We start from the raw sequence: 115,343 nt of genomic DNA on the forward strand, positions 1-115,343 counted from the left end.
GATCTCTTTTACAAGAATAGGGTGGTCACTTTAAACCGGAATCAACTGATCTCTTTTACCGGAATGGCATGCTCACTTTTGCCAGAATTTGCAATCATTTACAAAAATCAAATAAAGCTGAATGATAAATCTATAAATGATAAAGTTAATTCTGTAAATAAAAGATAATCAGTTATTTGAAATTTGCTTAGATCAGTCATTAGCATTAGATACATGGTGTGCTGTTCGAATTCTGATTTTATTTTTTGGATTGCCAGATTGCAGTTACAATTAAAATCAAAGTTTAATTAAAATTTTAAAAATAGAATTATGGGAAATTTATCAAATTACTTTGGACAAAATATTGACCGGAAGCGTATTGTAATAACAGGTGGCACAACAGGAATAGGAAAAGCTACTGCAGCACTTTTAGCATCACTCGGCGGTCATGTATTTATCTTTGGAAGGAACGAATTAGATTTTCAAAAAGCAATTGAAGATATTAAAGCGCAGGCTGAAGGAAAAGTTTTTGGTATTGCAGCAGATATTGCGAAGAAAGAAGATTTACAGCTCATTTGTGATGAAATAGACAATACGCTTGGCGGAATAGATATTCTGATAAATAATGCAGCGATATCCGGTGACGGAATTATGGATGAAGGTTATGATAGCATAAAATATATTCTGGAAACTAATATTTTAGGATACATGGCTTTTACAAGAGAAGCTGTTTTTAGAATGAAAGGTCAAAAAAGTGGTCACATTATTAATATTGGATCAATGAGTGCCGAAACACGCGAGAAAACGTCAACTGTTTATGTAGCGACAAAATCTGCCATAAGAGGATTCAGCGCATCATTGCGAAAAGAAGTTAATGAACTCGGAATTAAAGTTTCGCTTATTGAACCCGGCTCTGTAACAAGCAACATGCAGACATCATCTCAAGATGAGCAAAAAGAAAAAATCAAAAAACTGGAAATGCTCGAAGCGGAAGATATTGCTATGAGCGTTTTATTTTGTTTATCACAGCCAAAGCGATGCGATATCGTAAGCTTGCAGATAAGACCGCACTTAGAACCTATTTAAGCAAATAATAAGTACTAAATATTTACTACTTACTGTCAATTAAGCCAAATACAAAATATGGCAAAGCATACTGCTGGCCAAAATCAAAAAACAGTTCTACTGCAACTGATAAAAAGCAGCAACTACAGTTAAAAAATAACCTTAAAATTAATATTATGAATTTAGACCAAAAAGAAAATTACCGTCAGGACGACCAAAATTTTCAAAATGATGAAACAAGATACGAAAGCGAAAAAATTGAAACTGCTTCGGTAGATCATTCTATATCAAACAACGCAGAACCAGATTTTGGAAATGATTTAAGTAACGATGAATTGTCTAACAACGAATTTGATAAGGAGAATCTTGGAAACAACGAATTTGATAAAGACGAATTCAATAGTAATGAATTAGACAACGAGTTTGAAACCCAGGAGGATAACGAAGAACTTGGCGACGACGAGTTTGATAATGAAGACCTTGGTAATAATGAACAAGGTTCTTGATTGTGATTCTGTCAAATCAAAAAAAAAGGGGAAGATATTTAAATATCTTCCCCTTTTTTTTTCTTTATTTATAACCTCTCAATAACTAATTTATTTGAAACTCAATTCTTATTTTTTCGATGATAACAGTAACTCACATTGGAAATAATTAATAATAGTATAAATTTGTTTCCTTATTAATCAGATCTAACTTAAACAAAACAATTGATTACTATTAAAAAATGCGAGGAGAATCAACTAGATTCATTACATAAAATTGCAATACAAACTTACAATGATACCTATCAATACCTTTGGTCAGATAATGGAACATGGTATCTTAACGAATTTTATCAAAAAGAAAGTTTTAAAAAGGAACTTTCACAGCCAGATATTTTCTATTTTTTAGTTTATGATGAAGACAAAATAATTGGCTACTTTAAAATAATGAACATTGCCTTAGATCCTTATCCTGAAGAACAATGCACAGAAATAGACAAACTGTATCTTCTAAAAGATTATGGCGGAAAAGGAATTGGAAAAACTATAATGGAATTTATATTTGACTTTTCTAAAAAACAAAAACGTTCGGTATTATGGCTAAAAGCTATGGAAAGTAGTCCTGCGAAAAGTTTTTATGAGAAATCAGGATTCATAGAAACAGATAAAGCTAATTTGAATTTTCCGACAATAAGAGAAGAACACCGCTTGATCTTGACTATGGTGAAAGAGATTTAAGAAGATAGTTGATATTCCAAATGTTGTTCCTGGATTTTAGAAATTAAAATATATTTTTTTATTTCACTATTTAAATAAAATTGTATAAAAGTCTCCCGACTTTTATACAATTTTATAGTTTCTTAAAACACACAAAAAAATGCGAAAAGTCAAAAGACCTTGCGCATTTTAAAAATAATTTAACTCCTTCACAGATCAATTAATATATTATTCAGGAAATAATCGGTATCTATTAATTTGACTAAAATCTAATATTTATTTTACAATTTTTATCGTTTTAGCAACTTTTCCGTTGCCATTTATTTTTAGAAAATAAATTCCTTTTGATAAGTTTTTATTGGACAAATCTAATTGTTCAGTGTTAGATCCTTCGCTATAATTTTTATTTTTAACCAAATTAGAAACTAAAATTCCTTTAACATCATATAAATCGATACTTAAATCAGTTGATTCTTTTAATTCTAAACTTAAAGTTGGATAATCATTTACAGGATTTGGACTAATATTAATTTCATTTGCTGTCTTAGCAAAATCAATTGTTGATAATACTTTTGTGTTATTTATTCTTGTTAGAACAAAACTGCCTTTATTTCCAGCCATCACAATTTTATTATCTGGTTGAACAAGCATCGTTTCAAAGTAATCATGTCCTGATCCAAAATTAGTTGTAAAATAACCATTTTTACCAAATGAAGTGTTTAAAATCCCACTAAGACTATAAGATTCTATACCAAAATTATAATCACTTGTTAATCCTACGCCATATCCTACAAGTAAATTATTACTATGATCGATTGTAATATCTGTTGCAAAACTTGCTATATTATTACCAAAATCTCTTAAAATTTTACCTTTTACTCCAAATGAATTATCGGCAATACCACCTGCATTATATTTTGATATAAAAGCAGAATATTTTACCCCGTCAAAAGATGCGCCGGCAATATAAATATCATTGTTTTTTGAAATTACACATTTGTATAATAACGCAATCTTTCCAAAATCTTCTTCAATACGTCCAGTTCCATTTGGTCCAAAACTTTTCACAATTTCACCATTAGCATTATATTTTGCTACCACACAATCAAGTCCGTAATTATTTCTTCCTACGGCTATAATATTTTCATTGTCTGTAAATTTCATATCTAGTATTTCTCCGCCCGAAAGATTAGGAGTAAATACAAATCCATTAAGGCCGTATGTTTGGTCTAAACTTCCGTTTGTATTAAATCTGGATAATCCAAATGTAGAATATCCAGGATCATCTGCTGATTCAAAAGCACCACCAACAACTATTTTACCATCTGCTTGAATTAATAATGAATTTACAAATTGTGAATAATCTACAGTTTCAACTTTAATACCATCAGTATCAAAAGTTGTATCTAAACTTCCGTTTTCATTATATCTAACAATCATGATATCTGATCGAACCGCACCTTGTGATAAAACATAAGTACTTCCACCAACAACAATTTTACCATTAGTTTGCAAAGTCACACTTTGTCCTGTACAGTGATTTCCAAATAAAGTTGTTACATATCCGCCAGTACCAAATGTGGTATCTAAAGCCCCGCTTGGTAAATATCTGGCTAGTAAAAAAGCAGAGCCGTCAGCATAAGAATTGCTGTTACCTACTAGTATGATTTTTCCATCAGATTGTAAAACTGAATCATTTACCAGATTGTTTCCAGGAGCTCCGGGAATTCCGGTAAATGTAGTGACTTTACCTCCGTTTCCGAATGTTGTATCAAGTGTTCCTGCTTGAGAAAATGCTGTATTTGAAAATAATAACGTAAGCACTAACGTGCCAAAAATAGGTAAAGTTCTTTTCATTCAATAGTTTTTTTTTAATTTAATTCTATGTAAAATTTGAGATATTGACTTTTTTCGATGGCTAATTTAGTCCTAATATACTTATTATCCTAATTGATTATGAAACGATAAATGTCATGATTTAACACTCAATTTAACCTTTTTTGCATAAAAAGCGCATAGATCAAAAGACCAAATACGCATTTCAAAAATAATTACTCTTGCACAGCCGATAATATATTACTTCAAAAAATAATCAGCATCGATTAATCTATTCCCAGTTTCATCATAAACAGCATAATTAAAACCGCCCTGAACACAGTAAGAACCGTATTCTCCTTCTTTATTTAAGGCAATAAACCCAACCTGAATATCTTTCAAATCTTTATTTCTATTCTTGGTTAATTTTACAATTCTTGCAACAGCTTCTTCACAGGCTTTTTGAGGCGATTTCCCCTGACGCATTAATTCAACAACCAAATGACAGCCCGCAATTCTGATTACTTCTTCACCATGACCTGTTGCAGTTGCAGCACCAATTTCGTTATCAACATATAATCCTGCTCCAATGATAGGCGAATCACCAACGCGGCCGTGCATTTTAAACGCCATTCCGCTTGTGGTACACGCTCCCGAAAGATTTCCGTTGGCATCTAAAGCAATCATCCCAATTGTATCGTGATTTTCGATATTGGCAATTGGTTTATACTGGCTTGTTTTCAGCCATTCCTTCCATTCTTTCTCGGATTCTTCAAGCAGTAAATTTTCTTTTTTAAATCCTTGTTCCACAGCAAATTGCAAAGCGCCATCGCCAACCAGCATTACGTGAGGTGTTTTTTCCATCACGGCTCTGGCTACAGAAATAGGATGTTTAATAAATTCTAAACAAGCTACAGAACCAATATTAGCATTTTCATCCATAATACAGGCATCTAACGTTACGCGGCCATCCCTGTCCGGGCGTCCGCCGTAACCAACGCTTCTTTCTTTTGGATCTGCTTCCGGAATTTTAACTCCTGCTTCTACTGCATCCAAAGCGCGTCCGTTCTTTTTCAAAACTTCCCAAGCGGCTTCATTAGCTCCAATTCCAAATCTCCAGGTGGAAAGTACAATTGGTTTTTTAACCTTTTTTGAAACTACTACTTTTTCTTCTTCCGAATTTGAACGAAAAGATTGTAACGCCACAGCGACTGAAGCTATTGCGGTTGTTTTTAAAAAATTTCTACGATTTGAGTTTGCCATATTAAATAAAATTAAACCATATAAGTAATGTAAGAACATTAAAGCTCGCGTGTTATAATTCGTTGTAAACAAAAAAACCATATAAGTAATTATGAAGACATTTTATATTGGCTAAAATTACTTCATTAAACTAAAAAATAAGCTATGAAAGCTTTTATAACATGAACTTATATCACTTATATGGTTAAAATAATCTTAGTAAATTTAGAAAAAATTACGAATTATAAAGCAAACTTGCAGCGCCTAATAATGCTGCAACTTCATTATCTGTAGAAACTGAAACCTCAACTTCAATTCCTTGTTCTTTAATTTTTCTATTGAAAGCTGCCAGGAAAAACTCACTGGCATTTGCAATTTTCCCTCCAATAATAAAACTATTGGCACCAAATTTTTCTAACCACGGACTTACAATTTCGGCTAAATTCTCTCCCAATTCTTCGAATACTTTTATAGCAATTTCATCTTCGGCTACAGCCAGATTATAAAGTTCTAATCCGTTAGAAAGATTTATTTCTGTTAAAGTTTTATAGCGGCTTAAAAGTCCGCGAACCGAAACAGCATCTTCGGCAATTCCGTTTTTATAAGGAAGGTTCCAAATTTCTCCGTCTTGCGGAACTAATTCTCCTGAACAAATAGAAACTCCTTTATCGATAAAACAAGCGCCAAGTCCGGTTCCTAAAGTAACTGCCATAACCTTTTTAGAAAGATTATCAGCGTTTTTGAATACTTCTCCTTTTCCAAAACAAACGGCATCATTTTCAAAAAGAATCGGAAAATCGCTTGAAAGATCAAGTGTTCCCTGAAATAAATACCGAACATTAAGACTATAAAAATGTTCGTATTTTGATTGGTCTTTGATCCAGCAGACTCCGTTTTCATAATCAAACGGACCGGGCATGCAAATTGCCAATCCTTTTATCTTCTCTACTTTTGAATTTTCGATCGAAATCCGAATCGCTTTTTCCCAAATAGACATAACGCTTTCAACCGGCAAATTAGAGTCGAAAGATTCTTTATGCAATGAAAGATCGATTACTTTCATATCCGTTACATCTATAATCGCTGCAGTAATATGTGTTCCTCCAATGTCTATTCCTACGGCATATTCTTTATTCATTCTTTATTTTTTTATTGAACCATTAAATCTATTAAGTCTAACTTCTTAATCTCTTAATGGTAAATATTTTATCTAAATGTTTTTATCTTTTAATATTTGAGGATAATGAATGCTTGTATGAACTATCATTTCTCCAAAAAGGGTATTCGCCCAGGCAAACCATTTTCTGGTAAACTTAGCTACATCATCTTTATGAAATGATTCGTGCATAAAACCGGTATCGGCATTTGTTTTAATCAAATTGCTAATACACCGTTTTATTTCTTTTTCATCTACACTCGTAATGGCTCTTAAAACAATACTCATTGGCCAAATGGTATCGACTCCGGTGTGCGGGCCGCCAATTCCTTCTCCTGCTTTTCCTTTATAGAAAAATGGATTGTTTTCTGAAAGCACAACTTTTCTTGTATTCAGATAAAGTTGGTTATCCGGTTCTATTGCGCCCAAATAAGGCAATGATAGTAATGAAGGTACATTGGCATCATCCATCATATGAAAACTTCCAAATCCGTTTACTTCAAAAGCAATAATTTTTCCGAATTTTGGATGGTCGATGATTCCGTTTTCTTGTAAACCTTTTTCAACTTGTTCTTTTAGTTCTTTGGCTTTAGCTACTAAATTTTTGTCTAAAAGTGCCGGCAATGAAAAGATTTCGATTAAATAACCCAAAACTTCAATTGCAAACATATTACTCGGAATTAAATAGCCAAATAAAGTACTGTCGTCGCTTGGTCTAAAAGTCGAAACAATTAATCCGCAAGGTTTTACAGGATATCCGTAACCGCCTAAGGGGACTCCATCTGTCGCCCACGCAGTTTGTCTTTGAAAACTGTACGGGCCTTTATCTGTCCAGCGTTGTTGTTCTTTAAATGTTTGTAGAACTAAAAGCATGGCTTCCTTCCATTTTTTGTCGAACAAACTAATATCTCCCGTTTCCTTCCAATATCCGTGTGCTAATCTAACGGGATAACACAAACTGTCGATTTCCCATTTGCGTTCGTGAATACCGGGCTGCATTTTGGTTAAATCATTTTTCCATTCGCTTTCTTTTGTAAAATCTTTATAAAAAGCATTAGCGTAAGGATCTAATAAAATACATTTTGCCTGACGGTTGATAACGCCTTTTACCAATTCTGCCAGTTTTTTATCTTCTTTTACAAATGGAATATAAGGCCAAATTTGAGCTGTACTGTCACGAAGCCACATTGCATCAATATCGCCTGTAATTACATATGTATCGGGTTTTCCGTCAATGATTTCAAAATCGACTGTAGTGTCTAATGTATTTGGAAAACAATTTTCGAATAACCATGCCAGTTCCGGATTAGCAATTTGTTTTTTGATTCTGACAATTGCTGCTTCAATGGCAGGGCTTGTAAATTTTCTTTCGGCTAACGGAGGTCTTTTGCTGATAAAATCTTTTAATGCAAAATTGAATGTATCAGATTGCATTGCAAAAACATCAGTTTGAAGTGCCAATAATCCTGCTGAAAAAATGCCTGTGTTTTTTATAAATTTTCTACGTGAATGCATACTATTATTTTGAAGTTGAGTAAGAATATGGATAGTTACTTTTTGAAGTTCCTCTTTGTAAATTAGGCGAGCTCGTCATGTCGAAATTTAATTCACCGCCTTTTAAAACATCAAAATGATTGATATAATTATTGGAATAATTGGAGTTATCCCATTTTAATTCTTTAACATATTTATTTACTTCTGAATTATCAGGAGCGTTGATAATAAACTGCTTTCCGTTTTCTAATTCTAAAGTGACTTTTTTAAATAACGGCGCACCCAAAACATATTCGTCTGTTGCCGGGCAAACCGGATAAAATCCCATTGATGAGAAAATATACCAGGCCGAAGTTTGTCCGTTATCTTCATCTCCACAATAACCATCCGGGGTTGGTTTGTACAAGCGGTTCATAACTTCTCTCGACCAATATTGTGTTTTCCAGGGTTCGCCTGCGTAATTATACAAATAAATCATATGCTGAATAGGCTGGTTTCCGTGTGCATACTGACCCATATTCATAATTTGCATTTCGCGGATTTCATGAATAACTGATCCGTAATAACTGTCGTCAAAAACAGGAGGCGTTGTAAAAACAGCATCTAATTTCGCTGTAAAATTTTTGGCTCCGCCCATTAAATCAATCAAACCTTGTATGTCGTGGAAAACGCTCCAGCTGTAATGCCACGCATTTCCTTCTGTAAAAGCATCTCCCCATTTTAACGGATTAAAATTCGGAGGAAAACTTCCGTCTTTGTTTCTTCCGCTCATTAACCCGATTGATGGATTATAAAGTTTTTTATAATTCATCATTCTTTTTTCGAATACATTAATTTCCTTTTTCGGGCGGTCTAAAGCTTTCGCTAATTTCCAAATGGCAAAATCATCGTAAGCATATTCAAGTGTTCTTGCCGCATTTTCATTGATATTTACATCATACGGAACATAACCTAAAGTATTGTAGTAGGAAACTCCTTTTCTTCCAACAGCTTCTAAAGGCCCTTCATTATTGGCTCCGTGAAGTAAAGCTTCGTATAAAGTATTGATATCGTAGCCGCGTAATCCTTTTGCATAAGCATCAGAAACTACAGATGCCGAATTATTCCCCACCATTACATTTCTGAAACCAGGGCTTGACCATTCAGGCAGAAATCCGCCTTCTTTATAATCGTTGATTAAACCTTCCTGCATTTCTTTATTGATGGAAGGATAAACCAAATTAAGCAGTGGATATAAAGCACGGAAAGTATCCCAAAAACCTGTTCCTGCGTACATATAACCCGGCAATGTTTTTCCGTTGTATGAACTATAATGCACAATGTCGCCGGTAGCATTTATTTCATATTGCTTTTGAGGAAAACAAGTGGCACGATATAAGCAAGAATAGAATGTTTTTAGTTGTTCTTCGGTTCCGCCTTCAGCAGTTAGTTTTCCTAAAACTTTATTCCATTCTTTTTTAGAAGCTTCTACAGTTTCCTGAAAAGAGGCTGTTCCTAATTCGTTTTTCAAATTCAGTTCAGCCTGTTCTGCACTAATAAAGGATGATGCTACTTTTACATTTATTATTTCTCCTTTTGTAGTTTTAAAACCAACTACTGCGCCAACGTGAATGTTTGTCTTTTCTAATTTATCTTTTTCTAAGATTTTATCGTGCCAGGTATGTGTTGATGAAAATGGTTTATCGAATACTAAAACAAAATAGTTTTTGAAGTTGCTCGGAACTCCGCCACTATTACGGGTTGTATAACCGATAATTTTATTTTCTGCGGGAATAATTTTAATATAAGATCCTTTATCAAAAGCATCAACTACTATTGAAGATTTTTCGTTTTCAGGAAATGTAATTTGAAAATGTGCTGCTCTTTCTGTTGCCGTGATTTCTGTCGTAACATCGTAATCTGCCAAATAAACACTGTAATAGTATGGTTTTGAAACCTCAGCTTTATGACTGAACCAGCTTGCTCTTTCTGCTTCGTCAAAAACCAGTTTTCCTGTTACGGGCATAATCGAAAACTGTCCGTAATCGTTCATCCACGGCGAAGGCTGATGGGTTTGTTTAAATCCTCTAATTTTTTCGGCTGTGTAAATATAGGCCCATCCGTCTCCCATTTTACCGGTTTGCGGTGTCCAGAAATTCATTCCCCAAGGCCTGCAAATTGCCGGATAAGTATTTCCGTTAGAAAGACTGTGCAGCGATTGTGTTCCCATTAATGGATTTACAAAATCGGCAAGATCTATAGTTTTAACTTGTGCATTTACAAAAATGCAAAATTGTAATACTGCTAAAAAAATTAAACTTTTTATTTTCATATTCTGTTTTTATTATCCTAACAGGTTTTAAAAACCTGTTAGGTATTTGTTGTAAAATGTGAATTGTCGACTTGAAAAGCTTTGTCAAAGTTTAAAACTTTGACAAAGCTTACGTAAACCTAAAAACTTAATTATTCCTAACAGGTTTTTAAAACCTGTTAGGAAAACTGCTGGTTAAAAATTAACAGCTTGTAATTTCTTAAATCTAAAATCTACATTCTTAAATCTAAAATCTAAAATTATTGAGGTCTATCCGATTTGTTCACTCCAAAAGTTGCCGATGGCTTGCTTCCCATAAATAATTTTAACTCTCCGCCTTTTACAATCATATCTTGTGTGATGTATGATTTTGTGTACGGTTTTCCGTTGTATTCTGCTTTTTGAATATAAATATTTGTTGCGCTGTTGTCTATTGCATTTATTGTAAATGAAATGCCTTTTTTATGATGAATTGTTGCTGAGTTCACTAACGGACTTCCTAAAACATAAACACCATTAGCCGGATTAACAGAATAAAATCCCATTGAAGAAAGCACATACCAAGCTGACATTTGACCTAAATCTTCATTTCCGCATAATCCGTCTGGTTTTGTGGAGTAAAATTTATCATCAATTTCGCGGATTAATTTTGCCGTTTTCCACGGCTGTCCCGCAAACGCATATAAATAGGGAATATGATGATTTGGCTCATTTCCTTGGGCATATTGTCCGATTAAACCGCTAATGTCCGGTGAAATTTCTTCGCCTTCTACTTTGTCCGTTAGTAGAAAAAGTGAATCTAATTTATCTGTAAATTTCTTTTCGCTTCCAAATAAATCAATTAAACCGTTTGGATCTTGTGGAACTAACCATGTGTATTGCCAGGCATTTCCTTCTACATAATCGTCTTTACGATGCGCTGATGAAAGCGGGTTAAATGGTGTTCTCCAATTCCCATCGGTTAATTTGCCTCGCATGAAAGTAGTTTCTTTATCAAAATAAAGTTTGTACAAATTCGCTCTTTTCGTGAAATAGGTATAATCTTCGGTCTTGTTTAATGCTTTTGCCATTTGGGCTACGCAATAATCATCAATGGCATATTCTAAAGCGTTACCCACTGTTTCCAGCATTTTATCAGCAGGAATATATTCTAATTTTTGAACATAATCCATTCCGTCTCGCGTTTGCATGGCTGTTTTTTTGATGGCTTCGTAGGCTAATGCTGTATCGTAATCACGATATCCTTTCAAGTACGCATCAACAATTACGGCGATCGAGTGATTTCCGTTCATGGTATTGGTTTCATTTCCCATTAAATGCCAAACCGGTAATCTGCCTTGTTGTTCGTAAATCGCCAAAAATGATTTTACAATATCATTAATTTTATCTGGCTGTGTTATCGTGTACAAAGGATGTAAACCGCGGTACGTATCCCAAAGCGAAAAAGTGGTGTAGTTCGTAAAGTTTGCTTTTTCGTAGACTTTTTTATCTGTTCCTCTGTAATCTCCGTTTGCATCATTAAAAATTGATGGCGCAAACATGGTGTGATACAATGAAGTGTAAAAAACTTTCATTGTTTTATCGTTGGCTTTAATCTGAATTTTATTTAATTCCTTGTTCCATTTTGAAGTGGCGGTTTTTACCGTTTGATCAAAATCCCACTTCGGAATCTCAGCTTTTATGTTTGCCGCAGCGTTCTCGTAACTTACCGGAGAAATTCCGACTTTTACTAAAACTTGCTTGTTTTTTAAAGCTGCAAAATCAAGAACTGCTTTCATTTTTAATCCTTCTCCTTCATTTCCTGTAACAGCCGTTTTATCATCATACAATGCCAATTTTGAAATTGGCTCAGAAAATTCGATAGCAAAATAAACGCGCTGATCAGCCGCCCAGCCTGCAGAAAAACGATATCCGACAAGTGTTGTTTCGTTCAATTTTTTGATGAATGTTTTTACTGGTTTATCCCAACCCACACCATCGGCAAGATCTAATAAAACGTAATTGTCTGTAGTTGAATTGAAAGTATATTTATGAAAACCAACTCTTTCGCTGGCTGTTAATTCGGCTTTAATTTTATATTTATCCAGTAAAACGCTGTAATATCCTGGTTTGCTTACTTCATTTTCATGTGAAAAATAAGAGCCGTAACCATTTACCATATCTTCTTTAGTTCCTTTAAAAAGAGGCACTTTTCCTGAAACGGGAAGCAAAAGAATATCATTTAAATCTCCAATTCCGGTTCCGCTTAAATGGGTGTGTGTAAATCCTAAAATTGTATTACTGGCATAATTGTATCCGCTACACCAATCCCAACCTTCAAAAATATTTATTGGTCCTAACTGAACGGCTCCAAAAGGAACATTTGCTCCCACAAATACGTGACCATGACCTGCTGACCCAATAAACGGATTTACATATTTTGTATAATCTGTAGAAGTTTGTTTTGCCTTTTTTCCCTGTGAAATTGCAGGTAAATTAATTAGCATAATTATTGAAAAAACAATGTGCTTGTATTTTGTAATCATTTTATTTGTTTTTTATATGTGATAGAACACGGATATTTTAATTTCTAATGTTAGACGCACTGCTGTGCGTCTCTACGGAAAATCTTTGAACACAAAAAAAATTAACCGCAAAGTTCGCAAAAGGTTTATGCAAGGTTCGCAAAACAAGTCCGCAAGGTTAGACTCACTGCTGTGCGCCTCTACAGAAAACCTTTGAACCTTTGCCACTTATAACCTTAGTACCTATTTAAAACCTCATAAAGCGAGAAAACCTTCAAAACTGGCTTTTCAATTTTTCCTTCAAACGAAATTATTTTTTCTTCTCCTGCTTTTAAATCGATGTAATTATCGCTCCATTTTCCGGTATACCCTTTTATGGAAACGTAAACGTATTTTGCGTTTTTTGACGCTTTTAAAATTACTTTATTTCCTTTTATTTCCCATGTTATTTTTGGGTCTTCTAATTTTAAATCTATTGGGCGTGTAAGATCTATTTCAGGTGTTTTATCATCTCTGTACGCTTCTTTCATGGCGTACCATGCTGCTTTGGGCTGTCGATCATAATAATCGGTTACGCTCCAGCTTGCTACCGGCCAGCAATCGTTGAGCTGCCAAACCAGAGTTCCCATATTATACGGCGCTTTTGAACGGTGAATTCCTATAATATTTTTTAAAGAGTAATATTGTAAACATTGTGTGAGGTAGGTATAATCCTCAACACTCATCTTTTTTATTTTTTCTGATTTGATGAAATAACGGTTTAAATAAGAATCCAATTTCATGAAACCTTTTCCTGCTTTTTGATGTGCTTCTAAAATATCTGAATACAAATATCGGTCTTCGGGCAAGGTAAAAGTTTCGATTGAAGAATAATTGGGCATTGCCTGCATTCCGTACTCGCTTACAAAACGGCCTGTTTTTTTCTGTACTGCTTCAACATCTTCTAATCCCCACCAGGTTCCCCAATAATGACTGTCGCCTTCGGTAATACTTTTTGCTTTTGACCAATGAAATAATGGTGATGAACTTATGTAAGGTCGTTTGTCATCAACTTCTTTTACCCATTTCGGAATACTGTCCTGAAACAAGCGAACGTAATCTTTCCATAAACGAATAGAATCTTGTTTTGGCATTTTCATGCTTTTTTGCCATCCCCAATCTTTAAAGGCTTCGTCGATTTCATTATTTCCACACCATAAAACAATACTTTTATGATGACGTAATCTTTTTACCTGATATTGCACTTCTTTTTTTACATTATCAAAAAAAGCATCGTCTCCGGGCACCATTGTTCCGGCAAACATAAAATCCTGCCAAACGTAAATTCCGTTTTTATCGCATAAATCATAAAAATAATCGTCTTCGTAGATTCCGCCGCCCCAAACGCGAAGCATATTCATGTTAGCATCTTTGGCAAGAGCAATTACTTTTTCGTATTCTTTTTTGGTAACTTTTGAAAGAAAAGCATCTGACGGAATATAATTGGCGCCTTTCATATAAACGGGCTTTCCATCAATTTTAAAATAAAATGATTTTCCAAGACTGTCCGGTTGTTGTACTAATTCTATTTTTCGATCTAGTACATACGATTTCTCAGGAGTTTTTTTGTCGTAAGCTTCTAATCTTGGTGTTTTCCAGATTCCGCAAGTGGTGAATTTTGGTCCCCAATCCCAACCGAAATGATATTGTGCTTTACGTACATACGCACGCGGATTATCGGGAATTACGAATGGTAAATCTTTTTTAGCTAATGAATCAACTACATTTTGTGCCGATTTAAAAACGATTACCAAATCATTATTTCCTGATTTAATACTTTTTTTTACATCAACTCGCCATTGACGGAACATGTTATCGGCTTTTAAAACCAATTGATTGTTAAGATAAACGGTTGCGTAAGTATCTAAACCATCGAAAACCAGTTCTGTATTTTTCTTTTTTAATGTGGCTGCAGTTACCTGAAAAGTGGTTTTATACTCCCAGTCTTTTTTTTCGATCCATTGTAGCTTTTTTTCGTTGTCACGATAAAATGGGTCTGGAATTGTTTTGTTGTTTAATAAATCTGTATGTATTTCTCCGGGAATTGTGGCAGCAAACCATTTGTCTGTTTTTACTTCACGGAATTGCCAGCCTTCTTTTAAATCTATATTCTGGGCATTGGCTACAAACGAAAGATTTGCGAGACAAAAACATACTAACCAATAAAAGCTTTTTTTGAGTTTCATTTTTATTGTTACTGCAAGTGCAGATTTTATTATTGTAGATGAATTTTCTATTTTTTTATGTTATTAAATTCTAAGGGAAAAGTGCTCATCGCATTTTGAATTCTTTCGAAATAATTCCATCTTTTTCAGCAAAATCAACTTTGTATCTTGCGAAAAAAAAGGTGCTAAATCTATTGAATTAAGCGCTGAAGCAATTCATTAAATTTTAATAAAAGCAAAATAGAAATTAAAAATAAGCCGGGCGGCCGACGTACTAGCTGCCCGACTTACTTAAACTAACTAATCAAAATTTTTAAAAACTATTGTTTATCCCACCAGATTCTGGTTGTCATTCTGTCTAATCCCTGACGACTTATTGCTTGCTGATAATTATCGGCATTTGTCAAAAGTTCTGATTGATCGTAGATTAATCTTCTTGGAATTGTTCCGTTAGTTTCTCCTGTTGGATCGTTAACCGGAACTAAAACCGGATATCCTGTTCTTCTGTATTCTGATAATGCTTCAAATCCGTTGAACAACAATAAAATCCATTTTTGAGTTATAATTTGTTCAATTTTTTGCGCTTCTGTTCCTGCAGTTTTAAAAGGGTAAGTTGTGATATAAGTGGTATATTCTGCACCTGTAACTGCCGGTACTGCATTTCCAAAAATAGTCAAGACTTCCATTGCTGCTTTTACTCCGCCTTCATAATATTGTTGTGCTGATCCGCCAACATTCCATCCTCTAACTGCTGCTTCTGCCAATATAAATTGAACTTCAGCGTAAGACATGATTAATGTAGGTGCATCTAAACGCAATACTGTAGAAGTATTAGGATCTGAGAAAACTTTTTTATCTCCACCCGGAAAGTCTTTAGCATCATTTGCAAGACCTTGTTGGTTTGCAGGATTGTTGTCTCCTGTTGCTTCTAATTTAGCGTAGATTCTTAAACGAGGGTCGTTAGTATTTTTCAATAAATCGATAAAAGTTTTACTGAATTTTATATTTGATTCTCCTCCGTTCAAATCATTTCTAACCCAAGATGAAGTTATTGGGTTTGTTCTAACTCCTGCAGGACCTGCATCATGTTGTAAAACTAAACTATCATCGTTAGATGTAAAAACACCTTTAGCAACTGCTTTTTCTACATATTCTTTAGCTTTTGCAGGATTTACTTTAGACAAACGCATTGCTACTCTTAGCATTACTGAGTTGGCTAATTTTTTCCATCTTGCAACATCGCTTTGGTAATATAAATCTGCTGCACCAACAAAAGGTTTGTTAGCATCTAATGTGGTTCCAGCTTCGTCTAATTCTTTTAAAAGGTCATTGTAGATCGCTTCCTGAGTGTCATATTTTGGGGCAAAAATATTTCCGTTGTATCCTTTTCCGGCTTCGAAATAAGGAACTTCTCCGTAAGTATCTGTCAATTTTTGAAACATGAGAACTTTCATGATTCTTAAAGCCTGAATTGCATTTGAATTTTCATCTGTATTTGGTAAAACAGACATCAATTGAAAAATCTGATTTAAACCTTTACCATACGTTTCTCCGAAAAGCGCACCTGAGTACTCAGAAGAATACGTGTATTTTGAACCCGCTCCTCCTATTGAAGAAAATTGCTGTACAATTTGTGCGGCATAAATATTATTTCCTCTTGTATTCGAAAAATCCTGACCGTCAACATAAATCTCAGCAAGTGTAAACATCGATTTTACTGCCGGATCTGTTAATGCATTTGGATTCGTATTCATTTCTTCGAATCCTTTATCGCATGATGCTAATGTCATTGCACTAACAATTGCGATACAAAATATTTTAATATATCTATTTTTCATCTTTTTTATTATTAGAATTTGACATTAAGTGTTAAACCATAATTTCTTGTCAAAGGCATAGAAGCTCTTTCCATTCCCTGAGCATTACTATTAGAATAGTTTGACTCCGGATCGATATTAGGCACTTTGTCATAAATTGTCCATAAATTATGAGCAGAGAAAGCTAAACTGATAGATTGGAAAGGTGTTTTTTCGATGTACGATTTAGGGAAATTGTAGCTAAAAGAAACTGCTCTTAGTTTTACAAAATCAGCATCGTAAACAAAATTTGATGTTACATCACTATAACTTCTCCAGTAATCGTATGCAGAAACTGTTGAGTTTACAGCATTTCCGTTAGTATCAGTTCCTGAAACAGCAACTCCGCCTTCACGGCCAGCAAGTGAAGCCTCAGATAATCCGTAACGCATTCCTAATTGGTTTGTAGCAGAATAAATTTCTCCTCCAAATTTAGCATCTACAAAAATAGAAAGTGTGAAATTTTTATAAGAGAAATCATTTGAAAGTCCCATTGAAGTTGGTGCAACACCTTGTCCTGCAATGATCAGGTTTCCTCTTAGGAATTTCCCACTTGGGTCAAGTACAATATTTCCGTTTGCATCTCTTAAATAATCATACGCTTTGATTACTCCAAAAGGCTGCCCTTTTTCTAATACTACAGAAGCTCTTGCATCTCTGTTTCCTTCTAATGATTTCGTATTAATTTTATCAGAAAGACTAACCACTTCACTATTATTATAAGCAAAATTATAACCAACACTCCATGCAAAATTTGGTGTTTTTATTGCTTTTAAATTTACGGCAAACTCCACCCCTTTGTTCAGGATTTCTCCCACATTAATTTTTGTAGTTCTGTAACCAGAAGCCTGAGAAATATCAGCATCAGCAATATCGTTTGTTGTTCTTTTTTGATAAAAAGTCAAATCTGTACTCAATCTGTTGTTGAAAAATGTATTTTCAAAACCAAACTCAATTGTACTTACATTGTAAGGTTTTAAATATTTGTTCGGAACTGTGTCTCCATTAACCCCTAAAATTGGTTGTCCTTGAGAGTTTGTTTGTCCGTCTGGTGTATTGTAAGTTAATGATAATGCATAAGCATCTGGCAAAGCCCCTCCAACGTTACCCCAACCTGCTCTAATTTTACCATAAGACATCCATTCCGGTAATTTGATTACTTCAGAATAAATAAAACTGGTACTTACAGATGGATAAAAAGTACTGTTATTTGCCGGATCTAAAGTTGAAAACCAATCTTCACGACCTGTTAAATTCACATATAAGAAATCTTTGTAACCTAAATCTGCTGAGTAAAACAAAGAGTTTACTTCGCTTTCAGAAAATAATTTTTCTGTTTTTTCCGGTTGCGTATTGGCATAAAAATATTTGAATGGAACAATAAAGTTAGTTCCTCTCATTTTAATACCACTGGTTCTGTTATCCTGACGGTTTGCTCCAACAAAAGCATCTAGTGAAAGATTTTTAACGATATCACCTTTATATCCTAAATAACCTGAAGCATTAAACTCTGAACGGTTTTGAACTGTATTTTCATAAGCTCCACCTGGAGAATAGTTAATTCCGGTTGGTTCAATCTCTGTAAATTCGTAATTAATATCATCGATACCAACTACCGCTTTTGCATAAATTTTATCGGTAATATTATAATTTACTTTTGCAGAACCAATGAAACGTTTTCTAAGATCGTTGTTCAGGTTTTCCTGCGTTGCAAAATATGGATTTGTCTGATATACATTTGATGCAAAATAATCTGCTTCTCCTCCATTTTCATCGTATGCATTGTTGATCCATCTAATATCTGTTCCCGGAGTCATGAAAGTAACAGGGAAAGATGGGTTTCTTGGAGAGTCATTCAAATAAGGTCTGTTATTACTTTTTTCAGCAATATACTGTGCATTTGTTTCTATGCTTACCTTTTTATTTGGAGCTGAATTTAAACTCAAAGTCACGTTATTTCTTTTAAAGCTTGTTCCCGGAAGGATTGCTTCATCTTTAGTATTTCCGAAAGATAATCTGAAATTTGTCGTTTCGTTTCCACCAGAAATTGCTAAAGTATTACTGAAAGAATATCCTGTTCTGTAGAAATTTTTAACGTTATCTTTTCCGTAAGCCTGATATGGTCTTGTAATACCATCGATACCAATAGAAGGCGTTCCGTCGTATTTATCTCCCCATGCAAAATAATATGAATCTCCAAGTTCCTGCGCGCTTGCAAATCTTGTTGCAACACCATTAACAGGTGCTCCGGCTCCGTATTGATCTTGCCAGTGCAAAAGACTTACCGGTGTATTAAACGTAGAGTTTGTACTGAAATCTACTCCAATTCCTGTTCCACTTTTTCCTTTTTTGGTTGTAATCAAAATAACACCGTTTGATCCTCTGTACCCGTAAAGAGCAGAAGCCGCACTACCTTTTAATACTGACATAGATGCGATATCATCAGGATTGAAAGATGACATACCATCTCCTTTATCAGCTCCTCCGTACATTCCTGCATTTCCTTGTTGGCTGTTATCAATCGGAATTCCATCGACAACATACAAAGGCTGGTTAAGTCCTGAAGCTGAAGTTGCTCCACGAATTACAACACGGCTGGATCCAGACGGTCCTGTAACTGGTGCAGAAACGTTAACTCCGGCAATTTTACCCTGAAGTGCATTTCCTAAGTTAATTTCTTTGTTTTTCGTCAGGTCTTCTCCTTTCAGTTCTCCAACTGCATAACCTAAACTTTTTCGTTGTTTTTTAACTCCAAATGAAGTTACTACAACATCTTTTAATTCTTGTGCATTTTCTACTAATACAACCGAAACTCTTGTTTCAGTTCCCTGAAGCGCTACTGATTTTGATACAAAACCTATAGAAGATACAATTAATGTAACTTTACCTTCAGGAACATTCATTTTAAATCGACCTTCGGCGTCTGTAACGGCGCTAAATGGTTTTCCTTGAACCTCTACTGATGCAGCAACAATTCCCTTGTTCTCTGCATCTGCCACTATGCCTGTTATTAATCGGTTTTGTGCCACAGCTCCTAAGCTGCTAAACAATACCATTCCTAACACTGCTAATAATCGTTTCATAAGCATTTTTTTTGGTTTATTTGTTTTGATTTTGTTTTGTTTTAACCTACTTGTTTTTAATTAATTAATAAAAATTTGAACTCAATTTAATATGGTATTCAAAGGTCTCCACCTGTTGAATACTATGGGATTACGGACAATTTAAATAGTCTTATTTTCAAGAAATCGATTTAGTGAAAAGATCAAAAAAATAATGTGTATTTCAATTTTGATCAACTATTGCCTACTAAAACGATTTAGTAAAATGTGTAAAAAAAAACAAATTACTTTGCTCTTTTTTTAATGCTTTATATTTCAGAATCAAACGGATTCTCTGATAATTAATTTTCCTTTTTTAAGGCTTTTTTCGACTTCAAATGCTTCCATATCAGTCATCTGACTCATCAATAATTGAATTGATTTAATGGCAATATCTTCTATTGGCTGTGCAACAACACTAATCGTTGGTGTATGCAATTTAAAACTGTCATGATCATCAAAACTAATAACCGAAATATTTCCGGGAATTTCAATTCCCATATCCTTAAACGCCTGTAGACCTGTAAGTCCCATATAGTTGGTAAGAAATAAAACGGCATCTATTTCAGCATTTTTCTTAAAGAATTTTATTATTGATGCAATTCTGGCTTCTTCATTAGAATGATATTCCATATGAAGCACAAGGTTTTCATTATAAAGGCCTTCTTCTTTTAAAGCATCTCTGTAACCTTCTTCGCGTAATTTCATCTGAACCATTTCAGATGTATTATTAACAACAGCAATATTTTTACAGCCTTTATTAATCAGGAACTTAGTTGCTGAATGTGAACCTTCGTAGTTATCCATTACAACATGACTTACTTTTTGTCCCGGAAAATACCTGTCAATTAATACGACTGGTTTTTTCAATTTTAAAAGTAAATCAATACTCGATTCCAAATTTTGTGTCGGCGTTATAATAAAACCGTCTACGTTTGCTTGTAAAAGACTGTGTATTAATTCTTCAGAACGTTCATCATCATCACCTGTACTGCAATAAAAAACTCTGTAGTCGATATTTTTAGCCTCATCTTCAATAACTCTCGCAAGATCAGAAAAGAACTGGTTTGAAATATCTTCAACAATAAGCCCAATTGATCTTGTTTTTCCGGTTCTTAAACTGGTCGCAATCATGCTTGGTCTGTAGTTGAGTTTCTCGGCTACATCTTGTACTTTTTTGATTACATTAGTACTGATTCCCATTTTTTGGCCCTTACCGTTTATGACAAAAGATACAGTAGATATCGATACTTGCGCCTGTGTAGCAATATCCTTAATAGTAATCTTTTTCATTTAGTTAAGAAATTATTAGTAATCATGTTAATGATATCACAAATATATGGAAAAACATTTACTAAAACGATTTTGTAACTTTTTTTTTGAACGAATCATTTATTTAAACTCAAATAAAAGCATTATCTTTAGTAATTACAAGTATTTAGCGAAGAATTAATTTTTTTATTACTAAAATTTTTAGTAATAAATATGTAAGATTATTTTTGATTTAGAACTATCAATTATCTTTTCTAACTTCTTAAAAAAGGCATCATTTACCATTGGGCAACCATGACTGTTTGAAATATAATGATCTTGTTCTTCTTCGGGAACGGCAGAATAAGGGTGTAAAACTATGGCTCTTTTTAAGGCATTACTATTCGTTTCATCCAAGCCGGATAACGTGTATGATTTTCCGAACATTCCGTTATACGATTTTCCAATTGCATATCGACCAAGTGAAATACTGTTAGAATTAGGTTCGTTGCTAAATTTCAATTCTCCTCTAACATTTGTTTCAGAACCGGAACCGTTTGCTACAAGTCCCTGATCTAAGATTTTATCATTTACTAAATCATAAACAAAGAATCTGTTTTTACCTGATTTAATTCTCATATCAATAAAAAAAGCAATTTTAGTATTGTATCCAGTGTTGCTATTTATGAAGGCTTTAACTTCTGCTACCTGACCGTTAAATCTTTCGAGTTCAACATCGGTCAATTCGTTATTTTTATTTGGATGACCAAAAAAACTACAAGCAAAAAATAATAGTAGATTGAAAATTTTCATAAGTGGTATTTTTAAATTTTTACTATGAAGGTTGAATTATTAGTTTTGAAGTTTTAATAATTTCAAACCCTTAATTTATGAGTACAAATCTACTTCGGTCTTCGAACCTAAACAGCTCATAAAAGACTGAAAAACAAAACAATAAGACTTAATTTATTTCAACTTTTTTCTTTAAAAATCCTACTTAAATTAAATAGAAAAAGCCCTGTAAAACATTTATTTTACAGGGCTTCTTTATTGAGAATTATTTGAATTTATTCCAGAATAACCGGTACTTCTATCTTTTTATCTTTTGCTTTCGCTAATTTATTTACTCTCCACATTAATAAAATTGTAGAGAATGTCACGGCAGCAATTACATATCCTAAGATGTCGTAATTCTCCAATGGAGAAGTTTTCGTCTTCTGATGCACGATAAATCCGGCGCAAACAGCTGCAATTCCTCCCGCAATTTGCTGTAATGATGAGGTTATCGACATATAGGCGCCACGGTCTTTCATTTCAGGAATTGCGGTATTTAATGTTGTTGCTGGAATCATTCGGCTCATGATTCCCATAAATAAAATCATGTTGATTACGACAATTTCCCATAGTGGAATAGGATTAAGATTGGTGTAAATTAAAATCATAACGATCGAAATTACTGAACCTGCAGTAAACAATTTAAACTTGCTGATTTTATCACTTAATTTCCCCACCAAAGGCATTATAAAAAGTACCGAAAGTCCGGTGAAGAAAAACACCATTGGCAATTCTAACTGACTAATGTGAATATTATTGATCAAAAAGGCACTCCCGAAAGGCTGTAACATAAAACCTCCAACTGAAAGAAATGCAATAGCGGTAAAACCTACCTGATAATGTTTATTTGAAAGTGTATGCCAAAGATGAAGAAACGGACTTTTATCTGACTGTAATTCTAAATGTTTGGTTATAGGCTTCATTTGAGTTATAATGGCAATAAGAATTAATGCTCCTAAAACGGCAATCATAATAAAAGCCGAATGCCATCCCCAATGGTTAGCGAAATATAATCCTACCGGAATTCCTAAAATCTGGCTTGTTGCAAATGCCATTTGTATGAAACCCATAACGCGCCCTCTTTGCTGAATCACAAATAAATCGGTTACAATGGCTAAAGAAACAGAACCAATAACGCCGCCAAAAAGTCCAGTAACGATTCTAGCCATAAGCAACATGTGATAACTTGAAGAAATAGCGCAAAAAAGTGTGCCGATTATGAAACCGGTATAAAAGAAAATCAACAGTTTTTTTCTGTCGAATTTATCAGCAAAACCTGCTGCTAACAGTCCCGAAATTCCTGCGCTAAAAGCATAGGCAGAAACGGCAAAACCAAAGTTTGATGTGGTCATATCCAACGTTTTCATTAAGATATCTCCCAACGGAGAAATAACCATGAAATCTAATATAACCGTGAATTGTAAAAGCGCCAGAATGGCAATGATAATTTTTTGATTTAGGGTAAAAGGAGTACTTTCTATTTTAGTTTTTTCATTTTATTGTTTGTACTATTTGGTTAGGGCAATTCCTGGCATTGGTAGCCAAAATCAGTAACTAAACTGATAATTGCATTTGGATTAAGTTTTTCTGAAACGACACGCAGTACGCGGTCAACGTCTTCGCAATCGACACTCCATTGCAGTATGTCCGAATGCTTATTCAGCGTTTCCTGCATCGGACAATTGGAATCTATTTTCGTAATGTCTGTCTTAAAAATATGTATTTTTTGTAAATCTGTTTCCATAATTTTCATGGTTTTAAAGCCTTAATGGTAGCCCGAAAGGCTTCTCTCATCAGTTCTTTGTCAAGTGCAAAAGGTTTTCCTCCCATACTTTTCCCGTCTCTGTGAAAGTTTAATAATGTATATAATGGTCCGTAGGCAATAGACCAAAAAACTTCAAATGTCATCGGAATTAGCTCTTTATTACGTAGTCCGTTGTCTATAAACTGTTTCATAATAGCCCTGAAATCTGAAAATTCTTTGATTGAATCAAAGATTGTTTCTCCGTGTGGCGAATGCTTGATAATTTCGAAAAAAGCAACTCTTTTTGGATACTTCATGGTAAAGTCAGCCCGGTTTTCCCATTGTCTCCATAATCCTTCTTCGAATGACATTTCTGTCGAGAAATCTTTGATTGTACTGCTAAAAAATTCTAATGCAGTAGCGGTTCCGATTTTCTTAATTAAATCGTCTTTGTCCTTGTAATAAATGTATAAGGTCCCGACGGAAATAGAACAGGCTTTCGCCAGCTTGTTCATACTGAAACCCTGAAAACCATCTGTTACAATTTGATCGATTGCATTCTCGATTACCAAATTCTCTTTATCAATATCCCGTATTCTCATGCCTAATTTTTAACAAAGATAAAATAATAAATGAATGAACATTCTTTTATTATTGTTTTTTTTCAGGCTGGAATAAATTTTTTGTTTTAACTATCCAAAACCGCATATATTTTTATTTCAACAAAAAGAAGTAAAATTCTTTCAATCTGATTATCAATAATATCCGTCATATAAATTCAAAGCTGTTTCAAAGAAAATATTATCTTTGCCCACGAAATTTTTTAATTTCAATAGCCAAATACCACTATTTATACTTATCACATCTTTTGAATTTTTCTTTAAAAAATATCTATTCCGGCCGCAAATTCTTTATTTTAGGAATTGTATTTATTGGCCTTACTTTACTTTCTCTTTATATACTAAGTAATTTGATTACTCAAATTACAGAAAAATCAAATATTGAACGTACGGAGCGAAATTTTATTAAAAGACAGGAAATTGTACAACAGGAGTTTTCAAGCTTTTTACAAATTCAAAATGAAATAGATCGTGTTATTCAGATAAGTAATACTCAAAATTTATCAGATCATTTAAAAGTTTTAAGTACGATTCATGCGAATGATAGTCTGATTAAAAATAATTGGTATCAGATTAACAACAACAAAATAGAATTTACGACTTCTAAAAGCTCTACCAATTTAGAATCGACCATAAAAGATTTTATTCTTAAAAATGATTCTAAAAGTCAATCTGGCAGGATAGTTCAGGATCATGAAAACTTTTTCTGGCGTCTTTATTTCAAATCAGCTGCTGCAAATGGCACTATTGTTCGCTATGGTTTTGATGTTGATCTTAAATCGTTGCAATCTTATTTTTCGACTGTTGGTCGCGATATTCCTAATTATGCTTTTGTTTTTGATGAAAAAGGAACAATCCTGTACCATCCGGAAGTAAAGCTTTTAAAAAAGAATATTTTTAAACTCACAAACTTAACTTCGGCGGATACTACATTTATCAATGACGAATTTTTTGGTCGAAAAATTGCTTTTTCAGAATATCTGAAATTAGATATTATCAGATATACGAAACGACTGAATGTGAAAAACACGAATTGGTATGTTTCTGCCAACTCTCCAAAAGAAATTGGAAGCGAAAATGTAAACTCCGTAAAAAAGTATGCTTCGCTAATTTACCTCATCACGACTTCGATTTTAATTGTCTTCTTTTATTTATTTACGCTGTTTAATAAGAAAGCTTTTAGAGAAAAGGCAATACTATCTAAGGAAAAAAATAAATTGCTTTTAGAAAATGAAAAAATAAATAAAGAGAAAGCTTTAATTCAGTTACAACAACTGAAAGAGCAAATAAATCCGCACTTTTTATTTAATTCGCTAAACTCACTTTACATGCTTATTGACGGTGATACGGCCGTAGCACGAAAGTTTACTTTGAATCTTTCTAAGATTTACAGATATCTTATAAATCCACCTGTTCAAAACATTGTTACACTTCAGGAAGAACTGCTTTTTATAGAGAAATACATTTTCCTGCAGCAGACGAGATTTAAAGAAGAATTCGTTTTCACGATCAATAATACAGATGATGAAAATGTTCTGGCAAAAAAAGTTCCTTATTTAGCCTTTCAGATTGCGATAGAAAACGCAATAAAACACAATATTGCTTCTGATGAAAATCCTTTAGTAATAACGATTGACATTCACGAGGATGAGGTCATCATTATCAATAACTTAAACGAAAAGCAAAACTTTGGCGGAGAATCTAAGTTTGGTCACAAATATTTAGAAAGTATCTACAAATATTATGGTAAAAACGATTTTCAGGTCTTCAAAAAAGACGGGAAATTTACTTGCATTTTACCTCTAATAAGCTAAAAAGAAAACATTCACTCCCAAAAAATAGCCACTCACTCCTTTTTGTTTTTTTTAACATAATTTATCGAATATTTTCGGCAAAAAATTAACTTAAACTTAACTTCAATATGAGGGAAAAGGCATTATTGATAAACCTAAAAAATATTGTTTTAGTGGCAGTACTATTAAGTACCAGTACTATGGTTTCTCAAAAAAAGAATAAAAAAGATAAAAAAGATTCTACTGAACAAATTACTGATACTGTTAAAATTTATAAAGGAAAAAAATACGCTGACCTTTTAAAACAAGGAACTTTCAAAAAAGGATTATTCAATACAATTCAGGTTAAAACAGATTTATATTTAGAAATAAACGATTCATTATTTCAAAGAGAATTTTTAATCGTTAATAAAATTTCAAATGTTCCAATGCCGGTTAATGATGCCGGATTAAATAGAGGGATGAATTATGAAAACAAGATCATCACGTTCCACAAAGATCTTGTTGCTAAAAAAGTTTGGGTTAAATCATCTGTCCCAAAAGTTTCATCCCCAATTGGAGACGCTATAACGGCTTCGGTAAATGCTAATTTTTCGGAATCTATTATAGAAGTTTTTGATATTGAAACAAAAAACAACGATTCTACTTCAATTGTTATCAAAGCAAATAAGGTTTTTGACGGAAAACAAAAAAGTTTTAATGATGTTTTAAGTAATGTTGGTTTAGGTGGATCTGTAAAATCAGAACTGTCATATATCGAAAGTGTGAAAACGTTTCCTAAAAATATCGTTGTAAAATCACAGCTTACAACTTCTGTAAGCGAAGGCGGTTCTGCATTATCAGTTACAATTGGTGTTACAAGTAATATTATTTTGCTGGATAAAGTACCAATGCAAGCTCGTTTTGCAGACAAACGTGTTGGTTATTTCTCAGAAAAACACTGGTATTTTAGTGATGATCAGCAAGCAATGCGTGAGAGAGAATTAATTACACGCTGGAGATTAGAACCTAAAAAAGAAGACCTTGAAAAATATAAAAATGGCGAATTAGTAGAGCCTAAGAAACCCATTGTTTACTACATCGATCCTTCGACACCTAAACAATGGCGCTCGTATATAATAGAAGGGGTTCGCGATTGGCAAATTGCGTTTGAAAAAGCGGGATTTAAAAATGCTGTTATCGCAAAAGAACCTACGGATGAAGATATTGATTTTGATATCGATGACGTTCGTTATTCTGTTATTACTTATGTTGCGTCGCAAAAAGCAAATGCGATGGGACCAGCGGTTGTTGATCCAAGAAGTGGCGAAATTATCGAATCAGATATTATCTGGTGGCATAATGTAATGACGTCACTTCAAACCTGGATGCGCATACAAACGGGTGCAATTGACCCAAAAGCCAGAGGAAATAAATTTAGTGATGAACATATGGGAGAAGCAATTCGTTTTGTTTCGTCTCATGAAGTGGGTCACACTTTTGGTTTGAGACACAATATGGGCGCTTCATTTGCTTATGATGTTGAATCGCTGCGATCTAAAGAATTTACGGCAAAAATGGGCGGCACTGCTCCTTCTATTATGGATTATGCACGATACAATTATATTGCGCAGCCAGAAGATCATGTAGAAGCAATTACGCCAAAAATTGGTGAATATGACAAATATGCAATTGAATGGGGTTACAGATGGTATGCTAATGAAAATGAAGAACATACTGCTTTAAATGCTTTGATTACCAAACACCAGGATGATCCTATTTATTTTTATGGAGAACAACAAGACGGAGAAGCTCCAATTGATCCGCGTTCACAATCTGAAGATTTAGGAAATGATGCTATGAAAGCCGGAGAATACGGACTTAAAAACCTGAAAAGAGTGGTAAGCAACATTCTGGAATGGACGTATGATAAAGATGAATCTTACTACGGAACGGGTAAACTTTATATTGGCGCAATTGGTCAATGGAGTTTGTATAACTACCACGTATTAAGCAATATTGGAGGTGTTTATTTAAACACAACTGTTCACGGTGATAACAAATCGAGTTATGTTGCGGTTCCGGCTGCGATACAAAAAAGAGCGGTTGCTTATTTATTAAAAAACTGTATTGCGCTTCCTGAATGGTTGTTTTTCAATCCGATTTTAGATAAAACAAATCCTTTAAAAGATTCTCCGCTTGGGCCTTATGAATATACGCCTTATACTTTGGCAAGAGAACATCAATACGCAACCTTGTACAATATATTGAATGATGACCGTTTGTTGCGCATTACTGAAAACGAATTGTTTCAGCGTAATGAAACGAAAGAAAACGTGTTTACAGTAACGCAATTATTTAAAACGTTACGTCAAAGTATTTTTGCTTCGACCATCCAAAATAAATCATTGACGATTTTAGAACGTCTGACTCAGAAAAATTATGTTGATGTTTTAATTGTATCGACAAACAAACTTTTTGAAAAAACAGAACCTAAAAAAAGTATCGAAATTCATGAAAACCTAAACATGCCGCAATTGTGTGATTATTTAGATAATTCGAAAATGGCACGCAATATTAATCAGTCTTTTTTAAAGAGAGTTTCGGAAGTAACATCTGATAAAAAAGGAGAATTAAATCAGGTTTTACAATTATTAAAATCGAAAAGAAATATTGGAAATCAGGAAACGAAAAATCATTATTTCGACTTGATTCAACGAATTGAAAGAGCATTAAACAACACATTATAATAAATTTTAACCAAATCCAAAACTCCCTAATGAAGAATCTATTTTACATCCTGAGTTTTATGCTTACCCTTTCCGGGTTTGCACAAGAAACCAGAACAATTAAAGGAAAAGTAAGCGATGCCAAAGACGGAATGCCCTTATACGGTGTATCGGTTTTTGTAGAAAACGCTTCCATTTCAAACAGCACACAACAAAAAGGTGTTATTCAAAGTTCAAGCCTTGGTACCGTTACCGATTTTGATGGTACATTCGAATTAAAAATAAACAATAACGTAAAGTTTTTAAGGGTAACTTACATTGGATATGAGTCTACTTCTCTTGAAGTTACCAACCAAAAAACGTACAACATCAATTTAAAATCTGAAACTGCAGAGTTGAAAGAGGTTGTTGTTACGGGTTACCAAAAAATCGAAACAAGAAAACTTACTTCTGCTGTTGGTAAAGCAAACATGATCGACATTCAGCAAGCGGGTGTTGCGAGTATTGATCAGTTATTAATTGGTCAGGTTACGGGTGTTGCCGTGACTCAGGCTACAGGTGCTCCTGGTACTATCGCGAAAGTGAGAATTCGTGGTACAGCTTCGCTTTCAGGTCCACAAGATCCATTATGGGTTTTAGATGGTTTGCCTTTAGAAGGAAATGATGTTCCACAAAACTATGATAAAGACAATATCGATCAGTTGACTAACTTTTCTATCGCTGGTTTAAACCCGGAAGATATTAAAGATATCACGATCTTAAAAGATGCTTCTGCAACTGCTATTTACGGAGCAAGAGCTGCAAACGGAGTTATCGTTGTGACTACGAAAAAAGGAAAAAAAGGAAATATGAGAGTAAATTTTACTACGAATACTTTCCTTACACAAAGACCTGACTTTTCTAAATTAAACTTGATGAATTCATCTCAAAAAGTTGATTTTGAATTGGCAATGGCTTCTGATGAAAACTTAACTTACAGAGCTACCGGCGGACAAGTTTCCCGCATTCTAAACGGTTCTAACGAATTAGCAGCTTACAGAGCCGGAGGTTTTTCTTCTCTTAATCCACAAACTCAAAATTCAATTAATGCATTAAAAAACAACAATACAAACTGGGGTAATTTATTGTACCAGGATGCAGTTAATAAGCAATATGGTGTGAGTGTATCAGGTGGTGGAGAAAAATCTGATTACTATTTCTCTCTTGGAGCTTATAATGAAGAAGGAACTACAATTGGAACCGGATTCGACAGATACAACCTTACCTTAAAAAACAATTTTGAAGTAAGCGATAAATTACGTGTTGGTGTTAGTATTTTTGGTTCTCAAAGTACCACAAAATCGTATTTAACAGATACAGATGGTTTTACAAATCCTGCAAATTATTCAAGAACGGTAAACCCTTATTTAACGCCTAGAAATGCTGATGGAAGTTATAACTACGATAAGGATATTGCAGGATATGGAAATAATTCTGTATATGTTCCTTTTAACTTCATTGAAGAGAGAGAAAATACATCTTACGAATTAAAAAACAGAGCTATAAAAGCGATACTAGATATTGATTATAACATTACTAAAAACTTCAAAGCAACTACTCAGGTAGGTCTTCAATTTGACAATAATGCTTCTGAGAAATTTGCAGATAAAGAAACGTATTACACTAGAAAAGAAAGAGAAAAAACAAGAAGATTTAGTGGCGGAGTGGCTACTTATTTCCTTCCTGATGGTGGAATTATTCAAAATTCGAACACTGACTTTTTCCAGTACAACTGGAAAACGATGTTAAACTACAGTGCTGTTTTCAACAAAAAGCATGAGGTTGAGGTAATGGCTGGTAGCGAATTAAGAAGAAATTACAATACTTCTATTGCAACTAAAGGTTTTGGATTTAATCCAACAAACTTAACGACTAAGCAAATCGTTTTCCCTAACGAAAGTCTTGCAAACCAGGCTGACTACAGAACATATCAAAAAACAGAGAACGAAAATGCATTTGCTTCATTCTTTGCTACAGCATCTTATACTTACAACAGAAAATATACTGCTTTTGGTAGTGTGCGTTACGACGGATCTGATTTATTTGGTGTAGATCCTAAATACAAATACTTACCATTATGGGCGCTTTCTGGTTCTTGGTTAGTATCTGAAGAAGATTTCTTAAAAGAAAGTACATTTTTATCTACTTTAAGATTACGTGCTTCTTATGGTTTACAAGGAAATATCGACAAAAATACGTCTCCTTATGTTGTTGGAGAGTACAAAAACGTAGTATTATTGCCAGGACAAAATGAGCCAACTATTTTTATCTCATCTCCGCCAAACGATAAATTAAGATGGGAAAAAACAACCAATACCAACTTTGGTTTTGATCTTGGATTGTTTAACAACCGTGTAAGTGTTGTAACTGATATTTACGGAAGAAAAAGTAGCGATTTGATTGGTTTACAATCTCTTCCTATCGAAAATGGTTTTGAATTTTCTACTTTAAACTGGGCACAAGTGTCTAATAAAGGTTATGAAATTGCATTAACAACAAAAAATATCGAACGTCCTAATTTCTCATGGACTACTAATATTAATTTCTCTCACAACAAGAGTAATGTAGACCGTATTCAAATTAGAGAGAATACTTATACTCCTTCAAGACAAGGATATCCGGTTAATGCTGTATTCGCCCTAAAAACAGCAGGAATCGACGAAAATGGATACCCATTATTTATTAATAAAAATGGAGAAACAGTTAATACAAACACCTTTTTTGCCCTTTATGACCCTTATGCAGATCTTTTTCCTGGAGAAATATCGCAATCACGCTTAACAGCAACAGAAACACGTGACCTATTTACCTACGAAGGAGATCGTGACCCTAAATTTACAGGAGGTTTTATCAACACTTTTAAAGTACACAGCTTTGACCTAACCATTGCTACTACTTTTAACATTAAACAAACTGTTGTAGAAAGACCTCCTTATAGTGGAACTGAAGTAGACCGTGGACAAAACTATTCTACTGCTATTTTGAATGCTTATTCATCTACAAACACTACCTCAAACTTACCTGGTATTGTAGGTAAAAATTCTGGAACAGGTGATTCCTGGATGGCTTATGACTGGTATGCTACTGCAAACACTGTAGATTCTTATGCCTTACTTGATACATGGGTAAAAGAGATGAGTTACATGAGATTAAGCAGTATTCGTTTAGGATATTCTTTACCTAAAAAAGCGACTAATAGTGTTTTCATGGAAGATATTAGATTTAGTGTCGAGGGAAGAAACTTATTTGTTGTAAGTTCTGATTACAAAGGTTACTTTGACCCTGAAACTTACGGAAATATCTACGCGCAACCAATTCCTAGATCATTATCTCTAGGATGTAACTTAACTTTTTAAACTGATTTAAGATGAAAAATATATTAAAATATGCATTCTTTTTCGTCGCAGCTATTACTACGGTAAGCTGTGACGATTATCTGGACGTAAAGCCAATGGGCAGAGTAATTCCGGAAACATTAACAGACTACAGAAGCGTACTTACAAGAGGATATGAAGCTTTTCCTAAGCATAAATCACTTACTACATTAAGAGGTGATGAACTTCTTTTAGATCAATATGGTCAGGATTTTAGTTACTTCAGAGATATTTATGCATGGAATGACACAAACCCAGATAAGATTACAACAGGCTTTCAATATGATGCTCTTTACAATACCATTTTCTATGCAAATGTTATTATAAATGATGCAGCTGGTAAACTTGAAGCTTCTGCAGATAAAGATCAGTTAATTGGAGAAGCTTATGCTTTAAGAGCTTATTCTTATTTCGACTTATTGAACTTATTCGCAAAACCTTATAATGCAGCTACAGCAGCTACTGATAAGGGTGTTCCGTTAGCTCTAAAAGTAGATTTAGAGCAGGCTTATACTCCGGAAAGTGTAGCTAAAGTTTACGAACAAATTCTTGCTGATAAAGAAGAAGCTAAAAAATTGCTTACTAAAGATACTCAGACTAAAGGATTGAACTACCGTTTTTCTAAAGCAGCATTATATGCACTAGAATCTCGTATTTCATTATATCAAAAAGATTGGGCAAAAGCTGTAGAAGCTGCGAACAACGCATTAACATACAAAAATGCTTTAGTTGATTTAAATGCTACTCCTGTTTTAACAACAAGTTATGATGGTATAGAATCTATATTGGCACTTGAAGATGTTTTTAACAATAACCTAAAAGGATCCTCTTACGCTTCATCAGATTTATTAGATACTTACGATCAAACAAATGATTTGCGTTTTGCTGTATATTTTCAAAAATTAGGAGGTGATTACGCATTTAGAAAAGGTGGAGAACTTGCTCAAAAATGTTCTTTCAGAGCATCTGAATTATATTTAACTAAAGCAGAAGCTTCAGCTCAATTAAGTGATCTTACAACAGCAAAAACTACTGTATTAACTTTTATCAAAAACAGATATAAAGTTGCAGGTTACAATGCACTTGCTACAACAGTTGGTTCAATGAACCAAACTGAACTTCTTGACTTTATTGCTCAGGAAAGACAGCGTGAGTTTGCTGCAGAAGGTCACCGTTGGTTTGATTTGAGAAGAACAACTCAAAAATCAATCATGCACACAATAATCGATAAGGATTATACATTAATCCAAAATGATCCGCGTTATACTTTGCCATTCCCCCAAAATGCACGTTTAAATAACCCAAACTTGTAGATTGAATTAAGCTCCGTTTTTAACGGAGCTTTTTTTTTATCTTTGTCCCAAAAAAAGGGAGATGAAAATTGCGATTATTGAAGATGAACATTTGGCCTCAAACTATCTGAAATCAATTCTGGAACAACAAAGTATTATCACATTAAGCGAAGTAACAATATTAAAATCTGTAAAAGATGCTGTTGCTTTTTTCAAAGTAAATACTGTTGATTTAGCTTTTATGGATATTCATTTAGGAGACGGAAAAAGCCTGGACATTTTTGAACAAGCAACTATTTTATGCCCCGTTATCTTTATTACCGCATACGACTCTTATGCCGTAAAAGTTTTTAAGCACTTTACGATCGATTATCTTCTAAAACCTTATGAAGAAGAAGAATTATTAGAAGCCTTATCGAAATATAAAAATATCCGACAAACTTTTAATCCAAACCCAATTGTTGAATCTTTGGTCGAAATTGAAAATCAAAGCAACATTCAGCATCATTTTTTAGTGAGTCACAGAGACAAGTTAATCTCTATCAACGATACCGTAATTCCGTATTTTTTTGCTACTGGAAAGCACCTTTTTATACACACCAATTCCGGAAACAGTTATTTGTACAACAGCAATCTTAAAGATTTGATTAATAGTCTGGATCCAAAATTATTTTTTAAAATAAATAGAAAATACATTATCAACAGACATCATATTGAGGAGATTGTAAAACATTCAAGTCAAAAAATTGAGTTATTACTCAACATCGCCGTTCCTGATACAGAACCTATTATTTTAAGTAAAAAAGAGATAAACAATTTCAAAAGCTGGCTTAATTCTTAAAGTCAATATATTAAAATAAATTTGAAATTTTTTTTTCAATTCTTTCTCGTGCAATTCCTCTCGATTTAATTATCAGCGATGTTCAAATGCAGATTATGGATGGCATCACTTTGTGTAAAAAAGTGAAAACGAATTTGGAAACGATTCATATTCCGGTAATTTTATTAACGGCAAAAAACGAGCTTAAATCGCAAACGAGCTTTGGACGAAATTTTCAAAAACATTTCAGCATGTCTCCATCTGATTATATTGCTATGAATAAATAATTAACACCGGAGAAAAATAGTTTTTTTGTTATGATGATTTTTCAGACGAAATCCATAGTCTTAATCAAAGAAATACCCGAATTTTGCTTATTGAAATACACTTGAATAATACTAATAAAATTAGTTTTATATTAGCAGTACAGAAATCGTTACAGCTGAGTTTAAATTTAAAACAAACTCAATCCTCTAAAACTTATTTTTAATAACAATGAACAGCCAGAAATACAGCCTTTTACTTGCAGACGATGACGAAGATGATTGCGCTTTTTTTAGAGAAGCACTTGATGATTTATCGCTTCCGGTTTCTCTTGTAACGGTTAATGATGGTGTTCAGCTTATGGAATTTCTGGAAAGTAACACATCAGAAAATCTTCCTGATATTCTTTTTCTCGACCTTAATATGCCCCGAAAAAATGGTGTCGAGTGTTTGACTGAAATCAAACAGATAGAGGATTTGAAAGATCTTCCGGTTATAATTTTTTCTACCTCTCTGGACATGAAAATTGTCGATCAGATGTATGAAAAGGGTGCGATATATTATATCCGAAAACCCGGTGATTTTTCTAAACTAAAAAAAGTGATAGGAGACGCACTAAGTGTAACTGCAAAAAATAACTTTAAACAACCTACAAAAGAGCACTTTATCCTTCAACCCTAATTTACATTTGAATGGGCAGTCCAAATAATGAATATTATTTTTTAGCTGATGGTGGAGAGATGGGCGAGCTTATTCGTGCCAAAGATTGGAGCAAAACACCCTTGGGCAATCCCGAAAGCTGGCCACAAAGTCTATGCACAATCGTATCTGTTGTATTGAATAACCCATTTGGAATGTATATTGCCTGGGGCGACGATTTTACTCAAATATACAATAGCAGCTGTAGTCCTATTTTGGGCTCAGTTATGCATCCTAACGCTTTGGGAAATAGCGCAAGAGAAACTTTCTCTGACGTATGGGAAACGATAAAGCCTATGTTTGATGATGTAATGAAAGGAAATGCGGTAAGTTTTCCTGACTATAAAATTACATTAAACAGAAACGGATATGATGAAGATTGCTACTTTGATTTTTCATACAGTCCCATCAAAAAAGAAAACGGTGAAGTTGGAGGTATTTTATCCACTTTTATTGAAACCACAGAAAAGGTTAAAGCAGCTAAAGAATTAGAAAGAAGTAATGCACGATTTAAAAACAATATCATGCAGACTCCTGTTGCCATGTGCATTTTTACAGGCAAAGATCACATTATAGAAATTGCGAATCAGCAAATGATTCAGTTATGGGGAAAAGAAGGCGAAGACGTAATTAATAAACCCATTTTTGAAGTATTACCTGAAGCAAAAGATCAGGGTTTAGAACATATAATTGATAAAGTTTATACAACCGGCGAAAAATTTATTGCCACAGAACGTCCTGTTGAATTACCCAAAAATGGAAAAAAAGAAACGACATATGTAAATTTTGTTTACGAAGCACTTAAAGAAACTGATGGCAGTATTTCAGGTGTAGTCGCAATTGCTATAGAAGTTACGGCACAAGTAATTGCACGTTCGAAAGTAGAAGAAAGTGAACATAAAGTTCGTGCCCTGGTAGAAAATGCGCCATTTCCTATTGCTGTTTATGTGGGGAAAGAAATGATCGTAGAACTTGCCAACGATTCTATCATTGCTATATGGGGAAAAGGACCTGATGTAATAGGAAAATCTTTTAGAGATGTTTTGCCGGAACTTGATAATCAACTTGTATTTGAGCAAATAAATACTGTTCTCGAAACAGGAAAATCTTTTCATACTCAAAACACACCACTAGATCTAACCGTTAATGGAAAATTCCAGACGTTTTATTTTAATTATGATTTAACGCCACTTTACGATATCAATGGTGATATTTATGGTGTGATGAATACCGGAGTCGACTTAACTGATTTGAATTTAGCCAAGAAAAAAATAGAAGAAGCTGATAAGCGTTTTCGTAATACGGTAAAACAGGCTCCTGTGGGCATTACTATTTTGCGTGGTCCGCAATTTGTAGTCGAAATGGCGAATCAATCTTATCTTAAATTAGTTGACAGAAAGGAAATTACTTTTGTAGACAGGTCTTTATTTGACTCGTTACCAGAGGTTGAAGAAACGGTTAGGCCTCTTTTAGAAGGCGTTTTAAAAACCGGTATTCCTTATCACGGATCTGAAGTTCCTGTTCCTCTAAATAGAAATGGAAAGCTCGAAACTTTATACTTTGATTTTCTTTATCATCCTCTAAAAGAAGAAAACGGAGAAATTTCAGGAATTCTCGTAACCGTAACTGAAGTAACTGAAAAAGTTGAAGCCAGAAAAAAAATAGAAATAAGCGAAGAAAAACTGAATATTATTGTTGAAGCCAGTGAACTTGGAACATGGGAATTGGATGTTAAGGCAAAAGATATTCAATACTCTAGAAGATATTTCGAAATTATTACAGGAAAAAAAGATGATAGTTATCTAACCCATCAGCAATTACTGCGTCATGTTCATCCTGATGATTTGAAAATTCGCGAAAAAGCGTTTAAAGATGCGATTACAGACGGTTACATTCATTACGAAACCAGAATAATTTGGGATGATGAATCTATTCACTGGGTTGAAGCAAAAGGAAAAGTATTTTACGATTCAGAAAACCTGCCTGGAAGATTAATAGGAACCGTAAGAGATATTACAGACGAAAAAAATCATCAGCAAATATTAGAAGAAAGCGAAAAAAGATTCAGAAACCTTGTGATGCAATCTCCGGTGCCAAAAGCCATATTAAGAGGTATTGATATGGAAGTTGAAATGGTGAATGTGGCACTTTTGAAAAACATTTGGAGAAAAAAAGAAAGCGATGTTCAGGGTAAAAAAATATTTGAAGTATTTCCAGAACTCAAAAAACAAAAATATGGCAAACTTTTAAATAAGGTTTACACAACCGGCGACGTACATTCTGAATCAGAATCTTTATTGTATATAAACAGTGAAAATGGTCAGGAGAAGTTTTATATCGATTTTGAATATGCTCCGGTTCGGGAAGCCGATAATACTATTTCAGGGATAAAAATAACGCTTATTGATGTTACGGAAAAAGTCGAAACCAGAAAAAAAATAGAAGAAAGTGAGAAAAAATTTCGTTCTCTGACAGAAAGTATTCCGCAATTAATTTGGGAAACCGATGAAAAAGGAAACGCTTTATTTGCCTCCAGAAAATGGTTCGATTTTACAGGCATTCATCCTTCTGGCGAATCAGAATGGCGGGCAATTATTCATCCTGATGATTATGAAGGAAATATAAAAGTATGGAGCGATAGTTTAGCCACTGGCAAAATTTACAAAACTGATGTTCGTATCCGTAGCAAAAATGGTTTCTACAGATGGCATTCTGTAATTGGTGAACCTGTTTTTGACAAAGACAATAAAATCATAAAATGGGTTGGCGCGTTTACAGATATTCAGACCGAAAAATCTTTTACTCATGAACTTGAAAAACAAGTTGCCGAGCGAACAAAAGAATTAGAGCAAAATAATATCGATCTGGAAAAAATGAACAAGGAATTGCAGTCGTTTGCCTATATTTCAAGTCACGATTTACAAGAACCTCTGCGAAAAATCCAAACTTTTGCAACTCAGATTATAGAAAGAGAATCTGAAAATTTATCTGAAATAGGGAAAGATAAATTCCAAAGAATGCAAAATGCGGCACAAAGAATGCAAACGTTAATCAACGATTTACTTTCTTATTCCAGAACAAATACTGCCGAAAGAGTGTTTGAAAAAATAGATCTGGGTGAAATAATCGACGATGTAAAGGAAGATCTGAAAGAAGAATTAGAGCAAAAACATGGGGCTGTTGAAATAGACGAAACTTGTGAAATAGATATAATTCCTTTTCAATTTAGACAATTGATATACAATCTGGTCAGCAATTCCCTGAAATTTACAAAACCTGATGTCGCGCCAGTTATAAAAATTACATGTATAATACAAAAAGGCGAAAATATAGATAATGTAATAGTGTCTCCGGAAAAAAAATATTGTCATATTAGTATTTCAGATAATGGTATTGGTTTCGATCAGCAATACAATACCAAGATATTCGAAGTATTTCAGCGTTTGCATGGAAGAGAACAATACAACGGAACCGGAATTGGGCTTGCGATTGTCAAAAAAATTGTAGAAAACCACAACGGTATTATTACTGCAAAAGGAGAAAAAGATAAAGGTGCAACTTTTGATATTTACCTTCCAACAGAATAATTTCAAAAAATAAAAGCCATAAAAAAACGGAAATAACTTTTAGAAGTCATTTCCGTTTTCATTTTTAATCTTTAAAAAGATTAAGTTTTTAGCTTTAAGATATATTATCTAGTATAAACAGTAATTACACCAGTAGCTTTATCTTTTAATTTTAACTCTTTGTTAGTTAAATTCATGATATCAGATGTTGTACCAACTCCGTTAATAGTAATAGTCAAATCGTTATGAGATCTTGCGTATGTTCCTGTAGTTTCTGTTAAAGCACAAGTACTTCCTTGATAATCACCCATAACAGCAGCATTACTCACTCTTAAATCTAAATAATCTCCAGGACATCCTTCTTGATTAGATGGGTGATTTACCAATACTTCCTGACCGTTGATAATACCACCTTGTTTGCTAAGGTTGTATTTTCCTTCAATAGGAACGATAGTTTCTCCTTCATTGTCATCGCTACTACAAGAAGTTGCGAAAATACCTAAGCCTAATGCTACTACGAATAATATTTGTTTTAAATTTTTCATGATTTGATTTCGTTTAAATTGTTTTTATTTGTGTTTTAATTATATGGCTAAATTAGTAGGAAAGAACTTGAAGTATGTTCTATAATTTCTCGATATTCTTACATAATTATTGTTTTAAGATAATTTTAACCTGAAACATTGCATTATCATCAGTTTTTCCTCATTTTCAAGTGTTTATGCAATAGAAATTGGAATTTGCGTGAAAGAAAACAATCGTTAACTATTTCATAACGTTGACGTTACGGTTAGTTTATATCTTTTTCATTAATTTGATTAAAACTAAATACCATGAAATTCTTCAGCCTAAAATTCCTGACATCATTTAAAGAATGGCTTTTTTTAAGAGCAATGCAATCATCTTTCCTTCATTAATAAACTCCGCAAATAAAGGAAAGCAGCATTTAAATGAATAAAATTGACCATTCACTACTAAATAAAGAGCAATTTGGAGAGGATTTCCTATGGGGAGTTTCTACTGCTGCTTTTCAAATTGAAGGTGCTCATAATGCCGATGGCAAGGGCGCTTCTATCTGGGATGTATTTACATCTCAAAAAGGCAAAATAAAAAATGGCCATCACGCCATAGATGCCTGCGATTTTTACAATACCTATAAAGATGATATTGCATTAGTACGCCAATTAAACATTCCTAACTTTCGATTTTCTATTAGTTGGTCCAGAATTATGCCAACAGGAATTCATCCTGTAAATGAGGCGGGAATTGATTACTATAATAAGGTAATCGATTTTTTACTGGAATGCGGAATTGAACCTTGGGTTACCCTCTATCATTGGGATCTACCGCATGCCTTAGAAGTAAAAGGCGGATGGACGAATAGAGAATGTGTAAAATGGTTTTCTGATTATACTGAAATCTGTGCGGAATATTTTGGTGAACGGGTAAAAAACTGGATGGTAATCAACGAACCTTCTGTTTTTACAGGAGCCGGTTATTTCCTGGGAATTCATGCTCCGGGCAAAAAAGGGATTACCAATTATATTAAAGCCATACATCATGTAACGTTAGCTACGGTTGCCGGTGCTAAAATTTTAAGAAGTAAGGTTAAAGACGCTAATATTGGTACTACTTTTTCGTGCACGCATATTGAGCCTTTTTCAGAAAAACCAGCCGATGTTCAGGCTGCAAACAGAGTTGATACTTTGCTCAACAGAACCTTTATAGAACCTATTTTAGGACTTGGTTATCCGCAAGCTGATTTACCGGTTCTTAAAAAGCTGAATAATTACATTTTAGAAGATGATTTGAATAATCTGGCTTTTGATTTCGATTTTATAGGATTGCAATGTTACACAAGAGAAGTTGTAAAAGCATCTTTATTGACTCCTTATATAGGTGCAGAATTAGTAAGTGCCGAAAAACGAAATGTGATATCGACTGAAATGGGATGGGAAGTTTATCCTCCTGCCCTATATCATATTCTTAAAAAATTTAATGCCTATAAAGGAATCAAGAAAATTATAATTACCGAAAACGGAGCAGCATTTCCTGATACAGTTACAAACGGAAAAGTATACGATATTAAGCGCACGCATTTTATTCAAGACAACCTGGAACAAATCCTTAAGGCAAAATACGATGGTTATAATGTCGATGGTTATTTCGTTTGGAGCTTAACTGATAATTTTGAATGGGCCGAAGGTTACAACGCCCGATTCGGATTAATACATGTTGATTTTGAAACGCAGAAAAGAACCATTAAACAATCCGGTTTTTGGTTTGGCGACTTTTTATCAAAATAGAGAACAAACAATATAATTATAAACTTAAATATTAAAATTATGGCAATCAACTGGTTTATAATCGCAGCGGTAGTTATTGGTGTTGTACTATTAGTTTATATTTTAATTAAACAAAATAAAAAGGACCGCAAAAAGATCGAGGAAGAACTAAATTATGTTCCCGAAACTGATGAAGCTGAAATTAATAATGAAAAAGAAGTATAATAGAAATTCATCTTTTATAATATCATTCAATACAAAAAGCCTTTCAAGATATAACTCTCGAAAGGCTTTTTTTCTACAAATTAGCAAGCATAATATTATTTCCAACCGCCACCTAAGCCTTTGTAAACATTGACTGCAGCATTCAATTGGTCTTTTTTAGTATCAATTAATTCTAATTTCGCTTCTAATGCATCTCTTTGTGTCATTAGCACTTCGAAATAATCTACTCTTGCAGATTTAAACAAATCATTAGAAACGTCAATAGATGTATTTAAAGCATCAACTTGTTGCGATTTTAAATCGTAGCTTTTTCCTAAATTATCAATTTTAGAAAGTTGGTTCGATACTTCTATATAAGCATTCAAAATCGTTTTGTCATAATTATATAACGCCTGAAGTTGTATCGCATTAGCACTGTTAAATTCTGCTTTAATGGCATTTCTGTTAATCAAAGGTGCAACAACATCTCCGGCTAACGAATACAGAAGTGATTCCGGAAACGTGAACAAATAAGACGGATTAAATGCATTTACCCCCACTGCAGCCGAAATATCCAATGAAGGATAAAATTCTGCACGAGCTACTTTTACATCTAATTTTGCCGCAGTTAATTCCATTTCAGCCTGTTTAATATCAGGACGATTGGCTAACAATTGAGAAGGAATTCCTGAACTAACTGTTGATGGCAACAAAGTCAAGAAATTGTTTCTGTCTCTTTTTATTTCCTGCGGATACTGACCCACTAAAAAGTTAATCTTGTTTTCTGCTTCTTTAATTTGCTGACGAATATCAAACTCTAAACTTTTTGAAGTTAAAACTTCAGCCTGAAATTTCTGAACAGCCAATTCTGTTGCTCTCGCCGCTTGCTTTTGAACTTTTACGATTTCTAAAGCGTTCGATTGCAATTCGATATTCTGTTTTACAATTTCTAACTGACTGTCTAAAGCCAATAATTCATAATAAGAATTCGCAATTTCAGCCACCAAGCTTGTTACTACAAAGTTTTTACCTTCAACCGTAGCTAAATATCTGGTTACTGCTGCTTTTTTAGAATTGCGCAATTTTTTCCAGATATCAACTTCCCAGTTCGCATACGCGGCGATGGCAAAATCACCAAGCGGATCCGGCATTTCTTTTCCGGGCTTAATTTCTGTCGAAGCATCACCCGCACCCTGGCTCGTATATCTTCCTACTTTCTCTACTCCTGCTCCTGCTCTAATTCCGGCAGTTGGCAATAAAAGTCCTTTTCGTACGCGAACATCATTTTTCGCAATTTCAATTTCCTGCAAAGTGATCATTAACTCCTGATTATTTTTCAGTGCTAAATCAATCAAATTAACCAAATTTTGATCTTTAAAGAAATCATGATACGGAATACTTGCCATGTTAGTCGTATCCTTGCTTACATTATTTACATAAAAAGCATCGGGAACCAGTTTACTTGGTGTTTCTGTTGTCGCCTGTGGCGCTTTGCAACTTGCAACAGCAAGGCAAAGTACCACAGCAACACTATATTGATAGGTTTTAAATTTATACATGATTGTTATCAATTTCTTCTGTTAATGGATTTTCTTCTTCATGTTTTACCAGTTTGTGTTTCTCTGCAATTCTGGCAAAAATGTAATACAAACCAGGAATTACAAATACCCCACAAATAGTCCCTATAAGCATACCTCCGGCAGCAGCAGTACCAATGGTTCTGTTACCAATTTTACCAGGTCCGGTAGCAAAAGCAAGTGGCAATAATCCGGCAATAAAGGCAAACGAAGTCATCAAGATAGGACGAAACCTTGCTTTCGCGCCTTCCATCGCAGCTTCAAGAACTGATCTTCCTGCGGCATGCCTTTGAATGGCAAACTCTACAATTAACACCGCATTTTTACCAAGTAAACCAATAAGCATTACCATGGCAACCTGAGCATAAATGTTGTTCTCCAGTCCTGCAACTTTCAATAAAAGGAAAGCTCCAAAAATACCTGCCGGTAAAGAAAGAATAACTGATAATGGCAGAATAAAACTTTCATATTGAGCAGCCAAAACCAAGTACACAAATCCTAAACATATTAAGAATACCCAAATTGCCTGATTCCCTTGTGCAACCTCATCTGCAGAAATACCTGCCCAGTCAATATCATATCCACGAGGCAATTTTTTAGCAGCAACTTCCTGAATAACTTTAATCGCTGTACCAGAACTATATCCCTGAGCAGCTCCACCACTAATTTCAGTAGAAGTGTACATATTGTGTCTCGTAATTTCTGAAAGACCATACACTTTTTCTAATTTCATAAAAGCAGAATAAGGAACCATTTCATCACGATTGTTTTTCACATAAAGCTTTAAAATATCATCTGGCTGTGCACGATATTCCGGCGAAGCCTGAACGATTACTTTATAGTTAATTCCGTATTTAATAAAACTGATTTCGTAGTTACTCCCCACAAGCGTTGATAAACTGTTCATGGCATTTTCGATAGAAACTCCTTTTTGTTGTGCCAAATCGTTGTCAACTTTCATCATATATTGAGGAAAACTGGCACTAAAGAAACTAAATACGTTCGATAATTCCGGACGTTTGTTTAATTCTTCAACAAAGTCTTTGTTTACAGCTTCTAACTTTTTGAAATCACTAGATCCCGTTTTATCCAATAAACGAAGCTCAAATCCTCCTGCTGCTCCATATCCCGGAACTGCCGGCGGTTGGAAAAATTCGATATTAGCACCCGGAATATCTTTCGATTTTTCTTCCAGTTCAGTCATAATTTCCTGAACAGATTGTTTACGATCATTCCAGTCTTCTAAGTTGATCAAACATGTACCAGCATTCGAACCTGTTCCTTCAGTCAAAATTTCATAACCTGCAAGTGAAGAAACTGATTTTACTCCTTCTACACCTTCCGCTATTTTTTGCAATTTCTCAGCAATATTGTTGGTTCTTTCTAATGATGATCCAGGAGGTGTTTGAATAATGGCATAAAACATTCCCTGATCCTCATTCGGGATAAATCCTGAAGGAACTGTGCTGCTAATCAACCACGTTCCTGCACAAAAACCAAGAAGTGCTATAATAGTTACGGCTCTTCTGTTTACAATTTTTCCTAATACATTTTGGTATTTACCTTGTGCCAGGTTAAACTTGTCATTAAATCCGTCAATAAATCTATTTACAGGAGTTTTCTTTTTCGGTTTACCGTGATTGTTTTTTAACATCATTGCACAAAGTGCCGGCGTTAAAGTCAATGCCACAATACCAGAAAGGATAATTGCTGTTGCCATCGTAATCGAGAACTGTCGGTAGAAAACCCCAACCGGACCAGACATAAATGCAACCGGTATAAATACTGCAGCCATTAAGAATGTAATTGCAACAATAGCTCCTGCAATTTCATGCATCGCTTTTTTAGTTGCTTTAAATGGCGAGAGATGTTCTTCTTCCATCTTGGCGTGAACGGCTTCAATAACTACAATTGCATCATCGACGACGACTCCAATTGCCAAAACCAAAGCAAATAATGTAATTAAGTTCAATGAAATATCGAAAAACTGCATGAACACAAAAGTTCCAACCAACGAAACCGGTACTGCAATTGCCGGAATAACCGTAGAACGCCAGTCTCCTAAGAAAAGGAAAACTACTAATCCTACCAAAATAAAGGCTTCGATCAAAGTGTGAATTACTTTTTCAATAGATGCATCTAAGAATTTAGAAACGTCATAAGAGATTTCGTAATTCATTCCTTTTGGGAATTTTTGCTTAATTTTTTCTAATTTGGCTTTTACATCTTCAATAACCTGATTGGCATTACTTCCAAAAGATTGTTTCAATACGATAGCCGCAGATGGCCTGCCATTTAAGTTCGAATAAATATCATACATCGAACTACCAAATTCAACTTTGGCAATATCTTTCAAACGTAAAAGTTCTCCGTTACTGTTTGATTTTACTACGATATTTTCATATTGTTCTTTAGTTGTAAAACGCCCGGAATATTTCAATACATACTCAAACGCCTGAGAACGCTTACCGGAACTTTCTCCCGTTTTACCCGGAGAAGCTTCTAAACTCTGGCTTGATAATGCTTCCATTACCTCATCGGCAGAAATTTTATAGGCCAGCATACGATCAGGTTTTAACCAAATACGCATGGCATATTCACGTGTCCCTAAGATATCTCCGGAACCAACACCGTTTACCCTTTTTAATTCTGAAAGAACGTTGATATCGGCATAGTTGTACAAGAACTTCATGTCGGTATTTTTATCCGTACTATAAAGATTCACATACATCAACATACTCGGAACTTCACGCGTAATCTTTACACCTTCACGAACTACCAATGGAGGTAATTTATTGGTAACCGAAGCTACACGGTTTTGAACGTTAATTGCAGCCTGGTTAGGATCTGTACCTAAGTTAAATACAACCTGAATACTTGCTTCACCATCATTTCCTGCATCAGAAGTCATATATTTCATTCCGGGAACTCCATTTAAAGCTCTTTCTAATGGAATAACAACAGATTTGATCATCAATTCTCCATTCGATCCAGGATAATCTGCCGTAACATTTACCATTGGAGGAGAAATAGAAGGGAATTGTGTAATAGGCAAATTCATTACCGACAACACCCCTAAAAAGACAATTACCAGCGATATTACTATCGACAGTACTGGTCTTTGTATAAATTTATTAAACATTTGTATATTTTTTTAATGATTAAACTAAACGAAGGCTTAAAATGTTTCAGGTTTAAGTTTCAGGTTTCAATGTGAACTTGAAACCTGAAACCTGAAACTATTTAAACAAAACCTTATTCTGCTTTTACGCGCAAATGATTAATTACCGTTTGAGGAGCCTGGTATTCAAATTTAATTTTGTCATTCTCTTTTACTTTCTGAACTCCTTCAAGTAAAATTTTATCATTTTCAGTAAGTCCGCTGCTTACAACATACAAATCGGGGATTTCACCTGTAATGGTGATTTCTCTTGAACTCACTTTGTTGTTTTTATCTACAACAAAAACATATTTTTTGTCCTGAATTTCGTAAGTCGCTTTTTGTGGAATCACAATAGCATTTTTCAACGGAACAAGCATTTGAACTTTTCCTGTTTCACCGTTTCTAAGCAATTTTCCTGAATTAGGGAACCTTGCTCTAAAAGCAATATTTCCGGTTTCGCTGTTAAATTCACTTTCGATAACTTCTACGTTTCCTTGGTATTTAAAAATTTCGCCATTTGCCAAAAGCAAATTAACTTTAGTTTGAGCACGATCTTTTACATCATTTTCATACTGTAGATATTCCGGCTCTGAAACGTTAAAATAAGCAAACATTTGACTGTTGTCTGAAAGACTTGTTAGTAATTCTCCTTCGTCGATAAGGCTTCCTAATTTTAATGGAATACGGTCAATTGTTCCGTCAAACGGAGCTCTGATTTCGGTAAATCCTAAATGAATTTTTGCCAATGCTACTTCAGCTCTTGCTGCTTGTAGTTTTGACTGGGCAACAGCCTGCTCATTTTTAGAAACGATATTTTTGTCTGCTAAAGTTTTAGCATTTTGCAATTCTATTTCAGCAGATTTTTCTTCAGCCTGAGCTTTAAGTAACTCTGCTTCATAAAGTTTTGGCATAATTCTGAACAAAACCTGACCCGCTTTTACAAACTGACCTTCATCAACATAAATGTTTTGTAAAAACCCTTTTTCCTGGGCACGAAGTTCAATATTCCGAACAGATTTTATCTGCGAAACATACTCCTTGGTAAACGAAGTATCAATTTTTACAGGATTGGTCACTGTAAATTTTTCTTCTTCTTCTTTTTCTTCTTTTTTTGATGTACAACTGGTTAGGCACAACATGGCAATTAAGCCCGTTAACACGACTATTCTTTTCATGATATAAAAATGGAAATTAAGCGATTGAATTAGGAATATGAAAATTCCTTTAGATGTAAAGAATCATCAGTCGCCGGAATAAAACGTGAACCTTAAAAATGAAGAAATATCTTAAAAATACAATTCATAGTTATGCATGATCACGCCTTTGGTAACCGATGTATAAGTAGAATCAAATTCTTAAAACTCTCTGAGTAATGTAAATAGGATTGGATTGACCACATGATGGTCCTAAAATTTCAAAAAGACTGTATGAGTTTGCAGCGTTTTGACGAGAGAATGTCAAATATAAATCATTTAATAAACTATAGTTTGCTGCAAGAAACTTAGTTGAAAGTCCATCTTTATCACCAAAATATTCTTCATCCAAATCTAAATCGGCATCTTCAATAATTGAGCTGCCTTGTTCATTATTGGTAAATTTTACCCGGTGTCTTTTTTCAAGAAGGTGGTGAGAATTTAGGTGAGTTTCAGCATTAAGGTATTGCCCTCCGCCTAACAGAAGGAAATTCATAAATGTTAAAAATACTATTAACTTTCTCATTTGAGTGCGAAAGTAATAAAAGATTGGAATAAAAAAAATAAAATAAGAAAGTCTTAACATGTTATAATATACGAAAACGTTTTCTTTTTTTTCTACTCTTTATTTGATAATAAAACCAACCATTTTATGCTAAAATAACAGCTCGTACATAACTTTAATGTAACATTTAGAACTTATGAAAAAGCGCAAAGTTCAAAAAAAGAAGAATCCTAAATATTTGACTGTAAATGTTTTATTTGAAAATTTTTATATTGATTTTTAAAGCAGAATTTCCATTATAGTAAATTCCTGTTCTGCTTTAGTAAAAGTTTTATGAGTGTCTATCATACCGAATTTCTCATAAAATTGCTTTTTGTTTGATCTTGCATTGCACCAAATTTTATTGAGTTCTTTTTCTTTTGCTAAATCAAAAACATACAGTAATAATTTTGAAGCAATTCCCTGACCCTGAAACGATTCTAAAGTTGCTAATTTTCGAAACTGCAATTCTTTATCAGTAATAAAACAGGAAACTACTGAAACTAATTTTTCATTACTAAAAGCACCAAAATGCAATCCTGAATTATCTTCGGTTAATTGAACAAATTCAAAAGGCTGATCCGGCCACATTACTTCGTGTCTTATTTGCCAGGTTTCTGATGATTGAATTGCTGCAATTTTCATTGGAAATTTATTTTTATTCAAATTTAAATCAATTCAATTTGAAAATGAGTTTAGAATTTCCATTGCTTTTTCTACATCATTTTTATTTACAAAAATATGATCGTGATAATATGCCGCTACGACATTACAGCTAATTTGATTCTCTGCAAGTGCTTTCGAAAAAGCTGCGGTTAAGCCAACTGCTTCTAATGATGAGTACACAGAAAGGGTTATCCAGGACATTATAACAGTATAATCTAACTTTAATGTGTCGGCAATTTCTTTTTTAAGAATTATTGTAATTGCTTCTTTTTCTTTGAAGAACATTTCAATATCAGCAAGATTTACTTTTTCTAAGTTTTCTGTTTTACAAAAAACATAATCTCCTGAATTCTGTTCCGGTTTCATGCTTTTAAGTAATATCTGTAAATCTTTTTCTCCTGACATATACTTTATAATTTTATTTTTTCCGTTTTTCTTTAGTTTAGTAAATACCGTTTATTAAAAATTCGTCAGATCAGTAACGGAACCGACCAACGGCTATCATTTGTTTAATATGGGAATTGATATGATAAATTACTTTTTACAGTCTGACTTAAAATCATTTCAATCAAAAACAAAAAAGACTATTTTCTTTCCGAAAATAGTCTTTAAGATATTACTAACTGTTTAATTCTATTATTCAGAATAGTAAATATAATATAAAAGCAAATCGAAATTTAGCTTAGTGTAATTCTTTTATCCTTTAGTGTAAAATCGTTCCAGATTGTTGGTTTCTATTTTTTCAACACCCCTTTCAGTTTTTTTAGCAATGTTAATCACGTGCAAGATACCTGAAGTTTCATCTACTGTACAATTCCAGATCGTACCGTCAGATAAAATAATGGCTGAAAATAAGGAATCTGATTCTTCTTTATTGTAGAAAACAAGATTTTCAGTTTTTATAGGCTTTTTAACTAATGTCTTTTTATCGAGTTCATAAAATAAAATCTGAGTTTTATTTATTTCAATAAATTGCTCGACTAATGCATTTTTGGAATCACTTTCTGAATTTACCGCCCAGATTGGCTTATCACCTCTTAATTTCCAGATACCTAAAGCTTTATCCATTATATCTTTTCTTAAAATGGTTTTTAGGGTATCTACTTTTTTAATAGATTCTTTCCCTAATTCATTTTCAGGTCTAATTCTGGATACAACAGAATATAAATCGAGTGCATTTTTAAAATCTGCTTTTTTGTAGCAGGATACAGCCATTTCATATTTGTTTTTTTGAAATTTAGCTTTTGCATCGTTTTGACTAAAACCTTTAAAAACTAAAAGTAAAATAAGAATTGTAATGTTTTTTTTCATTTAAATGGGGATTTTAAATTGACTGCAAACATAATTAGATTAATTAAATAATTTCTAACAGAATAAGGTATTTCTTTCGTTAGTCAAAAACATAAAAATTCAAAAAGAGCACAATCAACTAACTTTCAATTCATTAAACAAAAAAATCACCTTTCTCAATTTGAAAAAGATGATTTTAAAATACAATTTAATGCTTATTATTTTGCTGACCAGGTATTATTTGCCGGCGTAAAATCCATAAAAATACCTCCGTCAACCATTATCTGTTTAATTTGTTTTTTACCGTTTAAAGTAATTGTAGCAAGCTTTTGATTTGATTCCCAGATTGCAGGAGTTTGATGTAAGGTTTCTTTTGAACCATCTGTATAAACGACATTTACATCAAAGGGAATTGCAAAACCTCCTACGTTTTCTATAGAAATGCTATTTTTTGCTACATTTTTAACTGAAAGATCAATATAGTTATTCGTGAAGAACCAATTGTTAAAGAACCAGTTCAGGTTTTTTCCAGAGCTTGTATTAAATGAATTAAAATAATCCCACGGAATTGGATGTTTGCCATTCCACGTTTCCATATAAGCATGAAGGGATTTTTTGAATAAATCATCTCCAAGCAAATCTTTTAAGGCAATATAAGAAAGTGACGCTTTTCCGTATGAATTATTTCCATATCCCGGGCCTGAAACCTGTGTAGACATTGAGATAATAGGCTGATCCTGTTCTGTCGATGGATCATTTATATATTGTGCTACTCTAAATTCTTTATAAAATTTATCTGCAGCTTCTTTTCCGTGTTGTGCAGTTCCAATTAAATATTCAAACGTAGTCGCCCAGCCTTCATCCATAAAAGCATAACGTGTTTCGTTGATTCCCATATAAAAAGGAAAATAAGTATGTGCTACTTCATGATCCTGAACCAATTGTGCAAAAACCGGATCTCCTACTTGCGAGTCATTACACATCATAGGATATTCCATATCTGCAAATCCCTGAAAAGCAGTCATTTTAGAAAACGGATAAGGAACTCCCGGCCAGTTGTTCGAAAACCAATCTAAAGCATATCTATTATTTTTGATAGAATTGACAAAATCAGTTCCTTTTACATCGTATGCTGCCTGAACACTCGCGCGACGGTTTGTTTTTTTGTCTACAACAACGCTGCTGGCATCCCATAAATAATGATCGCTTAAACCGAAACAAACATCAGAGATATTTTTGGCTTCAAATTTCCAGATATTCCAATCGTTTTGTTTGGTTACAACACCACTTTTCATTTCCTGTTCGTTGGCGATGTGCAAAATTTCATCTGTTGCATAAGATTTTTTAAGGCGCGCTGAAAATTCAGGTTGCAAAACCTCGTCCGGATTTAATAAATCTCCGGTTCCGTAAACTACATAATTTTTAGGCGCTTTTACAGAATAGGTATAATCATTAAAATCGTTATAAAACTCCTGACGATCTGTATGAGGCAATCTGTCCCACTTATTGTAGTCATCAAAAACAGAAACACGGGGGTAACTGTAAGCGGCAAAAAATGTCGTGTTATCAATTTGGCCTTCTCTACCACTCTCTTTAGATAACGGATAATTCCAATCGATATTAATAGTGATTTTAGAATGAGGAAGTATTGGTTTTTTCATTTTAACATTTCCCACTGTTCCCCAGCTTCTTGCATCTTCTTTGTAAATTTCTCCTTCAATTTTTAAAGACGTAATAGTCAATCCGTCGCTTAAAAAATCATCACTAACACTTCCGCCTCTTGGAGAAGATGGTTTATGAAGATTGTTTACAAACCGAATTGGCAAGTTTCGCAAAGTATCGTTATTGTTGTTTTCATAAACAATAGTTTCACTTCCGCTAACAACTTTTGTATCTGCATTTACAGTTAAAGCAATGTAATATTTTCCGTGATTTTGCCAGTAGTTTTTTCCTGGTTTTCCGTCTGCAGAACGAGTTCCTTTTGCGTAGGCATCTTTAATATTTCTGGGCATATATAATTCCTGGGCGAAATTATTTTGCGCTAAAAATAAGAATACGATTAGTATAAATTTTTCCATAACGTGGTTTAAGATTTTTGGTAATTGAAATTGATTTTACTATTAGTGTTATTTTTCGATTGATTGTTACAATTACTCAAAGATATTTTATCGTTATGGTTAATTTGCCACAAAGGCCCAAGGACGCAAAGATTATTGTTTTAAAAGACACAAATAAAAACTTTGTGACTTTGCGCCTTAGTGGCAACATAAAAAAAACCGTCTTCTTCAAAAAATGAAAAAGACGGTTTCTGCATCTTCAACAGATTAAAATCCGTTGCTACAAAATATAATCAGTATTAATGAAATTAGATTCTTTGCTGTTTAACAATTCCTGCAAAATTTCATTATTGTAAGCAATATCTTTTGAAGCTACGAACGTACGAATCGAGAACGAACGCAAAGCGTCAGGAATACTTAATGTTCCTACAGCAGAATCTTTACGACCTGTAAACGGGAACGCATCCGGACCTCTTTGACAAGAACTGTTTAGATTTACTCTACAAACTAAGTTGACCAAAGAATCGATAAGCGGTGCCAGCGTTTTAATATCTTTTCCGAACAAACTTACTTGTTGCCCGTAATTTGATTCGGCCATATCATCAAGAGGCTGATCAATATGTTTAAAAGAAATAATTGGTACTACTGGTCCAAATTGTTCTTCGTGATAGACTCTCATTTGTTTGTTTACAGGAAATAAAACTGCAGGGAAAATATAATTCTCTGTTTGTTTACCGCCTTTTTCGTTCAATATTTTTGCTCCTTTACTAGTTGCATCATCAATTAAACCCTGAATATATTTTGGTTTATCACTTTCAGGAAGCGGTGTTAATGAAACTCCTTTTTCCCAAGGATTTCCAAATACCAATCCATCGACTTTCTCAGAGAAACGTTTGTTAAATTCTTCTACAATAGATTCATGAACATATAAAACTTTCAAAGCTGTACAACGCTGACCGTTGAAAGATAAGCTTCCTGCAATACATTCCTGAATAGCTAAATCTAAATCGGCATCCGGTAAAATAATCGCCGGATTTTTTGCTTCTAATCCTAAAATCAAACGTAATCTGTTTTTGTTTGGATGCTGATCCTGCAATGCAATTGCCGATTTACTGTTTCCGATTAATGCCAGAACATCAATTTTTCCTGATTTCATTATTGGAGATGCAATTTCGCGCCCTCTGCCATACACAATATTGATTACGCCTTTAGGAAAACTGCTTCTAAAAGCATGCAATAATGGCGAAATACATAAAACACCATGTTTTGCCGGTTTAAAGATTACGGCATTACCCATAATCAAAGCCGGAATCAATAGCGAAAATGTTTCATTAAGCGGGTAATTGTAAGGTCCTAAACACAATACAACTCCTAAAGGTCCACGGCGAATCATTGCATTAACGCCTTGTACTTTAGAGAAATACGAACTGCGACCGTTTAATTCCTTATAACTGTCGATCGTATCTTGGATATATTCTATGGTTCTGTCAAATTCTTTTTGCGAATCGCCAAGGTTTTTCCCAATTTCCCACATCAAAAGTTTAACCACTTCTTCGCGGGTGTCCTTCATCTGTCTCAGGAAATTTTCCATGCATTTAATACGGTCAGATACTTTCATGGTTGGCCACAAGCCCTGCCCTTTATTATAGGCTCCATTGGCAGCCTCAACTACCTCAGCAGCTTCTTTTTCTCCCATAAATGGAATCGATCCTAATACTGTTGGCGCATATTTTTCTGTAGAAGAAATTGTTGAAAATACAGGTGTAGTTTGTCCTGTCCATTTTTTCAATTCTCCATTTACAAGATAAGTATCCTGATTTATAAGGTTTGTAATTTGATATTCTTCGGGGATTAAACTCATAATTTGGTAATTTTTATAGTTTGGTTATTAATTGCAATTTCAAAAAGAAAAAAGAGGCTCATTAGGCCTCTTTTTTTGTTTTATGGATTTATGGTTTCGCCTTCCCAGTCCAGGATTCCGCCAAGTAAATTATAGGCATTATTAATCCCTAATTCATTCATAACCTGGCATGCTTTTGCACTTCTGGCTCCAGAACGGCAATACACGTAATAATTTTTATTTTTGTCTAATTCTTCGATTTCATAAATAAAACCCTGACCTTTATTAATATCGATGTTTACAGCATTCTCGATATAACCGTCGTTAAATTCGTCTTCAGTTCTTACGTCCAGTATAACTGCATTCTCGTCAGCAGCAAGCTGATTAACCCAATCTTCTTGTGATAAATTCATAATAAGTGTTTTTTGTAAAATTACGACGTTTCTATTAATTAAAAACGTACCAAATGCGATTTCGATTATTATTCTCAGAAAACGTTTTAGAGAAACTATTATAATCAGTGAATTACAAATTTACTCACTATTTTTAAAAATATAGTCTATAAAATCGATGGAAAATTGGATTTTCTCATTTTCGGAAATTCCCTCTTCAAAATAGATTTCTCACATTTTAAACCACTTCAATCTGCTATCTTTGTATCAAATTATAGGTTTAAATCTTATTTTGATAAAACTTAAAAGTTCTAAATTAACGATTGTCAGTTCGAGCGGAGTCGAGAACCCGCAAAGCATCTCGACTCCGCTCGATGTGACAAACCCAAATAAAACGATGCAAAATTCATTAAAAAACATCTTTCCAAATTTCTCTAAAGAACTCATTTCAACTATTGAAGAAAACGGAACCCTGCAACACTTTGAGGCCGGAACTATTTTAATGCGAACCGGACAATATATTAAAAACACGGTTTTGATTACCAAAGGAAAAATCAAGATTTATCGTGAAGGCGAGGATGGCGGAGAATTTTTAATGTATTATTTGCAACCGGGACAGGCCTGCGCGATTTCGATGATTTGCACTGCCAAAAGCGAAAAAAGCCAAATTATGGCCAAAGTAGTCGAAGATGTTTCAGTCATGATGATTCCGCTCCAAATGATGGACAAATGGATGATGGAGCACAGATCCTGGTACGAGTTTGTAATTGAAACCTATCGAAGCCGTTTTGAAGAAGTTCTCGAAGTGGTCGATAATATTGCTTTCCGTTCTATGGATGAACGTTTAGAATTTTATCTTAAAAGACATTCAGAAGCGTGCGGATGTCAGGAAGTGAAACTTTCACATCAGGAAATTGCAACAGAACTAAATACGTCCCGAGAAGTGGTTTCAAGATTACTCAAAAAAATGGAACAGAGAGGTTTAGTGAAACTGAATAGAAACCAAATAGAATTATTAAACACTAATTTTACAAATTAACACGAAAAATTTAAACACATAGAAACATAGATTTTATAGTTTAAAAAAAGATAATTAAGATAACTTGTTATCACACATAGCTATGTGAATTCATGCAAGTAAAACGCCTTTTAAAAATTTAAAAAGTTATGTTTCTATGTGTTAAAAATTTATCCTCTAAAGAATAATCTTTTTAATCTGTGGCAAAAACATTCATGTTAATTCGTGAAATTAGTGTTTAATAAATCCTATGTGATAAATGTTACTGTGAATCTCTTTTTAACGAAGCACCTTTGTACAAACTAAACAGCAATGGAATATATAGGATATTTTGCTTCGATCATTATCGGGATTTCGCTTGGCTTAATTGGCGGAGGCGGCTCGATATTAACTATTCCTATTTTGGTATATTTATTTAAAGTAAATCCCGAACAGGCAACATCTTATTCTTTATTTATTGTGGGATTGACTGCATTATTCGGAAGTTACAGTCATTATAAAATGGGAAATTTAAAGCTGAAATCGGCATTGTATTTTGCGATTCCGTCTGTAATTTCAATTTTGATTATTCGCGAAGTTATTTTTCCTCAAATTGCTTCAACCTTATTTTCAATCTCTTCCTATTCTGTTTCAAAAGATTTTCTGATTATGATTGTCTTTTCGGTTTTAATGATTACCGCAGCAATTTCAATGATTCGCAAAAACAAACCCAAAATAAAAAGTGCCGAAACCAATTATCTTCAATTAAGTTTTATAGGTTTCGTTGTCGGAATCATAACCGGATTTTTGGGTGCAGGCGGCGGATTTTTAATTATTCCTGCTCTGCTATTTTTCGCCAATTTACCAATGAAACAAGCCGTTGGAACTTCATTATTAATCATCACCATAAATTCATCCATAGGTTTTGGAGGTGATTTATACATCGGAACTCCGATAAATTATCCTTTTTTATTAAGTGTTTCTGCAATGGCACTTATCGGAATGATCATTGGAAGCCAGCTTTCTAAAAAAATTGATGGTGCCAGATTAAAACCTATTTTCGGATGGTTTGTGTTAGTAATGGGATTTTATATTATTACAAAAGAGGTTTTGTTTTAGCGTTTTAGTTTCAAGCAGATTTGGCAGATTTTTTATTTAAATTGACAAGATGAAAACTAAAAAAATCCGTTTATTCCTTAGAGTAAACGGATTATGTGTTTTTATTTTCTGTAATAGTTTTAGAAACAGTTGGCTTTCGATAAAACAAATACTTCAGTACCAAAGTATAAAAAGCAAAAATCGAAGCTGTTAAAGTTCCTATTACAAAAAGAAATTCAGTTTGTGTTAAAATATAGAATTTGTATGAAGCGCCAAAACCATGCAAAAGAATTACAATGGCAATAAATATTGCCCATCGTGAAGAAAAAATAAAAGCTTTTTTAGCATTTTCCTGCCTTAACTTTCGTTCAGAACTTTCATTTGCCTGTTCAATTTCAAATCGTTTTAGCTCAATATATTCCGAATGGCTTTTCGGATCATAAGGTTTCATCAAATGATCTTCTTTTTCAGCCTCTTTGGTAACATCAACAGGAACATTATCTATGTCGTATCCCAAAGCGCTATCGGTCAATTTTTCTGCTAAACTCTTCTCCATTACTTTTTCAATTTTTCTTTGTAGTAATCTTTTATAATACTATTTTCGATTACAGTATCATAAGTACCGTCCCAGGTTTGCGACCACGGACTTCCTTCTTCGTGTGTTATGGCAGAAAGTTGCAATCCGGATAAGTTCTTATAATTGTTCCAAATTTTCTTTAAGAACTCCTTATCTTCTTCCTTAATCGGATTTTTAGCAGAAATACTCAATAGAAAAGGATCGACATTATCTTTCCCAAACATTCGTATTGCATAATATAAATCCGGAATAACCGATCCGTATTTCCAAGCCTGCACCTGATTTTCAAAAAGCGGATTTCCGGTAATTCCCAAGTACCATCCATGCGAAATATAAGTCAATTTCAGCAGTTTCATTGGGTCTAAACCCTGTCCTTCTTCCTTTGCTAAATCTATGAAATACTTTGCGATATCGAAACAATTGTACATATAATTAAGTTTAAATTGTTCTTAGTTATAACAAAACTACTAAAAACTAAATCAATTACAATATTTGTAAGGATATTATCAAAAATGACGTCAGAATTTCTTAATATAAAAGTAATAATTCAAAGAATATTTTGGTCTAAAATATTAATTAACAAACTAGTAAAATTATGGGTTATAAATTTGGGCGTTCCTCCGGTCGGGCTATCCGCTATATCTTTTTTATGGCAGAAAAAGCCATAAAAAAGGATACCGCTCCTATCCCTAACGCAAAATTGGGTAACAAGAAGCTTTAGTTTTCAAAATCTCCTGTAAGGTTACTTAAGTGTCGATATACTACATGAGATTGCTTCGTTCCTCGCAAGGACATACGCTGAGTCATTGCGAGGAACGAAGCAACCACACTTGCAAATTAAAAAGCCGTTGGTAAAAACCAACGGCTATTCATATAATCAATTCGTGAAAATTCGTGTAATTCGTGGCAAAAAAACTTTAATGCTCCCCATACCCAACCTCATCCATTTTCCCGCTAAAAACGCGATACTGAATAATAAAATAAATAATCACTAGAAACAAAGCGATAAAAAACCAACTCATTCCGGCATTTAATCCGTATTCGCCGGCAGCTGTATTATAAATGGTTAAGGACGGATTTACTTTATTAGTCGAAGGCAAAACATTCGGGAAAATCGAAACGGCTGTTGAAGCAAATCCTCCCACTAAAAATAAAGTGGAAAACAGAAATCCCATTCCGTCTTTTTGGTACGAACGTACTTTGAACAAACCTAAAATTCCAACAAAAGTCATGATAGGAAAAAACCAAAGAATTGGATTTTCTACAAAATTATGAAATGGTTCCGCCTCAATAAAATGCCAGATTTGCAGCGAGATAACAACCAAAATCAATAAAACAATATTCAGTTTAAAAACTAAATTCTTAAGCTTTGTATTTAAAGATGAATTGGTTTTAAAAATAATCCAGTTGGCACCGTGAATTGACAAAGCTACAACGCTTACAATTCCTAAAAAGAGCGTAAACCAATCTATAATTCCCAATTCGTTGGCTTGCGGACTAAAAGTAGGATTCCATAAAGGCAAAAAGAAAAAATGCGCTTCTTGTGTTGAAACGCTGTTGGTTACCATTCCGAGATTTACACCGCGAACAATATTTCCTAAAGCAATTCCGAAGAACAAAGCCAAAAGCAAACTTGCGATTCCGAAAGCTTTGTCCCAAATTACTTCCCACATTGGATGGTGCACTTGTCCGCGCATTTCTAGACCAATCGCGCGGAAAATCAAAAGCCATAAAATCATGATTAAAGGCAAATAAAATCCGCTGAAAGAAGAAGCATATAAAGTAGGGAAAGCGAAAAACAAAACGCCACCGGCAGCAATTATCCAAACTTCATTGGCATCCCAAAACGGACCAATGGCATTTGTAATTGCTTTTTTATCTTTCTCTTCTTTAGCCAGAAATAAATGAATAATTCCTGCGCCAAAATCGTAACCGTCTAATACAATATAAACAGCCAGAATTCCCATTAAAACTACGTACCAAAAAAATTCCATATTTATATTTTTTCTGTTGAAAGTTCCACATGAAGAGGTCCTTTATTTATAATTTTTCCAACCAAAAGCAAAAACAACATTCCCAGTAAAAGATACAATCCTATAAATCCCAGTAAAGTAAACAAAGTATTTCCCGATGAAACAGTTGGCGATGCTCCCGCTGATGTTCGCATTAAATTGTAAACCAGCCACGGCTGTCTTCCTAATTCGGCACAATACCAACCTGTAGTATTAGCGATATACGGAAATGGCATCATAAAAAGCAGCGACCATAAAACCCATTTGGTTTGATATAATTTCTTTCTGATCAACTGAAAAACAGCAAAAGCCATTAAACCAATAAACACAGTTCCGAGTCCGACCATAATATGATACGCATAATACAATCCGGAGATATTGGTTGGATGTAAATCTTCTTCGAACTGGTCTAAACCTTTTACTTCCCTGTCCCAACTTCCATAAGTTAAGAAACTTAGAATATTTGGAACCGCAATTTTATTATCCAGTTTTTTATCTTTTACATCGGGCTGACCAATTAAAACAATTTCAGAACCTTTCTTTTCGGTATGAAAAATTCCTTCCATAGCAGCGAAAGTTACGGGTTGGTATTTCACGACATTTTTAGCCAGTAAATCTCCCGTTGGAACTGCAACAATTACACAAGAAATCAATCCGAAGATTACACCTGTTTTTACAAACAACCTCCCGAAAGAAACATTTTTCTGACTCAAAATATAAAATGCGCCAATTCCTGCCACAACAAATGAACTTGTTACCACAGAAGCTGCCTGATTGTGTAAATAAGAGGGCCACAACCACGGATTTAGAAATAAAGCTTTAAAATTCGTCAATACAAATTTTCCGTTTTGAAGTATTTCATAACCTACGGGATTCTGCATCCAGGAATGTGTCGCAATAATTAAATATCCACTCGCAAAGGAACCAATCCAAATGAGCAATCCGGTTACAAAATGCCATTTATGCCCAATGAGTTTTTCTCCAAATAAAAAGATTCCAAGAAATGAAGATTCTAAGAAAAAGGAGAACATTCCTTCCATTGCTAATGTCTGACCGATAATTCCGCCGGTTAATTCAGAAAATTTAGCCCAGTTGGTTCCAAATTGAAATTCCATCGGAATTCCGGTTACAACGCCCATTGCAAAATTCAGAGCGAAGATTTTCATCCAGAAATGCGTGGCGTGATTGTATTGTTCGTCTTTTGTTCTGAGGTATTTCCACTTAAAATAAACAATGATCAGCGAAAGACCCATTGTAAGTTGCGGAAAAAGATAGTGAAAGGTAATTGTGAAGGCAAATTGCATTCGGTCATAAAAAAGCATTTCTTCCATAGTGGTATTTTATTTATGAAGTCCCACAAATTTACCCATTAAAACCCGAAATTCCTGCCTGAAAAAAAACTTTATGAGCTGATATTTGTTAAACTTTTCAACAATTCATTTTGTATTTGCAGTACGTTTGTCATTTCGACCGGAGGGAGAAATCGCACTAGAAACTCCATAAACAAAATCGCTAATCTTTGTCGATTATCGCGTGTGATTTCTCCCTTTGGTCGAAATGACAAGATTACGTATAAAAAAAAATCTCTACTCGTTTTTCAAAATCCCTTTTGCTACACTTTCATTAATTAAACCTTCTGCATAATTCCATAACGTTTTTGAACCTTCTTTTATAACGCTCTTTTTTTCGTAAACCTTTTTATAGCTTACGTCAAATTCTTTCCATACTCCTCCATTATTAGACGTGTTTTGCAATAAAGGTTCTAATCTGTCCATCGATTTGGCAAACTTTGCTTCGTTGGTTTCGCCGGCTTCAAATTCTTCCCAAATAGAAATCATTTCATCGGCTTGTTTTTCAGGAAGTAAACCAAAAATACGATTAGCAGCCAATCGTTCTTCATCGGTATTATCATGATTTTTTTGTGTATCATACATGAAAACATCTCCGGCATCAATTTCTACAATATCGTGTATCAAAACCATTTTCACGACTTTCAAAATATCAATAGGCTCATCTGAATGTTCTGCCAACACAATCGCCATTAAAGCCAAATGCCAACTGTGTTCAGCATCATTTTCATTTCGATCGCTATTAAACAGCTTTGTTTTTCGCTGAATGTATTTTACTTTATCAATCTCTTTAATAAAAGCAATTTGATTTAATAAGTCTTCTGTGTTCATATCAGTAGTTTTAGTCAGTTGTAAAATTACATAGAATTTTTTCTACCATATAAGTGATGTAAGATCATTTAACAATAAAGCAGATTACGTTCCACATTAAACTTACCTGTTCACTTAATATAATAAAAATTCTTAAAAAAAATTTCAACACATTAAGTTATTATAAGTTCATTTTAGCACAACGTACATTACGCAACACCTTAAAATCACTTATATCACTTACTATGGTAAAATTCCCTTTTTTTTACACAAAAATCAAATTTGTGTAACATTAGTCACCCATTTTAATGAAAAAGTAGGTTACCTTTGTATTCCCTTATTTTTACAACACGTATCATGAAAATTGAACAAATTTACACTGGATGCCTTGCGCAAGGTGCATACTATATAACTTCAAACGGAGAAGCAGCAATCATAGATCCGCTTCGCGAAATTCAGCCTTATTTAGATCGTTTAGAACGCGATCAGGTTAAATTAAAATACATTTTCGAAACGCACTTTCACGCTGATTTTGTTTCCGGTCATATCGATTTAAGCAAAGAAACTCAGGCGCCAATTGTTTACGGACCAAATGCGGCTTGTGAATTCGATTGCATTTCTGCGAAAGACGGACAAGAATTTAAAATCGGAAATATTACGATAAAAGCCTTGCATACTCCTGGACATACAATGGAAAGCACGACTTATTTGTTGGTTGATGCAAACGGAAAAGATCACGCTATTTTCTCAGGAGATACTTTATTTATTGGTGATGTTGGCCGTCCTGATTTAGCGCAAAAAGCGGCTGGAATGACTCAGGATGAGTTAGCCGGAATTTTATTTCATTCTTTAAGAGATAAAATCATGACTTTGGCTGATGATGTGATTGTTTATCCTGCTCATGGTGCCGGAAGCGCTTGCGGAAAAAACATGAGTAAAGAAACGGTTTCGACAATTGGAAATCAGAAAGCTACCAATTATGCTTTGCGTGCAAATATGACGGAAACTGAATTTATTACTGAAGTTACTGACGGATTATTACCTCCTCCAGCCTATTTTAGTATGAATGTTGCCATGAACAAAACAGGTTATGAAAGCTTTGAATCTGTTTTGAATAACGGAATGAAAGCTATTAATGCAAAAGATTTTGAGGCTGTAGCCGAAGAAACCGGAGCCTTAATTTTAGATACCAGAAAAAATGGTGATTTTAGTAAAGGATTTATTCCGCAATCTATAAATATCGGAATCAATGGTGATTTTGCACCGTGGGTTGGAACTTTAATTGCGAATGTAAAGCAGCCAATTATATTAGTTACAGAAGTTGGTTTGGAAGAAGAAACCGTAACGCGATTGAGCCGTGTAGGTTTCGATTCGATTATTGGTCATCTTGAAGGCGGTTTCGAAGCCTGGCAAAAAGCTGGTTTTGAAGTTGATACGGTTAACCGAATTTCTGCTGAACAATTTGCAAATGAATTCAAAATTGAAAAAGATAAAGTAATTGACATTCGCAAAGAAACGGAATACGAAGCAGAACATATTGAAGATGCTTACAGTAAACCTTTGGCTTATATTAATGACTGGGTAAAAGACATTAATCCGAATGAGCATTTTTATTTGCATTGCGCCGGTGGATACCGCAGTATGATCGCGGCTTCGATTTTGCAGGCTCGCGGTTTCAGAAATTTTACCGAAATTGACGGTGGTTTTGGAGCAATTGCAAAGACTGATATTCCAAAATCAGATTTTGTTTGCCAAAGTAAAGTATTAAAATAAATTTGAGGTACAGAGAGGCAAAGGTTCAAAGAGACAAAGTTATTCCTACGAATCTCTACCTTTGAACCTCTGTCCCTTTGAACCTTTGAACCTTAAAATATGCTAGAAATTATAAAAGAACCTTGGCCTTGGTACGTTGCAGGTCCGTTGATTGGATTAACTGTTCCAATTTTGTTGATTATCGGAAATAAATCTTTCGGGATTAGTTCGTCATTGCGACATATTTGTGCGATGTGTATTCCGGCGAATATTTCATTTTTTAAGTACGATTGGAAAAAGGAAAGCTGGAATTTATTCTTCGTTTTTGGAATTTTCCTTGGCGGAATTATCGCTGCTTATTTTTTAGCAAATCCAAATCCGGTTGAAATTACGCGGCAGCTTTCTGAGCAACTAGCTTCTTATGGCATTACGGATCATTCGGGATTATTGCCAAAAGAACTTTTTTCCTGGGAAAGTTTATTAACACTTCGTGGCTTTATCATGATTGTCGTTGGAGGATTTTTAGTTGGTTTTGGAACGCGTTACGCCGGAGGATGCACAAGCGGACATGCTATTATGGGAATTTCGAACTTGCAATGGCCTTCTTTGGTAGCTACAATCTGTTTTATGATTGGCGGTTTTATTATGGCTAATTTGATTTTACCTTATATTCTTTCACTTTAAAAATTTCAAAAATGACTCATTTAGAAAATAAAAATACAGATACTGAAGGAATCAACGGAAGTCAAATAAAAGATTCTGCATTTTCAAACCTAAAATATCTTTTGGTCGGGATCTTTTTTGGAATTGTCTTCGTAAAAGCAGAAATCATTAGTTGGTTTCGTATTCAGGAAATGTTTCAGTTGCAATCCTTCTTTATGTATGGCGTAATTGGAAGCGCGGTTGTGGTTGGAATAATTTCAATTCAATTGATTAAAAGATTTAATATTAAAACCATTCAGGGTGAAAAAATAGAAATTCAGCCCAAGACTTTCAGTAAAGGACAAATTTACGGTGGATTGATGTTTGGTTTTGGCTGGGCAATTACCGGAGCTTGTCCCGGACCTCTTTTCGCTCAAATAGGAACAGGAGTTACTGTAATTGTAGTTACTTTATTAAGTGCCATTCTGGGAACCTGGTTTTATGGGTTGATTAAAGATAAGTTGCCGCATTAGGATTTTTATCTTATTATATTACTATATCAAACCCGACAGGTTTTAAAAACCTGTCGGGTTTACTTTGAAGTTAAAGTACTGCTATCCTACTTTGTTTGCGCAAAAAGGCTTCGACTTCGCTCAGCCTGACAAAAAACAATATACTAAAAGGTTTTCTCGTATCATGTTCTTGCGTGAGGGATAGGAGCTAACTGCCGAAGCAGTGCGGATAGCCCGACAGCATTTAAGAAAAGGCCTTAATGAACGCAAAGTACATTAAGGCCTTTTTTTAAATGGTGGCACGCCCTACTCTTAAATTTATTTCTTTTAAATGTAATTATAACTCCACTCCTATTCATTCTAATTTATTTTGTTTCGTTAAGTTTGTTTTAGAAATAATAAACGCCGAAAACAAAATACCGCAAGATGAAACATTCAGAACAATTATTAAGATTAAAAAATACTGAAAACTGGGATGTAATTATAATAGGCGGCGGAGCTAGTGGTCTGGGAACTGCTCTGGATGCTGCAAGCAGGGGTTATAAAACAATTTTGGTTGAAGCCGTTGATTTTGCAAAAGGAACTTCGAGCAGGAGTACCAAATTAGTTCATGGAGGCGTACGTTATTTAGAACAAGGAGATATACACTTGGTGAAAGAAGCTTTGAAAGAAAGGGGCTTAATGGCAAAAAATGCAGGTCATTTAGTCAAAAATCAATCTTTTGTAATTCCAAATTACAACTGGTGGGGCGGTTCTTTTTACACCATCGGGTTAAAAATTTATGATTTTCTGGCTGGGAATTTAAGTTTGGGGCGATCAGAATATATTTCGAAGAAGAAAACTATTGAAATGCTTCCTAATGTAGAAGAAAATGGTTTGGTAAGCGGCGTGATTTATCATGACGGGCAATTTGATGATTCTCGTCTGGCTATTAATATTGCTCAGACTGCGATAGAAAAAGGAGCTTGCATTGTAAATTACATAAAGGCTGTAAATTTATTGAAAGACGATAAAAACCAGGTTGTTGGCGTTCAGGTACAAGATCACGAAACGGGCGATAAATATGAATTGAAAGGTGCTGTGGTTATTAATGCAACTGGCGTTTTTACAAATTCGATCATGAAACTAAACGATATGGTTTATAAAAAATATATCGTTCCGAGCCAAGGAATTCATCTTGTGTTTGATAAATCTTTTTTACCTGGCGATCATGCTTTAATGATTCCAAAAACCAGTGACGGACGAGTTTTATTTGCTGTGCCATGGCATAACCGAATTGTTGTAGGTACTACAGATACACTAATTAAAAAACACAGTTTAGAACCTATTGCATTAGAAAGTGAAATTGCATTTGTGTTAGAAACAGCACAGCGCTTTTTAGCAAAAAAACCAACAAGAGCAGATGTCTTATCCGTTTTTGCAGGTCTGCGTCCTTTAGCAGCGCCTAAGGAAGAAGGAAAAAGCACCAAAGAAGTTTCGAGAAGTCATAAGATTATTGTTTCAAAAACCGGACTGATAACCATTACGGGAGGAAAATGGACAACTTATAGAAAAATTGCCGAAGACATTATAAATAAAGCAATTAGTACCGGAAAACTCTCTAAAAAGCCGTGTATTACAGAGGATCTTGCCATTCATGGAAATAAAGTTACTACAAATTTAGACCGAAAAAGCCATTTATATATCTATGGTTCTGATATTTCTCAAATAATTGAATTACAGCAAAACGAACCGGAATTAAACGAAAAAGTACATCCAGATCATGAATTTACGATGGCAGAAGTGGTTTGGGCTATTCGACATGAAATGGCAAGAACTGTAGATGATATTTTAGCAAGACGCGTTCGCTTATTATTTTTAGATGCAAGAGCAGCAATTCAATCTTCAGAAAAAGTAGCAAGAGTGCTTGCTAAAGAACTTGGATGTAATGAATCGTGGGTAAATAAAGAAGTTTTGAACTTCAAAAAGATATCGAAAGGATTTCTACTGTCTGAATTTCAATAATTTTAATTTTAAAATATCGTTAAATATCAAATTATCAATATTTTACATTATAAAATATACTACTTTTATTTTCGTTTTTAAACAGGTTTCTTACACTTCAAAATCAATTTATTCTATTAACAAAAATTTAACATGACATTTGTATATACAACTATCAAAAGTTATACATTTGTATATACAAATTATACACTTACAACTATGACAATCGAAGAGGTTATAAAAAGTACAGTTAAGATGGATAATGCGAAAAAAGTTATTCTGAATATCATGTACACACAAAATGTGATTCAGGATCATTTCAATGAGTTGATAAGACCGTATGATTTATCTGGAGAACAATATAATGTGCTACGCATATTAAGAGGACAAAAAGGAAATCCTGCTAACATGTGTATGATACAGGAACGCATGCTGGCCAAAACAAGCAACACAACCCGATTGGTAGACAAATTATTATTGAAGGATTATGTTACGAGAAATGTTTGCCCGGGAAATAGACGAAAAATTGAAGTAGCCATAACCCAAAAAGGGTTAGACGTATTAAAAGAATTAGATCCGAAAGTAGATAAACATGAACACTTATTTGCTGAGAATATAAGTACTGAAGAATTAGAATTACTAAATCAATTATTAGAAAAATACCGAAATCAATAAAATTAATATTTATGAGTACATTATTAGAGAATTTAAACTGGAGATATGCAACAAAAAAGTTTGATGCAACAAAAAAAATATCTTCATCTGATTTAAATACTTTGAAAGAAGCTGTTAGATTAGCTGCTTCTTCATACGGACTACAACCTTACAAAGTTATTATTGTAGAAAATCCTGAAATCAGAGAGCAATTAAAAGCGGCTGCATACGGACAAACTCAGATTACAGATGCGTCGCAAATATTTGTATTTGCAAATGATTTAAATGCTGGCACGGAATCTGTAAGTGCATACATTAAGAACATTAGCGAAACAAGAGGAATTCCTACTGAGGCTTTAGGTGGTTTTGCAGACATGATGAATGGGGTAATTTCAAACTTATCTCAAGATGCTAAAAACATCTGGACAGCAAAACAAACTTATATCGCTTTAGGAACTCTGTTAGCAGCTGCAGCTGAATTAAAAATTGATGCAACGCCAATGGAAGGATTTAATGCTGCTGCATTTAATGAAATCTTAGGTTTCGATAAACTAGGTTTAAACGCTTCAGTTATTGCTACTGTAGGTTACAGACATGATGAGGACGACGCTCAGCATTTCAAAAAAGTTAGAAAATCACACGAAGAATTATTTATCACACTATAATTATTATTAATCCAAATTCAATTTAACAACATGAAAAATTTAAAAACAATTGCAATAGCATTATTCGTAGCAGTGGCTAGCGTTTCAGTAAACGCACAAACTAAACAAATCGACGTATCTTCTAGTACTATCAAATGGGTAGGTAAAAAAGTAACCGGAGAACACTCAGGAACAGTAAATTTCAAAGACGGATCTATCATTTTCAAAGGAAAAAAATTAACTGGTGGTAGTTTTACTGTTGACATGACTTCATTAACTTCTACTGATTTAACTGGAGAATACCAAGGAAAACTGAATGGTCACTTAAAAGCTGACGATTTCTTTGGAACTGACAAATATCCAACTTCAAAATTAGTTTTCAAAAAAATTGGAACTACGAAAACTGCTAATGTTTATGCTGTAACAGCTGATTTAACTATCAAAGGAATCACTAAACCAGTAGTTTTTAATCTTACTGTAAACCCAAATAGTGCTACAACTGCATTTAAAGTTGACAGAACTAAATACGATATCAAATACAACTCTGGTAACTTCTTCGAAAACTTAGGAGACAAAACTATCAATGATGATTTCGAATTAACTGTAGCTTTGAAATTCTAATATTTCACACTTACTAATTCATTATATTGAAGAAACCCTAATAGTTTGTGCTATTAGGGTTTCTTTTTTATATTATTTACAAAAATTTGATGTTATTAACGTTAAGGTAACACTTTCGTAATAACAGATGATTCTTTGATTAACATCTGCACTTTAATTTTGAGATATAAAAAAAATCAAAAAATTAGAAATGAAAATCAGAGTTATGAAAACAAAAATAAGCATTGCAGTTCTGAGCCTTCTAAGTACTTTTTTTCTTCAGGCACAACAAACAAAAGGAATAGTGGGGAATACTAACTGGCTGGCTAACTGGACCAATTTTAAACCTGCTAGTTTAGAATATAGCGAAGCTTCAAATATAATTGCAGGAACGATCGATAAGGACACAAAATTATTAAAACGCAATACTTACCAATTGGTTGGTGTGGTTTATGTAACTAACAATGCAGTTTTAACAATTGAGCCGGGAACTGTAATTCGTGGTGATGATAAAAGTTGTGGAACTCTTGTTATTACAAACGGTTCAAAAATAATTGCGGAAGGATTGGAAACTGATCCTATCGTTTTTACTTCAAATAAAGAAAAAGCAGACAGAAAGCCGGGAGATTGGGGCGGAATAATTATTATGGGAAAAGCTCCTATAAATAATCTGGGAGGTTTACACACTCTTCCTTTTGATTTAGAACCAGTTTTGAATCATTATGGAGGTCAGGATCCAGAGGACAATTCAGGTATTTTGAAATTTGTGAGAATTGAATTTTCAGGCAGAAAACTAAGTGCTTTGAAAGAACTAAACGGGCTTTCATTGGCCGGTGTTGGAAGAAAAACAGTTTTAAATAATATTCAGATAAGTTTTTCAAACGACGATTCATTCGAATGTTATGGCGGAGATTTAAACATGAGCAACTTAATATCGTACAGAACTACTGATGATGATTTCGATTTTACACAAGGAGCACAAATTAATATCAGTAATAGCATCGCGATTCGTCACCCATTTTCATCAGATATTTCAGGTTCAAGATGTTTTGAAGTCGATTCATATGATAAAATTGGAAATACTGATATGACTAAAAAAATGACTAAAATAAATGCGAGCAATATTACTTTGGTTAATTTAGAAGAAAACAATCAAGGTCTTGTGAGAGAGTCTCTTCATATTAGAGAAAACACGTATTTTAATATGACAAACAGTATCATTGCAGGTTTTTCTCCTTTTGCTTTATTAGAATCAAACGTGGGAAGCACACCAGAAAATTTATCTAAAATAACTTTCAAAAATTTGATCGTTAATAGTTGTAATGGCGGAATTACAAGTGAATCATCAAGTAATGATTCATCAATTCAAAGTTATTATAATAAACCGGAGTCAGGTATAAGTTATACTAGAATCAAAAACAGTGATTTGTTTATAATGCCGAATATCAAAGTAAACCCTGATTTTAGAGCAAATGTAAACAACACAATTGCAATTGGAAATTAAGTACTTAAAAAGTCATTTCTAATAAAATCTAACAAATTTCAGGATTTAGAAAAGTTTTTTTTGAAATTTTATGTATTCTAATCCAAATTACATTTATATCTTTGTGATATCAAAATAAGTTATGAAAACAATAATGAACAATACTTGGTGGTGGAAGAATTTACGTCAAACGTCGTGAACTAAGCTTCCTATGGTATTTTCAAAACTATAAATATAAAAGGCTTGTCATCACGACAAGCCTTTTTTTTTGGTCAAAACTTAAGCAGAAAATAATTAAAAACTAAAAAACGAATACTTTGAAACCTTTTATACTCAACACACATTACAAACAAATTCTGGCAGATACCATTACGCCAGTAAGTATTTATTTTAAAATAAGAGACAAATTTCCGAATAGTTTATTACTTGAAAGTAGTGATTATCACGGAAATGACAATAGTTTCTCCTACATATGCTGCAACCCGATTGCAACCATTAAAATTGAAAACGAAACTATTTCTAAAACTTTTCCTGACGGAACAACCAATAAAATTGCAATTGATGCTTCGACTAATATTCCGGAAGTAATTCAGGAATTTTCAAGTCAGTTTAAGTCTGAGAAAAACGATTTTAAATTCATAAATAATGGTTTATTTGGATACATTTCTTATGATGCCGTTCGTTATTTTGAGAAAGTTTCGATTGCTAAAAAAGACAACGCAACTTCAATTCCGGATGTTTTTTATGCAGTTTACCAAAACATTATCGCCATAAATCACTTTAAAAATGAAGCTTATATTTTTTGCCATAGTGTTGATGGAAGAAATAACATTTCTGAAATTGAGCAATTACTGCAATCCAGAAATATTGCTTCATACAAATTTACTAAAGAAGGCGAAGGTTTCTCTAATTTAACTGATGAAGAATTCAAACATAATGTGGCTTTGGCTAAGAAGCATTGTTTTAGGGGAGACGTTTTTCAATTGGTTTTATCGCGTCGATTTACACAAGGTTTTAAAGGCGATGAATTTAATGTTTACAGAGCTTTAAGAAGCATTAATCCTTCTCCTTATTTATTCTTTTTTGATTATGGCGATTTTAAAATATTTGGATCTTCGCCCGAAGCACAAATCATCGTAAAAAACAGAAAAGCCGAAATTCACCCAATTGCTGGAACTTTTAAAAGAACCGGAAACGACGAGCGTGATGCGCTTTTAGCCAAAGAACTTTCTGAAGATAAAAAAGAAAATAGCGAACACGTTATGCTTGTCGATTTGGCGAGAAATGATTTAAGCAGAAACGGTCATGATGTTAATGTTGAAAAATATAGAGAAGTACAGTTTTTCTCTCACGTAATTCACTTAGTTTCAAAAGTTACAGGTCATTTACATGAAAAAGCGACGACGATGCAAGTTGTTGCTGATACTTTTCCGGCCGGAACTTTAAGCGGAGCTCCAAAACACAGAGCCATGCAATTAATTGAAGATTACGAAAAAACAAATCGTAATTTTTACGGAGGTGCAATAGGTTTTATGGATTTTGAAGGCAACTTTAATCACGCAATTATGATTCGAACTTTCCTGAGTAAAAACCATCAATTGCATTGTCAGGCCGGCGCCGGAATCGTTGCAAGTTCTGATGAAGAAAGCGAAATGCAGGAAGTTTATAATAAATTAAGAGCTTTGAATACTGCGCTTGAAATGGCGGAGAAAATATAGTTTCAAATTGAAACCTTAAACCTTAAACAAAACTAAGACCTTATGAAAAATATAATTCCATTTGTTATTGCCATTGTATTATTCGCTTCATGCGAAACAAAGAAAGAATCAACAGCAATTCCGTTAATCGGAACCTGGCGTCTGATATCGGCCGAAACGACAGAAAAAGATTCAACATTCTCGACTTTCAATTCAAAAACAAAAATGATTAAAATTATAAATGATACCCATTTTGCTTTTTTCAATCATGATTTGAATAATGGCAAAGATTCAACAAATGCAGTTTTCTTTGGCGGAGGCGGAAAATATACTTTGAAAGATAGTGTTTACACCGAGAATCTGGAATATTTTAATAACCGTCAATGGGAAAATGGAAAGTTTGAGTTTGTAGTGAAAATTAAAAATGACACACTAACTCAAAAAGGAATCGAAAAAGTAGAAAAATTAGGAATCGACCGTATTATTACAGAAAAATACGTTAGAGAAAAATAGAAAATTTAGTTTAAAGTTTAAAGTTTCAGGTTCCAATAACTTGAAACAAAAAAAACCTGAAACCTGAAACAAAAACATACAATGAAAAAAATATTAGTTATAGACAATTACGATAGTTTCACTTATAATTTAGTGCACTATCTGGAAGATTTAAACTGCGAAGTAACCGTTTACAGAAACGACGAATTCGACATTGACGAAATCGCCAATTTTGATAAAATATTGCTTTCGCCAGGACCTGGAATTCCGGATGAAGCGGGATTATTAAAAGCCGTAATTGCAAAATATGCGCCAACGAAAAGTATTTTAGGCGTTTGTTTAGGTCAGCAAGCGATTGGGGAAGTTTTTGGCGGAACACTTTCGAACCTTGATAAAGTTTATCACGGCGTAGCTACAAATGTAAAAACCGTAGTTTCTGATGAAATTCTTTTTGAAGGTTTAGGAAATGAATTTGAAGTTGGAAGATACCATTCCTGGGTTGTTGATGCAAATTTACCAGAAGTTCTTGAAGCAACTTCAATCGACGAAAACGGACAAATTATGTCTTTAAGACACAAAACCTTTGATGTAAGAGGCGTTCAATTTCACCCAGAAAGCGTTTTGACTCCAAACGGAAAAAGAATATTGGAGAACTGGATTAAGAGTTAATTTATTTTGTTTCAGCTTTCAAGTTTAAGTTAAATCTGAAACAAAAGAAAAAAACTTAGCAACTCAAAACCTTAGCAACTTAGAATATTTAAAAAATGATTACAATTTCAGAAACCAGAGAAATCAATATCGATGATATACTGATTTTATACAAAGCAAATGAATGGAGTTCAGCAAATAAGCCAAACGAATTATATAACGCTCTTTTAAATTCAGAAACTTTAATTACAGCTTGGGAAGGAGAAAAGTTAGTTGGATTAGGAAATGCAATTTCTGATGGTCATTTAACGGTTTATTATCCACATTTATTGGTACTTCCGGATTATCAGGGAAAAGGAATTGGAAAATTGATTATGGACAAAATGCAGGAGAAATACGGTCACTTTCATATGCAAATGCTAACCGCTGATGGAAGATCTGTTGATTTCTACAAGAAAAATGGATTTGAAAGAGCCGGAAAAACAGAACCAATGTGGATTTATCAGGGAAATGAACATTAAAAAACATTATTCAGTCTCAGTTTTCAAAAAAACTTAGCAACACAGTCCCGAAGCTTCGGGATAGCAACTTAGAACCTTTAAAAGAATGAAAACAATATTAAACAAATTAATCAATCACGAAATTCTTTCGAAAGAAGAGGCTAAAAACGTATTGATTAATATTTCAAGCGGCAGTTATAACCCAAGTCAGATTTCAGCCTTTTTGACTGTATTTATGATGCGAAGCATTACCATCGACGAACTTTCAGGTTTTCGTGAAGCTTTATTAGAATTATGTGTTCGCGTTGATTTATCAGCTTACAATACGATCGATCTATGCGGAACGGGCGGTGACGGAAAAGATACTTTCAATATTTCGACTTTAGCTTCTTTTGTATCTGCAGGTGCGGGAATAAAAGTGGCAAAACATGGAAATTACGGAGTATCCTCAATTTCAGGATCAAGCAATGTCATGGAGAAAATGGGAATTAAATTCAGCAACGATGCTTCATTTTTAGAAAAATGTATCGACAAAGCGGGAATTTGCGTTTTGCACGCTCCCCTATTTCACCCTGCAATGAAAAATGTTGGACCAATACGTAAAGAATTAGCTGTAAAAACCTTTTTTAATATGTTGGGACCAATGGTAAATCCTTCATTTCCACAAAATCAATTGGTTGGTGTTTTCAATTTAGAATTAGCCCGAATTTATGCGTATTTATACCAAAGTACGAATGTCAATTTCACAATCCTGCATTCGCTTGACGGTTATGATGAAATTTCTCTAACAGGGCCAACCAAAACGATTTCAAATCATATGGAAGGCATGTTAAAACCGGAAGATTTTGGCGTTCGCCTTTTATCGCAAAGCGAAATCGAAGGCGGAAAAACCATCGAAGAATCTGCTGATATGTTTATCAATATTCTTTCAGGAAAAGGAAATGAAGCGCAGAATAATGTAGTTTGTGCAAATGCAGCAATGGCAATTGCAACCGTTACAAAATGTTCTCCTCTAGAAGGTTTTGAATTAGCGAAAGAAAGTTTATTGTCTGGAAAAGGGTTAAAAGCGTTAAATAAATTGAAAGATTTAATGATTTAAAGATTAAAAAATTATGACAAAATCTTTTGAAGAATTTGAGGTTTATAAAAAAGGAATTCAATTAGCTAAATTAATTTTTGATTTAATGAATAGTAAACCTTTTGAAAGAGAATTTGGATTCAAAGATCAAATAAAAAGAGCTGTTGTTTCCATCACAAATAATATTGCAGAAGGATCAGAATATAATAACAACAAGCAATTAATACGATATCTAAAAATTTCAAAAGGAAGTTGTGCAGAAGTCAGAAGTATGTTGATATTATGCAGAGAACTAAATTTTTGTAATCAATTAGAAATTCAAAAAAGTTATGATTTAAGTATTGAAATATCGCAGAACTTATCAAACTTCATAAAATATTTAAACACCAAAATAGATGCTTAATTTATAGATAATTTAATTTTTCAATCTTTAAGTTTTTCAATCTTTAAATTATAAAAACAATGAACATACTTGATAAAATAATATTTGATAAACAACGAGAAGTCGTTCTTAAAAAATCGATCATTCCGGTCTCGCAATTGGAAAATTCTGTATTTTTTGGAAGAGAAACCATTTCTTTGAGTCAAAAACTTAGAACCAGTTCAACAGGAATAATTGCCGAACACAAACGTCGTTCTCCTTCAAAATCGGTTATCAATCATAACTTTACGGTTGAAGAAGTGGTAAAAGGATATGAAAATGCAGGCGCTTGTGGAATTTCAGTTTTAACCGATGGAAAATATTTTGGTGGATCTTTAGACGATTTACTTTTAGCCAGAGCAAGTGTAAATATTCCGCTTTTGCGAAAAGAATTTATTGTTGATGAATATCAGATTTTAGAAGCAAAAGCTTTTGGAGCCGATTTGATTCTTTTGATTGCTGCGGTTTTAACTCGCGAAGAAATCAAATCTTTATCTAAATTTGCAAAGAAACTTGGTTTAGAAGTTTTATTGGAAGTTCACAATCAGGAAGAATTAGAAAAATCAATTATGCCCAGTTTAGACATGATTGGCGTAAATAACAGAAATTTAAAAACATTTGAAGTTAGCCTGGATTTCAGCAAACAACTGGCATCGCAAATTCCGAATGATTTCGTAAAAGTTTCTGAAAGCGGGATTTCAACAGTCGAGGCCATTTCAGAATTAAAACCTTACGGTTACAGCGGTTTTTTAATTGGAGAAAACTTCATGAAAACAGATAACGCAGGACAAGCAGCAACCGAATTTATAAAAAGCTTGCAATAAACACGAATTTCACAAATTAACACAAATTCAATTCGCGGAAATTCGTGTAATTCGTGACAAAAAAAAGCAAAGCTTTGCGAACTTAGCGTTTGTAAGCGGCAATCATATAATAAAAACTTAGCGCCCTTTGCGGTAAAAAAACAACACAATGAAACTGAAAATTTGCGGTATGAAATATCCCGATAATATAATCGAAGTGGGTAAACTCCTGCCCGATTATATGGGATTTATTTTCTGGGAAAACTCCGCTCGATATTTTAATGAAACGATTCCGGAACTAATAAAAACAATCAAAAAAGTGGGTGTTTTCGTAAACGAATCGGTTGAAAATATTATCGAAAAAATAAACAAACACGATTTGCAAGCGGTACAATTGCACGGAAATGAGTCTGTTGAATTTTGTCAGGATTTGAAAAATAAAATGGGTCATTCAATAGAAATCATAAAAGTATTTTCGGTTGCAAATGATTTTGATTTTGAAATCGTAAAACCATTTGAACCAGTCTGCGATTTCTTCCTGTTTGATACTAAAGGAAAATTGCCCGGCGGAAACGGAGCTACTTTTGAGTGGGAAATATTAAAAAAATACAAGTCTGACAAACCCTTCTTTTTGAGTGGCGGCATCGGAATCAATGAATTAAAAGCTATCGAAGAAATTTCAAAAAGTAATTTACCAATTTATGCTATCGATGTAAATAGTAAATTTGAAATTGAACCGGGACTTAAAAACAAAAATCTATTAAGCAATTTCAAACGAAAATTTGATGTTGCCAACTTTTAAAATTGAAATAAAATGAATTTTAATGTCAACGAAAAAGGATATTACGGAGAATTTGGAGGAGCTTATATTCCTGAAATGCTGTATCCAAATGTAGAAGAATTACGCCAGAATTATTTAAAAATAACAAGCGAACCCGATTTTAAAGCAGCGTTTGATCAATTGCTAAAAGATTACGTCGGGCGCCCGAGTCCGCTTTATTTTGCAAAACGTTTATCTGAAAAATACAACACTAAAGTTTATCTTAAAAGAGAAGACTTAAATCATACCGGAGCACATAAAGTTAACAACACCATCGGGCAAATATTAGTTGCAAAACGTTTAGGCAAAACAAGAATCATTGCCGAAACCGGCGCTGGCCAGCACGGCGTTGCAACCGCAACGGTTTGTGCTCTTATGGGAATGGAATGTATTGTTTATATGGGCGAAATTGACATTGCGCGTCAGGCTCCAAATGTGGCTCGTATGAAAATGCTAGGCGCAGAAGTTCGTCCGGCACTTTCGGGTTCAAGAACTTTAAAAGATGCCACAAACGAGGCAATCCGCGATTGGATTAATAATCCGGTTGACACGCATTATATTATCGGATCTGCGATTGGACCGCATCCTTATCCGGATATGGTGACGCGTTTTCAAAGTGTGATTTCTGAAGAAATAAAATGGCAGTTAAAAGAAAAAGAAGGTCGCGAAAATCCTGATTATGTTGTAGCTTGTATTGGTGGCGGAAGTAACGCTGCAGGAACTTATTATCATTTTCTGCACGAGCCAGAAGTGGGAATTATCGCTGTTGAAGCAGCCGGAAAAGGCGTCGATAGCGGACATAGCGCAGCAACAAGTAAATTAGGAAAAGTTGGTATTATTCACGGTTGCAAAACGCTTTTAATGCAAACTCCGGACGGGCAAATTACAGAACCGTATTCTATTTCTGCAGGATTAGATTATCCCGGAGTTGGGCCAATGCACGCGCATTTAGCACAAACCGTACGCGGCGAATTTTTCTCTGTTACTGATGATGATGCTATGAACGCAGGTTTACAACTTACTAAATTAGAAGGAATTATTCCGGCAATTGAAAGCGCACATGCCTTTGCTGTTCTAGATCAAAAGAAATTTAAACCGACAGATATTGTGGTGATAAGTCTTTCGGGGCGTGGCGATAAAGATTTAGACAATTATATTGAGTATTTTAAGTTGTAATAAAAGGAATGCAAAACAAACAACAAATTATGGAATATTTATTTTCTTACGGAACATTAAGATCGAAAGAAATTCAAATGCGGGTTTTTAATAAATTCTTAACCGGAACTCAGGACCAACTTCTTGGCTATAAACTAAAAAGCCTGCAAATAGAGGAAGAATTTGGAATGGCCGATTATGTTGTGGTAGTAGCAAGCGAGAATGCTTCGGATATTATTCATGGCGTTGCTTTTGCTGTTTCTAATGCAGATTTAGCTAAAGCCGATCAATTCGAATCTAACTCGTATAAAAGAGTTCAGGTAACATTGAAATCCGGAATTATTGCCTGGGTTTATATCGAAAATTTATAATTGTAAATATAAAACCATAAAATGATTTTAGCAGCAGCACAAACAAAACCAACACGAGGCAATATTGATGCTAATTTATCTGATCATTATCGTCTTATTGAATTGGCAGTGCAAAATAGAGCACAATTAATTGCATTTCCTGAATTATCTATTACAGGTTATGAAAGAGAAAATGCACAGCAATTGGCTTTCAAAAAAGATGACTCACGTTTGGATCATTTGAAAAAATTAGCTGTTGAAAATAACATTATAATTATTGCCGGCGCGCCAATTGAGATTGAAGATCAATTATTTATTGGTGAATTTATAATTTCTCCGAATAATTCGGTTGCGGTTTATACCAAACAGTTTTTGCACGAGGGCGAAGATGAATTTTTTCAATCTTCTTTTGATTATAATCCGATGATTACTATTGAAGATCAGAAGATTTCGTTTGCTATTTGTGCCGATATTGACAATCCGCTTCATCCGGAAAATGCCAGCAAAAAAGAAACTGATATTTACATTGCAAGTATCTTCTTTTCTCCAAACGGAATTCCGAATGCTCATCGCGATTTACAAAACTACGCTCAAAAACATAAAATGAATGTTTTGATGTCTAATTTTAGTGGAGAATCGTGGGGATATCCTTCTGGTGGAAAAAGTGCTTTTTGGAATAACAAAGGAGAATTGGTTGCTGAAATGAATGATTCAGATTCCGGATTATTATTGATAGAAAATCAGAATGATAATTGGACGAATCGAGTTGTGAAAATTTAAAAATAATGCCACAGATGAAAAGATTAAAAAGATTTTTGTTTCACGCAGATTCTGCAGATTAAAGAAGATTTAATTAAAAAGAGTTTAAAAAAATCTACGCAAATCGGCTTAAATCAATTTAAATCTGCGTGAAAATTTCAACTAACTATCAGTAGAAGTCTTTTTATCTGTGGCAAGAAAACTTAACATACCTAACAGGATTTGAAAACCTTTTAGGATATAAAATAAAACAAATGAACAGAATAACTCAAAAATTACAAGAAGATAAAAAGATACTTTCTATTTATTTTTCGGCCGGATATCCTAACTTAAATGATACAGTTCAAATCATTCAGGATTTAGAAAAAAATGGTGTTGATTTAATCGAAATTGGTTTACCTTTTAGTGATCCTTTGGCTGATGGCCCAACAATTCAGGCGAGTTCTACAAAAGCGCTTAATAACGGAATGACAACTCAAATTTTATTTGATCAGCTGAAAAACATCCGCGAAAGCGTAAATATTCCGTTGATTATTATGGGATATTTTAACCCTATGTTGCAATATGGTGTGGAAGCTTTTTGTGCAAAATGTGCTGAAATTGGTATCGATGGTTTAATTATTCCTGATTTACCAGTTGATGTGTATGCCGATGAATACAAAGCTATTTTCGAAAAATACGGTTTAATTAATGTGTTTTTAATTACACCTCAAACTTCAGACGAACGTATTCGTTTTATTGACAGCGTTTCAAACGGATTTATTTATATGGTAAGTTCTGCAAGTGTTACGGGTTCTCAATCAGGATTTGGAAATGTTCAAGAAGATTATTTCGAGAGAATATCCAACATGAATTTAAAAAATCCTCAAATTATAGGTTTTGGTATTTCAAATAAAGAAACATTCAATCAGGCAACAAAATTTGCAAAAGGTGCTATTATTGGAAGTGCTTTTATTAAACATTTGAGTGAAAGTGGTTCTGGGAAAATTAGGGCATTTGTTGGGGAAATTAGATAACTGTATGCAATAAAAATTTTGTTTGTCATTTCGAGAATGACAAAACAGACTGATAAAGCTGAAATACTAAGTATTTCAGCTTTTTTTATGCTCGAAAATCACTAAACCGTTTTCTGTTAATTTTATGTTAAACAAAAATTAAACAAGCGTTTAATTTAAACACTTGTTTAATTTTGTACTCGAATAGAAACAATACCATGTCAAACATCGAATTAAACGATAAAAAAATTCAGATTCTGGAAGTAGCGCAAAGGTTATTTTCTGAGAAAGGATTTGAAGGTACATCGATACGAGATATCTCTAAAGAGGCAAAAATTAATATTGCCATGGTTTCGTATTATTTTGGTTCAAAAGAGATGCTACTTGAAGCTTTAATTCTCTACAAAACTTCTGATTTAAAATTACAACTCGAAAATTTACTACAGGAAAATCTCGAACCTATTGAAAAAGTCAATAAATTAATCGAAATTTACATTAATAAAATTAGCTGTAACAAGGGGATTTTCAGGGTTTTACATTTCGAACTAAACTCAAAGAAGAGAGAAAAAAGCATGATTGCATTTACAGAGTTAAAAAAAGGAAACTTAAGATCTGTGGAAAGCATTATTACCCAAGGCCAATCTCAAGGTGTCTTTAGAAAAGATATTATAATTCCGCTTCTTACGCCTACTATCATCGGAACTTATTTTCACTTTCATATGAATAAACCTTTTTTTGAGGAATTATTAAATTTAAATACGGAGGAAATGTATAACAATTACATTAAAACCAGTCTTACAAAGCACATTCAACAAACTATAAAAGCTCTACTTGTTTATGAAAATTAATCAATTAATGCTCTTTGGGATTTTCTTTATCGGAATTTCATCAATAGAAGCGCAAGAAAAAACAAGTTTAACCTTAGACGAAGCCGTAAAAATGGCTTGGGAAAAAAGTAACGAAGTTACGCTTGCCAATACTAAGGTAAACACAAAAAAATACGAATTATCAACGGTTAAAAACAATCAATACCCGGATCTTAAAATTTCCGGTCAATACCAAAGATTGACAAAAGCTTCGATTGATATGCCAAATCAGGGAGAAAGTGCTTCTTTAGCATCTCCTGATCGTGCGATGATAGGAATGGCTAATTTAAGCCTGCCTCTTTTTTCAGGATTTAAAATTCACAATAGCATTGAGGCATACGATAATTTATATGAAGCGGAAAGTGCTAATGCTGCCAAAACAAAAGAAGATGTTGCATTAAGAGTAATCACTTATTATACTGCTTTGTACAAAGCTCAAAAAACTTTGGATGTTTTAAATGAAAATCAAAAAAGCGCTAAACAACGTGTTACTGATTTTACAGAGTTAGAGAAAAACGGAATTATTCCGAGAAATGATTTATTAAAATCACAGTTATTGGTTTCAAAAACACAATTATCTATTGATGAAGCTACTAACAATCTTAATACTATCAATTTTTATTTAACTACTTTATTAAAGTTAGATCCAAATACTAAATTGCAGGTTAATGAAGATGATTTCTTCAGTCTAAAAACGAATAATGCACCAACATCTGATGCACTAGCATTGCAAAACAGAAAAGATTTGGAAGCACTTCGTTTTCAACAAAAGGCTTCAGAAGCGAATATTAAAGTAGCAAAAGCTGCTTATTATCCTTCTATTGCATTGCTTGGAGGTTATACGGCATTAGATCTTAAAGATATTATTACTGTAAAATATGCAATGAACTTTGGTTTAGGTTTAACGTATGATTTATCCGGAATTTACAAAAACAGCGCTCACGTAAAAGAAGCAGAAAGCAGAGCTTTAGAAGTTAAAAATACCGAAGCTATTGTTACGGATCGTATTAAAAATGAAGTTCAGCAATCTATTGAAGATTATGATTTGGCAATAAATCAAAGTTTGGTTTATGATGAAGCGCTTCAACAAGCATCTGAAAACTACAGACTTGTAAAAGATAAATTCGACAACGGTTTAGCTGACACCAATGATTTAGTTGAAGCTGATGTTGAAAATTTAAGTGCCAAAATTAATACAGCAGTATCTAAAGCAAACATTATTCAAAAATATTACGAATTATTATCCGTATCAGGACAATTATCACAATCATTCAATCTTTCTAAAATATAATCGATAGCTCTCATGGAAAAGAAAAAAACAAATACTAAATTCATTATTATAATAACCGTATTGATTTTAGTGGGCGGAACTTACGGAATAACAAAATACATGCACTCATTAGCTCACGAAGAAACTGATGATGCTCAGATCGAGAAAAAAATGAACCCAATTATTCCGAGAGTTTCAGGATATATTAGCAAGGTTTATGTAAAAGATAATGATTTTGTAAAAAAAGGAGATACTTTATTTACTATCGATAAAAGAGATTATCAATTGAAAATTGACGAAGCAAATGCTGCTTTGTTAGGTGCTGAAGGTCAATACGAAGCTGCAAAAGCTGATATTGGAAGCGCGTATGCAAGTATTTCTGTTTCTGATGCTCAATTGAGATCTGCCGGTGGTTCTATCGAAAGTGCTAAAATCAGATTAAGACAAGTTACAAACGATTTTAATCGTTACAATAATTTGTACAAAACGCATACCATTACAAAACAACAATTTGAACAAGCTCAGACTGCAAAAGACGAAGCCGAAAATCAAGTACGTGTTTTAGAACAACAACAAAGAGCAAGTTCTTACCAAAAATCGGTAATTCAATCGAAATCTAAAGTTTCTGATAAGCAAACAGAAGTTGCTTCAGCTAACATCAAAAAAGCAAAAACAATGCTTGATGTTGCTCATTTAAATCTTAGCTACACTGTTGTAACTGCAGCAATTGATGGTCAGGTTTCTAAAGTAGATATTCAGCCAGGACAATTGGTTCAGCCAGGTCAATCTTTGTTTTACATTATCAATAATACAGAAGCTTGGGTTGTTGCCAATTTTAAAGAAACACAATTGAACAAAATGGTTGTGGGACAAAAAGTAAGTTTAAAAGTTGATGCATATCCAAATTATGAATTTAAAGGTACTTTAACATCATTTTCTCCTGCTACAGGATCTCGTTTTTCATTATTACCTCCAGATAATGCTACAGGTAACTTCGTAAAAACAATTCAAAGATTACCGGTAAAAATTAGTTTAGATGCATCTAATGATGCTGAAAAAGTAAAATTATTGAGACCAGGAATGAATGTTGACGTAGACGTACATTTAAAATAAAATAATGACAGCAGTACAAGGAGAAGACGATTTAGTAGAATACGGTTACAGACGTGTCATCATTACGATTACAGCAGTACTTTGTGCCTTGCTGGAAATTGTAGATACCACAATTGTAAACGTAGCGCTAACAGACATGCGAGGTAGCCTTGGTGCTACTTTGACTGATGTAGCTTGGGTAATTACAGCATACGCTATTGCGAATGTTATTGTAATTCCGATGACAAGTTGGCTTTCGCAACAATTTGGAAGACGTAATTATTTTGTGGCTTCTATCATAATATTTACCGTCTGTTCTTTTTTATGCGGAAACGCCAGTAATATTTGGGAACTGGTAGCTTTTAGGTTCGTACAAGGTATGGGCGGAGGAGCATTATTAGTAACTGCCCAAACGATTATTACCGAAAGTTATCCCGTTGCAAAACGTGGTATGGCGCAAGCTATTTACGGAATGGGAGTAATTGTTGGCCCTACTCTTGGTCCGCCTTTGGGAGGATATTTAGTAGATCATTACTCTTGGCCTTATATTTTTTATATCAATATTCCGTTAGGAATTATAGCAACAATTTTGGCTATTAGTTTCGTAAGAAGCCCGAAATACGGAGAAAAATTAAAAGCAAATCAGGTTGACTGGTGGGGAATTGTATTGTTAACCGCTTTTATTGGATCGCTGCAATTTGTTTTGGAACACGGACAACAAGATGACTGGTTTAATGATTCGCTTATTGTAACATTAAGTGTTGTTACCGTTCTTGGATTGGTTTTATTTATTTGGAGGGAGCTCACATACAAACATCCAATTGTAAATTTAAGTGTTTTAAAAGATGGGAATTTAAGAATAGGAACCGTAATGTGTTTTATTCTTGGTTTCGGTTTATACGGATCAACCTTAATTATTCCAATTTACACGCAATCTATTTTAGGATGGACGGCGACTGATGCAGGATTATTGTTGATTCCGGGTTCGATTACCACGGCGATCATGATGCCATTTGTTGGAAATATGATTCAGAAAGGTGTGCCTCAGGGCTATATGGTTGGAGTTGGATTTTTAGTTTTCTTCTTCTTTACCTTCATGATGCAGACGCGCATGACACCTGATACTGGTGTAGAACATATGTACTGGCCTTTAATTTTAAGAGGAATTGGTTTAGGATTACTTTTTGTACCTATTACAACACTTTCACTTTCAACATTAAAAGGAAAAAATATTGGTGAAGGAGCTGCTTTTACCGGAATGATGCGTCAATTAGGAGGATCATTTGGTATCGCGATTATAACAACTTTTATTACCCGTTTTAGCCAGGAACACAGAGTAAATTTATTGACGAATTTAGATCCTGCAAAATACGATGTTCAGCAACGTATTGCCGGAATGCAACAAGCATTTATGTCAAAAGGATATAGTGCCGATGTTGCCCTTAAAAAAACCTATCAGGCTTTAGAATATTCAGTAATGAAACAAAGTACTGTAATGTCATACATAGATATTTTCATGTATTTAGGAATCATGTTCTTATGCTGTATACCAATTATCCTTTTTATTAAAAAAGGGAAAAACAAGATTAATCCTGCTGATGCAATGCATTAATAATAATTATAATAATTGATTTATAATACGAAAAAGCCGAGTTATTAATTTAACCCGGCTTTTTTTATTTTATTTTTAAAATTGAAGGGATTAAAATCCCTACCTACAATATGGCTCGAGTCTCCGACTCTTTTCAAAACCAAAATATAAAACCTTTGAATCTTTGCCACTTTGAGCCTTTGTACCTAAAAAACCTTAGAATCTCAGTACCTCAGCAACTTAGAACCTCTAAAAAAACCTATCTTGTAAAAACCAAATGATTTCCCTTAGAAAGATTTGCATCAAAATGATATCCATCATAATTGAAACCTTTCAAATCATCAATAGTTTTTGCATTGGTATCGATTATATAACGTACCATCATACCTCTCGCCTTTTTCGCGAAGAAACTGATCATTTTTAATTTTCCATCTTTATAATCTTTAAAGTCCGGAGTAATAATTGGAACTTTTAAGGCTTTTACATCTACTGCAGAAAAATATTCATTACTCGCTAAATTCAGGAATAATTCTCCTTTTTTTAATTCTTTATTTAAAGCTTTAGTAACTGTTGGTTTCCAGAATTCATGCAGATTTTTATATTCTCCAACAGGCAATTTAGTTCCCATTTCTAAGCGATATGCCTGCATTAAATCTAGTGGTTTTAATACGCCGTAAAGTCCCGATAAAATTCGGAGTTTACTTTGCAAGGCGTCTAATTTTTCTAACGGAATGGTATAGGCATCTAAACCAGTATACACATCACCATCAAAAGTATAAATAGCCGGGCGCGCATTTTCCGGAGAAAAAGGTGTTTTCCATTTTTGATTACGTTCCCAGTTTAAATCAGATAATTTATCTGAAATCGACATTAATTCTGATAATTCAGAAGGCTTTTTTGGTTTTAAAACTTTGTGAACCTGACGCGCTTCTTTTAAAAATGAAGGTTCAGTATATTGAGTAGTTGGTAATTCTTTATCGAAATTCAATGACTTCGCCGGTGATATAACAATTTTCATTTGTGCTTTTTTCTATGATTCAAAAATACAAATTGAATTCTTAAAAATATATTATTACAATTGATTTGTTTGATAGAGATATAAATGATTTTTTTGCCACGAATTCCACTAATTTTCACGAATTGAATTGTAGGCAGTTGAGAAAAATTAGTGAAAATTAGTGGAATTTGTGGCAACCTTTTTCTCTTTTAATAAAACTAACAACTAAAACTATGAATTTGTTTAAAAAAGTGTGTTCGAGATTATAAAAGGCATTTTCTATGTTGTAAATTTGCACACGTTTCATTTTCTCCAAAAATAGAAATACATTATAAAAATTAGTGAATTCGTGGCTATACAAACAAACTATAAAACAGCTTTACAACATAAAATCTTCGGAATTATTTCGAAAGCTTCTCAGGAATTAAACGTCGACAGTTATGTTATTGGCGGTTTTGTTCGGGATTTGCTTTTAAACCGAGGTTCTAAAAAAGACATTGATGTTGTTGCTGTTGGCAGCGGTATTGAATTAGCGCTTAAAGTTTCTGAATTACTTCCAAAAAAACCAAAAGTTCAGGTTTTTAAAACGTACGGTACCGCAATGCTTCATTTTGATGGCACTGATATTGAATTTGTAGGTGCCCGAAAAGAATCTTATAATTTTGAAAGCAGAAATCCAATTGTTGAAAACGGAACGCTGGAAGATGATCAGAATCGTCGTGATTTTACCATCAATGCTTTGGCTTTATCTTTAAACGAAAAAACATTTGGAGATCTTTCTGATCCTTTCAACGGATTGGCTGATTTAGAAAATAAAACAATCAAAACACCTTTAGATCCAAGTATTACTTATTCTGACGATCCTTTGCGAATGCTTCGTGCGATTCGTTTTGCCAATCAGTTAGGTTTTGAAATTGAGAAAAACTCTCTTGACGCGATTACTAAAAATGTAGAGAGAATCAATATCATTTCTGGAGAACGAATTGTTGATGAATTAAATAAGATTCTATCCACAGATAAACCTTCTATCGGATTTTTACTTTTATATCAAACCGGACTTTTAGATATTATTTTACCTGAATTAACGGCTTTGAATCAGGTGGAAGAAATTGAAGGTCACACACATAAAAATAACTTTTACCACACTTTAGAAGTTGTAGATAATATTTGCCCAAACACAGATGATGTTTGGTTGCGTTGGTCGGCCTTATTGCATGATATTGGAAAAGCGCCAACAAAACGTTTCAATAAAAAACAAGGCTGGACTTTTCACGGACATGAATTTTTGGGCGGAAAAATGGCTAAGAAAATATTCGAACGCCTGCACATGCCTTTGAATCACAAAATGAAATTTGTGCAAAAAATGGTTATTATGAGTTCTCGCCCAATTGTTTTGGCTCAGGATATTGTAACCGACAGTGCAGTTCGCCGTTTGGTTTTTGATGCCGGAGAAGATGTTGAGGATTTAATGACGTTGTGCGAAGCTGATATTACAACCAAAAACCCTTCGAAATTTAAAAAGTACCATAAAAACTTCGAAATTGTCCGCAAGAAAATTGTAGAAGTGGAAGAACGCGATCATGTTCGTAATTTTCAACCGCCAATTTCGGGAGAAGAAATTATGGAAATGTTTGATTTAAAACCTTCACGCGAAATTGGGGTTTTGAAAGAAGCTGTAAAAGAAGCCATTTTAGAAGGCGATATTCCGAATGAGTATCAGGCTGCTTACGATTTTATAATCAAAAGAGCAGAAAAATTAGGCTTAAAAAAAGTATAAGAAATAAGTATTTATAAAATGAAAAAAGAGAATAAATCAGTAATTATTTGGTTATTGTCAGGTTGTGTTTTATTATTTTTAATGGTTGTCGTGGGAGGAATTACCCGATTAACCAATTCAGGTTTATCAATGACGGATTGGCATTTGGTAACCGATACTTTTCCGCCTTTGACGGATGCTAAATGGAATGAAGCTTTTGAGCAATACAAGAAATTTCCTGAATATCAAAAAATCAATATTCATAATGATTTTCAATTAGCGGACTATAAATTCATTTATTTCTGGGAATGGTTTCACCGTTTTATCGGAAGAATTATAGGACTGGTTTTCTTTGTTCCTTTTGTTTATTTCTTAGTTAGAAAAAAACTGGATCGCGAAACAATCAAAAAATGTATCGTTCTTTTGGCGATGGGTGCTTTTCAAGGCTTTTTAGGTTGGTTTATGGTTTGCAGCGGACTAATTGACAATCCGGATGTTAGCCATTTCAGACTTTCATTACACCTTACTTTCGCTTTTATCACTTTTGCTTACACTTTATGGGTGGCGCTGGATTTGATTTATCCTGAGCGCAATATTTATAAAACAATTCAACTTCGAAATATTGCCCAATTTGCTTTGGTTGCTTTATTAATTCAGATTATTTATGGTGGTTTTGTAGCCGGATTAAATGCAGGATTAATTCACAATCACTGGCCTTTAATGAGCGACGGACAATTTATACACGATTCGGTTTTTATTGAACAATCGACTTTGGTTAAAAACTTAATTGAAGGTAAAAGCGGTGTTCAGTTTGTACACAGAACTTTTGCTTATGTTGTGGTTGCTTTTATTTTGTTTTTATATTACAAAAGCACGAAATTTTCGCTTTCGACGACTCAAAATAACGGAATCAAAACTTTAGTGGTTTTTGTTTTTATTCAATTTTTACTTGGGGTATTTACATTGTTATACAGTGTACCGTTGGCTTTAGGATTAATTCACCAAATTATGGCGTTTTTCCTTTTGAGCGCTATGACATTTACGTTGCATCGATTGACTAAATAATACAAATTTTGAAACATAAAAAAAATCCTTCAACTGAAGGATTTTTTTTATGTTTATCTATTTCAAATTCTATGAGTTAAACCGGATTAATCCCGAAGCCTCGGGATGGCCCTACAAAATAGATCGAGCCGATGGCTCTTTAATTTTGGATTGAATTCCGTAGGAATGGTTTATATTGTAAAGCTGTCCCGAGGCTTCGGGATAATCCGGTTTTTATCCAAGCCAGGTTTTAAAATCCTGCACTTTTTCGCGGCTTACAATTACCTCATCTTCTTTGTAAGTTGGTAAAATTACTTTTAAACGAGAATTGGTATAAACCTGAATTTCTTTAATGGCCTGAAGCGGAACTATGAATTTTCTGCTTACGCGGAAGAAATCTTTCATATCTAATTCCTGCTCTAAAATTTCTAAAGTCGAATCGATTAAATAATTCCGATTGTCGAATGTATGAATGTAAGTTCCTTTATTTTCACTAAAAAAACATTCGATTTCATCTGTTGTAATTACTTTTAGATGCTGACCAATTTTAACGGTAAATCGTTTTTTATAATTCTTTTCAAAAGGATTGGATAGCATTTTTCTGATTTGCTCAAAGTCTAGTTGAAGATTTTGATTCTCTGAAGCTACTTTCGGCAAACGTGTTTTAAATTTGGCAACCGCAATGTCTAAATCATCTTCGTCAATAGGTTTTAAAAGATAATCTATACTATTGAGTTTAAAAGCTTTTAAAGCATATTCATCATAAGCTGTGGTAAAAATAATCGCACTTTTAATGTCTATTTTTTCAAAAATTTCAAACGATAAACCATCGGACAACTGAATATCCAGAAAAATCAAGTCGGGATGTTTATTATTAGTAAACCAATGAATTGATTCTTCTACTGAATGTAACATTGTAGATACCGCAATGTCTAATTTTTCAAGTTTACGCTGCAACAATCTCGCTGCCGGTTTTTCGTCTTCTATTATTAATGTTGTCATTTAGTACAATACAAAAATTGAAAATTTAGTCTAAATTTACTCCCATTTATTTTTATTCTGAGCATCTCTATCCATATATTTTTGGATTTTCTTTTGCTCCCAATCTCTGCTAAAAAAAACATCTGGTCCAAATACGGTAAATGCGTGAATTAATACTGCTATTCCCCAATATAGTGCTGTTGAATAAGTACGCCAATCAAATAGCCCGCTTTCATGAATGCTATGACCAAAGTAATCGCTATTTAAACTAGAAACCACAATAATTATGTTTACAATTATATAAATTTTTAAATGGGAATAAAACCCTTTAATTTTTTTTACTTTTTTGTAAGCTTCATTATAACTTTCGTCTGTACTAAATTCATACGCATAATTTTCATACATGCGTCTTCTAAATCGTCCCATTTTATTTTTTAAATTAAATTATTGCCATTTGTTTTTATTCTCTTTTTCTTTTTCCATGAATTCCCGAATTTTTCGTTCTTCCCAGCCTTTTCCTAAAACCGGAAACACTTCAAAAACCTTCAATCCGTGAAAAAGAACTCCAAATCCCCACCATATTAGAGGCCAGTAAAACCATAACTGATCTGGCGTGGTATATAAATTAATAAAAATCAGAATAATATTTACACCTATAAAAGCTGTAAGATTTCCATAAAATCCTTTTATACTTTCTACTTTCTTTTTTGCAAGATAGTATTTGTCTTCTTCGCTATAATTAATTTCCATGATTACTCCCATTTTTGCGTTTTTTGTTTTCTCTCTAAAAGACTCTTCAGTTTGCGTTCCTCCCACTCTTCTCCAAAAATTTTAAAGGAAACAAATAAATCAATCGCAGAAAATAAAAACACTGATGTCCAGATTACCATTACGACGTAGTTGAGATATTTGAATGGAAAGAAATTTAGTGGAACTCCATAATATTGTTTTAAAACAAAAACAATTAATCCTGCGATGTAAATTAAGGCATGAATGTAAAATGATTTAAGCTTAACTATTTTTTTGCTGGCTATTTTTTGAAGTTCAAAAGTTTCCCGATCATTATTACAATTTGTTTTCATGATTATTTCCAGGTTTTTTGTTTGTTGTCTTTCTCCAGAATTTCTCTGATTTTTCGTTCTTCCCAGTCAGAGCTGTAACCAAAAACTTTAAAGGCATGCATTACGATTCCGAATCCCCAGCCTAAAGCCGAAAACCAAAACCATTGAAATCCAGGTGAATACCTCAAATTTATAAAAATTAAAAAAGGAATTACACAACAATATGAAATTAAATTTCCGTAAAAACCTTTTAGTTCTTCTACTCTTTTTTTGGCTCTTAGATAAGCTTTACCCTCGTCGTTATAATCTGCATTAGTTTCCATAACTGTAATTTGTTTGGTTAAAATTGGAATTTTAACGGTAAAATTTTCTTCATTTTGTTCGATCAAAACTTTTCTGTTCGTTATAATTCCATATCGACTTACGATGTTTTGCAATCCAACTCCCTGCCTGTCTTGTAAAACTTCTTTCTTTTGAAAATCATTTTGAATGGCCAGATAATCTCCATCAACAAAAATTCTGATATGCAACGGTTTTTGTTCACTTACTACATTATGTTTCACTGTATTTTCGAGTAAAAGCTGTAACGACAAAGGCACCACTTTTGCATCCGGATTTATGTCTGTTGTAGGTAATTCGTAAAACAAACTGTTCTCAAAACGCATTTTCAATAAATTCATATACGTTTTTGCAAACGACAATTCATCTTCAACAGAAACCAACTCTTTATCTTTTTGCTCTAAAACGTAGCGGTAAATTTTAGACAAAGAAGTGGTAAAACGCTGTGCATTATCCGGATTTTCTTCAATCAATGAACTTAATACATTTAGACTATTAAAGAGAAAATGTGGATCGATTTGATTTTTTAAACTTTCGAATTTTGCACTTGCCGTTCCTGCAATAATCTTTTGCTGCGTAATTTCAAATTTCGAAGCCTGCTTCCATTTTACCATAAAACTTCTGGCCTGCATGAAAGTCGAAACTCCTAAAGAAAGAATGATATAAAACAGATGAACCCAGAGCATTCTTTCTCCAAAAAAGTCTTTTAATGTCATGTCTTGCAGGACCATAAAAATATAGTAGTTTATTCCTACCACCACGGGAACCGTGTACAAAACAGTTACCATGATTCCGTAATAAACCCTCAGATTTGTCTGCTCCAGCCAATCCCATTTTCGATCTAAAAAAACGTTGATAAATGCGTTACCAAAGCCCAATCCGAAAGAGTACAGACAGCTAATAAAAAAAGTAATAAGAACGTTTCGAACATTTAAATCTTCTCCTAAACAAACTATGAATATTACTGTAAAGACCATAGAAATTTTGAAAGAAACAATTGTTCCGCTTTTAAAATCTCTGTAGGATACATTTTTATGGTCTTTCATTTTATAAGGTAACTTAAATTAAATTGTATTTTTATTTACATGTTTTTTGAGTTTCTAAAGCTCTGTCTAATCCCCATTTTGGAGAAAAAGGCGTTTCTGGTTTAAAAGTAGCAAAAAGTTCAATCGCTTTATTCACCTGAACACATAGTGGTTTTGTATCAACTCCAGTCCATTTTGCACCTCCTAATTGGTAATCAGCTTCTCCAAAAACAATTCTTGGATTATTTGGGTCTATTGCTTTTCCTTTTGCGTAAGCTTCCATCACTTTAGAAGAATATTTCATTCCGTTTGTCATAGGATCTGCAACTACCCAAGCCGTATAAATTAATGCCTGCATGGCGTATAACTCGGCATTATTTTGATCTTTAATCAATTCGATATCCAATGCATCTTGTGCTTTTGTCAATAATAAATCGATTTTAGTTTTATCTTTTTCAGTAAATGCAGATGTAGTGTTTACCATCGCCACATAATAGTTTGGTAAGTAACTTGTTTTTTCTGCTGCTGCAATTCTTTCGAACATTGCCGAAGCTTCAGTGTTTTTTCCTTCTTTCCAAAGTCCGAAAGCTTTTCCCATTCCTTGTTCAAATTGTGTTTGTGCAGAGCTTATTACTACTACAAGTAATGCGGCCAAAGTGATGATTTTTTTCATTTTATAAGTAATTTTAATGGTTATATTAATTTGTTGGTTCCTATTTATAGTACAATTTCAATTTTTGAATCTTTATCAATAACAAACTTAGCATCTTTATAGGCAGGAGGCCCCATAAATCCTTTTGCATTGTTTGAAGCTGCATAATCTTCAGAAGGTATTCCCATCATATTTTTATCAAGTTTTCCGTTATTGTTTTCATCATGATAGGTTGAAATTGCATATTCTCCTGCAGGAAGATTGGTGAAAATTACAACTGCTTCGTTATTTTTAATTTCAGAAGAAAGGCTTTTGTAAATTGTTTTAAGAAATGTACCTTCTGAATTGTACAAACCTACTTTAACAATTCCTGTATTATTTTTTAAACCCGAAACAGAAACGGTTAGTTTTACATTTTGAGCAGACATTATACTGCAGATAAAAAACATTGTAATTGTAATAATTTTGGTCATGATTTCTTTTTTAAAGGTTCTGAGGTGCTAAGGTTTTGAGGTGCTAAGGTTTTTTTGATGATTAAAACTCTTTTTTTAAGGTTCAAAGGTTCAGAGCTACAAAGTGACAAAGGTTTGATTTTCTTATTATTAATATTCATAAAACTTTGAACCTTTGTTACTTTGCTTCTTTGTTCCTTTCAATTTATACTTCAAAAGTATATCGGATTTTACTTTTTTAAAATTAAATAATACTCAGTTGTTGATTTTTGCTACTGAATTGTTTTTTTTTAAGGAACAGAGGTTCAGAGGGACAAAGGTTCAAAGTTTTTTTAGATTTTTTAAATCTCAAGAGGTTAAAACCTTTGTCCCTCTGAACCTTTGCAACTTTGAACCTATTTATAAATTCTTCAACTGATTATCATTTTTATTCTTACTAATCGTCCAGAAGAAACCTACGAAAAAGAATCTGTCTGCGGTTGGAGTCACGGCTTGTCTGTTGTAAACTCCGTTGGCATCTGGTATTTTGGCGTAATCGTATCCAAAAACGTTTTGGCTTCCTAATAAATTTGAAACTGAGAAATACAAGATTTTTTGTGTTGTTAATAAATACGCCCAGTTAAAACTCAAACTATTATATGATTTTGTTTTTCCGTTCATGAATTGCGATTGATTCGGATCGTTATAAGGTCTTCCTGTGCTGAAACTATTTGTAAAACCAATTTGCGATTTCCAGTCTGTAATAAAATATTTTGTTACAATTGATAGATTATGATTGGCTACAAAACTTGGCGTTGCCATTGTTGGAAAATTCTTGTATTGTCTTTCTGAATCAATATACGAATATGAAATCCAATATTCTAAATTTTTGTACAAATTGCTGTCTCTCCAAAATATATCTAAACCTTTTGCATATCCTGAACCATTATTATTGAAAACTGAGTTGTATTGAATATCTCTCGTATCATACTGAACCAAATTGCTGTAATCTTTATAATAAGCTTCGGCTCTAAAAGTCTGGCTTGGTTTTGAAAATTGATAGTTTAAGATGTAATGCTGTGCTTTTTCACTTTCAAATTGATGGTATTTTGAATATTTAATATAATCAACCACCGGAGCCTGACTGAAATCTCCGTAAGCGAAAGAAAACTGACTTGTTTTGGAAAACTTATATGCGATTGAAGCTCTTGGTGCAATATTGGTTTCATTTAATAAACTATTGTTTGAAAGTCTCACACCTACTTTTGCAGCCAGCTTTTTTGAGAACAAAATATCTCCTTCTGTATAAAAAGCGGCAATGTTTGAATCGTAACCATTGGCAACATTTATTGCAATATTATCGTTGAAGTTTTCATTGAATTTGGTAATAAAATAATCAGCTCCAAAAGACAATTTAAAATAATTAGAAATGTTTTTTCTCAATTTCAATTTCAGCTGCGCGGCATTTTCGTCAGTCGCAACATCATTAATGTCATATTTAATTTTGTTTTTACTGTAACCGTAACTAATTCCTGAAGTAAGTTGCCAACCCGTTCCAAAATCGCCTTTGTAAGAGGCATTCATGTAAAAATTATTGTTGTTTAAGTCTGTTCTTACGGGATCAACGAAATTTACATTCTTTTGATTTAAATCGAATTTCTCCGAGTCGAAAGCAGCATAGAATTTAAAAATTCCTCTTTCAAAATGGTATCTGTAAACCGCTTCTCCACCCAAAGACTGATAAGGACTATTCCAATCTACATTTTGAGGAATTACAGCCTGATAAGGTGCCAGATTAATATAATTAGTGTTAATACTGAACGAACTTTTTTTCCATTTTTGCGTATTTCCAACACCTAAACCAACCGTCATCAATGCAATATCTGTTTTATTTTGGTCCGGTTCATCTTGTGTATTCAACAATAATACACTTGATAAAGCTTCTCCATATTCTGCAGAATATCCACCGGTAGAAAAAGCAATTCCGCTAAACAAAAAAGGTGAAAATCGGCTTCGTGTTGGTAAATTGTTTGTTGATGCACCGTACGGTTGCGCTACGCGAAGTCCGTCAACAAAAGTTTGTGTTTCGCTCGCTTCTCCTCCACGAACAAACAAACGTCCGTCTTCACCAACCGTTTGCGTTCCAGGCAAAGTCTGCAAAGCGGCAATAATATTTCCTGCAGAACCTGCTGTAGTAACAATATCTAAAGGTTTTAAAACAGAAACTCTTGCTTTATCTCCAGATTCTAATGTACCCGCAGTAATGACAACAGCATCAAGTGCATTTACATTTTCTCTCATTTTTACGGTTTGATCTTTAAAATTCGTAACATCAATTTCTTTTCTGTAAGTGTCATAAATTAAAAAACTAACTACTAAAAATTGATTTCCCGTAGCGCTAGTTTCAAACGAAAATTCGCCTGTTTCAGAACTGTTTGTTCCGTCGTAAGTTCCATCAATATAAATATTTGCCCCCGGAACTGGTTTTCCTTTTTCATCAACTACTTTTCCTGAAATGGTGTTTTGAGCAAAAAAGATTGTTGTTAAAAATAAAAAGCTAATTGTAAAAAGTAATTTGGTTGTCATACCTGTTGATTTTATTTGGTTTTGGTCATGAATGTTATCGCTTTTGGTTTGCTTTCGCAGATTTTTAGTTGGCGATTTCATGATGTTTGATTTTGATGAGGCAAATGTATTTTAACAATCGAAGTTAAAAAATATTTAATAACTCAATTGTAGAATTTTGAGGATGAGTTGTAAATTACTTATTTGTATCTTAGCTTTTTGTTTTTTAAAAATATTAATTATGTCAGAAAGTAAAAGAGTTTCAAATTTATATCAATCCATTTATAATGGAAATCCGTGGCTTGAGGTAACCTTAGCAGATACTTTAAAAGATCTTACCGCAGCGCAGGCAATCAAAAAAGTAAATCCAAATTTAAATACGATTTGGGAAATTGTCAATCATCTCATACAATGGAGAAGAAATATTTTAAGACGTGTTCAGGGTGAAATAATCACTACTCCTGATCATAATTATTTTGTACCAATTTTAGATTCGTCTGAACCAGCTTGGGAACAATCGCTGCAAAGTCTCGCAAAATCTCAGGAATTATGGAGCACTTTTTTGAGCGATTTTGATGATGCCGGTTTTGATAAAATAGACCCTAATAACAATCATAATTTTTATGAAGATATTCACGGAATTATTCAGCATGACGTTTACCATTTAGGACAAATTGTTATTTTGAAGAAATTACTTTAGTATCGTTATGACTGAAAAAGAAAAAATGATTTCGGGAGAATATTACAATGCAATAGATCCGGTTTTAGTAAAAGAACGCCGAAAAGCTAAAAATTTACTCCATAGATTGAATATAATCGAATATCGTTTGACTAAAAAAGCTAAAGAAATTATAGCCGAATTAATTCCGAATACTGGTACCGGTTTCTATATAGAGCCTCCATTTCATTGCGATTATGGTTATAATATTTCTTGCGGCGACAATGTTTATTTTAATGTCAATTGTGTTGTTTTAGATTGTGCTCCGGTAAATATTGGATCGAATGTTTTTTTCGCACCGAATGTTCAAATTTATACGGCAACGCATCCGCTTGATGCTGAATTACGAAAATCTTTAGAAAATGCTTTACCTATTTCTATTGGCGACGATTGCTGGATTGGCGGAAATTCTGTTATTTGTCCTGGTGTAACGATCGGAAAAGGATCTGTTATTGGCGCAGGATCTGTGGTAACAAAAGATATTCCGGACAATTCATTAGCCGTTGGAAATCCGGCAAAAGTAATTCGAAAATTAAATCAGGAACCTGAATCAAATACATAATGCTTACCTTAAATAAAGTTCACCATATTGCCATTTTATGTTCTGATTATCAAAAATCAAAAAATTTTTACACTGAAGTTTTAGGTTTAACAATTATCAGAGAAATTTACCGTGAAGAACGTCAGTCGTACAAACTCGATTTAGCTTTAAATGGAATTTATGTAATTGAATTATTCTCATTTCCAGATCCGCCAAAACGCCCTTCAAGACCTGAAGCCGTTGGATTACGTCATTTGGCATTTGAAGTCATTAATTTAGAAGAAACAATTGCTTTTTTAAATACAAAAAACATCGAATCTGAACCCATCAGAATTGATGAAACAACCGCAAAGCGTTTTACTTTTATTGCTGATCCTGATGAATTACCTATTGAGTTTTATGAGCGATAATTAAAGTTTTTTCTCATTTTTGTCATTTCGACGAAGGAGAAATCACACTCGTGAATCGACACAGATTGACACCTTATTTGCGGAGTTTCTAGTGTGATTTCTCCTTCGTCGAAATGACACGCTACACCAAAATCATTAATTTTAGCACTGAAAGAATTTTCCTGTCTTTATTGATTTTAACACATTATATTGAATTTTTACTATTTAAAACCAATTGTGATTCCTAATTTTGTAATCCGCATAAAATAAAATGCGAATTCAAATATACATCTGATGAACAAAACGGCGCAAATCAAAAAAAATCATCAATTTATTAAGTTCAGAAAATTAGTTGTTGTTTCTATTTTAATTGGCTTCTTATCTGCCTTTTTGGGAATTTCACTTAAAAAAATTACCGAATATTACGAGGAAATCTTCTTTCACCAAGTTTCGGTAAATCCTCTTTTTTACATTATTTTTCCGGTTTTCGGATTATCAGTAATTTATTTCCTTAGACAATATCTCTTTAAGAAAAAAGAAAACAAAGGCATTAAAGAAGTTTTTGAAAGTACAAAATCACCATCAAAAAATCTTCCTTCATATAAAATTCCATCACACTTTATAAACGGATTATTAACTGTTATTTTTGGAGGATCAACGGGAATCGAAGTCTCTACCGTTGTTGCCACTGCTACAATTGGTTCTGTAGCGCAACAAAAAGAAAATGTTTTTCGCCAATATAAAACAGAACTAATTTGTGCCGGAGTCGCGGCTGGAGTTACGGCGTTGTTCAGCAGCCCGATTGCGGGAATATTATTCGCGCTTGAAGTTATTTCACGTAAAGTTACCCGTGCTTTTATCATTTCAAATGTAATTGCCGTTTCAGTTGCTTTTGGATTACTTTCAATTTTAAAAGAAGAACCTTTATTTACAGTTTCAATTACAACCTGGCATTTAAAAGCCATTCCGTATTTTATTCTTTTAGGAATTTTAGCCGCTATAAACTCAGTTTACTTAACGCGTTGTGTATTGTTTTTCAAAGCTCAATTCGGAAAAATCGGAACGCATTATTATAAAATCATTTTAGGATCAACAGTTCTGAGTATTTCTTTATTTATTTTTCCTCAATTATATGGTGAAGGTTATCACGCCATAAAAGGAATTTTTATTAATTCATCCGAACTTCCATTAACCATAACTCTAGCTTTAACTTTTATCGGAATCTTAATTCTAAAACCAATCGTAACTTCTATAACGCTGGCTTCTGGTGGCGATGGTGGGGTTTTTGCTCCGAGTCTTTTTATAGGAGCCTTTTTAGGATTGTTATTAGCTTCATTTTTAAATTCTTTTTTCCATGTAAATGTAATTCCGGTTAATTTCATGATTATCGGAATGGCAGCTGTTTTGAGTGCCAGTATTCACGCACCTTTTACCGCTATATTTCTAGTTTGCGGACTTACAAATGATTATACTTTATTCTTACCCATTTTAGTCGTTTGTCTGATCTCTAAATACACTGCAAAAATGATTTACCCATATACTGTTTATACTTATTCTCCGAGTTTAACAAAATAATACTCTTGCCACAGATTTTAATCTTTTCAATCTGTGGCAAAAAATACCACAAATTATGCCTGTTGAAAAAATAAAAAGAGGATACCGCAAAACACGCTACATTCTTTACAAGGAAACTTTAATTGATTATAAAGAACATTTTTGGTCGTTTATAGGATCTTTTGTCGGAATTGGAATTTTGGCTTACGTTCAGTCGATTCATTTTTCAGGAAATGATGCCGTTTACTTGATTGGTTCTTTTGGCGCTTCGAGTGTTTTGGTTTACGGAATCATTCAAAGTCCGTTCTCACAACCCCGAAATTTAGTTGGCGGACATTTAATCTCTGCTTTTATTGGCGTTACAGTTCATAAATTAGCACCGGATATTATCTGGATTTCGGCACCTTTGGCTGTTTCGCTTTCTATAATTTTAATGCAGATTACCAAAACCTTACATCCGCCCGGCGGTGCCACAGCGCTGATAGCCGTTATTGGTTCAGATAAAATTAAGGCTTTGGGTTACGGATATGTCTTTTCTCCTGTTTTAGTGGGTGTGTTGATTTTGCTTTTAACGGCTTTGGTTTTTAATAATATGACTTCGAGCAGAACTTATCCGACTCATAGTACTTATCATAAACATTATCATAAGCTAAGACAGCGATTGATTAGAAAGTAAGTGTAGCTGTCCTTGCGAGGAACGAAGCAATCTCACTTGCTGAATCTACAAAGTATCTTGTTAGTGTGGTTGCTTCGTTCCTCGCAAGGACACAAAGTGACCCAAAATTTTAACCTCGTTAAAATCTTTTCAACAAATCGTAATTCACAATTCGTATTTCGTTTTTTATATTTTACCTTTGACCTTTCAATAAAAACAAAGATTATGGTTTATAAATTTAGAGTAATTCTAGACGCCGAAGAAGATATTTTTAGAGACATTGCAATTCTTGAAGATGATACGCTTGAAGATTTACACAATGCAATCTTCAACGCTTTTGGTTTTGACGGAATGGAAGTAGCTTCGTTTTATACCTGCGATGAAACTTGGAATCAGGAAGATGAAATTGCTCTTTTTGATACAGGCGATGTTCCTGGTGAACAAAAAACCATGAGCGACTACAAATTATCAGACATCTTAGATGAACAAAATACTAAAATAATCTACGTATATGATTTCATCAATATGTGGACTTTCTTAGTTGAATTGGCCGCTATTGAAGACCAAATTGCCGGAGTTCCTTATCCAGAAACTTTATTCTCTCACGGAGAAATGCCGGACGAAGCCATCGAAAAAAACTTTGAAGCAGATATGCACGACGATATCTACGGAGAATTTGAAGATGATCTTGACGAAGAAGATCTTGATATGTTCGAAGGCGATGACAGCTTTGAAGATTATGGGTTTGAGGAGAATTGGAATTAGTTTCTTTAGGTTCAAAGGCTCAGAGTGGCAAAGGTTCAGAGGTTTTTATTTTAAATCATTGATTTAAAAAGTAGGAATATTTTTATTTTTGTATTTATTTTTAAATGCACAAATATGAATACTTTTCGAGACCTTTTAATCTGGCAGAAATCAATGAACTTAGTAACTGAAATTTACCAAATAACGAATTCATTTCCCAAAGAAGAAATTTATGGACTATCTTCACAAATTCGGAGAAGTTCAATATCAATACCCAGTAATATCGCAGAAGGTTATGGCAGAGATGGAAATAATGATTATCTGAGATTTTTAAATATTTCAATTTCATCATTATTTGAAATGCAGACTCAGCTTGAAATTTCATTCAATTTAAAATATATAACCGAGAATCAATTCAATAAAATAAATGGAGAAAGCAGAGAAATAGAGCGAATGTTAAGCGCTTTCATTAGAAAAATAAAAGCAAGAAACTAACCTTTGTTCCTTTGAACCTCTGCAACTCTGAACCTAAAAAAATATGATCAACCTTTTCAACACCCACATCGAGACGCTTGCGATACACCGCGTAGGAAACAAGAGCAGAAACGAAGCGATTTTTTTATCGGAACAGCCATTTAATTTAAATGATGAAATTGTGCCTTTGATAAAAGAGTACTTTTTTAAGCCTTTTAGAGAAAAAGAAGAAAACTATTTTCAGTTTGCGCACGAAGTCGATTTGGATTACAACGACATGTTTAAATATGCAACGGAAATTTTTGACAATCCGAGTAAATTGCAGGAGATTTCTAAAAAAATCACCACACATTTGTTTGAGCAGTCAAACCACCCGCATATTAAAAACGGAGAGGTTTATGTAACCTATTTAACGAATTTAAGTATCGATAATAATGTTGTTGATGCTATCGGAATTTTTAAAAGTGAATTACAAGCTGATTTTTTACAGTTTGAAGAAAAAGACAGTAACCTGGAAATGATTTTGCAACAAGGAATTAACCTGAGCAAATTAGATAAAGGTTGTTTAATTTTTAATTATAAAAAAGACGAAGGATACAAAATTCTAACTGTAGACAGCAACCGTTACGACGCGCGTTATTGGTTAGAGCACTTTTTATCTGTTGATGCTTTTGAAGATGAAAACTTCATCACCAAAAAATACTTAAAATTCTGTCAGGGCTTTGCAAAAGATGTTGTTTTGCCGGCAGAAGACAAAAAAGAAGAAGTGATGTTCATGAACAGATCTGTGAATTATTTCGCGAAAAACGATCAGTTTGAAGAACAAAATTTCCTGAATGAAGTATTAGATAACCCTGACTTGATTCCTGAATTTAAAAACTATAAAGTTGATAAAGGAGAAAAATACAGCATCGAAGATGTAACCTCATTCCCTATTGCCAATGCAGCCGTTTCTGACGCCAGAAAATCGATTAAAAACGTAATTAATCTCGATACTCATATTCAGATTAAAATGGATTTCATCAATCCTGAAAGCGCTGAAAAATTTGTTGAAAAAGGCTGGGATGAAGAAAAACAAATGTATTACTACTTAGTTTATTTCAATAAAGAAGAAAAAAGCTAATAGTTATTCATTTTCTATTACTTACTTAAAACAAAAAACGGCAACTACATTTGTAATTGCCGTTTTTTATTTGCTGTGGTTTTCAAAAATCTTAGAATAATGAAAACATTGCTTTTAGAATATCGTCGTAAACTTGTTTGTCTCTTTCTCCGGCACGGCGATCGTTCCGTTATTATTAATGTTAATGTTTAGTTAAAATAATTATTACCTCTGAAAAGCCTTATTTAATAAGGCTTGCATTTATGGCACTATAAACGAAACAAATAGTGAAATGTCGGTGATTCTTAATTTTTGCTTAATTTTGTAGCCTAAAAACAAAAATAAATGGAAAGTCTTTTACACCACGAGAGCCCTTTCGAAACAATAATCTCCTTTCATAAATTAGTTGAGTCTTTTGAACAAATTGCTTTATCAGATGTTGACTACCGTTCTAATTATGCTAAAGCTATTTTAAAAGAAGTTGATGCTTATCCGGAATTTAGAACTGGAATTCGCGATTATAATACGATTAAAAATAATGAGGCTTTAATCAAAAATTTAGTTGCTGATTTGTTCCCTACTGCTTTGACTCAGAACGAAATAAAAGCAATTACAATTCCTTTTCAGAATTTATCATTCAATTATACAGAACGTTTCAAGAGAATTTTACGCAATGCAGGTGATGAGTTTTATATGGAAATTCGTGATTTTGATGATCATCAATTTTATGTAAACAATTGCTGCCTGATTTTAAGCAGTTATTACCACCAAAATATCGATTTTAATAAACCTTTCTTTTATGATATTCCGGACGAGAATGGCGTAGAAAAGCATTATCGCATTTTATACAATGCTGATTTTATGGAAATTACTCCAACTGATCAGGCTGTACCACTTACTCAGAACGATATTGATCTTTTGATTGATAATTACAATGATCTTGATTTATGGAAATCTAAATTTCCGCCAGGAAGCTGGATATTAAAAGGTTTCGGAATTGTTTCTTTATTTGATGCGACTACAGAAAGTGCCATTTCAAACCTAAAAAGTAATTTATTAAAACCGGATACTAAAACAGTAGCTTCTACTGATGTTATCGAGAATATTTTTAGATCTATTTTTAAAATCCCTACTTTAAAAGTTGGTTTTATAATCTATAATCCTGAGGAAGAAAAATTCATCAGGCCAGTTAAATTTGATAATCAGCTGCAAAGTTTTTTACTTTCATCTGCTCAGGAAGTTGAATGTAAAAATGCTTTTTTTGGATGTTCGTTTGAAAATCTACTGGACAAAAAAGAACCTTTTGTAATTTCTAATGTTCAAAAATTTATTGAAGAATCTCCAAATCCAAAACTTGGTGAACACTTATTAAAACAAGGAATTCAAAGCTGTGTTTTTGCACCGGTTATAAAAGACGGGCATTTATTGGGTGTTGTTGAATTGGTTTCTGAAAATGCACGTGAATTAAATAGTGTAAATGCCACGAAACTAGAATTGGTTCTACCGTATTTAACAGATACTATTGATCGTTATAATACAGATATGCAGCATCAGGTTGAAGCGATTATTCAACGTGAGTATACTACAATTCACCCAAGTGTTTATTGGAAATTCAAAAAAGAATCTCAAAACTATTTTCAAAATATAAGTCATACAAAAGATTATATTTTTAAGGAAATTGTCTTTAAAAATGTTTTTCCTTTATACGGACAAATTGATATTAAAGGTTCATCGGAACATAGAAATGAAACGGTAAAAATCGATTTGAAAAATCAGCTTACGGCTCTTTTACAAATTTTCGATAATCAGAAACCAAATTCTAATCTGATTCTTCTGGAGCAAAGAAAATTTGAACTGGAATCGCTTCGAAATGAATTAGATTTACCTTTAAAAGCTGACACTGAGCAACATATTCAGCGTTATATCGAAGAAGAAATTCATCCGATACTTAAGAACACAAAAGGCAATGCTAAAAATGAAAAATTAGAAGAATTGTACTTTGAAACGCTTGATGAAAAAACAGGAATGTTTTATCAGGAAAGAAAGAAATTTGATAATGCAATGTCGATTATCAATAAAAGGCTGGCTTCTGTTCTGGACAGAAAGCAAATCGAAGCACAACAAATTTATCCTCATTATTACGAACGTTTTAAAACGGATGGTGTAGAGCATAATTTATACATTGGTGCTTCAATTTCGCCAACAATGCCATTTGATATTATGTATTTGCATAATTTACGCTTGTGGCAATTGCAGACTTTATGCGACATGGAGTTAGAACATCATCAGCTTAAGGAATCTCTTCCGTACGAATTAGATGTTACTTCGCTGATTTTGGTTTTTAGTGCACCGCTTTCGATTCGTTTTAGAATGGATGAAAAACGTTTTGATGTTGACGGAACTTACAATGCAAGATATGAGGTCGTTAAAAAACGTATCGACAAATCGAACATTAAAGGAACTAATGAACGTATTACTGAAAAAGAAAAAATTACGATTGTGTATTCGCAAAACAGCGAGGAAGCAGAATATTTAAAATACATTAAATACTTACAGCATAAGAAAATTCTTGAACCGGCAATAGAACAATTTGAAGTCGAAGATCTTCAGGGAGTTTCCGGCTTACGTGCCATTCGTGTAAAAGTTATTAATAACGTTACTAATCTGGCAGTAAAAAAAATTACTTATCAGGATTTATTAGACGAGCTCAACTAATTAGTTGAGCTTTTTTTCTAAGCTTTAAGGAACACAGATGAAACTGATTCGCTATCGCGAAAACGCGGATAAGGACGGATTTCTAATTTTCAAAATAAATAGAAAAACTTTTCAATTTGTGTTCATCCGCGTCTTCGCGATAGCGAATCAGTATAATCAGCGTCTAAAATTATGCATCTGAATTTAAATCGATTTGAAGGCAATAATAAATGCTACAACAGTTACGATTATTCCAATCATAAATAGGTTATAAGCTATTCGCAGTAAATTATATTTTCGTTGTAAAACCAATCCCAGATAATATAAGTCTTTAATCATAGTCGAGTACAAATAATCGCGATCTTTCATCATTTCGTTCATTGCCCAATCATATTCTTCTAAAGGCATTTTGTAGAAATTTCCAAAGAATAACAAATTGATCTTTTTATTTTCTATATCTTCTCGTGTAAAAGTGCCTGTTGTAACTTTTGGCCGCGTAGAAAGAATAGCAAAAATAATCGTCGTTACGCTTGACATCAACATTATAAATGTCGGAATTACTAAATGCGCATTTTTTGGACTGTCTAATTTTGGAATAATAGATGAAAGTGCAATCGAAATAATAATGGCATTTACAGACAATAAAATATTCGCTTTACTATCAGCGATTCCGCTTAAGCGCGTATGATTTCCTAAAGTTACACGAAATAAAGTATCGACACCTCGATCCGGTTTTTCAACTTTATTATTCTTTTTATCTTCAGCTTCAATTTTTTTAGCTGCTTTTTTTTCTTGATTATCAATTTTCTTTTGCACAAGAAGTAAGTTTTTTTCTTTTAAAGGCTGCCATTTTTTCAAGGCATAATTAGTGTAGAAACGATGCTTGTTTAATAAAAAATTTAGATTCTCCTTAGTCCACTCTGCATTCGAAAAATTAATATTCCAGGTGTTTTTCAGTTCAAGTCGCAGCAATTCGCAAGTTGTGAAGTATTCAGGTCCAACTAAATGCGCAAAATCTGCATCTTTAATTATTTTTTCCAAATGCGTTTTTGGTACATATTCCTTAACAGTCGCCAAAATCAGATTAGACACATTTGCTATAAATTCATCTGATTGACCATTTTCTTTTAAAAACTTTGCAGCAATTTTTACGCTTTCTTCTTCATGATTTTCATAGCCTTCAATATATCCTGTATCATGAAACCAGGCGGCTATTAAAAGTATCTCTTTTTCGTCTTTTTCAACATCTTCTTTCTTAGACAGCACTTTTACTGCATTTACTACGGTTAAAGTATGGTTAAAATTATGGTAAGAATATAAATTAGAAAGTTTATCTTTGAGTAAATTACTGACGAAATCTTCTGATTGTTCTATTAGATTCATGGAGAATATTTTTATAATACCACTAAAATATGAAATTGTTTTTGGATAACCATTTTATTACTAAGATTAAAAATTATTCTTTAGTAATTACATTGTCTTTACTAAGTTCGTGCGCAACGCACAAGGCGCAGTATGGAAAAAACGTTAGTGCTAACGAGACGGATAACGCAACAGACTCTATTAAAATTGCCCATACTATTTATTTAGTTGGTGATGCCGGAAATGCTGATCAGGAACAAGCACAACAGACTCTTGAATTATTGCATACAAAGCTAAAAAAATCGAATAAGAAAGCAACCTTATTATTTTTAGGTGATAACATATATCCAAAAGGGTTTCCGAGCAATAACGATGCTGCTGAAAAGGATTTAGCAGAAACAAAACTGACAAACCAATTAAAACTAACCAAAGGATTTAAAGGGAAAACGATATTTATTCCCGGAAATCACGATTGGTATAGCGGCATTAAAGGTCTTGAGCTTCAGTCTGATTTTGTTACTAAATATCTTAATGACAAAAAAGCGTTTATGCCAAGAAAAGGCTGTCCTATTGAAGATGTGAAGATTGACAGCACTTCGACTTTAATTACTATTGACAGCGAATGGTTTCTTGAAGAATGGGATAACCACCCAACCATAAACGATAATTGCGACATTAAAACGAGAGAAGATTTTTTTGATGAATTAGAAAATCTTCTAACTAAAAATCAGGAAAAAACGGTTGTTGTTGCCATTCACCATCCTTTGTTGAGCAACGGAACACATGGCGGACAATTTTCTTTAGAAAAACAATTATTCCCTTTAGAGAATAAAATCCCGCTTCCTGTTATTGGTTCTTTTATCAACTTAATCAGAAAAACATCCGGAATAAATTCGCAGGATATTCAGAACAAACAATATACAATTTACGTCAAGCGGATAAAGACACTTTTGCAGGGTCAGAAAAATGTTATTGTTGTTTCAGGGCACGATCACAATCTGCAATACGTTAACAAAGAAAACATCAAACAAATTATTAGCGGTGCGGGTTCTAAGTCTGAAGCGACAAGAGCTATAAACCCAACTGAATTTTCATACGGCGGAAATGGCTACGCAACGCTTACCTTATTTAAAAGTGGTGATGCAAAAGTGACCTTTTTTGGAAATGAGAATAATAAAGAGAAAATGCTTTTTGAGCAGGAAATTATAAAAGCAAAAGAAATCAACTGGGCTGCAACTGTAGACAATAAATTTCCGGCAACGGTTACAACTTCTATCTATTCTAAAAAAATGACCGATAAAAGTTTGTTTCATAAATTCTTGTTCGGTCAACATTATAGAAAATACTACAGTTTACCTATTACTGCAAAAACAGCAACTTTAGATACTTTAATGGGCGGTTTAAAGCCTATTCGTGAAGGCGGAGGACATCAATCTGTTTCATTAAGAATGTCTGACTCTAAAGGAAGAGAGTATGTATTGCGCGCCATGAAAAAAAGTGCTACCGTATTTTTACAGTCGGTTGCTTTTAAAGATCAATACATTGTAAATGAATTTGAAGATACGTATACAGAAAATTTCTTATTAGATTTTTACACGACATCTCATCCGTATGCACCTTTCGTAATTGGCGATATGGCTGATCAATTAGGTATTTCACACACCAATCCGGTTTTGTATTATATTCCGAAACAAAATGGTTTAAAAGAATTTAATTCCAATTTTGGAGATGAATTGTATATGGTGGAAGAAAGACCTGCTGAAAATCATTTAGATGCTAAAAACTTCGGAAAACCAAGTAATATTATCAGTACAGAAGATATGATGGCCAATCTTCATAAAGATGAAAAATATTCGGTTGATGAAAAAGAATATATAAAAGCCCGTTTGTTTGATATGCTGATTGGCGATTGGGACAGACACAGTGATCAATGGCGTTGGGGCGAATATAAAAAAGGAGATAAAGTAACCTATAAACCTATTCCGCGCGACCGTGATCAGGCTTTTGTCAAATACGACGGAGCTTTGCTTTCGATCTTGATGAATATTCCTGCACTACGTCATATGCGCAGTTTTAAAAATAAAATTGATAACGTAAAATGGCTGAGCAGAGAACCTTACCCTATGGATTTGGCTTTCTTAAAAACAGCTGATGAAAAAGACTGGCTTGAACAGGCTAAATTTATTCAGGAAAATTTATCAGACAGTGATCTTGATAATGCCTTTAAAAATATGCCTAAAGAAGTTCAGGACGGAACGATTGAAGACATTAAACGAAAATTAAAAAACAGAAAAAAAGATCTTCAAAAATATGCTTCTGAGTATTCTGATGTTTTAAGTCGTACGGTTATGATTGCCGGAACAGATAAAAAAGACAAATTTGTTTTGAATCATAATGCTAAAAAAAGTATTGAGATTCAGGTTTACAGAATTAAAAAAGAAGGTGACGAATTAGTTTACACCAAAACAGTAACAGATGCTAAAACGAAAAATCTTTGGATATACGGATTAGATGATGCCGATGTTTTTGAAGTTACAGGAGATCAGAAATCAAAAATAAAAATCCGTTTAATTGGAGGTCAGAACAATGACACTTACAATATTGAAAACGGAAAAAAAGTTATTGTTTACGATTTCAAATCTAAGGAAAACACGTATAATCTGGATTCTAAAACGCAAACGCAACTTACAGATGATTATGATGTTAATTTATACAATTACGAAAAACCAAAATACAATGTAGTTTCCGGTCTTCCAAATATTGGTTTCAATCCGGATGATGGTGTAAAAGTTGGTATTAATTTAAATTATACCGTTAATAATTTCAAGCAAAATCCTTATACGCAAAGACACGTTATAAATGCTTTCTATTATTTTGCAACGGGCGGTTTAGAATTTAACTATGTAGCGCATTTTCCGGGATTATTAGGCAAATGGGTTATTGATGTTGAATCGCTTTACACAACTCCAAATTTTGCTATGAATTATTTTGGTTACGGAAATGAATCACAATATGATGATGACGTAAGTATGGATTATAACCGTGTTCGTATTCGTAAATTTAACGCTTCAGCTGCCGTCAGACATGTTGGCCGTTATGGAAGTGAATTTAGCGTACAGCCGATTTTTCAGAGAATGAAAGTTGAGGAAACTGAAAACAGATTTATCGACACGCCAAATATTATAAATCCAAATGTTTTTGATACTCAAAACTATGGTGGTTTAAAAGTGAAATATCTCTTTAAAAATGCTGATTTTGCTGCAAAACCAACTTTAGGAATGGCTTTTATGATTGCGGCAACATGGACAACAAATTTGAATGACACTAAGAAAAATTTTCCAACGCTGGAAAGTGTTTTAGGATTCACACATAAACTTGATCACAACGGCAAATTAGTTTTAGCTACTTATATTAAAGGAAAAGCTATTTTGAATAATAACTATGAATTTTATCAAGGTGCCGTTTTAGGTGGCGATACTGATTTACGTGGTTATAGAAATGAGCGCTTTTTAGGAAGTTCTTACTTTTCGCAAAGCTCTGACTTAAGATTTAGTATTGGAAAAATTCGTCGCACAATTGCTCCGTTTACATACGGAATATTGGGTGGTTTCGATTACGGAAGAATTTGGCTTGATGGTGAAGATTCCAGAAAATGGCACCAGGATTATGGCGGCGGACTTTGGTTGAATGCCATCAATATTATCACAGCAAGAATCTCCTATTTTAAATCTCCCGATGAAGTGGGAAGAGTTATTTTTGGAGCGGCATATAGCTTTTAGGGAAGGTTCTGAGGTTCTTAGTTGCTAAGGTTCTAAGGTTTTTCTTAGGTTCAAAGCTGCAGAGGTTCAGAAGTGCAAAGGTTTTTAGCCACGAATTGCACAAATTTTCACGAATTATAATTTAAGAATTCGTGAAAATTTGTGCAATTCGTGGCTAACTTTTTTAAGCTTAGAACCTTAGTACCTTAGCCTCTTAGAAGCTTAAAAAATTACTTTAACTTAAACTCATACATCTTACCCCCCACTTTGTTTGTTTTTTCGTCGGCGATGAATAGAGTATTATTGTCTTTAAAAACTATGGCTTCTTTTTGAGAAAAGTTGTTTAGTTTTATTTCTGTTTGGGTTCCTTTGTGAAATAAATCTCCTTTGAAATTTTTAAACAAAACTATTTTATCGTGGCTTAACACAACTACTTTTTTTCCATCGGGACTAATTGTAGCACTTGTTAAAACACAATGATTGTAATTGTCACAAGTTTTAAACTCTCCTATTTTAACTGCTTTTTGAGTTCCCTTCGCATTTTTAATTTTGTAGATAAAAGCAGTTCCGTCAAAGTTTTTGCTTCGGTTTTTGGTGAAAAGATAAAAATAACCTCCTTGTTCAAAAAAACCTTCAACATCATAAAACATTTCTTTTTTCTTTGGAGGAAATGCCGTCTGTTCCGGGTATGAAAACGAAACTTTATATTCGGCGGAAGCAACATCTTTATTCAACTGATTTTTGGCCACTTTATAAATGCACAAATCTCTTCGTTCGTTGTCGTTATTTCCAAAATCACCAATATAAATATTCCCGTTTTTGTCTTTGGTAATATCTTCCCAATCAACATTTGCAGCATTGCTAACTGTTATGGTTTTAGCTAATTTCCCATCTGAATTAAGGGCATAAATTGCATTTTTGTTGCCGCTGTCTTCGATTGTATAAATCAAATGAGTTTCTGGAAAATAAGCTATTCCCGAGACTTCCTTCAACTTTTTTGGCAGAGAATAAAGTTCTTTTAAATCATCATTTGATTGTTGCTGGCAAGCTAATAAAGCAATAGAAGTTGCTACTAAAAAAGACTTTTTCATAAAATTATATTTTTTTTTAAAACCATATAAGTCACATAAGTTAATTTAAGAAGTTTGACTTTATGAACTTATATCACTTATATGGTTTAACTCTTTTAAATTAAATTTGTGTTTTTAAAATTACGCGTGATAAATTCAAAAGCCGCAAACATAATGTGTCCCATCGATCTGGCATTTTTAAATTTCATATCATTGGTATAACGGTACAATTCCATTTTTAGTTGATTGAGATGCTCGTCTGTCGAAATCGTATCATGACACATAATGCCCAATAACTTTTTGATTCTGTTTTCGGCAGAGTGAATCCGTTTGGCCAAAATGGCTCTTTCTTCATCTTTATATTGAATAATCGAACGTTCCTCTAATTTCTCTTTAATGAGTTTTATCATCGGATAATTTTCTTTAAAAAACTGCGGACGATAAACTTTAAAATTACCTTCATAGCATTGCTGATCAAAATCAATAGGGCGAATTTTATACACAACCTGATCAAAATCATGAATTGGTACGATTACATAATTATAAGCCCGCATATCGCCTAAAAGCCTGATCATACAACGTTCGTTAAACTTCACAAACTCTTTTGCAATTTGTGATTTTTCCATTTCGGTACAATTGTCCAATAAAGTATCCATAAAAACATCGCCCGGAATGCCAATAATATGCTCTTCTATCAAAGTATCTTTATAAACCAAAAAGTTGATTTTATCCGGCGATAGAATATCTTCTAATTCTAAACCGTAAATTCTCGAAGCATCTGCTTTTTTAATATAAAAATGAACATAATTATCATTGAGAATGTTTCGGACTTTAATTCGGAAAGGTTTTGAGTTTCCGAAAGTACAATAATCGATAGCATCAATATTTAAAAACTGAATAATCTCGCTGTTTCCATCAGAATGCAAAAGCGAATATATTTTCTTCAGATTCAAATCGATTTCATTTCTTTCGAATTCGCTGTAATAAACCCGAATCCATAAAGTATCGGTTTCATTTTTATCGTAGACATTTACAGACCCCGAAAAGCGCAATAAGTCATCGTAGAACACAGATACTTTCGAAATTCGTTCGTATCGTTCTAAATAGCTTAAAAGTGATTGCGTTAAAGGATATGATGGTTTTTTTAAAACCATTAAAGGTTCACTCATTTTTTGAATATCTTTATTACAAATTTACATTAAATAAAATTTAGCGTAACAATATAGAAGTTGAATCGTCATACTTAAAACTAAAACCGAAATAAATTTGGAAACCATACTTACCATTGAAAATCTCAGCAAAAGATACGGGCGCATTCAGGCCTTAAAAAATGTATCTTTTGAAATACTAAAAGGCCGCGTTTACGGAATTCTAGGACCAAACGGAAGCGGAAAATCGACCACTTTAGGAATTGTGCTGAATGTTGTAAACCGCACTTCTGGCGAATATCGCTGGTTTAACGGCCAAATTCAAACGCATGAAGCTTTGAAAAAAGTTGGCGCGATTATAGAAAGACCCAACTTTTACCCGTACATGACGGCAGAAGAAAACCTGAAATTAGTCTGCAAAATAAAAAGCATTAATTATTCTAAAATAAATGAAAAGCTTGATTTAGTAGGTTTAACCGAAAGAAAAAACAGCAAATTCAGTACTTTCTCGTTGGGAATGAAACAGCGTTTGGCAATTGCTTCGGCACTTTTAAACGATCCCGAAATTCTTATTCTGGATGAGCCAACAAATGGTTTAGATCCGCAGGGAATTCACCAAATTAGAGATATCATTAAAAAAATTGCTTCGCAGGGAACTACAATTTTATTGGCTTCACATTTATTAGATGAAGTCGAAAAAGTATGCTCGCATGTTATTGTTTTGCGAAGAGGCGAAATTTTATATTCAGGTTCAGTTGATGAAATGTCTGCTAACGAAGGTTTTTTTGAAGTTCAGGCCAATGATAATTTAGCTTTAAAATCAGTTTTACAAGAGCATCCAAGCGTTGATCGAATTGCTGAAGAAGAAGGCAAAATTTTGGTTTATCTGAAATCAGATTTATCAGCTTCGGAACTAAATTCATTTTTATTTACTAAAAATATTGTTTTGAGCCATTTAGTAAAACGTAAAAATAGTTTAGAAGCACAATTTTTAGAATTAACCAAAAACGCCACTACCAAAACTAACTAATCATGAACAGACTTATATCTATAGAATTACAAAAAATCTGGAAAAACAAAGCCAGTCGGGTTCTTACTTTAACTTATTTTATTTTACTTTCTTTCATTGCCTTAATTGCATCGATAAAATTTAATATTGGACCTTTTAAATTTCATGCGGCAGAAATGGGAATTTTTAATTTTCCATTTATCTGGCATTTCAATACTTATGTTGCGGCCTGGCTTAAATTTTTTCTTGCAATTGTTATCGTATCTATGATGGCCAACGAATATAGTTATGGCACTTTAAAGCAAAATTTAATTGATGGTTTAAGCAAAAAAGAATTCATTCTATCCAAATTCTTAACGGTTGTACTTTTTGCATTATGTTCTACCATTTTTGTTTTTGTAATGAGTTTACTTCTTGGATTAAGCTTTTCGTCTTACACAGAAGCTGATATCATTTTCATGGATTTAGATTATATTTTAGCCTTTTTTGTAAAGTTAACAGGCTTCTTTTCATTCTGTTTATTCTTAGGAATTTTTGTAAAACGTTCTGCTTTTGCCTTAGGTTTTCTTTTGGTTTGGAGCATTATTGAATCGATTATAAAGGGACTTTTAGTTTTTCAGATTTTTCCGGAAAGCGATAAAGGAAACTATATTACGCAATTTCTTCCATTAGAATCTATGTCGAATTTAATTATTGAACCATTTTCAAGATTATCGATAATCAAAACCATTGGAACTCAAATAGGTGTTGAAAATACAAAAGATTATGGTGTTCATTATCTTTCTATTTTTATTGTTTTGGTTTGGACGTTTTTATTTGTTTATTTTTCTTACAAATTATTAAAAAATAGAGATTTGTAGTATATTTGTTTTACTATGAATTATTTTAAAAGTTTTATTATCCTCTTATTTATTTGTTGCCTGCCTGCAAAGGTTACTGCGCAATTTATAACTATTGATGATACAAAAACACCGCAGCAGCTTATTGAAAATATATTGATAAATAGTTCTTGTGCTGCGGCATCTAATTCTACAGGAAGTGGAGATACTTTTAGGCCGGGGAAGCAAAGTTTTGCTTATTTTAATAGCAACGCAAGCAGTTTTCCTTTTAGTGAAGGAATAGTATTAGTAACATCGACAGCGCAAAGTGCGGTTGGGCCTTTTGTTAGTGACGTGAACGAAGGTGCCGCTGACAGTCCTCAATGGGGTCGTGATACCGATCTTGACGAAATACTTGGCATTAATTCTCTAAATACAACGGTATTAGAATTTGATTTTATTGCTTACACGAATGCGTTGAGTTTTAATTATATTTTTGCTTCAAATGAATATCAGTATAATTATCCGTGTCAATATTCTGATGGATTTGCTTTTTTAATCAAAGAAGCCGGAACTGTTGATCCTTATAAAAATTTAGCCGTATTACCCAACACCACTACACCGGTTTCTTCTATAAATATTCGTCCGAAAATTGAACCCGGAACAAGACCTGGCGGTATTTCTTATACAGGTTGCGAATCTTCAAACGTAAGTTATTTTAATGGTGTAAATACCAATACCAGTCCCGTAAATTATGCCGGACAAACGGTTGTTATGACTGCCCAAAGTACCGTAACTGCAGGAAAAAAATATCATGTAAAACTGGTAATCGGCGATGCAGATGTTAGATACCAAAGTTCAGCAATTTTCTTGGAAGCCGGAAGTTTTGCTTCTAAAATTGCCCTTGGAGAAGATCGTACAATTGCAACTAATAATCCTGCTTGTTTTGGAGAGAAAATTTCTTTAGACAGCAAATTAGCAGCGGCCGATTATATGTTTAAATGGTATAAAAAAGATAATCCTGCCGTCACACTAAGCACAAATTCAACTTTTGAAGTGACAGAAGCCGGAACTTACAAAGTTGAAGCAACTGTAAAAGGAACAGCATGTATATTATCAGGAGAAATTAAAGTAGAATATGCTCCGGAAATTCTATCTACAGATACTTCACTTTTACAATGCGATGATAATACAGACGGAATTTCAATTTTTGATTTGAATAAAGTAAATAACATCGTAAAAAATAATGTTGCAAACATTGCTAATGAAGGATACTATGAAACAGCAGCCAATGCCCAAAGCAAAACCAATCGAATTGCAACACCTGGAAACTACATTAATAAAAGCAATCCTCAGATTGTATATGCACGACTCGAAAATGCATTTGGATGCTTTAAAATAGCCAAAGTAACTTTACAAATTGCCAATACGCCAATTGCAGACCCAAACCCGATAAACACTTGCGATGGAGATGATATTCAGGACGGATTATATCATTTTAACTTAGATACAGAAGTGACTCCGCAAATTACCACAGGCCTTCCAAGCGGCCTGACTGCGATTTATTATTTAACAGCCAATAATGCTTTAACAGAAACAAATCCGTTACCAAATATTTTCAATAATACAACAGCCTTTAATCAAACCATTTATGCACGAGTTGTCAATGGTCCAGATTGTTATGATGTCGTACCGGTTAAACTTGTTGTAAATACTTTTGATCCGCCAAATTTTGAAGATGAATCTGTGTTTTTATGCAAAGATGATCAGGTAACATTAAGTGTAGATACGGGTTTTAGCAGTTACTCATGGAATACTTCAGCTACAGACAATTCAAATTCTTTAGTAGTTAGCACTCCTGGAAATTATTCAGTAACAGTAAAAGATATTAATGGATGCGAAAAAACAAAAACTTTTAAAGTTATTTTATCTGAACCTGCAACAATAACAAACGCTGTTATAAATGATTTTTCAGGAAACGAAAATTCTGTTTTAATAGAATATACGGGCGCAGGAAACTACGAATTTTCACTAAACAGTTCTACGTTTCAAAACGAACCATTATTTACCAGAGTAGCTCCGGGAACTTATTATGCTACTACCAGAGATAAAAACGGTTGCGGATTATCAAACTCATTTACAGTTTATGTTTTAGATTATCCAAGATTTTTTACTCCAAATGGAGACGGATATAATGATCTATGGGTTATTGAAGATTCTAACTTACTTCCAGATTATACCATTCATATTTTTGACCGCTATGGCAAATTTTTAAAAGAAATGAATCAAAACAGTTCTGGCTGGAACGGAATATTTAACGGACAAAATTTACCCTCAGATGATTATTGGTTTGATTTAATCTTTGTTGATGGTAAAAAAATTAAAGGGCATTTTAGTTTAAAGAGATAAAAGTAAAAGAAATTCCAATTTTTAAATTCCAAATTCCTCCTGAAGCCTCGGGACTGAACCTGAAAATTTCATATAAAATAAAAACCCAAACTCCGATAATTGGAATTTGGGTTTTTTATATTGAAATTTAAATTTATTAGATTTTAAATCTTTTTCTATCAGTTTCTGTCAAATAAATTTTTCTTAAACGAATAGATTTTGGAGTTACCTCTACATATTCATCTTTTTGAATGTATTCTAAAGCTTCTTCTAATGAGAAAATAATTGGAGGAAT

The 115,343-nt window shown here is 33.5% G+C and carries 97 protein-coding genes (1 of these 97 running past the window's edge); 54 read left to right on the forward strand and 43 right to left on the reverse strand.

Translation table 11 applies throughout. The features are described from left to right. The first annotated feature begins 309 nt into the window (after positions 1–309). The 3 genes from EV143_RS15375 to EV143_RS15385 all read left to right on the forward strand — a co-directional run bounded on the left by EV143_RS15375 (position 310) and on the right by EV143_RS15385 (position 2,267). A complete protein-coding gene (locus EV143_RS15375; protein ID WP_133508832.1) occupies positions 310–1,065 on the forward strand; it encodes an SDR family oxidoreductase in 756 nt (251 codons plus the stop codon). Positions 1,066–1,220: 155 nt separating this feature from the next. Then, entirely contained in the window at positions 1,221–1,550 is a 330-nt protein-coding gene (locus EV143_RS15380; RefSeq protein WP_133508833.1) for a hypothetical protein, read from the forward strand. Positions 1,551–1,754: 204 nt separating this feature from the next. Continuing rightward, the gene (locus tag EV143_RS15385) at positions 1,755–2,267 is read left to right on the forward strand and encodes a GNAT family N-acetyltransferase (RefSeq protein ID WP_133508834.1); all 513 of its coding nucleotides are present in this window, start codon (positions 1,755–1,757) and stop codon (positions 2,265–2,267) included. A 255-nt stretch (positions 2,268–2,522) separates the two neighbouring features. On the opposite strand, the gene EV143_RS15390 is transcribed toward EV143_RS15385, so the two are convergent. The 14 genes from EV143_RS15390 to EV143_RS15455 all read right to left on the reverse strand — a co-directional run bounded on the left by EV143_RS15390 (position 2,523) and on the right by EV143_RS15455 (position 24,339). After that, a complete protein-coding gene (locus EV143_RS15390; protein WP_133508835.1) occupies positions 2,523–4,103 on the reverse strand; it encodes a T9SS type A sorting domain-containing protein in 1,581 nt (526 codons plus the stop codon). A 219-nt stretch (positions 4,104–4,322) separates the two neighbouring features. Next, positions 4,323–5,324 (reverse strand): isoaspartyl peptidase/L-asparaginase family protein, encoded by a 1,002-nt coding sequence (locus tag EV143_RS15395; RefSeq protein WP_133508836.1) that lies wholly within the window; start codon positions 5,322–5,324, stop codon positions 4,323–4,325. Positions 5,325–5,538: 214 nt separating this feature from the next. Beyond that, on the reverse strand, positions 5,539–6,441 hold the full coding sequence (locus EV143_RS15400) for an ROK family protein (RefSeq protein ID WP_133508837.1): 903 nt from the start codon (positions 6,439–6,441) through the stop codon (positions 5,539–5,541). A gap of 72 nt (positions 6,442–6,513) precedes the next feature. Continuing rightward, positions 6,514–7,974: a glycoside hydrolase family 125 protein gene (locus EV143_RS15405; protein WP_133508838.1), complete on the reverse strand. Its 1,461-nt coding sequence runs from the start codon at positions 7,972–7,974 to the stop codon at positions 6,514–6,516. Between the two features lie 4 nt (positions 7,975–7,978). Further along, on the reverse strand, positions 7,979–10,264 hold the full coding sequence (locus tag EV143_RS15410; protein ID WP_133508839.1) for a GH92 family glycosyl hydrolase: 2,286 nt from the start codon (positions 10,262–10,264) through the stop codon (positions 7,979–7,981). 239 nt (positions 10,265–10,503) lie between these two features. Further along, entirely contained in the window at positions 10,504–12,768 is a 2,265-nt protein-coding gene (locus tag EV143_RS15415) for a GH92 family glycosyl hydrolase (protein ID WP_133508840.1), read from the reverse strand. A 215-nt stretch (positions 12,769–12,983) separates the two neighbouring features. Continuing rightward, complete coding sequence (locus tag EV143_RS15420) at positions 12,984–14,972, reverse strand: beta-mannosidase (RefSeq protein ID WP_133508841.1); 1,989 nt, start codon at positions 14,970–14,972, stop codon at positions 12,984–12,986. A gap of 299 nt (positions 14,973–15,271) precedes the next feature. Beyond that, the gene (locus EV143_RS15425; protein WP_133508842.1) at positions 15,272–16,789 is read right to left on the reverse strand and encodes a SusD/RagB family nutrient-binding outer membrane lipoprotein; all 1,518 of its coding nucleotides are present in this window, start codon (positions 16,787–16,789) and stop codon (positions 15,272–15,274) included. A gap of 11 nt (positions 16,790–16,800) precedes the next feature. Beyond that, on the reverse strand, positions 16,801–19,890 hold the full coding sequence (locus EV143_RS15430; protein ID WP_243739884.1) for a SusC/RagA family TonB-linked outer membrane protein: 3,090 nt from the start codon (positions 19,888–19,890) through the stop codon (positions 16,801–16,803). Between the two features lie 300 nt (positions 19,891–20,190). After that, the gene (locus tag EV143_RS15435) at positions 20,191–21,201 is read right to left on the reverse strand and encodes a LacI family DNA-binding transcriptional regulator (RefSeq protein WP_133508844.1); all 1,011 of its coding nucleotides are present in this window, start codon (positions 21,199–21,201) and stop codon (positions 20,191–20,193) included. 180 nt (positions 21,202–21,381) lie between these two features. Further along, on the reverse strand, positions 21,382–21,972 hold the full coding sequence (locus EV143_RS15440; RefSeq protein WP_133508845.1) for a murein L,D-transpeptidase catalytic domain-containing protein: 591 nt from the start codon (positions 21,970–21,972) through the stop codon (positions 21,382–21,384). Positions 21,973–22,226: 254 nt separating this feature from the next. After that, on the reverse strand, positions 22,227–23,474 hold the full coding sequence (locus EV143_RS15445) for an MFS transporter (protein ID WP_133508846.1): 1,248 nt from the start codon (positions 23,472–23,474) through the stop codon (positions 22,227–22,229). 35 nt (positions 23,475–23,509) lie between these two features. After that, positions 23,510–23,737 (reverse strand): hypothetical protein, encoded by a 228-nt coding sequence (locus tag EV143_RS15450; RefSeq protein ID WP_133508847.1) that lies wholly within the window; start codon positions 23,735–23,737, stop codon positions 23,510–23,512. 5 nt (positions 23,738–23,742) lie between these two features. After that, a complete protein-coding gene (locus EV143_RS15455) occupies positions 23,743–24,339 on the reverse strand; it encodes a TetR/AcrR family transcriptional regulator (protein ID WP_133508848.1) in 597 nt (198 codons plus the stop codon). A gap of 368 nt (positions 24,340–24,707) precedes the next feature. On the opposite strand from EV143_RS15455, the gene EV143_RS15460 reads away from it, so the two are divergent. The 8 genes from EV143_RS15460 to EV143_RS15495 all read left to right on the forward strand — a co-directional run bounded on the left by EV143_RS15460 (position 24,708) and on the right by EV143_RS15495 (position 38,933). Next, the gene (locus tag EV143_RS15460) at positions 24,708–26,171 is read left to right on the forward strand and encodes a sensor histidine kinase (protein ID WP_243739885.1); all 1,464 of its coding nucleotides are present in this window, start codon (positions 24,708–24,710) and stop codon (positions 26,169–26,171) included. A gap of 107 nt (positions 26,172–26,278) precedes the next feature. Further along, the gene (locus EV143_RS15465) at positions 26,279–28,879 is read left to right on the forward strand and encodes a zinc-dependent metalloprotease (protein WP_133508850.1); all 2,601 of its coding nucleotides are present in this window, start codon (positions 26,279–26,281) and stop codon (positions 28,877–28,879) included. A gap of 29 nt (positions 28,880–28,908) precedes the next feature. After that, on the forward strand, positions 28,909–32,253 hold the full coding sequence (locus EV143_RS15470; RefSeq protein WP_133508851.1) for a SusC/RagA family TonB-linked outer membrane protein: 3,345 nt from the start codon (positions 28,909–28,911) through the stop codon (positions 32,251–32,253). 11 nt (positions 32,254–32,264) lie between these two features. Then, positions 32,265–33,584: a RagB/SusD family nutrient uptake outer membrane protein gene (locus EV143_RS15475; RefSeq protein ID WP_133508852.1), complete on the forward strand. Its 1,320-nt coding sequence runs from the start codon at positions 32,265–32,267 to the stop codon at positions 33,582–33,584. Positions 33,585–33,645: 61 nt separating this feature from the next. Then, positions 33,646–34,404: a LytR/AlgR family response regulator transcription factor gene (locus EV143_RS15480; RefSeq protein ID WP_133508853.1), complete on the forward strand. Its 759-nt coding sequence runs from the start codon at positions 33,646–33,648 to the stop codon at positions 34,402–34,404. A gap of 71 nt (positions 34,405–34,475) precedes the next feature. Next, positions 34,476–34,670, forward strand: a complete 195-nt coding sequence (locus tag EV143_RS15485) for a response regulator (RefSeq protein WP_262710983.1) — start codon at positions 34,476–34,478, stop codon at positions 34,668–34,670. Between the two features lie 208 nt (positions 34,671–34,878). After that, on the forward strand, positions 34,879–35,328 hold the full coding sequence (locus tag EV143_RS15490; protein ID WP_133508855.1) for a response regulator: 450 nt from the start codon (positions 34,879–34,881) through the stop codon (positions 35,326–35,328). Between the two features lie 11 nt (positions 35,329–35,339). Continuing rightward, a complete protein-coding gene (locus EV143_RS15495; RefSeq protein WP_133508856.1) occupies positions 35,340–38,933 on the forward strand; it encodes a PAS domain-containing protein in 3,594 nt (1,197 codons plus the stop codon). A 104-nt stretch (positions 38,934–39,037) separates the two neighbouring features. On the opposite strand, the gene EV143_RS15500 is transcribed toward EV143_RS15495, so the two are convergent. Next, positions 39,038–39,457, reverse strand: a complete 420-nt coding sequence (locus EV143_RS15500) for a lipocalin family protein (protein WP_133508857.1) — start codon at positions 39,455–39,457, stop codon at positions 39,038–39,040. A gap of 405 nt (positions 39,458–39,862) precedes the next feature. Here EV143_RS15500 and EV143_RS15505 point away from each other — a divergent pair, with 405 nt between their 5' ends. After that, complete coding sequence (locus tag EV143_RS15505) at positions 39,863–41,218, forward strand: GH1 family beta-glucosidase (RefSeq protein ID WP_133508858.1); 1,356 nt, start codon at positions 39,863–39,865, stop codon at positions 41,216–41,218. 39 nt (positions 41,219–41,257) lie between these two features. Beyond that, the gene (locus EV143_RS21515; RefSeq protein ID WP_166638168.1) at positions 41,258–41,422 is read left to right on the forward strand and encodes a hypothetical protein; all 165 of its coding nucleotides are present in this window, start codon (positions 41,258–41,260) and stop codon (positions 41,420–41,422) included. Between the two features lie 95 nt (positions 41,423–41,517). Here the strand turns inward: EV143_RS21515 and EV143_RS15510 are convergent, their stop codons facing one another. The 10 genes from EV143_RS15510 to EV143_RS15555 all read right to left on the reverse strand — a co-directional run bounded on the left by EV143_RS15510 (position 41,518) and on the right by EV143_RS15555 (position 54,144). After that, positions 41,518–42,960 carry a TolC family protein gene (locus EV143_RS15510; protein ID WP_133508859.1) on the reverse strand — a complete coding sequence of 481 codons (1,443 nt, stop codon included), beginning with the start codon at positions 42,958–42,960 and terminating at the stop codon, positions 41,518–41,520. Beyond that, a complete protein-coding gene (locus EV143_RS15515) occupies positions 42,953–46,120 on the reverse strand; it encodes an efflux RND transporter permease subunit (protein WP_133508860.1) in 3,168 nt (1,055 codons plus the stop codon). Before EV143_RS15515 ends, EV143_RS15510 begins: the two co-directional genes overlap by 8 nt. Before the next feature lie 113 nt (positions 46,121–46,233). After that, entirely contained in the window at positions 46,234–47,316 is a 1,083-nt protein-coding gene (locus tag EV143_RS15520) for an efflux RND transporter periplasmic adaptor subunit (RefSeq protein ID WP_133508861.1), read from the reverse strand. 172 nt (positions 47,317–47,488) lie between these two features. Further along, positions 47,489–47,830, reverse strand: coding sequence for a hypothetical protein (locus tag EV143_RS15525; protein ID WP_243739887.1), 342 nt, complete (start codon positions 47,828–47,830; stop codon positions 47,489–47,491). A gap of 288 nt (positions 47,831–48,118) precedes the next feature. Next, positions 48,119–48,523, reverse strand: coding sequence for a GNAT family N-acetyltransferase (locus EV143_RS15530; protein WP_133508863.1), 405 nt, complete (start codon positions 48,521–48,523; stop codon positions 48,119–48,121). Between the two features lie 33 nt (positions 48,524–48,556). Continuing rightward, positions 48,557–48,949: an ACT domain-containing protein gene (locus tag EV143_RS15535; RefSeq protein ID WP_133508864.1), complete on the reverse strand. Its 393-nt coding sequence runs from the start codon at positions 48,947–48,949 to the stop codon at positions 48,557–48,559. A 291-nt stretch (positions 48,950–49,240) separates the two neighbouring features. Continuing rightward, on the reverse strand, positions 49,241–49,855 hold the full coding sequence (locus EV143_RS15540) for a hypothetical protein (RefSeq protein WP_133508865.1): 615 nt from the start codon (positions 49,853–49,855) through the stop codon (positions 49,241–49,243). A gap of 197 nt (positions 49,856–50,052) precedes the next feature. Continuing rightward, a complete protein-coding gene (locus tag EV143_RS15545; RefSeq protein WP_133508866.1) occupies positions 50,053–51,912 on the reverse strand; it encodes a M1 family metallopeptidase in 1,860 nt (619 codons plus the stop codon). Positions 51,913–52,171: 259 nt separating this feature from the next. Further along, positions 52,172–53,752, reverse strand: a complete 1,581-nt coding sequence (locus EV143_RS15550; protein WP_133508867.1) for an NADP-dependent glyceraldehyde-3-phosphate dehydrogenase — start codon at positions 53,750–53,752, stop codon at positions 52,172–52,174. Positions 53,753–53,832: 80 nt separating this feature from the next. Continuing rightward, on the reverse strand, positions 53,833–54,144 hold the full coding sequence (locus EV143_RS15555; protein WP_055095772.1) for a rhodanese-like domain-containing protein: 312 nt from the start codon (positions 54,142–54,144) through the stop codon (positions 53,833–53,835). 376 nt (positions 54,145–54,520) lie between these two features. Here EV143_RS15555 and EV143_RS15560 point away from each other — a divergent pair, with 376 nt between their 5' ends. Together EV143_RS15560 and EV143_RS15565 are read left to right on the forward strand one after the other, a co-directional pair. After that, positions 54,521–55,162, forward strand: coding sequence for a Crp/Fnr family transcriptional regulator (locus tag EV143_RS15560; RefSeq protein ID WP_133509065.1), 642 nt, complete (start codon positions 54,521–54,523; stop codon positions 55,160–55,162). 291 nt (positions 55,163–55,453) lie between these two features. Then, the gene (locus tag EV143_RS15565; protein WP_133508868.1) at positions 55,454–56,239 is read left to right on the forward strand and encodes a sulfite exporter TauE/SafE family protein; all 786 of its coding nucleotides are present in this window, start codon (positions 55,454–55,456) and stop codon (positions 56,237–56,239) included. 91 nt (positions 56,240–56,330) lie between these two features. On the opposite strand, the gene EV143_RS15570 is transcribed toward EV143_RS15565, so the two are convergent. From EV143_RS15570 to EV143_RS15590, 5 genes are all read right to left on the reverse strand, one after another. Continuing rightward, positions 56,331–56,774 (reverse strand): hypothetical protein, encoded by a 444-nt coding sequence (locus tag EV143_RS15570; protein WP_133508869.1) that lies wholly within the window; start codon positions 56,772–56,774, stop codon positions 56,331–56,333. Continuing rightward, positions 56,774–57,223: a Panacea domain-containing protein gene (locus tag EV143_RS15575; RefSeq protein ID WP_133508870.1), complete on the reverse strand. Its 450-nt coding sequence runs from the start codon at positions 57,221–57,223 to the stop codon at positions 56,774–56,776. The genes EV143_RS15570 and EV143_RS15575 overlap by 1 nt, the downstream gene beginning before the upstream one ends. A gap of 489 nt (positions 57,224–57,712) precedes the next feature. Then, on the reverse strand, positions 57,713–58,789 hold the full coding sequence (gene cydB / locus EV143_RS15580) for a cytochrome d ubiquinol oxidase subunit II (protein WP_133508871.1): 1,077 nt from the start codon (positions 58,787–58,789) through the stop codon (positions 57,713–57,715). Positions 58,790–58,791: 2 nt separating this feature from the next. Beyond that, entirely contained in the window at positions 58,792–60,138 is a 1,347-nt protein-coding gene (locus EV143_RS15585; RefSeq protein ID WP_133508872.1) for a cytochrome ubiquinol oxidase subunit I, read from the reverse strand. Positions 60,139–60,393: 255 nt separating this feature from the next. Further along, positions 60,394–60,987 (reverse strand): HD domain-containing protein, encoded by a 594-nt coding sequence (locus EV143_RS15590; protein WP_133508873.1) that lies wholly within the window; start codon positions 60,985–60,987, stop codon positions 60,394–60,396. Between the two features lie 336 nt (positions 60,988–61,323). Between EV143_RS15590 and EV143_RS15595 the strand changes: the two genes are divergently transcribed. From EV143_RS15595 to EV143_RS15710, 24 genes are all read left to right on the forward strand, one after another. Further along, complete coding sequence (locus EV143_RS15595) at positions 61,324–62,739, forward strand: MBL fold metallo-hydrolase (protein ID WP_133508874.1); 1,416 nt, start codon at positions 61,324–61,326, stop codon at positions 62,737–62,739. A 99-nt stretch (positions 62,740–62,838) separates the two neighbouring features. Continuing rightward, complete coding sequence (locus tag EV143_RS15600) at positions 62,839–63,402, forward strand: YeeE/YedE family protein (protein WP_133508875.1); 564 nt, start codon at positions 62,839–62,841, stop codon at positions 63,400–63,402. Positions 63,403–63,413: 11 nt separating this feature from the next. Continuing rightward, positions 63,414–63,893: a DUF6691 family protein gene (locus EV143_RS15605; protein ID WP_133508876.1), complete on the forward strand. Its 480-nt coding sequence runs from the start codon at positions 63,414–63,416 to the stop codon at positions 63,891–63,893. A 405-nt stretch (positions 63,894–64,298) separates the two neighbouring features. Then, positions 64,299–65,876: a glycerol-3-phosphate dehydrogenase/oxidase gene (locus EV143_RS15610; protein WP_133508877.1), complete on the forward strand. Its 1,578-nt coding sequence runs from the start codon at positions 64,299–64,301 to the stop codon at positions 65,874–65,876. A gap of 198 nt (positions 65,877–66,074) precedes the next feature. Then, entirely contained in the window at positions 66,075–66,530 is a 456-nt protein-coding gene (locus EV143_RS15615) for a MarR family winged helix-turn-helix transcriptional regulator (protein WP_133509066.1), read from the forward strand. A gap of 11 nt (positions 66,531–66,541) precedes the next feature. Further along, the gene (locus tag EV143_RS15620) at positions 66,542–67,174 is read left to right on the forward strand and encodes an NAD(P)H-dependent oxidoreductase (protein ID WP_133508878.1); all 633 of its coding nucleotides are present in this window, start codon (positions 66,542–66,544) and stop codon (positions 67,172–67,174) included. 30 nt (positions 67,175–67,204) lie between these two features. Beyond that, a complete protein-coding gene (locus tag EV143_RS15625) occupies positions 67,205–67,774 on the forward strand; it encodes a YceI family protein (protein WP_133508879.1) in 570 nt (189 codons plus the stop codon). A gap of 205 nt (positions 67,775–67,979) precedes the next feature. Then, positions 67,980–69,257: a hypothetical protein gene (locus tag EV143_RS15630; RefSeq protein ID WP_133508880.1), complete on the forward strand. Its 1,278-nt coding sequence runs from the start codon at positions 67,980–67,982 to the stop codon at positions 69,255–69,257. Positions 69,258–69,553: 296 nt separating this feature from the next. Further along, a complete protein-coding gene (locus EV143_RS15635) occupies positions 69,554–70,954 on the forward strand; it encodes an anthranilate synthase component I family protein (RefSeq protein ID WP_133508881.1) in 1,401 nt (466 codons plus the stop codon). Positions 70,955–70,996: 42 nt separating this feature from the next. Next, entirely contained in the window at positions 70,997–71,446 is a 450-nt protein-coding gene (locus EV143_RS15640) for a hypothetical protein (RefSeq protein WP_133508882.1), read from the forward strand. An 81-nt stretch (positions 71,447–71,527) separates the two neighbouring features. Beyond that, the gene (locus EV143_RS15645; RefSeq protein ID WP_133508883.1) at positions 71,528–72,094 is read left to right on the forward strand and encodes an anthranilate synthase component II; all 567 of its coding nucleotides are present in this window, start codon (positions 71,528–71,530) and stop codon (positions 72,092–72,094) included. 95 nt (positions 72,095–72,189) lie between these two features. Next, on the forward strand, positions 72,190–72,594 hold the full coding sequence (locus EV143_RS15650; protein ID WP_133508884.1) for a GNAT family N-acetyltransferase: 405 nt from the start codon (positions 72,190–72,192) through the stop codon (positions 72,592–72,594). A gap of 85 nt (positions 72,595–72,679) precedes the next feature. Further along, positions 72,680–73,672, forward strand: coding sequence for an anthranilate phosphoribosyltransferase (gene trpD, locus EV143_RS15655; RefSeq protein ID WP_133508885.1), 993 nt, complete (start codon positions 72,680–72,682; stop codon positions 73,670–73,672). Positions 73,673–73,685: 13 nt separating this feature from the next. Continuing rightward, entirely contained in the window at positions 73,686–74,054 is a 369-nt protein-coding gene (locus EV143_RS15660) for a four helix bundle protein (RefSeq protein ID WP_133508886.1), read from the forward strand. Positions 74,055–74,113: 59 nt separating this feature from the next. After that, positions 74,114–74,896, forward strand: a complete 783-nt coding sequence (gene trpC, locus EV143_RS15665; RefSeq protein ID WP_133508887.1) for an indole-3-glycerol phosphate synthase TrpC — start codon at positions 74,114–74,116, stop codon at positions 74,894–74,896. A 148-nt stretch (positions 74,897–75,044) separates the two neighbouring features. Continuing rightward, the gene (locus EV143_RS15670) at positions 75,045–75,677 is read left to right on the forward strand and encodes a phosphoribosylanthranilate isomerase (protein WP_133508888.1); all 633 of its coding nucleotides are present in this window, start codon (positions 75,045–75,047) and stop codon (positions 75,675–75,677) included. A 12-nt stretch (positions 75,678–75,689) separates the two neighbouring features. After that, positions 75,690–76,871, forward strand: coding sequence for a tryptophan synthase subunit beta (gene trpB / locus EV143_RS15675; protein WP_133508889.1), 1,182 nt, complete (start codon positions 75,690–75,692; stop codon positions 76,869–76,871). Between the two features lie 29 nt (positions 76,872–76,900). After that, positions 76,901–77,221: a gamma-glutamylcyclotransferase family protein gene (locus EV143_RS15680; RefSeq protein WP_133509067.1), complete on the forward strand. Its 321-nt coding sequence runs from the start codon at positions 76,901–76,903 to the stop codon at positions 77,219–77,221. Positions 77,222–77,242: 21 nt separating this feature from the next. Continuing rightward, entirely contained in the window at positions 77,243–77,980 is a 738-nt protein-coding gene (locus EV143_RS15685) for a carbon-nitrogen hydrolase family protein (RefSeq protein WP_133508890.1), read from the forward strand. A gap of 233 nt (positions 77,981–78,213) precedes the next feature. After that, on the forward strand, positions 78,214–78,975 hold the full coding sequence (gene trpA, locus EV143_RS15690; protein ID WP_133508891.1) for a tryptophan synthase subunit alpha: 762 nt from the start codon (positions 78,214–78,216) through the stop codon (positions 78,973–78,975). A gap of 197 nt (positions 78,976–79,172) precedes the next feature. Beyond that, positions 79,173–79,802 (forward strand): TetR/AcrR family transcriptional regulator, encoded by a 630-nt coding sequence (locus tag EV143_RS15695; RefSeq protein ID WP_133508892.1) that lies wholly within the window; start codon positions 79,173–79,175, stop codon positions 79,800–79,802. Then, positions 79,792–81,111, forward strand: a complete 1,320-nt coding sequence (locus EV143_RS15700; RefSeq protein WP_133508893.1) for a TolC family protein — start codon at positions 79,792–79,794, stop codon at positions 81,109–81,111. Before EV143_RS15695 ends, EV143_RS15700 begins: the two co-directional genes overlap by 11 nt. Before the next feature lie 12 nt (positions 81,112–81,123). Continuing rightward, positions 81,124–82,203, forward strand: coding sequence for an HlyD family secretion protein (locus tag EV143_RS15705; RefSeq protein WP_133508894.1), 1,080 nt, complete (start codon positions 81,124–81,126; stop codon positions 82,201–82,203). 4 nt (positions 82,204–82,207) lie between these two features. After that, the gene (locus tag EV143_RS15710) at positions 82,208–83,794 is read left to right on the forward strand and encodes an MDR family MFS transporter (RefSeq protein WP_133508895.1); all 1,587 of its coding nucleotides are present in this window, start codon (positions 82,208–82,210) and stop codon (positions 83,792–83,794) included. Positions 83,795–84,032: 238 nt separating this feature from the next. On the opposite strand, the gene yaaA is transcribed toward EV143_RS15710, so the two are convergent. Then, the gene (gene yaaA / locus EV143_RS15715) at positions 84,033–84,791 is read right to left on the reverse strand and encodes a peroxide stress protein YaaA (protein ID WP_133508896.1); all 759 of its coding nucleotides are present in this window, start codon (positions 84,789–84,791) and stop codon (positions 84,033–84,035) included. A gap of 328 nt (positions 84,792–85,119) precedes the next feature. Here yaaA and EV143_RS15720 point away from each other — a divergent pair, with 328 nt between their 5' ends. Beyond that, a complete protein-coding gene (locus tag EV143_RS15720; protein ID WP_166638169.1) occupies positions 85,120–86,547 on the forward strand; it encodes a CCA tRNA nucleotidyltransferase in 1,428 nt (475 codons plus the stop codon). Between the two features lie 18 nt (positions 86,548–86,565). Continuing rightward, positions 86,566–87,591, forward strand: a complete 1,026-nt coding sequence (locus EV143_RS15725; RefSeq protein ID WP_133508897.1) for a COX15/CtaA family protein — start codon at positions 86,566–86,568, stop codon at positions 87,589–87,591. Positions 87,592–87,804: 213 nt separating this feature from the next. Here EV143_RS15725 and EV143_RS15730 read toward each other — a convergent pair whose 3' ends face one another. The 8 genes from EV143_RS15730 to EV143_RS15765 all read right to left on the reverse strand — a co-directional run bounded on the left by EV143_RS15730 (position 87,805) and on the right by EV143_RS15765 (position 94,645). After that, positions 87,805–88,572, reverse strand: coding sequence for a LytR/AlgR family response regulator transcription factor (locus EV143_RS15730; protein WP_133508898.1), 768 nt, complete (start codon positions 88,570–88,572; stop codon positions 87,805–87,807). Between the two features lie 36 nt (positions 88,573–88,608). After that, positions 88,609–88,977, reverse strand: a complete 369-nt coding sequence (locus tag EV143_RS15735; protein ID WP_133508899.1) for a 2TM domain-containing protein — start codon at positions 88,975–88,977, stop codon at positions 88,609–88,611. A gap of 18 nt (positions 88,978–88,995) precedes the next feature. Then, positions 88,996–89,313: a 2TM domain-containing protein gene (locus EV143_RS15740; protein ID WP_133508900.1), complete on the reverse strand. Its 318-nt coding sequence runs from the start codon at positions 89,311–89,313 to the stop codon at positions 88,996–88,998. Then, a complete protein-coding gene (locus EV143_RS15745; protein WP_133508901.1) occupies positions 89,304–89,633 on the reverse strand; it encodes a 2TM domain-containing protein in 330 nt (109 codons plus the stop codon). Before EV143_RS15745 ends, EV143_RS15740 begins: the two co-directional genes overlap by 10 nt. Before the next feature lie 2 nt (positions 89,634–89,635). Then, complete coding sequence (locus tag EV143_RS15750; RefSeq protein ID WP_133508902.1) at positions 89,636–90,997, reverse strand: 2TM domain-containing protein; 1,362 nt, start codon at positions 90,995–90,997, stop codon at positions 89,636–89,638. A gap of 31 nt (positions 90,998–91,028) precedes the next feature. Next, the gene (locus EV143_RS15755; protein WP_133508903.1) at positions 91,029–91,649 is read right to left on the reverse strand and encodes a hypothetical protein; all 621 of its coding nucleotides are present in this window, start codon (positions 91,647–91,649) and stop codon (positions 91,029–91,031) included. 44 nt (positions 91,650–91,693) lie between these two features. After that, entirely contained in the window at positions 91,694–92,101 is a 408-nt protein-coding gene (locus EV143_RS15760) for a DUF2141 domain-containing protein (protein ID WP_133508904.1), read from the reverse strand. A 378-nt stretch (positions 92,102–92,479) separates the two neighbouring features. Beyond that, entirely contained in the window at positions 92,480–94,645 is a 2,166-nt protein-coding gene (locus EV143_RS15765; RefSeq protein WP_133509069.1) for a TonB-dependent receptor, read from the reverse strand. 220 nt (positions 94,646–94,865) lie between these two features. Between EV143_RS15765 and EV143_RS15770 the strand changes: the two genes are divergently transcribed. The 9 genes from EV143_RS15770 (at position 94,866) to EV143_RS15810 (ending at position 103,516) form a co-directional block, all read left to right on the forward strand. Next, complete coding sequence (locus EV143_RS15770) at positions 94,866–95,324, forward strand: DinB family protein (RefSeq protein WP_133508905.1); 459 nt, start codon at positions 94,866–94,868, stop codon at positions 95,322–95,324. Positions 95,325–95,331: 7 nt separating this feature from the next. Beyond that, complete coding sequence (locus tag EV143_RS15775) at positions 95,332–95,904, forward strand: sugar O-acetyltransferase (protein ID WP_133508906.1); 573 nt, start codon at positions 95,332–95,334, stop codon at positions 95,902–95,904. Continuing rightward, entirely contained in the window at positions 95,904–96,293 is a 390-nt protein-coding gene (gene gloA2, locus EV143_RS15780; protein ID WP_133508907.1) for an SMU1112c/YaeR family gloxylase I-like metalloprotein, read from the forward strand. Before EV143_RS15775 ends, gloA2 begins: the two co-directional genes overlap by 1 nt. 273 nt (positions 96,294–96,566) lie before the next feature. Beyond that, entirely contained in the window at positions 96,567–97,847 is a 1,281-nt protein-coding gene (locus tag EV143_RS15785; RefSeq protein ID WP_133508908.1) for a chloride channel protein, read from the forward strand. 55 nt (positions 97,848–97,902) lie between these two features. Beyond that, positions 97,903–98,502, forward strand: coding sequence for an HPP family protein (locus tag EV143_RS15790; protein ID WP_133508909.1), 600 nt, complete (start codon positions 97,903–97,905; stop codon positions 98,500–98,502). A gap of 204 nt (positions 98,503–98,706) precedes the next feature. Beyond that, positions 98,707–99,246, forward strand: a complete 540-nt coding sequence (locus EV143_RS15795; RefSeq protein WP_133508910.1) for an IS1096 element passenger TnpR family protein — start codon at positions 98,707–98,709, stop codon at positions 99,244–99,246. A gap of 114 nt (positions 99,247–99,360) precedes the next feature. Beyond that, positions 99,361–99,720, forward strand: a complete 360-nt coding sequence (locus EV143_RS15800) for a four helix bundle protein (protein WP_133508911.1) — start codon at positions 99,361–99,363, stop codon at positions 99,718–99,720. 43 nt (positions 99,721–99,763) lie between these two features. Beyond that, on the forward strand, positions 99,764–100,822 hold the full coding sequence (locus tag EV143_RS15805; RefSeq protein WP_133508912.1) for a nucleoid-associated protein: 1,059 nt from the start codon (positions 99,764–99,766) through the stop codon (positions 100,820–100,822). A gap of 324 nt (positions 100,823–101,146) precedes the next feature. Further along, positions 101,147–103,516: a GAF domain-containing protein gene (locus tag EV143_RS15810; protein ID WP_133508913.1), complete on the forward strand. Its 2,370-nt coding sequence runs from the start codon at positions 101,147–101,149 to the stop codon at positions 103,514–103,516. A 183-nt stretch (positions 103,517–103,699) separates the two neighbouring features. Here EV143_RS15810 and EV143_RS15815 read toward each other — a convergent pair whose 3' ends face one another. After that, complete coding sequence (locus EV143_RS15815) at positions 103,700–104,878, reverse strand: Pycsar system effector family protein (RefSeq protein WP_133508914.1); 1,179 nt, start codon at positions 104,876–104,878, stop codon at positions 103,700–103,702. Positions 104,879–104,907: 29 nt separating this feature from the next. Between EV143_RS15815 and EV143_RS15820 the strand changes: the two genes are divergently transcribed. Continuing rightward, positions 104,908–108,636: a metallophosphoesterase gene (locus EV143_RS15820; protein ID WP_133508915.1), complete on the forward strand. Its 3,729-nt coding sequence runs from the start codon at positions 104,908–104,910 to the stop codon at positions 108,634–108,636. A 209-nt stretch (positions 108,637–108,845) separates the two neighbouring features. Here the strand turns inward: EV143_RS15820 and EV143_RS15825 are convergent, their stop codons facing one another. Then, the gene (locus EV143_RS15825) at positions 108,846–109,706 is read right to left on the reverse strand and encodes an SdiA-regulated/phytase-like domain-containing protein (protein ID WP_133508916.1); all 861 of its coding nucleotides are present in this window, start codon (positions 109,704–109,706) and stop codon (positions 108,846–108,848) included. 95 nt (positions 109,707–109,801) lie between these two features. Beyond that, the gene (locus EV143_RS15830) at positions 109,802–110,854 is read right to left on the reverse strand and encodes a hypothetical protein (RefSeq protein ID WP_133508917.1); all 1,053 of its coding nucleotides are present in this window, start codon (positions 110,852–110,854) and stop codon (positions 109,802–109,804) included. Between the two features lie 97 nt (positions 110,855–110,951). Here EV143_RS15830 and EV143_RS15835 point away from each other — a divergent pair, with 97 nt between their 5' ends. Genes EV143_RS15835 through EV143_RS15845 form a run of 3 tightly spaced genes read left to right on the forward strand, consistent with a single transcriptional unit; the run spans position 110,952 to position 115,069 of the window. Then, positions 110,952–111,863: an ABC transporter ATP-binding protein gene (locus EV143_RS15835; protein ID WP_133508918.1), complete on the forward strand. Its 912-nt coding sequence runs from the start codon at positions 110,952–110,954 to the stop codon at positions 111,861–111,863. Between the two features lie 2 nt (positions 111,864–111,865). Next, the gene (locus EV143_RS15840; protein ID WP_133508919.1) at positions 111,866–112,702 is read left to right on the forward strand and encodes an ABC transporter permease; all 837 of its coding nucleotides are present in this window, start codon (positions 111,866–111,868) and stop codon (positions 112,700–112,702) included. 15 nt (positions 112,703–112,717) lie between these two features. Beyond that, positions 112,718–115,069: a T9SS type B sorting domain-containing protein gene (locus EV143_RS15845; protein ID WP_133508920.1), complete on the forward strand. Its 2,352-nt coding sequence runs from the start codon at positions 112,718–112,720 to the stop codon at positions 115,067–115,069. Between the two features lie 136 nt (positions 115,070–115,205). Here the strand turns inward: EV143_RS15845 and typA are convergent, their stop codons facing one another. Then, a protein-coding gene (gene typA, locus EV143_RS15850; protein WP_133508921.1) for a translational GTPase TypA crosses the window boundary here: on the reverse strand, positions 115,206–115,343 show its final stretch. Its footprint extends 1,659 nt past the window's final position; only the last 138 of its 1,797 coding nucleotides appear in the window; the start codon falls outside the window, past its right edge — the gene reads right to left on this strand; the stop codon is at positions 115,206–115,208.

It is taken from the genome of Flavobacterium chryseum (assembly GCF_004362015.1).
In the GTDB taxonomy this organism is placed as follows: domain Bacteria; phylum Bacteroidota; class Bacteroidia; order Flavobacteriales; family Flavobacteriaceae; genus Flavobacterium.

Excerpts from the sequence above, each read along its gene's own strand:
- EV143_RS15405 (WP_133508838.1), bottom strand. The coding sequence starts at position 7,974 with ATGCATTCACGTAGAAAATTTATAAAAAACACAGGCATTTTTTCAGCA.
- EV143_RS15495 (WP_133508856.1), top strand. The coding sequence starts at position 35,340 with ATGGGCAGTCCAAATAATGAATATTATTTTTTAGCTGATGGTGGAGAG.
- EV143_RS15380 (WP_133508833.1), top strand. The coding sequence starts at position 1,221 with ATGAATTTAGACCAAAAAGAAAATTACCGTCAGGACGACCAAAATTTT.
- trpD (WP_133508885.1), top strand. The coding sequence starts at position 72,680 with ATGAAAACAATATTAAACAAATTAATCAATCACGAAATTCTTTCGAAA.
- EV143_RS15550 (WP_133508867.1), bottom strand. The coding sequence starts at position 53,752 with ATGAGTTTAATCCCCGAAGAATATCAAATTACAAACCTTATAAATCAG.
- EV143_RS15375 (WP_133508832.1), top strand. The coding sequence starts at position 310 with ATGGGAAATTTATCAAATTACTTTGGACAAAATATTGACCGGAAGCGT.
- EV143_RS15680 (WP_133509067.1), top strand. The coding sequence starts at position 76,901 with ATGGAATATTTATTTTCTTACGGAACATTAAGATCGAAAGAAATTCAA.
- EV143_RS15390 (WP_133508835.1), bottom strand. The coding sequence starts at position 4,103 with ATGAAAAGAACTTTACCTATTTTTGGCACGTTAGTGCTTACGTTATTA.
- EV143_RS15420 (WP_133508841.1), bottom strand. The coding sequence starts at position 14,972 with ATGAAACTCAAAAAAAGCTTTTATTGGTTAGTATGTTTTTGTCTCGCA.
- EV143_RS15765 (WP_133509069.1), bottom strand. The coding sequence starts at position 94,645 with ATGACAACCAAATTACTTTTTACAATTAGCTTTTTATTTTTAACAACA.
- EV143_RS15555 (WP_055095772.1), bottom strand. The coding sequence starts at position 54,144 with ATGAATTTATCACAAGAAGATTGGGTTAATCAGCTTGCTGCTGACGAG.
- EV143_RS15640 (WP_133508882.1), top strand. The coding sequence starts at position 70,997 with ATGAAAAATATAATTCCATTTGTTATTGCCATTGTATTATTCGCTTCA.
- EV143_RS15630 (WP_133508880.1), top strand. The coding sequence starts at position 67,980 with ATGAAAACAAAAATAAGCATTGCAGTTCTGAGCCTTCTAAGTACTTTT.
- EV143_RS15565 (WP_133508868.1), top strand. The coding sequence starts at position 55,454 with ATGGAATATATAGGATATTTTGCTTCGATCATTATCGGGATTTCGCTT.
- yaaA (WP_133508896.1), bottom strand. The coding sequence starts at position 84,791 with ATGAAAATTGTTATATCACCGGCGAAGTCATTGAATTTCGATAAAGAA.
- EV143_RS15830 (WP_133508917.1), bottom strand. The coding sequence starts at position 110,854 with ATGAGTGAACCTTTAATGGTTTTAAAAAAACCATCATATCCTTTAACG.
- EV143_RS15805 (WP_133508912.1), top strand. The coding sequence starts at position 99,764 with ATGATCAACCTTTTCAACACCCACATCGAGACGCTTGCGATACACCGC.
- EV143_RS15575 (WP_133508870.1), bottom strand. The coding sequence starts at position 57,223 with ATGTACAATTGTTTCGATATCGCAAAGTATTTCATAGATTTAGCAAAG.
- EV143_RS15500 (WP_133508857.1), bottom strand. The coding sequence starts at position 39,457 with ATGAAAAATTTAAAACAAATATTATTCGTAGTAGCATTAGGCTTAGGT.
- EV143_RS15560 (WP_133509065.1), top strand. The coding sequence starts at position 54,521 with ATGCAAAATTCATTAAAAAACATCTTTCCAAATTTCTCTAAAGAACTC.
- EV143_RS15795 (WP_133508910.1), top strand. The coding sequence starts at position 98,707 with ATGGTTTATAAATTTAGAGTAATTCTAGACGCCGAAGAAGATATTTTT.
- EV143_RS15510 (WP_133508859.1), bottom strand. The coding sequence starts at position 42,960 with ATGTATAAATTTAAAACCTATCAATATAGTGTTGCTGTGGTACTTTGC.
- EV143_RS15685 (WP_133508890.1), top strand. The coding sequence starts at position 77,243 with ATGATTTTAGCAGCAGCACAAACAAAACCAACACGAGGCAATATTGAT.
- EV143_RS15395 (WP_133508836.1), bottom strand. The coding sequence starts at position 5,324 with ATGGCAAACTCAAATCGTAGAAATTTTTTAAAAACAACCGCAATAGCT.
- EV143_RS15790 (WP_133508909.1), top strand. The coding sequence starts at position 97,903 with ATGCCTGTTGAAAAAATAAAAAGAGGATACCGCAAAACACGCTACATT.
- EV143_RS15530 (WP_133508863.1), bottom strand. The coding sequence starts at position 48,523 with ATGAAAATTGCAGCAATTCAATCATCAGAAACCTGGCAAATAAGACAC.
- EV143_RS15585 (WP_133508872.1), bottom strand. The coding sequence starts at position 60,138 with ATGGAAGAAATGCTTTTTTATGACCGAATGCAATTTGCCTTCACAATT.
- EV143_RS15735 (WP_133508899.1), bottom strand. The coding sequence starts at position 88,977 with ATGGGACGATTTAGAAGACGCATGTATGAAAATTATGCGTATGAATTT.
- EV143_RS15650 (WP_133508884.1), top strand. The coding sequence starts at position 72,190 with ATGATTACAATTTCAGAAACCAGAGAAATCAATATCGATGATATACTG.
- EV143_RS15450 (WP_133508847.1), bottom strand. The coding sequence starts at position 23,737 with ATGGAAACAGATTTACAAAAAATACATATTTTTAAGACAGACATTACG.
- EV143_RS15505 (WP_133508858.1), top strand. The coding sequence starts at position 39,863 with ATGAATAAAATTGACCATTCACTACTAAATAAAGAGCAATTTGGAGAG.
- EV143_RS15705 (WP_133508894.1), top strand. The coding sequence starts at position 81,124 with ATGGAAAAGAAAAAAACAAATACTAAATTCATTATTATAATAACCGTA.
- EV143_RS15645 (WP_133508883.1), top strand. The coding sequence starts at position 71,528 with ATGAAAAAAATATTAGTTATAGACAATTACGATAGTTTCACTTATAAT.
- EV143_RS15515 (WP_133508860.1), bottom strand. The coding sequence starts at position 46,120 with ATGTTTAATAAATTTATACAAAGACCAGTACTGTCGATAGTAATATCG.
- EV143_RS15465 (WP_133508850.1), top strand. The coding sequence starts at position 26,279 with ATGAGGGAAAAGGCATTATTGATAAACCTAAAAAATATTGTTTTAGTG.
- EV143_RS15570 (WP_133508869.1), bottom strand. The coding sequence starts at position 56,774 with ATGGAGAAGAGTTTAGCAGAAAAATTGACCGATAGCGCTTTGGGATAC.
- EV143_RS15610 (WP_133508877.1), top strand. The coding sequence starts at position 64,299 with ATGAAACATTCAGAACAATTATTAAGATTAAAAAATACTGAAAACTGG.
- EV143_RS21515 (WP_166638168.1), top strand. The coding sequence starts at position 41,258 with ATGGCAATCAACTGGTTTATAATCGCAGCGGTAGTTATTGGTGTTGTA.
- EV143_RS15845 (WP_133508920.1), top strand. The coding sequence starts at position 112,718 with ATGAATTATTTTAAAAGTTTTATTATCCTCTTATTTATTTGTTGCCTG.
- EV143_RS15490 (WP_133508855.1), top strand. The coding sequence starts at position 34,879 with ATGAACAGCCAGAAATACAGCCTTTTACTTGCAGACGATGACGAAGAT.
- EV143_RS15740 (WP_133508900.1), bottom strand. The coding sequence starts at position 89,313 with ATGGGAGTAATCATGGAAATTAATTATAGCGAAGAAGACAAATACTAT.
- EV143_RS15455 (WP_133508848.1), bottom strand. The coding sequence starts at position 24,339 with ATGAGAATACGGGATATTGATAAAGAGAATTTGGTAATCGAGAATGCA.
- trpA (WP_133508891.1), top strand. The coding sequence starts at position 78,214 with ATGAACAGAATAACTCAAAAATTACAAGAAGATAAAAAGATACTTTCT.
- EV143_RS15695 (WP_133508892.1), top strand. The coding sequence starts at position 79,173 with ATGTCAAACATCGAATTAAACGATAAAAAAATTCAGATTCTGGAAGTA.
- EV143_RS15430 (WP_243739884.1), bottom strand. The coding sequence starts at position 19,890 with ATGAAACGATTATTAGCAGTGTTAGGAATGGTATTGTTTAGCAGCTTA.
- EV143_RS15730 (WP_133508898.1), bottom strand. The coding sequence starts at position 88,572 with ATGACAACATTAATAATAGAAGACGAAAAACCGGCAGCGAGATTGTTG.
- EV143_RS15710 (WP_133508895.1), top strand. The coding sequence starts at position 82,208 with ATGACAGCAGTACAAGGAGAAGACGATTTAGTAGAATACGGTTACAGA.
- EV143_RS15605 (WP_133508876.1), top strand. The coding sequence starts at position 63,414 with ATGACTCATTTAGAAAATAAAAATACAGATACTGAAGGAATCAACGGA.
- EV143_RS15470 (WP_133508851.1), top strand. The coding sequence starts at position 28,909 with ATGAAGAATCTATTTTACATCCTGAGTTTTATGCTTACCCTTTCCGGG.
- EV143_RS15545 (WP_133508866.1), bottom strand. The coding sequence starts at position 51,912 with ATGGAAAAATTTATACTAATCGTATTCTTATTTTTAGCGCAAAATAAT.
- EV143_RS15825 (WP_133508916.1), bottom strand. The coding sequence starts at position 109,706 with ATGAAAAAGTCTTTTTTAGTAGCAACTTCTATTGCTTTATTAGCTTGC.
- EV143_RS15755 (WP_133508903.1), bottom strand. The coding sequence starts at position 91,649 with ATGAAAAAAATCATCACTTTGGCCGCATTACTTGTAGTAGTAATAAGC.
- EV143_RS15615 (WP_133509066.1), top strand. The coding sequence starts at position 66,075 with ATGACAATCGAAGAGGTTATAAAAAGTACAGTTAAGATGGATAATGCG.
- EV143_RS15760 (WP_133508904.1), bottom strand. The coding sequence starts at position 92,101 with ATGACCAAAATTATTACAATTACAATGTTTTTTATCTGCAGTATAATG.
- EV143_RS15600 (WP_133508875.1), top strand. The coding sequence starts at position 62,839 with ATGCTAGAAATTATAAAAGAACCTTGGCCTTGGTACGTTGCAGGTCCG.
- EV143_RS15520 (WP_133508861.1), bottom strand. The coding sequence starts at position 47,316 with ATGAAAAGAATAGTCGTGTTAACGGGCTTAATTGCCATGTTGTGCCTA.
- EV143_RS15840 (WP_133508919.1), top strand. The coding sequence starts at position 111,866 with ATGAACAGACTTATATCTATAGAATTACAAAAAATCTGGAAAAACAAA.
- EV143_RS15400 (WP_133508837.1), bottom strand. The coding sequence starts at position 6,441 with ATGAATAAAGAATATGCCGTAGGAATAGACATTGGAGGAACACATATT.
- cydB (WP_133508871.1), bottom strand. The coding sequence starts at position 58,789 with ATGGAATTTTTTTGGTACGTAGTTTTAATGGGAATTCTGGCTGTTTAT.
- EV143_RS15475 (WP_133508852.1), top strand. The coding sequence starts at position 32,265 with ATGAAAAATATATTAAAATATGCATTCTTTTTCGTCGCAGCTATTACT.
- trpB (WP_133508889.1), top strand. The coding sequence starts at position 75,690 with ATGAATTTTAATGTCAACGAAAAAGGATATTACGGAGAATTTGGAGGA.
- EV143_RS15725 (WP_133508897.1), top strand. The coding sequence starts at position 86,566 with ATGAAAAAAGAGAATAAATCAGTAATTATTTGGTTATTGTCAGGTTGT.
- EV143_RS15540 (WP_133508865.1), bottom strand. The coding sequence starts at position 49,855 with ATGAAAAAAAACATTACAATTCTTATTTTACTTTTAGTTTTTAAAGGT.
- trpC (WP_133508887.1), top strand. The coding sequence starts at position 74,114 with ATGAACATACTTGATAAAATAATATTTGATAAACAACGAGAAGTCGTT.
- EV143_RS15810 (WP_133508913.1), top strand. The coding sequence starts at position 101,147 with ATGGAAAGTCTTTTACACCACGAGAGCCCTTTCGAAACAATAATCTCC.
- EV143_RS15800 (WP_133508911.1), top strand. The coding sequence starts at position 99,361 with ATGAATACTTTTCGAGACCTTTTAATCTGGCAGAAATCAATGAACTTA.
- EV143_RS15625 (WP_133508879.1), top strand. The coding sequence starts at position 67,205 with ATGAAAAATTTAAAAACAATTGCAATAGCATTATTCGTAGCAGTGGCT.
- EV143_RS15745 (WP_133508901.1), bottom strand. The coding sequence starts at position 89,633 with ATGAAAACAAATTGTAATAATGATCGGGAAACTTTTGAACTTCAAAAA.
- EV143_RS15415 (WP_133508840.1), bottom strand. The coding sequence starts at position 12,768 with ATGATTACAAAATACAAGCACATTGTTTTTTCAATAATTATGCTAATT.
- EV143_RS15525 (WP_243739887.1), bottom strand. The coding sequence starts at position 47,830 with ATGAATTTCCTTCTGTTAGGCGGAGGGCAATACCTTAATGCTGAAACT.
- EV143_RS15535 (WP_133508864.1), bottom strand. The coding sequence starts at position 48,949 with ATGTCAGGAGAAAAAGATTTACAGATATTACTTAAAAGCATGAAACCG.
- EV143_RS15595 (WP_133508874.1), top strand. The coding sequence starts at position 61,324 with ATGAAAATTGAACAAATTTACACTGGATGCCTTGCGCAAGGTGCATAC.
- gloA2 (WP_133508907.1), top strand. The coding sequence starts at position 95,904 with ATGCTTACCTTAAATAAAGTTCACCATATTGCCATTTTATGTTCTGAT.
- EV143_RS15750 (WP_133508902.1), bottom strand. The coding sequence starts at position 90,997 with ATGAAAGACCATAAAAATGTATCCTACAGAGATTTTAAAAGCGGAACA.
- EV143_RS15815 (WP_133508914.1), bottom strand. The coding sequence starts at position 104,878 with ATGAATCTAATAGAACAATCAGAAGATTTCGTCAGTAATTTACTCAAA.
- EV143_RS15590 (WP_133508873.1), bottom strand. The coding sequence starts at position 60,987 with ATGAACACAGAAGACTTATTAAATCAAATTGCTTTTATTAAAGAGATT.
- EV143_RS15410 (WP_133508839.1), bottom strand. The coding sequence starts at position 10,264 with ATGAAAATAAAAAGTTTAATTTTTTTAGCAGTATTACAATTTTGCATT.
- EV143_RS15670 (WP_133508888.1), top strand. The coding sequence starts at position 75,045 with ATGAAACTGAAAATTTGCGGTATGAAATATCCCGATAATATAATCGAA.
- EV143_RS15435 (WP_133508844.1), bottom strand. The coding sequence starts at position 21,201 with ATGAAAAAGATTACTATTAAGGATATTGCTACACAGGCGCAAGTATCG.
- EV143_RS15480 (WP_133508853.1), top strand. The coding sequence starts at position 33,646 with ATGAAAATTGCGATTATTGAAGATGAACATTTGGCCTCAAACTATCTG.
- EV143_RS15660 (WP_133508886.1), top strand. The coding sequence starts at position 73,686 with ATGACAAAATCTTTTGAAGAATTTGAGGTTTATAAAAAAGGAATTCAA.
- EV143_RS15785 (WP_133508908.1), top strand. The coding sequence starts at position 96,567 with ATGAACAAAACGGCGCAAATCAAAAAAAATCATCAATTTATTAAGTTC.
- EV143_RS15820 (WP_133508915.1), top strand. The coding sequence starts at position 104,908 with ATGAAATTGTTTTTGGATAACCATTTTATTACTAAGATTAAAAATTAT.
- EV143_RS15775 (WP_133508906.1), top strand. The coding sequence starts at position 95,332 with ATGACTGAAAAAGAAAAAATGATTTCGGGAGAATATTACAATGCAATA.
- EV143_RS15440 (WP_133508845.1), bottom strand. The coding sequence starts at position 21,972 with ATGAAAATTTTCAATCTACTATTATTTTTTGCTTGTAGTTTTTTTGGT.
- EV143_RS15620 (WP_133508878.1), top strand. The coding sequence starts at position 66,542 with ATGAGTACATTATTAGAGAATTTAAACTGGAGATATGCAACAAAAAAG.
- EV143_RS15700 (WP_133508893.1), top strand. The coding sequence starts at position 79,792 with ATGAAAATTAATCAATTAATGCTCTTTGGGATTTTCTTTATCGGAATT.
- EV143_RS15425 (WP_133508842.1), bottom strand. The coding sequence starts at position 16,789 with ATGAAAAATAGATATATTAAAATATTTTGTATCGCAATTGTTAGTGCA.
- EV143_RS15770 (WP_133508905.1), top strand. The coding sequence starts at position 94,866 with ATGTCAGAAAGTAAAAGAGTTTCAAATTTATATCAATCCATTTATAAT.